110 protein-coding genes (1 of these 110 cut by a window edge) are annotated in these 115,343 nt (G+C 29.6%); 89 read left to right on the plus strand and 21 right to left on the minus strand.

All coding sequences use genetic code 11. From position 1 onward, the window contains the following. The 11 genes from leuS to AANAER_RS02905 form a co-directional block, all read left to right on the plus strand. A protein-coding gene (leuS, locus tag AANAER_RS02855) for a leucine--tRNA ligase (RefSeq protein WP_129082333.1) crosses the window boundary here: on the plus strand, position 1 shows a 1-nt sliver of it. It extends 2,465 nt beyond the left edge of the window; only 1 of the gene's 2,466 nt is visible here; the start codon falls outside the window, past its left edge; its stop codon straddles the left edge of the window (only 1 of its three bases is visible, at position 1). A gap of 1 nt (position 2) precedes the next feature. Continuing rightward, positions 3-515: an LPS assembly lipoprotein LptE gene (gene lptE, locus AANAER_RS02860; protein ID WP_129082334.1), complete on the plus strand. Its 513-nt coding sequence runs from the start codon at positions 3-5 to the stop codon at positions 513-515. 3 nt (positions 516-518) lie between these two features. Beyond that, positions 519-1,685: a bifunctional folylpolyglutamate synthase/dihydrofolate synthase gene (locus AANAER_RS02865; protein ID WP_129082335.1), complete on the plus strand. Its 1,167-nt coding sequence runs from the start codon at positions 519-521 to the stop codon at positions 1,683-1,685. After that, positions 1,675-2,601 (plus strand): M23 family metallopeptidase, encoded by a 927-nt coding sequence (locus AANAER_RS02870; protein ID WP_044416180.1) that lies wholly within the window; start codon positions 1,675-1,677, stop codon positions 2,599-2,601. The genes AANAER_RS02865 and AANAER_RS02870 overlap by 11 nt, the downstream gene beginning before the upstream one ends. Beyond that, on the plus strand, positions 2,547-2,993 hold the full coding sequence (locus AANAER_RS02875) for a bactofilin family protein (RefSeq protein WP_052502592.1): 447 nt from the start codon (positions 2,547-2,549) through the stop codon (positions 2,991-2,993). The genes AANAER_RS02870 and AANAER_RS02875 overlap by 55 nt, the downstream gene beginning before the upstream one ends. Continuing rightward, on the plus strand, positions 2,974-5,097 hold the full coding sequence (locus AANAER_RS02880; protein WP_129082336.1) for a DEAD/DEAH box helicase: 2,124 nt from the start codon (positions 2,974-2,976) through the stop codon (positions 5,095-5,097). Before AANAER_RS02875 ends, AANAER_RS02880 begins: the two co-directional genes overlap by 20 nt. A gap of 13 nt (positions 5,098-5,110) precedes the next feature. Further along, the gene (locus AANAER_RS02885; RefSeq protein ID WP_129082337.1) at positions 5,111-6,754 is read left to right on the plus strand and encodes a cation:proton antiporter; all 1,644 of its coding nucleotides are present in this window, start codon (positions 5,111-5,113) and stop codon (positions 6,752-6,754) included. A 119-nt stretch (positions 6,755-6,873) separates the two neighbouring features. Next, positions 6,874-8,064, plus strand: coding sequence for a TolC family protein (locus tag AANAER_RS02890; RefSeq protein WP_129082338.1), 1,191 nt, complete (start codon positions 6,874-6,876; stop codon positions 8,062-8,064). A gap of 4 nt (positions 8,065-8,068) precedes the next feature. Next, entirely contained in the window at positions 8,069-9,325 is a 1,257-nt protein-coding gene (locus AANAER_RS02895) for an efflux RND transporter periplasmic adaptor subunit (protein ID WP_129082339.1), read from the plus strand. Continuing rightward, on the plus strand, positions 9,318-10,022 hold the full coding sequence (locus AANAER_RS02900) for an ABC transporter ATP-binding protein (protein WP_129082340.1): 705 nt from the start codon (positions 9,318-9,320) through the stop codon (positions 10,020-10,022). The genes AANAER_RS02895 and AANAER_RS02900 overlap by 8 nt, the downstream gene beginning before the upstream one ends. Then, the gene (locus tag AANAER_RS02905; RefSeq protein ID WP_129082341.1) at positions 10,022-11,233 is read left to right on the plus strand and encodes an ABC transporter permease; all 1,212 of its coding nucleotides are present in this window, start codon (positions 10,022-10,024) and stop codon (positions 11,231-11,233) included. The genes AANAER_RS02900 and AANAER_RS02905 overlap by 1 nt, the downstream gene beginning before the upstream one ends. Positions 11,234-11,258: 25 nt before the next feature. On the opposite strand, the gene AANAER_RS02910 is transcribed toward AANAER_RS02905, so the two are convergent. From AANAER_RS02910 to AANAER_RS02930, 5 genes are all read right to left on the minus strand, one after another. Continuing rightward, a complete protein-coding gene (locus tag AANAER_RS02910) occupies positions 11,259-12,068 on the minus strand; it encodes a DUF4198 domain-containing protein (RefSeq protein WP_129082342.1) in 810 nt (269 codons plus the stop codon). A 14-nt stretch (positions 12,069-12,082) separates the two neighbouring features. Then, positions 12,083-14,119 carry a TonB-dependent receptor domain-containing protein gene (locus AANAER_RS02915; protein WP_129082343.1) on the minus strand — a complete coding sequence of 679 codons (2,037 nt, stop codon included), beginning with the start codon at positions 14,117-14,119 and terminating at the stop codon, positions 12,083-12,085. 150 nt (positions 14,120-14,269) lie between these two features. Next, positions 14,270-14,590, minus strand: a complete 321-nt coding sequence (locus AANAER_RS02920; RefSeq protein WP_129082344.1) for a DUF3325 domain-containing protein — start codon at positions 14,588-14,590, stop codon at positions 14,270-14,272. After that, positions 14,584-16,227, minus strand: a complete 1,644-nt coding sequence (locus AANAER_RS02925) for a PepSY-associated TM helix domain-containing protein (protein ID WP_129082345.1) — start codon at positions 16,225-16,227, stop codon at positions 14,584-14,586. Before AANAER_RS02925 ends, AANAER_RS02920 begins: the two co-directional genes overlap by 7 nt. A 2-nt stretch (positions 16,228-16,229) precedes the next feature. Further along, positions 16,230-16,493, minus strand: a complete 264-nt coding sequence (locus tag AANAER_RS02930) for a hypothetical protein (protein WP_129082346.1) — start codon at positions 16,491-16,493, stop codon at positions 16,230-16,232. Between the two features lie 144 nt (positions 16,494-16,637). Here AANAER_RS02930 and AANAER_RS02935 point away from each other — a divergent pair, with 144 nt between their 5' ends. Together AANAER_RS02935 and AANAER_RS02940 are read left to right on the plus strand one after the other, a co-directional pair. Further along, positions 16,638-17,372 (plus strand): response regulator, encoded by a 735-nt coding sequence (locus AANAER_RS02935; protein ID WP_129082347.1) that lies wholly within the window; start codon positions 16,638-16,640, stop codon positions 17,370-17,372. Next, positions 17,356-19,209 carry a sensor histidine kinase gene (locus AANAER_RS02940; protein ID WP_129082348.1) on the plus strand — a complete coding sequence of 618 codons (1,854 nt, stop codon included), beginning with the start codon at positions 17,356-17,358 and terminating at the stop codon, positions 19,207-19,209. Before AANAER_RS02935 ends, AANAER_RS02940 begins: the two co-directional genes overlap by 17 nt. Before the next feature lie 2 nt (positions 19,210-19,211). Here the strand turns inward: AANAER_RS02940 and AANAER_RS02945 are convergent, their stop codons facing one another. After that, entirely contained in the window at positions 19,212-20,924 is a 1,713-nt protein-coding gene (locus tag AANAER_RS02945; RefSeq protein WP_129082349.1) for a GNAT family N-acyltransferase, read from the minus strand. A 128-nt stretch (positions 20,925-21,052) separates the two neighbouring features. Between AANAER_RS02945 and AANAER_RS02950 the strand changes: the two genes are divergently transcribed. The 22 genes from AANAER_RS02950 (at position 21,053) to AANAER_RS03055 (ending at position 44,795) form a co-directional block, all read left to right on the plus strand. Beyond that, the gene (locus tag AANAER_RS02950; RefSeq protein ID WP_129082350.1) at positions 21,053-21,760 is read left to right on the plus strand and encodes a DUF445 domain-containing protein; all 708 of its coding nucleotides are present in this window, start codon (positions 21,053-21,055) and stop codon (positions 21,758-21,760) included. Positions 21,761-21,771: 11 nt separating this feature from the next. Beyond that, positions 21,772-22,086, plus strand: coding sequence for a hypothetical protein (locus AANAER_RS02955; RefSeq protein WP_044416144.1), 315 nt, complete (start codon positions 21,772-21,774; stop codon positions 22,084-22,086). Further along, positions 22,086-25,073, plus strand: coding sequence for a transcription-repair coupling factor (mfd, locus tag AANAER_RS02960; protein ID WP_129082351.1), 2,988 nt, complete (start codon positions 22,086-22,088; stop codon positions 25,071-25,073). Before AANAER_RS02955 ends, mfd begins: the two co-directional genes overlap by 1 nt. A gap of 265 nt (positions 25,074-25,338) precedes the next feature. After that, positions 25,339-25,830, plus strand: coding sequence for a Spy/CpxP family protein refolding chaperone (locus AANAER_RS02965; protein WP_129082352.1), 492 nt, complete (start codon positions 25,339-25,341; stop codon positions 25,828-25,830). Continuing rightward, positions 25,802-26,485 carry a response regulator transcription factor gene (locus AANAER_RS02970; protein WP_129082353.1) on the plus strand — a complete coding sequence of 228 codons (684 nt, stop codon included), beginning with the start codon at positions 25,802-25,804 and terminating at the stop codon, positions 26,483-26,485. Before AANAER_RS02965 ends, AANAER_RS02970 begins: the two co-directional genes overlap by 29 nt. Next, complete coding sequence (locus AANAER_RS02975; RefSeq protein ID WP_129082354.1) at positions 26,478-27,716, plus strand: ArsS family sensor histidine kinase; 1,239 nt, start codon at positions 26,478-26,480, stop codon at positions 27,714-27,716. Before AANAER_RS02970 ends, AANAER_RS02975 begins: the two co-directional genes overlap by 8 nt. Beyond that, complete coding sequence (locus AANAER_RS02980) at positions 27,713-28,852, plus strand: BaiN/RdsA family NAD(P)/FAD-dependent oxidoreductase (protein ID WP_129082355.1); 1,140 nt, start codon at positions 27,713-27,715, stop codon at positions 28,850-28,852. The genes AANAER_RS02975 and AANAER_RS02980 overlap by 4 nt, the downstream gene beginning before the upstream one ends. Before the next feature lie 88 nt (positions 28,853-28,940). Next, on the plus strand, positions 28,941-30,344 hold the full coding sequence (locus AANAER_RS15225) for a methyl-accepting chemotaxis protein (RefSeq protein WP_129082356.1): 1,404 nt from the start codon (positions 28,941-28,943) through the stop codon (positions 30,342-30,344). A gap of 12 nt (positions 30,345-30,356) precedes the next feature. Then, positions 30,357-30,734 carry a response regulator gene (locus AANAER_RS02990; RefSeq protein ID WP_129082357.1) on the plus strand — a complete coding sequence of 126 codons (378 nt, stop codon included), beginning with the start codon at positions 30,357-30,359 and terminating at the stop codon, positions 30,732-30,734. 163 nt (positions 30,735-30,897) lie between these two features. Further along, positions 30,898-32,862, plus strand: a complete 1,965-nt coding sequence (locus tag AANAER_RS02995; protein WP_164969352.1) for a PAS domain-containing protein — start codon at positions 30,898-30,900, stop codon at positions 32,860-32,862. Then, a complete protein-coding gene (locus tag AANAER_RS03000) occupies positions 32,859-35,357 on the plus strand; it encodes a PAS domain-containing sensor histidine kinase (protein WP_129082359.1) in 2,499 nt (832 codons plus the stop codon). The genes AANAER_RS02995 and AANAER_RS03000 overlap by 4 nt, the downstream gene beginning before the upstream one ends. Before the next feature lie 64 nt (positions 35,358-35,421). Beyond that, on the plus strand, positions 35,422-36,234 hold the full coding sequence (locus AANAER_RS03005) for a TIGR00282 family metallophosphoesterase (protein WP_129082360.1): 813 nt from the start codon (positions 35,422-35,424) through the stop codon (positions 36,232-36,234). 1 nt (position 36,235) lies between these two features. Next, a complete protein-coding gene (locus tag AANAER_RS03010; RefSeq protein WP_164969354.1) occupies positions 36,236-36,868 on the plus strand; it encodes a 3-methyladenine DNA glycosylase in 633 nt (210 codons plus the stop codon). 9 nt (positions 36,869-36,877) lie between these two features. Continuing rightward, positions 36,878-37,669, plus strand: coding sequence for an AAA family ATPase (locus AANAER_RS03015; protein ID WP_129082362.1), 792 nt, complete (start codon positions 36,878-36,880; stop codon positions 37,667-37,669). Positions 37,670-37,674: 5 nt separating this feature from the next. Continuing rightward, positions 37,675-37,914, plus strand: coding sequence for a hypothetical protein (locus AANAER_RS03020; protein WP_228135479.1), 240 nt, complete (start codon positions 37,675-37,677; stop codon positions 37,912-37,914). A 17-nt stretch (positions 37,915-37,931) separates the two neighbouring features. After that, positions 37,932-38,642 (plus strand): bifunctional demethylmenaquinone methyltransferase/2-methoxy-6-polyprenyl-1,4-benzoquinol methylase UbiE, encoded by a 711-nt coding sequence (gene ubiE, locus AANAER_RS03025; RefSeq protein WP_129082363.1) that lies wholly within the window; start codon positions 37,932-37,934, stop codon positions 38,640-38,642. A gap of 26 nt (positions 38,643-38,668) precedes the next feature. Next, positions 38,669-39,856: an exodeoxyribonuclease VII large subunit gene (gene xseA, locus AANAER_RS03030; protein ID WP_129082364.1), complete on the plus strand. Its 1,188-nt coding sequence runs from the start codon at positions 38,669-38,671 to the stop codon at positions 39,854-39,856. Between the two features lie 53 nt (positions 39,857-39,909). After that, positions 39,910-42,087 (plus strand): methyl-accepting chemotaxis protein, encoded by a 2,178-nt coding sequence (locus AANAER_RS03035; RefSeq protein ID WP_129082365.1) that lies wholly within the window; start codon positions 39,910-39,912, stop codon positions 42,085-42,087. A gap of 9 nt (positions 42,088-42,096) precedes the next feature. Further along, entirely contained in the window at positions 42,097-42,501 is a 405-nt protein-coding gene (locus AANAER_RS03040) for a PAS domain-containing protein (protein ID WP_129082366.1), read from the plus strand. Then, positions 42,502-42,999, plus strand: a complete 498-nt coding sequence (locus AANAER_RS03045) for a chemotaxis protein CheW (RefSeq protein WP_044416121.1) — start codon at positions 42,502-42,504, stop codon at positions 42,997-42,999. It abuts the gene before it with no gap. A gap of 18 nt (positions 43,000-43,017) precedes the next feature. Continuing rightward, on the plus strand, positions 43,018-43,407 hold the full coding sequence (locus tag AANAER_RS03050) for a response regulator (protein ID WP_129082367.1): 390 nt from the start codon (positions 43,018-43,020) through the stop codon (positions 43,405-43,407). Between the two features lie 5 nt (positions 43,408-43,412). Then, on the plus strand, positions 43,413-44,795 hold the full coding sequence (locus AANAER_RS03055) for a response regulator (protein ID WP_129082368.1): 1,383 nt from the start codon (positions 43,413-43,415) through the stop codon (positions 44,793-44,795). 9 nt (positions 44,796-44,804) lie between these two features. Here AANAER_RS03055 and AANAER_RS03060 read toward each other — a convergent pair whose 3' ends face one another. Next, the gene (locus AANAER_RS03060; protein ID WP_129082369.1) at positions 44,805-45,335 is read right to left on the minus strand and encodes a peptidylprolyl isomerase; all 531 of its coding nucleotides are present in this window, start codon (positions 45,333-45,335) and stop codon (positions 44,805-44,807) included. Positions 45,336-45,477: 142 nt separating this feature from the next. Here AANAER_RS03060 and AANAER_RS03065 point away from each other — a divergent pair, with 142 nt between their 5' ends. From AANAER_RS03065 to AANAER_RS03200, 28 genes are all read left to right on the plus strand, one after another. Beyond that, positions 45,478-45,837: a (2Fe-2S) ferredoxin domain-containing protein gene (locus AANAER_RS03065; protein ID WP_044416109.1), complete on the plus strand. Its 360-nt coding sequence runs from the start codon at positions 45,478-45,480 to the stop codon at positions 45,835-45,837. Positions 45,838-45,856: 19 nt separating this feature from the next. Continuing rightward, the gene (gene panD, locus AANAER_RS03070; protein WP_044416107.1) at positions 45,857-46,240 is read left to right on the plus strand and encodes an aspartate 1-decarboxylase; all 384 of its coding nucleotides are present in this window, start codon (positions 45,857-45,859) and stop codon (positions 46,238-46,240) included. Continuing rightward, positions 46,233-46,553 (plus strand): YbaB/EbfC family nucleoid-associated protein, encoded by a 321-nt coding sequence (locus tag AANAER_RS03075; RefSeq protein ID WP_044416105.1) that lies wholly within the window; start codon positions 46,233-46,235, stop codon positions 46,551-46,553. Before panD ends, AANAER_RS03075 begins: the two co-directional genes overlap by 8 nt. Before the next feature lie 3 nt (positions 46,554-46,556). Continuing rightward, the gene (locus AANAER_RS03080) at positions 46,557-47,420 is read left to right on the plus strand and encodes a polyprenyl synthetase family protein (protein ID WP_129082370.1); all 864 of its coding nucleotides are present in this window, start codon (positions 46,557-46,559) and stop codon (positions 47,418-47,420) included. Positions 47,421-47,547: 127 nt separating this feature from the next. After that, the gene (gene groES / locus AANAER_RS03085; RefSeq protein WP_044416101.1) at positions 47,548-47,805 is read left to right on the plus strand and encodes a co-chaperone GroES; all 258 of its coding nucleotides are present in this window, start codon (positions 47,548-47,550) and stop codon (positions 47,803-47,805) included. A gap of 1 nt (position 47,806) precedes the next feature. Further along, positions 47,807-49,447: a chaperonin GroEL gene (gene groL, locus AANAER_RS03090; protein WP_044416099.1), complete on the plus strand. Its 1,641-nt coding sequence runs from the start codon at positions 47,807-47,809 to the stop codon at positions 49,445-49,447. 344 nt (positions 49,448-49,791) lie between these two features. Next, positions 49,792-50,568, plus strand: coding sequence for an inositol monophosphatase family protein (locus tag AANAER_RS03095; RefSeq protein ID WP_129082371.1), 777 nt, complete (start codon positions 49,792-49,794; stop codon positions 50,566-50,568). Positions 50,569-50,627: 59 nt separating this feature from the next. After that, complete coding sequence (gene glmS, locus AANAER_RS03100; RefSeq protein WP_129082372.1) at positions 50,628-52,430, plus strand: glutamine--fructose-6-phosphate transaminase (isomerizing); 1,803 nt, start codon at positions 50,628-50,630, stop codon at positions 52,428-52,430. 97 nt (positions 52,431-52,527) lie between these two features. Beyond that, positions 52,528-53,739 (plus strand): methionine adenosyltransferase, encoded by a 1,212-nt coding sequence (gene metK, locus AANAER_RS03105; RefSeq protein WP_228135478.1) that lies wholly within the window; start codon positions 52,528-52,530, stop codon positions 53,737-53,739. 15 nt (positions 53,740-53,754) lie between these two features. Next, positions 53,755-54,624: an acetyl-CoA carboxylase, carboxyltransferase subunit beta gene (accD, locus tag AANAER_RS03110; protein WP_129082373.1), complete on the plus strand. Its 870-nt coding sequence runs from the start codon at positions 53,755-53,757 to the stop codon at positions 54,622-54,624. A 23-nt stretch (positions 54,625-54,647) separates the two neighbouring features. Beyond that, a complete protein-coding gene (locus AANAER_RS03115) occupies positions 54,648-55,106 on the plus strand; it encodes a 23S rRNA (pseudouridine(1915)-N(3))-methyltransferase RlmH (protein WP_129082374.1) in 459 nt (152 codons plus the stop codon). 49 nt (positions 55,107-55,155) lie between these two features. Next, positions 55,156-55,509, plus strand: coding sequence for an RNA polymerase-binding protein DksA (gene dksA, locus AANAER_RS03120; protein WP_044416090.1), 354 nt, complete (start codon positions 55,156-55,158; stop codon positions 55,507-55,509). Positions 55,510-55,526: 17 nt separating this feature from the next. After that, positions 55,527-56,543 (plus strand): hypothetical protein, encoded by a 1,017-nt coding sequence (locus AANAER_RS03125; protein ID WP_129082375.1) that lies wholly within the window; start codon positions 55,527-55,529, stop codon positions 56,541-56,543. Beyond that, positions 56,543-57,475, plus strand: coding sequence for a tRNA dihydrouridine synthase (locus tag AANAER_RS03130; RefSeq protein WP_044416086.1), 933 nt, complete (start codon positions 56,543-56,545; stop codon positions 57,473-57,475). The genes AANAER_RS03125 and AANAER_RS03130 overlap by 1 nt, the downstream gene beginning before the upstream one ends. A gap of 44 nt (positions 57,476-57,519) precedes the next feature. Next, positions 57,520-58,326: a 50S ribosomal protein L11 methyltransferase gene (locus AANAER_RS03135; protein WP_044416084.1), complete on the plus strand. Its 807-nt coding sequence runs from the start codon at positions 57,520-57,522 to the stop codon at positions 58,324-58,326. A gap of 17 nt (positions 58,327-58,343) precedes the next feature. Further along, positions 58,344-60,386, plus strand: a complete 2,043-nt coding sequence (gene ftsH, locus AANAER_RS03140) for an ATP-dependent zinc metalloprotease FtsH (RefSeq protein ID WP_129082376.1) — start codon at positions 58,344-58,346, stop codon at positions 60,384-60,386. 5 nt (positions 60,387-60,391) lie between these two features. After that, positions 60,392-60,982: a phosphatidylserine decarboxylase gene (locus AANAER_RS03145; RefSeq protein WP_129082377.1), complete on the plus strand. Its 591-nt coding sequence runs from the start codon at positions 60,392-60,394 to the stop codon at positions 60,980-60,982. A 44-nt stretch (positions 60,983-61,026) separates the two neighbouring features. Next, positions 61,027-62,637 (plus strand): sensor histidine kinase, encoded by a 1,611-nt coding sequence (locus tag AANAER_RS03150; RefSeq protein ID WP_129082378.1) that lies wholly within the window; start codon positions 61,027-61,029, stop codon positions 62,635-62,637. 8 nt (positions 62,638-62,645) lie between these two features. Next, a complete protein-coding gene (locus AANAER_RS03155; protein WP_129082379.1) occupies positions 62,646-63,290 on the plus strand; it encodes a response regulator transcription factor in 645 nt (214 codons plus the stop codon). Positions 63,291-63,371: 81 nt separating this feature from the next. Beyond that, positions 63,372-64,808 (plus strand): flagellin N-terminal helical domain-containing protein, encoded by a 1,437-nt coding sequence (locus AANAER_RS03160; RefSeq protein ID WP_129082380.1) that lies wholly within the window; start codon positions 63,372-63,374, stop codon positions 64,806-64,808. 318 nt (positions 64,809-65,126) lie between these two features. Then, positions 65,127-66,680: a 2-isopropylmalate synthase gene (locus AANAER_RS03165; RefSeq protein WP_129082381.1), complete on the plus strand. Its 1,554-nt coding sequence runs from the start codon at positions 65,127-65,129 to the stop codon at positions 66,678-66,680. Between the two features lie 134 nt (positions 66,681-66,814). Continuing rightward, positions 66,815-68,428, plus strand: coding sequence for a cation:proton antiporter (locus AANAER_RS03170; RefSeq protein ID WP_129082382.1), 1,614 nt, complete (start codon positions 66,815-66,817; stop codon positions 68,426-68,428). Between the two features lie 78 nt (positions 68,429-68,506). Continuing rightward, a complete protein-coding gene (locus AANAER_RS03175) occupies positions 68,507-70,063 on the plus strand; it encodes an ion transporter (RefSeq protein WP_129082383.1) in 1,557 nt (518 codons plus the stop codon). Positions 70,064-70,071: 8 nt separating this feature from the next. Continuing rightward, positions 70,072-70,782 (plus strand): potassium channel family protein, encoded by a 711-nt coding sequence (locus tag AANAER_RS03180; protein WP_129082384.1) that lies wholly within the window; start codon positions 70,072-70,074, stop codon positions 70,780-70,782. Beyond that, positions 70,769-72,796, plus strand: coding sequence for a DUF1538 family protein (locus tag AANAER_RS03185; protein WP_129082385.1), 2,028 nt, complete (start codon positions 70,769-70,771; stop codon positions 72,794-72,796). The genes AANAER_RS03180 and AANAER_RS03185 overlap by 14 nt, the downstream gene beginning before the upstream one ends. Continuing rightward, positions 72,780-73,109: a thioredoxin family protein gene (locus tag AANAER_RS03190; protein WP_129082386.1), complete on the plus strand. Its 330-nt coding sequence runs from the start codon at positions 72,780-72,782 to the stop codon at positions 73,107-73,109. The genes AANAER_RS03185 and AANAER_RS03190 overlap by 17 nt, the downstream gene beginning before the upstream one ends. Before the next feature lie 5 nt (positions 73,110-73,114). Beyond that, positions 73,115-73,534: a heme-binding domain-containing protein gene (locus AANAER_RS03195; RefSeq protein WP_129082387.1), complete on the plus strand. Its 420-nt coding sequence runs from the start codon at positions 73,115-73,117 to the stop codon at positions 73,532-73,534. 1 nt (position 73,535) lies between these two features. Then, complete coding sequence (locus AANAER_RS03200; protein ID WP_129082388.1) at positions 73,536-76,499, plus strand: MutS-related protein; 2,964 nt, start codon at positions 73,536-73,538, stop codon at positions 76,497-76,499. Positions 76,500-76,501: 2 nt separating this feature from the next. On the opposite strand, the gene AANAER_RS14935 is transcribed toward AANAER_RS03200, so the two are convergent. Genes AANAER_RS14935 through hisA form a run of 3 tightly spaced genes read right to left on the minus strand, consistent with a single transcriptional unit; the run spans position 76,502 to position 79,277 of the window. After that, positions 76,502-76,666, minus strand: a complete 165-nt coding sequence (locus AANAER_RS14935) for a hypothetical protein (RefSeq protein WP_164969353.1) — start codon at positions 76,664-76,666, stop codon at positions 76,502-76,504. After that, positions 76,666-78,522, minus strand: a complete 1,857-nt coding sequence (locus AANAER_RS03205; protein ID WP_129082389.1) for a GGDEF domain-containing protein — start codon at positions 78,520-78,522, stop codon at positions 76,666-76,668. Before AANAER_RS03205 ends, AANAER_RS14935 begins: the two co-directional genes overlap by 1 nt. Before the next feature lie 47 nt (positions 78,523-78,569). Beyond that, positions 78,570-79,277 carry a 1-(5-phosphoribosyl)-5-[(5-phosphoribosylamino)methylideneamino]imidazole-4-carboxamide isomerase gene (gene hisA, locus AANAER_RS03210; protein ID WP_044416063.1) on the minus strand — a complete coding sequence of 236 codons (708 nt, stop codon included), beginning with the start codon at positions 79,275-79,277 and terminating at the stop codon, positions 78,570-78,572. Between the two features lie 376 nt (positions 79,278-79,653). Here hisA and AANAER_RS03215 point away from each other — a divergent pair, with 376 nt between their 5' ends. Both AANAER_RS03215 and AANAER_RS03220 read left to right on the plus strand, forming a co-directional pair. Then, entirely contained in the window at positions 79,654-81,480 is a 1,827-nt protein-coding gene (locus AANAER_RS03215; protein ID WP_129082390.1) for an HD domain-containing phosphohydrolase, read from the plus strand. Between the two features lie 82 nt (positions 81,481-81,562). Next, entirely contained in the window at positions 81,563-82,846 is a 1,284-nt protein-coding gene (locus AANAER_RS03220) for a GGDEF domain-containing response regulator (RefSeq protein WP_129082391.1), read from the plus strand. 2 nt (positions 82,847-82,848) lie between these two features. On the opposite strand, the gene hisH is transcribed toward AANAER_RS03220, so the two are convergent. Then, positions 82,849-83,457, minus strand: a complete 609-nt coding sequence (gene hisH / locus AANAER_RS03225) for an imidazole glycerol phosphate synthase subunit HisH (RefSeq protein WP_129082392.1) — start codon at positions 83,455-83,457, stop codon at positions 82,849-82,851. Positions 83,458-83,680: 223 nt separating this feature from the next. On the opposite strand from hisH, the gene AANAER_RS03230 reads away from it, so the two are divergent. From AANAER_RS03230 to AANAER_RS03245, 4 genes are read left to right on the plus strand one after another with little or no spacing between them, the layout of a single operon-like run. Continuing rightward, on the plus strand, positions 83,681-84,115 hold the full coding sequence (locus tag AANAER_RS03230) for a hypothetical protein (protein WP_129082393.1): 435 nt from the start codon (positions 83,681-83,683) through the stop codon (positions 84,113-84,115). Beyond that, positions 84,112-84,366 (plus strand): hypothetical protein, encoded by a 255-nt coding sequence (locus AANAER_RS03235; protein WP_044416056.1) that lies wholly within the window; start codon positions 84,112-84,114, stop codon positions 84,364-84,366. The genes AANAER_RS03230 and AANAER_RS03235 overlap by 4 nt, the downstream gene beginning before the upstream one ends. A 3-nt stretch (positions 84,367-84,369) precedes the next feature. Beyond that, the gene (locus AANAER_RS03240) at positions 84,370-85,014 is read left to right on the plus strand and encodes a response regulator transcription factor (protein ID WP_129082394.1); all 645 of its coding nucleotides are present in this window, start codon (positions 84,370-84,372) and stop codon (positions 85,012-85,014) included. Continuing rightward, positions 85,001-86,035 carry a sensor histidine kinase gene (locus tag AANAER_RS03245; protein ID WP_129082395.1) on the plus strand — a complete coding sequence of 345 codons (1,035 nt, stop codon included), beginning with the start codon at positions 85,001-85,003 and terminating at the stop codon, positions 86,033-86,035. The genes AANAER_RS03240 and AANAER_RS03245 overlap by 14 nt, the downstream gene beginning before the upstream one ends. 38 nt (positions 86,036-86,073) lie before the next feature. Here AANAER_RS03245 and AANAER_RS03250 read toward each other — a convergent pair whose 3' ends face one another. After that, positions 86,074-86,319, minus strand: coding sequence for a hypothetical protein (locus AANAER_RS03250; protein WP_044416052.1), 246 nt, complete (start codon positions 86,317-86,319; stop codon positions 86,074-86,076). Between the two features lie 63 nt (positions 86,320-86,382). After that, on the minus strand, positions 86,383-86,952 hold the full coding sequence (locus AANAER_RS03255; RefSeq protein WP_129082396.1) for a ComF family protein: 570 nt from the start codon (positions 86,950-86,952) through the stop codon (positions 86,383-86,385). A 139-nt stretch (positions 86,953-87,091) separates the two neighbouring features. Between AANAER_RS03255 and AANAER_RS03260 the strand changes: the two genes are divergently transcribed. The 4 genes from AANAER_RS03260 to AANAER_RS03275 all read left to right on the plus strand — a co-directional run bounded on the left by AANAER_RS03260 (position 87,092) and on the right by AANAER_RS03275 (position 91,681). Further along, complete coding sequence (locus AANAER_RS03260; protein ID WP_129082397.1) at positions 87,092-87,643, plus strand: YceI family protein; 552 nt, start codon at positions 87,092-87,094, stop codon at positions 87,641-87,643. Between the two features lie 147 nt (positions 87,644-87,790). Further along, positions 87,791-88,132: an ArsR/SmtB family transcription factor gene (locus AANAER_RS03265; protein ID WP_129082398.1), complete on the plus strand. Its 342-nt coding sequence runs from the start codon at positions 87,791-87,793 to the stop codon at positions 88,130-88,132. 2 nt (positions 88,133-88,134) lie between these two features. Then, on the plus strand, positions 88,135-90,267 hold the full coding sequence (locus tag AANAER_RS03270) for a heavy metal translocating P-type ATPase (protein ID WP_129082399.1): 2,133 nt from the start codon (positions 88,135-88,137) through the stop codon (positions 90,265-90,267). A gap of 82 nt (positions 90,268-90,349) precedes the next feature. Further along, the gene (locus AANAER_RS03275) at positions 90,350-91,681 is read left to right on the plus strand and encodes an MATE family efflux transporter (RefSeq protein WP_129082400.1); all 1,332 of its coding nucleotides are present in this window, start codon (positions 90,350-90,352) and stop codon (positions 91,679-91,681) included. Positions 91,682-91,692: 11 nt separating this feature from the next. On the opposite strand, the gene lepA is transcribed toward AANAER_RS03275, so the two are convergent. The 7 genes from lepA to AANAER_RS03310 all read right to left on the minus strand — a co-directional run bounded on the left by lepA (position 91,693) and on the right by AANAER_RS03310 (position 99,559). Then, entirely contained in the window at positions 91,693-93,480 is a 1,788-nt protein-coding gene (gene lepA, locus AANAER_RS03280; RefSeq protein ID WP_129082401.1) for a translation elongation factor 4, read from the minus strand. Positions 93,481-93,611: 131 nt separating this feature from the next. After that, positions 93,612-94,634, minus strand: a complete 1,023-nt coding sequence (locus AANAER_RS03285) for an OmpA family protein (RefSeq protein WP_044416040.1) — start codon at positions 94,632-94,634, stop codon at positions 93,612-93,614. A gap of 68 nt (positions 94,635-94,702) precedes the next feature. Then, positions 94,703-95,635, minus strand: coding sequence for a ribose-phosphate pyrophosphokinase (locus AANAER_RS03290; RefSeq protein WP_129082402.1), 933 nt, complete (start codon positions 95,633-95,635; stop codon positions 94,703-94,705). Between the two features lie 107 nt (positions 95,636-95,742). Further along, positions 95,743-96,903 carry an MFS transporter gene (locus AANAER_RS03295; RefSeq protein ID WP_129082403.1) on the minus strand — a complete coding sequence of 387 codons (1,161 nt, stop codon included), beginning with the start codon at positions 96,901-96,903 and terminating at the stop codon, positions 95,743-95,745. A 16-nt stretch (positions 96,904-96,919) separates the two neighbouring features. After that, positions 96,920-97,954, minus strand: a complete 1,035-nt coding sequence (gene mnmA / locus AANAER_RS03300) for a tRNA 2-thiouridine(34) synthase MnmA (RefSeq protein ID WP_129082404.1) — start codon at positions 97,952-97,954, stop codon at positions 96,920-96,922. Between the two features lie 20 nt (positions 97,955-97,974). After that, entirely contained in the window at positions 97,975-98,460 is a 486-nt protein-coding gene (gene folK, locus AANAER_RS03305) for a 2-amino-4-hydroxy-6-hydroxymethyldihydropteridine diphosphokinase (protein ID WP_044416032.1), read from the minus strand. A 58-nt stretch (positions 98,461-98,518) separates the two neighbouring features. Then, entirely contained in the window at positions 98,519-99,559 is a 1,041-nt protein-coding gene (locus AANAER_RS03310; protein WP_267898129.1) for a M24 family metallopeptidase, read from the minus strand. A 52-nt stretch (positions 99,560-99,611) separates the two neighbouring features. Between AANAER_RS03310 and aroQ the strand changes: the two genes are divergently transcribed. The 3 genes from aroQ to sppA are packed head-to-tail and all read left to right on the plus strand — an operon-like array spanning position 99,612 to position 102,211. Continuing rightward, the gene (aroQ, locus tag AANAER_RS03315) at positions 99,612-100,097 is read left to right on the plus strand and encodes a type II 3-dehydroquinate dehydratase (protein WP_044416030.1); all 486 of its coding nucleotides are present in this window, start codon (positions 99,612-99,614) and stop codon (positions 100,095-100,097) included. A gap of 1 nt (position 100,098) precedes the next feature. Further along, positions 100,099-101,328 carry an aminofutalosine deaminase family hydrolase gene (mqnF, locus tag AANAER_RS03320; RefSeq protein WP_129082406.1) on the plus strand — a complete coding sequence of 410 codons (1,230 nt, stop codon included), beginning with the start codon at positions 100,099-100,101 and terminating at the stop codon, positions 101,326-101,328. Next, positions 101,321-102,211: a signal peptide peptidase SppA gene (gene sppA, locus AANAER_RS03325; protein ID WP_044416026.1), complete on the plus strand. Its 891-nt coding sequence runs from the start codon at positions 101,321-101,323 to the stop codon at positions 102,209-102,211. Before mqnF ends, sppA begins: the two co-directional genes overlap by 8 nt. Before the next feature lie 35 nt (positions 102,212-102,246). Here the strand turns inward: sppA and AANAER_RS03330 are convergent, their stop codons facing one another. Next, the gene (locus AANAER_RS03330) at positions 102,247-103,845 is read right to left on the minus strand and encodes a PAS domain-containing sensor histidine kinase (RefSeq protein ID WP_129082407.1); all 1,599 of its coding nucleotides are present in this window, start codon (positions 103,843-103,845) and stop codon (positions 102,247-102,249) included. A gap of 72 nt (positions 103,846-103,917) precedes the next feature. On the opposite strand from AANAER_RS03330, the gene AANAER_RS03335 reads away from it, so the two are divergent. From AANAER_RS03335 to AANAER_RS03395, 13 genes are all read left to right on the plus strand, one after another. Further along, the gene (locus AANAER_RS03335; protein ID WP_044416021.1) at positions 103,918-104,604 is read left to right on the plus strand and encodes a response regulator transcription factor; all 687 of its coding nucleotides are present in this window, start codon (positions 103,918-103,920) and stop codon (positions 104,602-104,604) included. 214 nt (positions 104,605-104,818) lie between these two features. Continuing rightward, positions 104,819-107,416 (plus strand): Sec-dependent nitrous-oxide reductase, encoded by a 2,598-nt coding sequence (nosZ, locus tag AANAER_RS03340; RefSeq protein WP_129082408.1) that lies wholly within the window; start codon positions 104,819-104,821, stop codon positions 107,414-107,416. A gap of 134 nt (positions 107,417-107,550) precedes the next feature. Further along, positions 107,551-108,348, plus strand: a complete 798-nt coding sequence (locus AANAER_RS03345) for a hypothetical protein (protein WP_044416019.1) — start codon at positions 107,551-107,553, stop codon at positions 108,346-108,348. After that, positions 108,348-109,559, plus strand: coding sequence for a nitrous oxide reductase family maturation protein NosD (locus tag AANAER_RS03350; RefSeq protein ID WP_407646590.1), 1,212 nt, complete (start codon positions 108,348-108,350; stop codon positions 109,557-109,559). Before AANAER_RS03345 ends, AANAER_RS03350 begins: the two co-directional genes overlap by 1 nt. A gap of 9 nt (positions 109,560-109,568) precedes the next feature. Beyond that, the gene (locus tag AANAER_RS03355; RefSeq protein ID WP_129082409.1) at positions 109,569-110,312 is read left to right on the plus strand and encodes a 4Fe-4S dicluster domain-containing protein; all 744 of its coding nucleotides are present in this window, start codon (positions 109,569-109,571) and stop codon (positions 110,310-110,312) included. Next, positions 110,309-110,905 carry a c-type cytochrome gene (locus AANAER_RS03360; RefSeq protein ID WP_129082410.1) on the plus strand — a complete coding sequence of 199 codons (597 nt, stop codon included), beginning with the start codon at positions 110,309-110,311 and terminating at the stop codon, positions 110,903-110,905. The genes AANAER_RS03355 and AANAER_RS03360 overlap by 4 nt, the downstream gene beginning before the upstream one ends. Further along, complete coding sequence (locus AANAER_RS03365) at positions 110,902-111,396, plus strand: c-type cytochrome (RefSeq protein WP_044416012.1); 495 nt, start codon at positions 110,902-110,904, stop codon at positions 111,394-111,396. The genes AANAER_RS03360 and AANAER_RS03365 overlap by 4 nt, the downstream gene beginning before the upstream one ends. 12 nt (positions 111,397-111,408) lie before the next feature. Beyond that, positions 111,409-112,314 (plus strand): NapH/MauN family ferredoxin-type protein, encoded by a 906-nt coding sequence (locus AANAER_RS03370; protein WP_044416010.1) that lies wholly within the window; start codon positions 111,409-111,411, stop codon positions 112,312-112,314. Position 112,315: 1 nt separating this feature from the next. Further along, positions 112,316-112,966: an ABC transporter ATP-binding protein gene (locus tag AANAER_RS03375; RefSeq protein WP_129082411.1), complete on the plus strand. Its 651-nt coding sequence runs from the start codon at positions 112,316-112,318 to the stop codon at positions 112,964-112,966. Beyond that, the gene (locus AANAER_RS03380; protein WP_044416006.1) at positions 112,963-113,418 is read left to right on the plus strand and encodes a nitrous oxide reductase accessory protein NosL; all 456 of its coding nucleotides are present in this window, start codon (positions 112,963-112,965) and stop codon (positions 113,416-113,418) included. The genes AANAER_RS03375 and AANAER_RS03380 overlap by 4 nt, the downstream gene beginning before the upstream one ends. Before the next feature lie 26 nt (positions 113,419-113,444). After that, positions 113,445-114,272 (plus strand): ABC transporter permease, encoded by an 828-nt coding sequence (locus AANAER_RS03385; RefSeq protein WP_129082412.1) that lies wholly within the window; start codon positions 113,445-113,447, stop codon positions 114,270-114,272. 10 nt (positions 114,273-114,282) lie between these two features. Further along, entirely contained in the window at positions 114,283-114,774 is a 492-nt protein-coding gene (locus AANAER_RS03390) for a nitrous oxide reductase accessory protein NosL (protein ID WP_044416003.1), read from the plus strand. Positions 114,775-114,990: 216 nt separating this feature from the next. Next, complete coding sequence (locus AANAER_RS03395; RefSeq protein WP_129082413.1) at positions 114,991-115,311, plus strand: hypothetical protein; 321 nt, start codon at positions 114,991-114,993, stop codon at positions 115,309-115,311. The last annotated feature ends 32 nt before the right edge of the window (positions 115,312-115,343 follow it).

Genomic DNA, 115,343 nt, shown 5'->3' on the forward strand with positions numbered 1-115,343 from the left:
AGATGAGACTAAGTCGTTTACTGATTCTTATTTCATTGATTTTTATAATTTCAGGATGTGGATATAAGCCAGCTACTTATTACACTAAAAAAGAGCTAAAAGGAAAAGTCTTTGTAAATCTAAAGATAAACTTGGAAGATCCTAGAAATGTCGTATTAATAAAAGATGCAATGAATGAAATATTAGTACATAGACTTGGTTCAAAAATCGTTGATGATCCCGCGCAGGCTGATACCATTATGAACTTAGATTTGCAAAGAGTAAATATGGGGGTTGTTCAAGAAGATACTCAAGGGTACAGTAAAGTATATAAAGCAACCGTAACAGTTCATGTTGATTATAAAAATGATACAAGAAGCGGAAGCTTTAGTGTAACAGGAGAGAATGACTTCCCTATAGATACCGTTGACGGTGCTATTACGGATTCAAATAGATTCCAAGGTATCAAAGAAGCAGCTAGCAAAGCTTTAGAAGAGGTAATTTCTAAACTGGCGATAAACTCTTTTAAAAAGTAGATTATGTTGGATTTTAAAACTGCTTGCTTAAGTGATATTTTAAGTCATAAAACTATGTATTATGATGAGATTGATTTTTCCATTGTTAAAAAATCCTGGGATATCTTATCTAAATATATAAAAATACCTTTTATTATACATATAGTAGGAACAAACGGGAAAGGAAGTACAGGCAGATTTTTAGCCCACTATTTACATAAAAAATCTTTTAAGATTTTGCATTATAGTTCTCCTCATATTCTGAAATTTAATGAAAGAATTTGGATAAACGGAAAAGACAGTTTAGATTTTGAATTAAACTATGCAAGTAGAAAAATTCAAAAATATCTGCCTCTTTATCTTTTAGAAAAACTTACATATTTTGAATATACAACTCTTTTAGCTCTTGTTTTATCAGACGGTTTAGATTATTTGGTACTTGAAGCAGGGCTTGGAGGAGAATTTGATGCAACAAACGTAGTTCCTGCTGATATCTCTTTAATTACGACTATAGGTTTAGATCATCAAAATTTTCTAGGAAACAGCATAAAAGAGATTGCAAAAACAAAAATGAGAGCAGCCGATAAAAAAATGTTTATAGGTTATCAAGTTTTTGACGAAGTTTATGATGTGGCAAAAGAAGTAAAAAAAGAGTTAAAAGAAGAGTTTGACAGAGATATTCTTATTAAAAAAGTTGAAAATTTTGAAGAGTCTAATTTAAATAAAAAATTTCCTCTTTTTTTAAGAAGAAATCTTCATCTTGTAATAGAGACTCTAAAAGAGCTTGGTATTGAGATAGATGAAAAACTTTTTGATGATGTAAAACTTTTCGGACGTTGCCAAAAAATAGCTTCTAATATTACAGTAGATGTGGGACATAACCCTTTAGCCGCACAAGTGTTGTTAAAAGAGTTTGAAAATAAAAAAGTGAGTCTTATATATAATTCATATAAAGATAAAGATTATAAAGAGGTCTTAAAAATCTTAAAACCTATAATATCTGAAATAAGAATTATAGATTTGGATGATAAAAGGGTTGTTGATAAAAATAATTTATTAGATATTTGTAATAAATTGAATATAATAATTAATACTAATAATGAAATAAGTGATGATAAAGAGTATTTGGTATTCGGTTCATTTTTAGTAGTTGAAAAATTTTTGAAAGATTTAAGTTTTGATGAAAAATAGATTAATAATTACCATCTCTGATGTTCGTAGTACAAGATCTTATAATGTACATCAGATAATAAAAAAAGTCGCATTGATTATAGTTTTAGTCGTATTGTTAATAATCGCTATCTCTTTTTGGTTTATTTCGGAATTAAATGACAATGTTGACACTTTGAAAGAGGAAAAAGAACAAGAGATTCAAAAAAAAGAGCAACAAATCTCTGTTTTAGTAGAAAAAGAAAAAAAACTTCAAGCACAAAATCATTTTTATTCTATGCAGATAAAAGGGAAAGTAGAGGATATAAACGCTCTAAGTTCAAAACTCGATCATATTGAGGAAATGATAGGTCTTAGAAGCGATAATGAGAAAAAAGAAGAGATAACACAAGAAACATTAAAATCAATAAATGATAGAATAAAAATGTATATGTTAACAACAATGCCTAGCGGTTCACCTCTAAGAGAGACTACAATCACTTCTTCTTTTGGATATAGAATACATCCTGTAACAAAAAAGAAAAAATTTCACAGAGGAATAGATTTAAGAGCTAAAAGAAAAACAGAAGTTTTTGCAACAGGAGATGGTGTTGTAAGTTTTGCAAGAGCTAATGACACAGGCGGTTTTGGACGGGTAATTAAAATCAGACACAATTTTGGTTTTGAAACAGTGTATGCCCACTTAAATAAAATCTATGTAAAAACAGGTGATATTATAAGAAAAAATCAAAAAATCGGTTTAAGTGGAAACAGCGGTAGAAGTACGGCTCCGCATTTACACTATGAAGTCAGATACGGCTCTAGGATTTTAAATCCAAATCAATTTATAAAATGGCAGTTAGGAAATTTTTATACTATCTTTAAAAAAGAGAGGAGAGTTCGATGGGAATCTTTGGTAAGGCTAATAAACGAACAGTCAAAAATGGTGCGACGGTAATTGCCCATGGGACTTGCATAATCGGCGGTATAACTACCGAAGGAAGTGTGCATATCGACGGAAAGTTTGAAGGGGTTATATTAGAAGCAGATTTAATCTCTATAGGAAAAACCGGTGAAGTAATCGGTGATATAAAAGCAAACAATTTAATTGTAAGCGGACTTTTAGACGGTAAAATAGACTGTAATCAGGTTCAGATTCTATCAGAAGGTAAAGTCATCGGAAATATGAAGTACAATGAACTCATAATAGAAGAAGACGGAAAATTTGAAGGGCAAGGCATTAGAAAAGGTTCTAATCTAACAAGTAAATATGATGAAGTTGAAAATAAAATCAATAACATAATATTAAGTCCTGCACAACAAATTAAACATGAATCCAACAATTCATGAACGGTTAGAAGCGCTCTATTCTCAAAAGAATGAGATTGAAAAAGAGATTGCAAAACTTGAGGAAGAGTTAAAAAAACAGACCTATTATAACCTAAAAAGAAAACTCTCAAAAGATGAAAAAATTCAACTTTTTGAAGAACTCTTTGTAAATAGAAAAGATATATATGCCAGAAAATGGATTAGTAAAGATAGAATAAAACAGAGATTTTTTCCCGTTACTCAAACTTTTAAAGGCAGTGATTTCATCCCTATTACAAATAAAGATTTGGAACTGCATTTAAGGGGACAAATCCATCTTGCTTCATATTTAATAGATGAACAAAACAGAGTAAAATTTATAGTTTTAGAAATTTTACCAAAAGATATCCAACGTTTATTAGATACTTTTTCTCTTTTAAAAGAGGACTTTTTATTTGAATACAGCTCTTACGGTTCAGTTTATGTTTGGCTCTTTTTTGAAACAAAAACAAGCAGTAAAGATGCCAGAAAATTTGCCCAATATATTTTAAGAAAATCAAATATAAACGCAAAAATCTATCCCAACAAAGATTTTTCCACAAAAGCCGGTTTAGAAGAACCTATTGAAATTCCTCTGCACTTAGGCTTTAGAAATGAAAACAAAACAGTCTTTTTTGACCCTGTTACGAAAAAAGTCTATACGGATCAGTGGAAAGTTTTATTAAATATAAAAAAAATATCTTCTCAAACATTGAATAAATATTTGGATTTTGAATCGGTTAATAATACAAGTTTTATTTTAGAGGATATACAAATACCTCCTTTTAAACTGAATATCAAGCTATATGATTTTTTATATATTCCGACAAAAGATTTATCAAAAAGTTTTATTAACAAATTAAAAAGTTTTGCAACTTTTGATAACCCTCAGGTAAAAGTTCTCTTAAAGTTAAGAAAACCTTTATATAACACTCCAAGAGTAATAAAAAATTTTGAAGAAGATGAAGTCTATTTAAAACTTCCAAGAGGTTTGATTTATAAAGTTGAAGAGTTCTTTAAAGAGTATAGTGTAAATTATATCATTGAAAATAAAACTTATCTGGAAAAAATTGAGACAAAAAAAATAAAATTTGAATTAAGAGAAGAACAAGAAGAGGCAATTAAGGCTATTAATAAAAATGATTTTTGTATTTGTGTTGCTCCTCCGGGTTTTGGAAAGACCTTAATTGGAGCAAAAATGTTTGAACTAAGAGCTTGCAGCACTTTAATAATAGTAAATAAAAATATGCTTTTAAGTCAATGGATAGAGAGATTTGTGGATTATTTTGCTTATGATAAAAAAGATATCGGATATCTAGGAAAAGGGAAAAACAAACTAAACGGAAAAATAGATGTAGCTACAATGCAAAGTCTTAAAAATTCTCCTGAAATTATAAATGAATACTCTTTTGTAATAGTTGACGAATGCCACCATATCCCGGCAGTTACCTTTGAACAAATCGTTAAAAACTTTTTTGGAAGATATATCTTAGGTCTAAGTGCCACTCCAAATAGAAAAGACGGCTTACAGCCGATACTCTTTGAACAACTTGGAAAAATAGCTTATGAGTACAAAAGTAAAAGAAGTGTCAAAAATCATCTAAAAATAATAAGAACGGATTTTACAAGTAATTGTGAAACTTATGCAGAACTTATTAATGAAATTTCAAGGGATGAAAAAAGAAACAATCTTATTATCGAGCAAATTTTATTAAATAAAAAAAGGAAAATTTTACTTTTAACTGATAGAATAGAACATATAAATATTTTAGAACAAAAACTTTCAAGTATGGATATTGATTTTGTTTCGATACACGGAAGCATAAGTAAAAAAGAGCAAGAAGAGAAGATGGCACAAATCGAACAAAAAAGTTTGATACTGGCTACTACTTCATATTTCGGGGAAGGAATAGATTTTCCTCATTTAAATACAATTATTTTTGCGACACCTATATCATATTACGGAAGATTAGTTCAATATTTAGGAAGAATAGGAAGAGGAAATCAAGAGTGTCTGGCAATAGATTTCCTAGATCATAAAAATGCAATGCTTAATTCTGCTTACAAAAAAAGAGTAGAAGGGTATAAGCAGATGCACTATATCTAAAGTTGAGGTTAAAATGTTAGGGATTATTGTTTGGACTTTGTTTATTGCAATTATTGTAAATCTTGTATTAAAAAAAGTTCATCTTCCGACTATTATAGGTTATATTATAACAGGAACGATAATCGCTTATGTTTTTGATCTGCATAATGCCGTAAATAATCATGACTTAAAAGAGATTGCCGAATTCGGTGTAGTCTTTTTGATGTTTACCATTGGATTGGAGTTCTCTATTAGTCATCTAAAACAGATGCGAAGAGAGGTCTTTTTCACAGGTAGTCTGCAAATTATCGTAACTACTATATTTGTAACTCTTATTTGTATGTTTGTTTTGGGCTTTGATTTTAAAACTTCTTTAGTAATAGGTGCGGCCTTGTCTTTGTCTTCTACGGCAATCGTACTTAAAACCTATAATGAAACAAATGATATTAAAAAAAGGCATGGACAAAGAGTTTTAGGAATATTAATAATGCAGGATATTGCAGTTATTCCTATTTTATTAATGATCTCTTTTTTTACTTCAAACGGTGAGCATGATGTTATAAGACTTATTTTTAATACGGCAGTTGCCGCATTTATTCTTATAGCTCTACTCTATCTTGTAGGAAGATATCTTTTAGAACCTTTTTTTGAACATGTAACCAAAGCAGAATCCGATGAACTTTTTGTAGCTTCTGTTTTGCTTGTTGCAATAGGAGCTTCATATCTTGCCCATTATTTCGGATTTACTTACTCTTTAGGAGCTTTTGTAGCAGGTATGATGATTAGTGAGACAAAGTTTAAACATCAAGTAGAAGCAGACCTGACACCTTTTAGAAATCTTCTTTTGGGAGTCTTCTTTATTACTGTAGGAATGCAGATAAACTTCTCCGTAATTGCACAAAATATTCTTATAATCTTAATACTTCTTCCCACTTTGCTGCTTATTAAATATTTGATAATCTATTTAATAGTAAGAATCGACGATACAAAAAGAGTTGCTTTTAAAACAGCTTTATCTTTGATTCAAATAGGGGAATTCTCTTTGGCTGTACTTGAACTTGCAAGAAGTTCCAATCTGATAAATCCTACATATTCACAGATTTTGATAGTAACCATAGTAATATCTATGATTTTAACACCTATTATTTTAAAAAATCTCTCTAAGTTTGCGGGAAAATTACTTCCTGAAGATCCTTTGAGTATAGCAAATACTTACAATATAGATAAAGATACAAAAGGTCATGTTGTAGTTATAGGTTATGGACATTTAGGTCAAGAAATTGCAGCTAATTTAAGACTTGACGGACATGAATATGTAATAGTCGAACACAATCTTAAATATTTTGAAATGGGTTATTTAGATGATGAACCTATAATTTTCGGAAATGCAGCACATAAACATATCTTGGAATCCGTAAATATAAGACAAGCTTGTGCCGTAATAGTTGCAATTGATAATCCCGAAAAAGTTCATTTAGTATGTGAAGTTATAAATGATTTGACCCATAATACTAAAACTATAGTAAAAGTGACAAGATTTAGCGAAAAAGAGGAACTTCAAAATCTACATTTGGAACATATCATAGTAGAAGATGATATTGTTGCAAGAGCTTTAGTAGAAGAGACAAAAGAGTGTAAAGTCGATTTCGTAGAAGAAGAAAATAAAAAAAAGCAGTAACTTAAATCTCTAATAATAGTTATTAAAATTGTTTTATTAAAAAACTGTTAAACTTTTATTTAAAAAAGGTTTATAGTATTAATCTATAATTAGATGTTGAAAAGAAAAGGAGATATAAATTGAAAAAATTTATAATACTCTCTTTTCTATCTTCACTTCTTTTTGCGAATAATTTAACGATTTTAAATAAAGACAAAAAAGATTTAAGAGAGATAGAGAAGAAGATAATACAGGAAAATTACGAAAAGCTGAAAAATGAGTGGATCTCTTCTATTGATTTAACCTCAAATATCAAAAGAAGTCACACTTTTAATAAAGATTCCGATAGTTTTAATAAAAGCGTATCAATAGGTTTTTCCCAAAATATTTTTGAATCAGGAGGAATTGAGTTTACGATTCAGTATGCAAAAGATAAGCTAAAAGCAGATTCTTTAAACTGGGAGAGTGATAACAATGAACTTTTTCAAGATATTTACGAAATTTTATTAAATATAGAAAAACTCAAGGTTCAATTAGAACAAAGTGCCGATAAATATAAAAACTCTGAAATAGAGTTAATTATAAAAAAAGTTCAGTATGAAGCAGGTGACGGTGATATTACTGAATTAAACGATGCAATAATGTCTAAAAACAATCAGTATAAAGAGATTATAAATTTAAAAAACTCTATAAAAGAGCAAGAGTTAAATTTAGCCAAATATACAAACTTGAAATATAACCAGATAAAAATTATTGATTTTAGAAATATAAATAAAAAAGATTATCTTGAAAAAAATATCCAACTGATGTATGAAAATGCTTCTGCCGAACTTTTAAATACTACTTATAAAAAACAAAAAAGTGAATATTTGCCTAGTATCGGTTTATCTACGGAGTATTCATATTCAGATTCGGATAATATGACTGATGATATAAACAACTATACCTCTTCGGGAAGTATAGGTTTGAATCTTACAATTCCTCTTTATGATATAAATAAAAAAGCAACCTTGCAAAAAGCAAAGTTGGATTATTTAAAACAGAAAATCAGTTTAAATGATTTGAAAAATGAGTTGTCGAAAACCTTTGATGAGGCTTTGACAAAAATCGATACATATAAAAAATATAATAAAACTATTGAAGAAAATATAAAGTTATATGAAGATTTGATTGAGGTAAATGAAGCTTCAAATCAAGCAGGAATGTCTCCTACTTATGATTTGGAAGTATTAAAAAACACAAAAAAAATAAATGAATATGATTTGGCAATAAATGATATAAATATACAGTTAGAGTATGCAAAATTATATTTTAAAATAAAGGAAGATTAAATTAATGGATTCAAATTTACAAGAACAACTAACTGCACACAGCAAAGCAAGTTCCAAAAAAAAATATATTTGGTATGCTCTTCTTTTATTGGTTATTATATCTTTTGCTTATTACTTTTTTATTTTGAAAAAAGATAGTTCAAATGAAGCAGTAACGTATAATACGCAAAATATAAAAAGAGGGAATCTTCAAGTTACGGTAATGGCAACAGGTAACTTGGAACCTACAAACAGTGTTGATATAGGAATTGAAGTATCAGGAACAATAAAAGAGATTTACGTAGATTTTAACGATAAAGTAAAAGTAGGGCAGGTTTTGGCAAAACTTGATACTACAAAATTAAAAGCCCAAGTCGATAGTTCAAGAGCCTCTTTATCAGTAGCAAGAGCAAATCAAAAAGAGAGTGAAGTAAATGTAAAAAATAAAAAACTGGTTTACGACAGAACTCTAAAAATGTTTAAACAATCAAAAGGAAAATACCCTTCTCAAAACGATGTTGATGATGCAAAATTTTCTTATGAAGCTGCACAAGCAACCTATGAAGCAAACAAAGCACAAGTAGAACAGGCAAAATTTAATCTAAAAACCAATCAAGATAATTTGGCAAAAGCGGTTGTAAAATCTTCGATTGACGGAATCGTTTTAGACAGAGTTGTGGAAATAGGGCAGACAGTTGCCGCTTCAATGTCTACTCCTACACTTTTTACCCTGGCAAAAGATTTGACGAAAATGCAGTTAATAGTAAGTATAGATGAAGCAGACGTAGCAAATATAAAAGAGGGCTTGACAGTTTTATTTACCGTAGATGCTTATCCAAAGGAGACTTTTAAAGGAGTAATAAAACAAGTAAGATTAAATCCTATTGAAGAGAGTGGCGTAATAACATATGAAACGGTAGTTACCGTTGAAAACGAGAGACTTCTTTTAAGACCGGGAATGACTGCTTCTGCAAGAATTATAACAAAACAGCTGAAAAATAAACTTTTGGTTCCAAATAGTGCTTTAAGATACCAGCCTTCCAAACTAGAAGAGAAAAGAAGAAGTATGAGTTTACTCCCTAGAGGACCAAGAGGAAATGGAAATAGATCTAAAGATTTAACGAAAGCTAGTTTTAAAAACTTATATATCTTAGAAAATTCCCAACCAAGAAAAGTAAGAGTGAAAGTTTTAGAAACGGACGGAAAATTTACGGCAATTGAATCAAAAGAGTTAAAAGAAGATGATGAGGTAATAACCTCTCAAGAGAGTAATAATGGCTGAAAACAAAAAAATTATCGAATTTAAAGATATAGTAAAGACTTACGGTAAGGGAAATGCCGCAACATATGCTTTAAACAAAGTAAGTTTTTCTATAAATCAAGGAGAATTTGTAGCTATTATGGGAGCAAGCGGAAGCGGAAAATCTACTTCAATGAATATAATAGGCTGCCTTGATTTGCCTACAAGCGGAGAGTATTTGTTCAACGGCATAAATATTGAAAAACTAAATAGAAATCAAATGGCACTTATTAGAAGAAACTATTTAGGTTTTGTATTTCAAAGTTTTAATCTCTTAGGAAGAACTTCCGCTTTAGATAATGTGGAGTTGCCTTTGATATATAGAAAAACTCCTTCAAAACAGAGAAAACTAATAGCTTTTGAGGCTCTTAAAAAAGTCGGTTTGGAATCTGTTGCAAATAATACTCCCGCCGAACTTTCAGGAGGGCAACAACAAAGAGTGGCAATAGCAAGAGCAATAGTAACAAACCCTTTAGTCCTTTTAGCCGATGAACCGACAGGAAACTTGGATAGTATAAAAAGTTTGGAAATAATGAACCTTTTAAAAAAACTAAATGAAGAATCAAAAATAACGATTATTATGGTAACTCACGAAGAAGAGATGGCAAAATTTGCCAATAGAGTTATATATTTTAGAGACGGTCATATTGAAGATAGTCTAAAAAAAGGATTTAAATAATGTTTGTAAATGCCTTTTTAATAGCAATAAAAGAGATAAGAAGAAATATTTTAAGATCAATTTTGACTACTCTTGGAATAGTAATAGGGGTTGCTTCGGTTATCGCTATGGTTATGATTGGAGATGGAACAACCGCAAATGTCCAACAAAGTATATCTAAGCTTGGAACTAATATGCTGATTTTAAGAGTGGGACAAGAAAGAAGAGGAAAACCAAGAAGCGACAATAGTGCCAGACCTTTTAAAGAAGAAGATATTAAAGCAATAAAAAACCAAATCTTAAATATAAAAGCGGTTGCGGCTGAAAATAGTTCAAGCGTAAATACAATCTACTCAAATAAAAGTTATACTACCGCAGTAATAGGAACAGATAATGACTATTTTATTATAAAAGACTGGAAATTAAAAAGCGGAAGAGAGTTTGATGAAAGTGAATTAAATTTCGGACAAACCTCTTGTATCTTGGGAACTACAATAGTAAAACAGCTTTTTGAAAATGAAGATCCTATAGGTTCAAAAATTAGACTCAAAAGTTTTGGATGCACCGTAGTCGGAGTTTTAGAATCAAAAGGAGCTGCGGCTTTCGGTAGAGATCAAGATGAGATTATAATAGTTCCTCTTAAAATGTTCCAAAGAAAAATTCAAGGAAACAAAGATATAAGCTCAATTTTAATATCAATAAACGGAAGTAAAAATATAGAAAAAGCCAAAAAAGATATTACTCTGCTTATGCAAGAAAGAAGAGGAATAAAAGTAGGAGAAGATAATAATTTTTATATAAGAGACATGGAAGAGTTACTTTCGACTATGACTTCTACTACAAAAATGTTTACATACCTTTTAGGTTCGATTGCAGCAATTAGTCTGCTTGTCGGTGGAATAGGAATTATGAATATTATGTTGGTTTCCGTAACTGAAAGAACAAGAGAGATAGGAATCAGGTTAGCTATTGGAGCAATGGAGAGTGAAGTTTTACTGCAATTTTTGGTTGAGTCTATTGTTTTATCAACTCTTGGAGGAATAATAGGAATCATATTAGGATTGTTAATAGGATATGCAGGAGTAAATCTTATGGAATTACCTTTCATACTTAATATTCAAATCATATTAATTGCTTTTGTATTCTCTACGTTAATTGGAGTTATATTCGGATATTTCCCTGCTAGAAAAGCTGCGAGATTGAATCCTATAGATGCTTTAAGATATGAGTAGAAAGTAATAAATACTTTCTACTTGGTTATTTTATAGTGATTGTTGCAGAGGCATTATTTATTAATGTTAACTCAGCCTCTTTTTTATGAGTTGTTTTAAAAATCCATTTACCGTTATTTGGAAGTGTGAATTTTGCTTTTCCTTTTCTAATTGAAGAAAAAAGTGCATTTGCATGAGGATTTTGTTCGCTTTTAGCTGTCATATAACCGCTTTGTAAAGCTTTTCCTTTATATAAAACTTCAAAAGTTACACTATCTCCTGCTTTTACTTTTGTTAAATCAGAAGTAGGGATAATCTCTAAATTATGACCTGCTTTTTTGGGTTGAGTCCATTCTTGAAATGCAAAATAACTTTTTGCAAAAGTATTGATTTGATTTGAAGATAAGATTTTTTCTGCATTTTTTATCTTATCTTTTGGTTCTCTTTTAAATCTAGTTTTCCCTTTTTTATCAATATATTTTGTAAAATAACCGGTTTTTGTAGCAAGTGCAATGCTGTAAGTACCTTTTTGCGATTTTTCGTCAAATGAAATTTTTTGCATTGCCATATTGCTTTGCGTAATTGTTAAATTGTCACCTTCAAAGATTTTCTCAACTTTTGAAAAAGGTTTTTTAAGTGCAATTTTTTCACCCTTTGGTTCTATTAAATCAAAAGAATCAAACTGCATTTTAGAAGGTACGGAATCATCAATAGAAATATTGTGACCCCAGCCTATGCCAACCGTAGTATGACCTCCTTTTTTTGATAAAGAATCAAATGAGTTAAGCCAAAGACTGTGTCCCATTAAACTACTTGCGGTGATAGTTCCTGCAAGTAATAGTTTTGAAATATTCATTTATTTATCCTTTCTTAAAATCTAACGTTCATTCCAACGATATATCTTCTACCGTCAAGCACTACGCCGTAGTCATCATTTGTAACTTCTTTATTTGTAAGATTATAAATTCCTGCTTTAAATTGTAAAGTCTTAGAGGCTTTATAAACTAAACCTGCATCAGCAAATCCATAACCCGGAGTTCCCTCACTCATTGAAGTTCTACCTAAATAATCGGAAGTTTTCCCTCTATAGTTAAATTGTGTCCAAGCTGACCATTTATTCGTTGCTTGCCAGTCCAGATTTAAATTGAACATATGCTTTGGCATTTTATTTAGTGGTTCCCCTTCAAAATCTCCGGATTTTTGTTCTGATTTAGTATATGTATAACTACTATTTAATGTAACTGTTGGAGTTACTTCGTAATCTAATGAAATTTCAACACCTCTTATTTGAGCTTTATCTATATTTTTCTTTGTACTTAAAAATAAAAAGTTGTTTCCTCCATAAGAGCATCCCCAAGTGGAAGGATCATTTCTATCTCCACCATTATCGCAATATCTGTCTTCCGCAATTTTATCTTTGTAATCTGTTTGGAATACCATTAAACTACTATTTAACCCTAAATCATCATCATAATAATTTACTCCTATTTCATAACTTACACTTTTCTCCGGTTCTAAATCTTCATTCCCTATAATAAGAGCTCTTGGATGTGGTGCTGGAGAACCTCCACCTCCTGTTCCTCTTCCAAAACCTTCTGTTGCATCTGAAAGTGTTGGTTGTCTATATCCTGTTGAAACTCCACCTTTAATTGTTAAATTGTCTGTCGCATGGTAAACACCATAAATTCTTGGACTTAATTCTCCTCCGAATAGTTCATCATCGTTGTATCTAATACCTGTTGTTAAAGCAAAATCTTTAAACATACTCCATTCATCTTCAATAAAAAGTGCACCAATCCATCTATCAACACTTTCTACGGCACCTTCAATATTTGATGATAACAGTCCATTTGTCTCATCTGTAAATTCTTCTTCTTTATACTGTCCACCGAAAGTTATTACATGATTTTTATAGAAATATGTAGCTTGGGTATTAAGAATATGTAAATCTTCTTTTTTTGTATCTGATTGGATTTTTGCAGTTTTATCATATTGATAATATGTATTAATTAGAAAATCGTTATAGTTACCTTGATGCGAAATTACATAAACATCTTTGTCTTGTGCATTATATGAACCGCTTGCTGTTTCAGCTATACTTTTCCCAGGTGTGGTTGTATATTCTTGTCTAGTAAAGTCATAACCCAATTTGATATTATTTTGTTCATCAACTTTCCAAGATAATTCTGTTCCAATTTTTCTTTTTTTTACTTCAGGTTCACTAGAAGAGGATTTACTCCCTTGAACTAAATCACTTTCATCTGTTCCCTGAAAGGCACCGTTTATTGATAAAGAAAGCTTATCCTTTATTATAGGTCCTGATAAAAATAGACTTGTATTATAACTGTCATTATTTATATCATTCCCTGATCCAGATTTGGCATATTCTGTTGTTATACTACCCGACCATTTATCAGCGGCTTTTTTAGTAATTATATTAATTACTCCACCCATAGCTTCTGACCCGTAAAGCGAAGACATCGGTCCTCTAATAATTTCTATTCTTTCTATCATATCTATAGGGGGTAAATTTGCTCCTGTTTTCCCTCCATCAGTTCCATTTGTATTAATAGAACGCCCAGAAGATATTGGTCTGCCGTCAACTAAATATAAAGTATAAGTTGCACTCATCCCTCTTATTGTTATGTCTTGGCTTGCTCCTCCACCTGAAACATAAACTCCAGGAATATTTTTTACTGCATCAATTACATCGGTATAAGATTTTTTTTGTAATTCTTCTGCTGTAATAACAGAGATACTAGCAGGTGCATCTGCAATGTTTTGTTCAAAACCGCTTGCACTGACAACCGTCACATCATTTAGTGAGTTTGTTGTCTCTTGGGCATTTAGTGTGGTTAATATTGCCGACAATGCCAGCGATAAGCTTACTTTTTTTCTAATATTCATTAAATCTCCTCATTTTTTATGAATTTTGTTAGTAGAATTTTAATGGTATAAAATGATAAAAAAATGATAGAATGATAATGAATATTAAAATTGATTTTAATATAATGTGATTAACAAAGAGTTAACCACACAATATTTTAAAGAATAATTTTATAAAAAATTTAAAATAAAAAAGAGAAGGAGCAAAAATATAGATAAAGGAATAAACATTTTTGTTTTGTAGGTTAATATAAGAGCAATAAAAATTATTTCAGGGGTTAATATTCCTATCCAATAAGTTATTCCAAGAGAGATACCTATACTTTTTATTAAAAAGATTAAAGAGATTATTAAAAGCAGACTTCCCGTAAATTTAGAGAAATTCTTAAAAACTCTGCTGATATTTTTTTGAAATACTGCTTTGTAATGTTTGTCCATGCCTAAACAAAGAAGAGAAAGTCCCAAATAAATAAGAGATATATTAATTAACATTGTAAGCTCCTTTTTGCCCTTTTAAATAGAATATATGAAGCCAAAGCAAAGATTGCGGCACTTATTATAAAATATAAGTCAAAATAGAAGTGTAAAGAGTCTCTGTTTATAAAAGTGTCAAAACTTTTTGCTGTTGTAATTATATTTATTATAGGAATAAAAATAAATATTAAAGTTGCCGCAATAAGTTGTTCAATCCAAGCTTTTTTCGTATCTCTTAAAAAAGCGTGAATATAACTAAACAACCAGGCTAGAAAAAAGGCATTTATCTCCAAACTTTGTCTATTTTCTTCAAAAGCGGGGATTATTCTGTTTGCAATAAAATAGACACCTATAGCAATAAAAATTCCTACAATAGTACCTAAATTGAGTTTTTCAACCAGCCAGAAACCGAAACTTTTTTTCTTTTCATACTTTTTCTTTCTTTTTTCAATCCATAAAATAAGACCGCTTCCTGCTAAAACAACACCGCTTAATCCGCAAATAAAAAATATAAATCTAAGAGTAGAATCCGCAAATCTTGCCATATGCAAACTACCCAAAGCTGTATGAGTATTTATAATTATACTGTTACTTGAAGGAGGAATATTTTTTGAAATCAATTTTGCCGTTTTACCGTCATATTTTAAAGCCTCTCTTTCAAATTTTGAACTAAATATTGTGGATGCTTTTTTAGGACGAACTTCTACTATTACTTGTTTTCTCTCTTTTGATAGAGTAAATCCTCCTATATTGTCAGGCCAATGAATACTAGCTTGATTTAAGATCTTTTTTAAACTTTCTTGCGTAATTGCAGGTTCAAGTGGGCTTTTATCTATTTTCTTGACTTTATTATCCATTTTTCTTAAAGTATCTTTTTGCAAAGATTTTGTTTGAAGTTTATTTATATCTTCTCTATACTCTCTAAAATCTCCATTATAAGCCGTATCCATTGCCCAAGGCATCATAAGACGCATAAAAAGAACCAAGCCTGAATATGTAATCATAATATGAAAAGGCAAAGCGGCAACAGCAGGAAGAATATGTAAATCCATCCAGCTTCTAACACCTTTTTTAGGTCTGAATACAAAAATATCTTTAAAAATTCTTTTATGGATAATTATTCCCGTGATAATAGCTACAAGCATAGACATTGTTGCAATTCCTACTATCCAGCGAGCTGTAAATCTTGGAATATTATATAATTCAAAGTGAAATCTATATAAAAAGTTTCCTCCTAATGTTTCTCTTGGTTTTATCTCTTCAGCTGTTGATGCATCATAATATTTAAAAACTCTTTTCCCTTTTTTCTTTCTTTGGGAAGTTTTATTTTCCGAAACTCTTTTTTGTTTTATCTCTTTTTCTCTGTTTTTACTATTTTCTTGATAGAACATACTTATAACGTTTGAGCGACTGTTAGGTAAAGTGACATAAAGATTATTACTCTTTTCAAAAACTTCTAAAGCCTTTTTTTGAGCTATATCAAGTGTTTTTTCCGAAGGTTTTGATTTATGAAGTTCAGGCTTCATCCATAAATTTATTTCATCTCTATAATAAGAACTAGTTCCCGTTACAAATACGGCAAAAAGAAGCCAGCCTACTATAAGTCCGCTGTAAGTATGTAACCATCTCATTGATTGTCTAAAACTTTTTTCCATAATTAAGCCTTAATTTCTAAAAAATAACTGTTTATTAAAAAAAGCAGGATAGAAACAACTGCAAGTTGAATTAAAAGTTTTTTTATACTAATACTGCTGTAAGAGTAAAGAATAAAAAGTAACCAAAAAGTAAAAGAGAGCATAGAAGCCAAAACTACGGACTCTGCTTTATTTGAAAAAGGTAATACAAGCGTTAAACTAATTGTTAATAAAGAGCTTAATAAATAGCCGCCTAATATGGCAGTTATTAGTCTAATTATTTTCATAATAATCCTAGATGTAAAATTTAATTCGAATATTTTACTTGTGAAAAATGACTAAAAAATGATTTTATGATATCAATTATCATAATATATTTAATAAGCTTTTTATAATGTTTTGAGTATCATTATCATAATAAAGGAAAATATGTGTCAAATAATTTAATTGCAAATAATAATTTTGATGTTTTGATTGTTGAAGATGAGCCAGTTTTGGCTATGGCTATGGAAGTTAAGCTGAAAAAACTGGGACTTTGCGTAAGCGGTATCGCATCAACTCCTGATAATGCAATACTTCATGTACAAAATCATTATCCCGATATTGCTATTGTAGATATAAATTTAAATGCTTCAAAAACAGGTATTGATGTTGCAAACTATATTTGGAAAAACTTTAATATACCTATTATTTTTTTGACTTCATACTACAACGATAAAATTTTAAATAAAGCTATGGAAGCCGAACCTTATGCCTACTTGATAAAACCTTGCAGAAATGAAGAGCTTAAAGTCGCTATCAATACGGCAATGCACAAACATCAATTCTTTTTTAAAAATCAGAATCTTCTGCATCCTTCAAAAAAAGAGTTTATTTATCTTGCAAAAAATATAAAATTTGACAAAATTCAAGCAGAACTTTATATAGACGACAAAATATGCAAATTAACAAAAAATGAGAAAAAACTTTTTGAAATTTTAACAAAAGATGCGGGAAAAGTTATGTCTTTTGACTCTATTTTTAATTTTATTTGGAGAGAAGACGTATATGATTTGTCAAAACTTAGATCTTTGATATACAGACTTAAAAACAAACTTGGATTTAATCCTTTTGAAAATTTGTATGAAGAGGGTTACAGGATAGTGATTTTTGAAAAACTTTCTTAAAATTTTTAATATAAATCAATACTCTTTTTCAACAAAAGTATTTTTATCTTTTTTGATATTTATCTTTATTTTTATGTTGATAAAAACATCTTTATCTATTCCAAAACTTGAAAAAAGAGCATTGGAAAATGAAGTTGAATATATAACAAAATCCTTATTGCTTCTTCAAGAACAAATCAAGATTATAGGAAAATCTTTGAAAATGCAAAAAGAGCTGGAAATAAAACTATCAAAAGAAAAAATTGAAAATGAGATAAAAACTTTGGCTTTAATAAATAAAAGTTCTAAAGAGGATATTGCCAAATTTTTAGAAAAATCCAAGCTTGCCAAACAGTGCTCTTATGAGCTTTCATCAAACAATTTTAATATCAAAAAAGCAAACAAAGAGGATTATTTCTCTTTTAATAACAAAAATATTTTAAACCAATGGCAGAAGTATGAAGTTTTAGCTGACAATAAAAAAGATTATAAAGCTAAACCTTACTATTTTTATAATTATAAAATAAAAGATATTTTATTGAGTATAGCCTGTAGTTCAAGAGAGTTGAATCCTGGGCATATGCCTTTTGAGATGAGTTTAAAAAAACATATTCATACGGATTTAATTATAGATTCCAATCTTTTTACGACTAAAACGGCTTTTGTTTGGATTAATCCCGCTTTAGATAAAAACGATGAGTCCCCTCTTTACGAAAAAGATGAAGCAGAAAGAAAAAACAAATATAATGTAAGTATGCTCTCTAATACAAGAGATATTCCAATAGGGAACTTAAGCGTAAAAGAGGTTTTTGAAGTTTCAAAAAAGAAAAAACCTATTGTGCATAAAATTGAAAAAAAAGAGGTTTTAACATGGATAATAAATTTAAGTAATAATCCTAAAAGACCTTTTTTTATAATTCATACAATAGATAAAAAAGAGATTGAAAACAAAAATAGAGCAAAAGTGCTCTTTTTACTTCCTGAATCTTTAATTGCCATCGGTATTAGTTTTATACTTCTTCTTCTTTTATTTAGAAGAATTTTAAAAAATATCAACACATTGACAAAAACGGCACTTTTGGTAAATGAAGGAAAGAAAAATATAAGAAGTAATGTTCGAGGAGAAGATGATATCGGAATCTTGGGGAAATCTTTTGATTCTATGTTAGATCTTCTTGAAAAAAGTATTGAAACTTTGGATAAAAAAGTTCAGGAAAAAACAAAAGAGATCTCAAAATCTTTGGAAGAAAAAGAGATTTTATTAAAAGAGATTCATCACAGAGTAAAAAACAATTTAGCTTTGACAATTAGTTTTATCGAACTTCAAGAAGATGAAATAGAAGATGAAAAAGTAAGGAAAGTTTTAATAGATATTCAAGAAAGAATCTATACAATGGAGCTTCTTCACCGAAAACTGTATGAATCGACAAGTTTGAATAAAATACCTTTTAAAGATTATATAACAGACTTGATAAATACTATTTCAAGAACTTACGATACAAAAAACAAAGCTTTGGTTGATATAGATATGCGGAATTTAGAGTTGGATATACAAGCAGCTATGTCTTGCGGTTTAATCTTAAACGAATTAATAACAAATGCCTTTAAATATGCCTTCAAAGATAATAAAAATCCAAAAATTTCAATCAAATTCTCAAAAAATAAAAATGAGTTATCTATTGTCGTAAAAGACAACGGGAAAGGATTTCCCAAAAGTTATGAAGAGGTTTCAAAAAACAGTTTGGGATTAAAACTTGTAAATACGATAGTTACCCATCAACTCTTTGGAAAACTATTTTATACCTATGAAAACGGTGCAAAATTTATTATAGAAGGAAGATTAAAAGATAAAGAGTAAGCCTACTGCTCATCAATATATCTTTTTCTTGCACTCCTTTTAATCTTTTCAACTTCAACTAAAATAAAGCCGTCAACACAATTTGAAAAATCAGGATCAACATTAAAACTTAAAAATTTGACTCCGCCGTCTTCACAAATATCTGCATACTGTTTAAATAGTGTGGGAACTGCAACACCCATACTGTTTAATGTTGATTTTAGAGTTTTAAAATCTTTTTTCTTATCATCTAACAAAAAAGCATCTTTTAAATCTTTTATATGGCAAGAGTATTGATAAGGCAGTTTTGCTTCAACAATCTCTTCTTTGCTTGAAAAATAGTGATTATAATAAAATATCATCATATCTTTTGCCAAAGAGGGGAAACTTCCCGAAATAGAGACAGGACCAAACATATATTTAATATGAGGGTGTGCTTTTAAATATGCACCGATTCCGTACCATAAATAATCAAGGGCTCTTGTGCCCCAATATTTGGGCTGAACAAAACTTCGTCCCAGTTCTATAGAGTCTTTTAAAAAAGGTTCAAACTTTTCACTGTATCTAAAAAGAGTATTTGAATAAAAACCTTTTTTACCTATGTTCTCATTTATAAAATTACCGTTTCCAATTCTATATGAACCTACTATTTCCAAATCGTTTTCATCCCATAAAACTATATGTTGATAATATATATCGTATTTATCGGTATCTCTTTTTTGATTTATTCCTTCTCCTACTTTTCTAAAACTAAGTTCTCTTAATCTTCCAAGCTCTTTTAAAACAACAGAATCATCTTCATAATCATAAAGATAGATTTTTTTACCGTCAGCTGTTTCCCCTAATAGTTTTGATTTCTTTAACTCTTTTAAAATATCATCTTTCTTTTGCGGATGAGCTATAGCTTTTTGTGTTATAAAATAGGATTTTTTCCCTTTTTTTAGAGCATAAAGATGTTTCTTATAAAGACTTACTATAACTTTTTTATCCAAACCTCTCGGTTTTATATTCTCGTTTGGAATAATTTCTCCGATTTTTATATTGATATTTGTAGATTTCTTTTTAAACATCTCATTGGATAAAAGAAGGGTTGAAAAAGTTTTATTAATCAAAGAGATCGTATAAAATGCTTTTGAATTTTTTCCTCCTATATAAATAGGAAGTATAGGTGAGTTTGAATTTATGGCAAAATTTAAAAATCCTTTGTTCCAAATAGGATCTTTAACTCCTTTTGCTCCTGCACGGCTCACTTCTCCTGCAGGGAAAATGATTATGGCTCTCTCTTCATTTAAAGCTTCGTAAACTTTTTGAATATCTTTTTTCGACTGTCTTTTTTTATAATTATCTATTGGAATAAAAAGAGGCTTTAAAGCATCAATCCCGACTAAAAAATTGTTTGCGACAATTTTTACGTCGTTTCTAACTGTTCCAACTAATTTTAAAAGGGACAAAGCATCTAAAGCACCTAAAGGATGATTGGCAATAATAACTACTTTGCCTGTTGCTGGAATATTTTGTATATCATTACTGGAAACGGTATAGTCAAATTCAAAATAGTCTAAAACAGCATCAACAAATTCAAAACCCTTTAAGTGTGAATTCTTTTCCAAAAACTCATTTATAGAGTTTTCATGAATCACCTTTTTTGCAATCTTTATTAAGGATTTGCTTAAAAAGTTAGGTTTTTGGGCAACCTTGGGAAACTTTTTTTCAATCTCTTTTTGCACATCAATCATAGTTACTCCTTAAAATGAAATTTTAAATAAAAAGCATTACAAGTAAGTTACATAGGGAATTATCTTTAAATAGATTAATTACCAAACTTATGATAAAATCCCTTTTTATTTAAAAGGGGTTTATCCAAGTGAATAAGTCTGATATTACGAATATATTTACAATCTTACTTTTGGCTTTCGGCTATGCAAATGATAATGAACTACTTTATACCATAGGAATTTTCGCTTTCAGCGGTGCTATTACAAATACTTTGGCTATTTATATGCTTTTTGAAAAAGTTCCTTTTTTATACGGTTCGGGAATTATCGAAAAGAAATTTGAAGTTTTTAAAACCTCAATCCATGATTTGATAATGAACCAGTTTTTTTCACAAGAAAATCTGAAAAAGTTTTATGAAGTAGAGTTTAGCAGTGCAAAAAAGAGTATTGATTTTGAAAAAATTTTAAATAAAACAGATTTTACCCCTGCATATGATTCATTAAAAGAGGCTGTTATGCAGTCAAGTTTCGGTAATATGCTTGGAATGTTCGGAGGTGAATCTGCTTTAGAACCTCTAAAAGAACCCTTTGTCGAAAAATTAAAAAAATCAATAATAGAGATCTCAAAAAGCAACTCTTTTCAAACAATTTTAAATGAGACTTTAAAATCAGAAGATTTAAATGAAGATATTCATAAAAAAATAAGTCTTATCGTAAATAAAAGATTAGATGAATTAACACCCAAAATGGTAAAACAATTAGTTCAAAATATTATAAAAGAGTATTTAGGCTGGCTTGTAATATGGGGTGCTGTTTTTGGTGGATTGATTGGCTTTTTAAGTACATTAATAGATTAATAGGATAAAAAATGAATGATCAAATTGAAGTATTGGTATTATTAGAAATCACGGGTTTAAAAGATAAAGAGAGATTTGAAAAACATGTAAAAAAAGAGGGGTTTATTCTTGTAGAGGGTGAAAACTTTGTTTATACTGCAAAATCTACTACTACGCTTTTTTCTACAAAAGCTTTTATTCTGGAGATATTTAAAGTTGCTTTGCAAAAACAAGATTTCCAAGGAGATGCAAATTTGGTGTTTTTATTAAATGAAACACCTTATCCCGCTTATTATTACGATAAAAAGACAAAATATTTTGAATTGGTAAAAGAAGAAGAAAAATAGTGAATAGTATTTATGAATTTCTAAAAAATCTAAATGATGAAAAAAATTTAAAAAAGTGTCAACTTCTAGTCGTAAATGATGATAGACAAGCTCAAATAGCTTCTGATATAGTCTCTTTTTTAGGCTTTAAAGCTTTTACTCTGGCAGATTTTAGAGCAAATTTCGGAGATGATTTACTCTCTTTTTCAACTGAACTTCAAGATATAACAAAAGCTTTAAATGATTTTTACTCTTATAAAAAAGAGAATAAAATTTTAATCTCGCCAATTAGAACTATCTCCTTTGCTATGCCTAAACAGAGCTGTTTTGACTCTTTTGAAATCTCCTTTGCCGACAGTTTAAATATAGAAGAGTTAAAAAACAAACTTTATAACTGGGGATACTATTTTGTTGATATTGTAACTTCTGAATCGGAAGTTTCCATAAGAGGAGATATTATTGATATCTGTCCTTTAGGAAGCGAAGTCGGATACAGAATATCTCTTTTTGACGATGAAGTTGAGAGTATAAGAAAGTTTGATATAGAAGATCAAAAATCTTTTAAAGAGGAAATAGAATCTTTTAAAATAACTCCCGCATTTTTAGCTTTAAGTCAAGAGAAGTTAGAAGAGATAAACGAAGAGATTGAAAAAGTAGAATCGGATGCTTTTATTAAAGATATCCACTCTCTTGGATTTTGGTATTTAGATGAGTTAGGAGAATATCTTCCTTCTAAATTAAACTCATATATCACTCAAGAGGCTTTAGAAGAGTTGGATGAAGTTTATGTTTTTGAAGATAAAAGAATAAACAAAGATAAGTTTCTAACTCTTCCTCAAATTTATAGAGCCAAAAACTATCAAGAAGTTGCTCCTGCAAACCTAAAAGAGTTTTTAACTTTCCATGAAGATAAAAAAGTAACAATAATCTCCTCAAGTGAAGCAAAAGTAAAAGCTTTTGATTTAGATCTTTCAAACAAAGATATAAATTATGTTTTTGATTCTTTTATTATAAATTTAGTCGGGAACAATGAAGTTATAATCTCTTTAAACAAAGAGATTAAAAAAAGAAGAAAAAAGAGGATAAAACTTGTTCTTGATGAGCTTCAAAACGGAGATTTTGTAGTTCATGAAAAACACGGAATAGGGCAATATCAAGGAATAGAACCTGTAGTTGTGATGGGAGCAAAAAGAGATTTTGTAGTTATAACTTATGCAGGGGATGATAAACTTCTTCTTCCTGTTGAAAACATAGATTTAATTGATAGATATGTAGCTGACGGAAGTTCTTATGCTGTAGTTGATAAACTAGGGAAAGGAAGTTTTGCCAAACTAAAAGAGAAAGTAAAAGATAAACTTTTTGCAATAGCAAACGATATTATAAAAATAGCAGCGGCAAGAGAGTTAGTTAACGGTATAAAAATAAATACACAAAAAAAGATTTTGGAAGATTTTGCTTTATCTTCGGGCTTTACTTATACAAAAGATCAAAAAAGAAGTATAAAAGAGATTTTTGAGGATTTAAGTTCGGGAAGAGTTATGGACAGGCTTCTTAGCGGAGATGTAGGTTTCGGTAAAACGGAAGTTGCTATGAATGCAATTTTAGCAGTCGTATTAGACGGTTTTCAGGCACTTTTTGTTTGTCCTACGACACTTTTGGCTTCGCAACACTATTATAGTATGAAAAAAAGATTTGATGCCTTTGGCATTAAAATGGCAAAACTAGACAGTAAAACTTCCACAAAAGAGAAAAATCGAATAAAAAAAGATCTGCAAGAGGGAACCTTACAATTAGTTGTAGGAACTCACTCTATAATAGGAGTAAAAACAAAAAATCTTGCTTTGGTCATAATAGATGAAGAACATAAATTCGGTGTAAAACAAAAAGAGAAACTAAAAGAGCTTAGAGAAGATGTACATATTTTTTCAATGAGTGCCACACCTATTCCTAGAACTTTAAACTTAGCACTTAGCAAACTAAAAGGGATGAGTTCACTTTTAACTCCTCCAAGTGAAAGATTAGGTGTTAGAACTTATGTAAAAGAGTATAGTGACAAACTTATTAAAGAGATTGTTTTAAGAGAAAAAAGAAGAGGCGGACAGCTTTTTTACGTACACAATAATATAGCTTCAATAGAGGCAAAAAAAGCGGATATTTTAGAGTTGTTACCGAATATAAAAGTTGAAATAATACACTCAAAAATAAAACCTGCAGATGCAGAAAAAATCATAGACAAATTTGAAAATAAAGAGTTTGATATTCTTTTGGCTACATCTATTGTAGAATCAGGGCTTCATCTTCCAAATGCAAACTCTATTATAATAGACGGTGCAGATAGATTCGGAATAGCAGATTTACATCAATTAAGAGGAAGAGTCGGAAGAAGCGACAAAGAGGGATTCTGTTATTACGTAGTTGAAGATAAAAAGAAAATCACCAATGATGCTATTAAAAGATTAGTTGCCCTTGAATCAAACTCATATTTAGGAAGCGGAACAGCCTTGGCTCATCAAGACTTGGAAATCAGAGGCGGTGGAAATATTATAGGTGAAGCCCAAAGCGGTCATATAAAACAAATAGGTTACGGGCTTTATCTTAAAATGCTTGAGGATGCTTTGTCGACACTTAGCGGTGAAACAAAAGAAAAAAGTAAAACCGTTGATATAAAACTTGCTATTTCAGCATATATAAGCAGCGATTATATCCATGAAGACAGAGTAAGATTGGAACTTTACAGAAGATTATCAAAATGTCAAAGTAAAGATGAGGTTTATGTAATTGAAGAGGAGATGGAAGATAGATTCTCTAAACCTGATACTCCTACCAAACAATTTTTAGATTTGATTATTATAAAAATTCTTGCAATAGCAAAAGCAATAAAAACAGTAAGTTCATATGAAATGAATATAACCTTTGTAAAAGCAGACGATACAAAAGAGACAATAAAAAGTCCAAGTAAAGATGACGATGATATTATTGCTACAACATTAACATATTTGAGAAAATAAAAAGGAAAGTAGGAGGAATTAATTTCTTTCCTTTTTATTAATAGGAGTATAAAATTATTAAATGTTTTACAAAACGTGTAAAATTTGTAAAATCACTTATGGATGAAATTATAAGAAATTAAAGTGGGGTTAAAGTGTACTTTTTTCTAAAATAGAAAAAATTCTTAAATCTTTTCATTTGTTAAGCTGCTGTTAATATATAATTAAAAATAAGTTAAATCCTTAATGTCATAATTTCAATGTAACAAAAAACAAAGGATTTAAAATGAAAACAAAAGTTTTAGCAGCAGTAGCGCTTACAGCATTATTAGGAACAGGTCTTTATGCATATAACGGGGATATGAAAGGTATGAAAACAGGAGTATGCCCTACAAATAAAATGTATAATCCAATGATGAAAAAAAATAAAAAAGCGGGCAGCTTTGGAGTTTTAGGTTTAGTAAGACAGTTGAATTTATCTTCGGAACAAATTAAAGATATCCAAAAAATCAGACAAGATATGATGAAAAACAGAGTAAAACCGTCAGTTGCTTTTACAAAAAACGGTTTTGACAAAGACAAATATATGGAAATAATGAAACAAAAAAGAGATAATATGCTAGAATCAAAAGCTGAAATGGTTGATAAAGTATATAAAATTCTTACACCAAAACAAAAAGAGCAACTTAAAGTTTTGATTGATTTAAGAGAAGACAGAATGGTTTCAATGATGGACAAAAGGATGAATTTTGATAAAAATTGCAATGGTAGAAGATGATTTAGAACTAGCGGATGTTCTAACTCAATACTTAAAGCAGTATAATATTGAAGTAACAAACTACGAAGAGCCTTTTTTGGCTCTAAGTAGTCTTAAAATAGAAAAATACGATCTTATAATCTTAGATTTAACGCTGCCGGGAATGGACGGTTTAGATGTTTGCAAAGAGATTGTAAAAAACTTTAATATCCCTATTATAATTTCAAGTGCAAGAAGCGATATCACGGATAAAGTAACGGCTTTACAGCTTGGAGCCGATGATTACTTGCCAAAACCTTATGACCCGCGAGAACTTGAAGTTCGCATAAAAACTATTCTTAGAAGATTTAATCACAACAATGAAGATATAAAAGAAGAAAAAACAAAACTTTTTAATCTGGATACGGATAAAAAAGAGATTACAAAAGAGGGAAAATATATCAAACTCACAGCAGCAGAGTATGAAGTCTTATCTTTAATGATAAAAAGAGAAGGCTTCGTAATAAGCAGAGAAGATATCTTTGAAAACTCTGACCTTCTAAATTCAGATTATGAAAATTCAGGCTCTTTAGCCGTTATTATAAACAGAATAAGACATAAAATAGAAGATAATCCAAAAGAGCCGAAATATCTTCATACAATAAGAGGAATGGGGTATAAATTTACAAATGAATAGAGAATCAATATTTTTTACAATCACCATAAGTTTTTTAATATCTATTGTTTTAGTAGTTATAAGTTTCGGTATTTTAATGATTGGAAATCAAAAAAGAGTAGAGCACTATTTAGTTGAAAAATATAGACCGATTTCACAAGTTATTCTAAGACAACATCATAGAAAAGGTTTAAACGATGAGTTTTACGAAAACTTAAAATCTTTAAATTTTCATATGATTTTAGATAAAGGGAAAATCAATTCCGTAACATATAATCCAAAAACAAACGTATTGGCACAAAGAAGTTACAAAGATATGCTTTTTAGAGTTTTACAAGTAAACGACAGACAGTTTTTATATCTAAAAAAAGGTAGAAATACATATTTGGTCGAAGATAAAAACGAAAAAACAATAGATTCTAAAATTTATATAATTCTAGGTTTTGCAATTATACTAATAACTCTTATTTTATCTTTTTTAGTTACTTTGCGAAAACTTATGCCTTTAAAAATATTAAAAGACAAAGTAAGCACTTTAGGTGATGAAAATTTTGATTTTGAATGTTGCAATACAAATAGAAAAGATGAAGTCTCTCTTTTGGCAAATGAGTTTAAATTAAGTGCGAAAAAACTAAAAAAACTAAAAGAGGCAAGAAACGTATTTATCAGAAATATAATGCATGAGCTGAAAACGCCTATTACAAAAGGTAAATTTTTAACCGAACTTGAAAGAAATGAAGAAAATTATGAGAAGTTAAAAGAGGTTTTCAACAGGTTAGAATCTTTGATAAATGAGTTTGCGTCTATTGAAGAGTTAATCTCTTCTTCTAAAAACATAGAAAAAAAACACTATTTTCTTGATGATATTATAGATAATGCAAAAGATATTTTAATGCTTGAAGAAGAGGAAGTTGACGAAAAATATAAAAATGTAAAAATTGACGTAAATTTTAAACTCTTTTCAATAGCAATAAAAAATTTAATAGATAATGCAATTAAATACTCAGATGATAAAAAAGTTGTTATTAAAAACGAAGGTGAAGATATAATCTTTGAAAACAGCGGAAAACCTTTAGAGTACGATTTGGAAAAATATTATGAACCTTTTTTTGCAAATGAAGAGAAAAGGAAAAACTCTTTTGGTCTGGGACTTTATATAATAGGCAATATTTTAAAAGCAAATGATTATACATTAGAGTATGAATATAAAGATGAAAAAAATATTTTTAGATGTAAAAAGGAAGAAAAATAGTATTTGATATTGCAATAGTAGGTGCAGGAGCCAGCGGACTGATGCTGGCTTCTTTGATTAAAAACAAATCGGTTTGTTTAATAGAAGCCAACGAAAAAATAGGACAAAAAATCAAAGTAAGCGGTGGAGCAAAATGCAACATCACAAATGAAAAAGTCTCCTCTTCAAACTATTTGGGAGATAAAGAGTTTATAGAAGATATTTTAAAAGAGTTTTCAAATAAAGAGTTATTAAATTTTTTAAATAAAAACAGGCTCTTTCCAAAAGTTAATCCCAAAATAGTAAAAGGAACATATTTTTGTCAATCCTCCCAAGAGGTAATTGATATGTTCTCTTCTTTGACGACTCATGTTAAAAAATATTTAAAAACAAAAGTTTTAGATATAAGCTTTGAGAAGAATTTTTTTATAAAAACAAATAAAAATATAATTGAAGCAAAAAAAGTAGTAATTGCAAGTGGAGGTTTATCTTTTGAAAGTTTGGGAGCCTCTTCTATAGCTTTTGATATTGCTCAAAAGTTTGGTCATAATATCATTAAAACAAGTCCTGCCTTAGTAGGTTTTACTGTTCAAAAAGAGCAGTTTTGGTTTAAAAATTTAAGCGGAATTTCTGCAAAGGTTGAAATAAAAATAGATAAAAAATCTTTTTACGGAAGTCTTCTTTTTGCCCATAAAGGCTGTTCGGGACCTGTGATTTTAAATAGCTCTTTATATTGGCAAAAAGGAAAAATATTAATTGACTTTCTGCCAAATGAAAAAATCGAAAAATTTTTAAAAGGGAACAAAAAAATAAGTACGGCTTTTCCTTTGGCAAAAAGATTTATGACAGAGTTCTTAAAATCTATTGATATAGAAGATAAAGCCGTCAGCCAATTAACAAAAGAGGAAAAAAATAAATTATCGATTCTAAAAAATTATGAATTTTGTCCTGCGGGAACTTTCGGATATTCAAAAGCAGAAGTTACAAAAGGCGGAATCTGTACCCAAGAGATAAATCATAAAACATTTGAGAGTTTAAAACAAAAAAATCTTTATTTTATAGGGGAGTGTTTGGATATTACAGGTGAACTTGGAGGTTACAATTTTCAAATGGTTTTCTCCCAAGCAGTAAAATGTGCTAATTTTTTAAATGAGTGATTTAAAAGCATTAATAAAATGATCTTGAAAAAAAGATAAAAAATAGTTATAATCTTATTTTATAATTAAAATTAAAGGTGGACTTTTAATGTTTTTTTCCAATTCCAAAATAAAAGACGAAGAGATTTCTCAACTAAAAAAAGAGATAGAAAAATTAAAATCAGAATCAAATAAAAAAGATGAAAAAATTCAAAATTTAGAAGAAAAACTCTCAACTACTGTTTCTAAAGAAGAAGTTAATATTTTACAAAAAGATTTGGATATATACAAAGAGATGGCTGGTTTCTCTCAAAGCGAAGGTTTAATGGTTTTTGATAAAAATGAAAATATTTTTTTCCGAAACAAAAATACGATAGAGCATGAAGTTGATGAAACAACCGTTCTTGAAGCAGTAAAAGATAAAAGCCAAAGAGTTATTTTAAATGATTGTGAAGCTTCTGTTATGTCAAAAGAGTTTGGTGATTATCTTATCGTATCGTTAAAACAAACCTCAATTCATGATAAAAAAGAGGGCGGTTTGTTAGAACGGCATAATAAAAATATGACAAACTCTTTAACTACGACGCAAGAGGCATATTTAAGTCTCCTTGATGAACTAAAATCAATGATGGTTGAAGCAAGAGATACGGCAAAAGGTTCTACAAAAGGTTTAAATCTTACAAATGATATTGTAAACGATACGGAAAATTTACATAAAGAGATAGAAGTAGAACATGAAGTCGTCAGCTCTTTAGTTGCAAAAAGCAAAGATATTTCAGACGTAATAAATATTATTCAAGAGATTGCTTTCCAAACAAATATCCTTTCGTTAAATGCAGCCGTAGAAGCGGCAACGGCAGGGGAAGCAGGGAAAGGTTTTGCAGTAGTTGCACAAGAAGTTAGAAATTTGGCAAATAGAAGTGCCCATGCAGCTACTCAGATTAAAACCGTTGTTGATTTGATTCAGGCAGAAACCGTAAAAATTCAAGGCAGTTCGGAAAATGTGGCAAGTGTCGTAAATGAAACAAAAAGCAGAGTTCTAATTTTAAGTGATTTAATGAATAACTTCCAAAGAAATTCAAACAGAGCTGTTTTTGAAGTGGAAAGTATTTCAAACAAAATCTTTATAAATCTTGCAAAACTAGACCATGTTATTTATAAAAACAATCTTTATCAACTAATCTTCGGAGGTGAACATAACTTTAATCCTGTAGACCATCATAATTGTAGATTAGGGAAATGGTATGACACGGGATTAGGAAAAGAGGAGTTTAGTATGGTTCCTTCTTATAAAAATCTTGAAAGATGCCATAGTATAGTACATGATGAAGCAAACTCTTTAGCCAAAGAGTGTTCAGGACACTCGGTATCTTGTTCTAAACAGTTGATTGAAACAAAAATAGAACTTGTAGAAAATGCAAGTGAAGATGTATTTACTTATTTGGATAATATTTTGGAAGAGAAAAACAATCTAATAATGAAAGAAGCGGCTTCAAAGCTTTTTGATAACTAATCGGAGAAAAAAATGAGTGATAAAATTTATGATATTGCAATAATTGACGATGAAACGGAAATTTTAAGTATGTTGCAAAAATTTCTTACTAAAACAGGAAAATACAAAGTATCGACTTTTTCAAATCCCGTTGTTGCTTTAAACAGTATAGAAAAAGATAAATTTGATTTGATTTTATTAGATATTATGATGCCTCAAATGGATGGTTTAGCCGCTTTAGAAAAAATTATGGAAAAAAGTCCTTCTCAAAAAGTGTGCATGATAACGGCTTATTCTACGTTGGATAAAGTTCTTAAATCCCATAAAGAGGGTGCAATTAACTATGTAATGAAACCTTTCTCCTCTTTACAGGCTTTAGATAGTAAAATTCAAAAGATATTAAATAGCTAGAATGGTTTTTAAGAGATTTTTTAATCCTTATTTTTTTGTTTTTATTCTATTAGTTCTTTTTTTAGTTGTTTTTTTTAAAGATTTACAACATAAACAAGAAAAAGTATTTTTTGAAAAGAACTATAAAAAAATAGAAAAAATATATACAAATTATTTGGATGATATGAAAGAGCATAGTCAAATACTCTTTTTTAACCATATTCAAGATAATTACGAACTTATCAATCTTTTAAAAAGCAGAGATAAAAGTTCAAATAAATATTTTCAAATAAAACAAAATTTGGAAAATAGAAGCAACTTTTATAAAAAGTATAATATAAAAGCAATATCTTTTTATACAAAAGAGTTTAATCCTTTTTTTAGCACTTTAGAACAAAAGAGTAAAATAAACCTTTCTTACAAAAAAAAATTAAAAAGTTTAAAAAAGGACTCTTTACTGTTTTTTATCTCTAATACAAACAGTGTTATTAAATTTATAAAACCGATATATGACAAAAAATACGATTTGTCGGGTTTTTTTGAAGCCTCTTTTGATTTACCTAAATTAGCTCATAAAATATTTTTAAAAGAGGATTTTGCCGTTACTTTTGTTTTCAAAAAAATACTTTTGGAAAATAAATTAGAGAATAAACTTTTGAAAAAATACTCTGCTTTTAAATATGATGAAGAGTATTTATATGAAAAATCATTTTTCAGCAGTAGAGAGAATCTACCTTCAAAAAATTTAGAAGATGAAATGAATGAAAACAGCGGCTTTTCTACTGTTTTAGAAGTTCAAGATGAAGAGTATATTAAAACATTTTTTCCCCTTTACGACTCTTTTACAAAAGAGAAAATAGGATACGCCGTTTTTACGAAAAAAGATTTGGAATACTCTAAAATTTCAAATAAATATAATCTGATTATTCTTTTTAATATTGCTTTAGCTTTTCTGTTCTTATCCTCAATATATTTTTATAATAAAAGAAAAAACAGATGCCTTTCTATTGAAGCAAAACTTGAAAGTATTATGAGAAGTATAGATAAATACGTAATTGTGGTGGAAACAAATACAAAAGGGGATATTACTTACGCTTCCCAAGCTTTTTGTGATATTAGCGGATACAAAAAAGAGGAGATTTTAAACAAACCTGTAAATATAATAAGAAGTCCGGATATTTCTAAAAAATTTTTTGAAAAAATGTGGGGAAAAATTTCTAAGGGTGAAGTTTGGGAAGGTGAGATAAAAAATTTAGATAAAAACGGAAACTCTTATTGGGAAAGAGGAAGTATTTCTCCTTTATACGATCAAAACAAAAATTTAACAGGTTATAGAGCTATAAAAGTAAATATTACTGATGAAAAACAGCTCCAAAAACTCAATTCAATTTTGAAAAAAGAACTCTTTTCTAAAATCAGCGAAATAAAAACAATGGATCAATTAAGAATAGATGAGTCAAAAGTAAAATTGATGAGTCAAATATTAGATACTTTTTCAAATGAGTGGAAAAAGCCCATCTCAAATCTTAGTTCAAGTATTTTGGAGTTTGAAAACAGAGTTGACAAAGCAAGATATACAAAAAGCGATTTAAAAGAGTTTTTATTTCACTTAAGAGAAGAGGTTAAAACTCTTTCTATAAATTTAAACGAATTTAGAAAATTTTTTATCGATAGCGATGAAAATGATAAATATAACGTCTATAGCGTAATCAAATCAGTAGTTGATTCAATTTATGAAAAAAATATATCTTTAAATATAAAAGGAGATAAAAATCTTGAAACTTACGGAATCTTTTATGAGCTTAGAAAAGTGGTTTCAGGAATAGTAACAAACTCTTTAGACGCCTTTAAAAGTAAAAATATAGAAAACGGGAAAATCGATATTGAGATAATAGATAAAAAAGAGTTTTTACTTATTAAAATAGAAGATAATGCAGGAGGTATCCCTGAAGAGATTCTACCTAAAATATTTGATCATAATTTTAGTACAAAATATTATACAAATACGGAAGGACTGCCTCTTTATTTGGCAAAACTTATTATAGAAAAGGCAAAAGGAGAGATTTGGGTTGAAAATATCAATAATGGATGCTGCTTTTTTATAAAATTAAATACGGAAGATAGAAGAGAAAAGAGAAGAGAGATATGAAAATAAAATTTTCTATAAAACTATTTTTGATTTTTCTTTTATTCGGAATACTTTTATTTATTCCGCTAAGCTATTTTGAATACCAAATAACTAAAAAACAAAAAAAAGAAAATAGTATAAAAGAGTTTATCTTTGATACTACAAAAGTTGCATATACTTTAGACGAAGTAAAAACAGAAGCCAAAAACGCAATTAATTCCATCTTTGCTTTAGAGTCTTTAGAAAAAGAAGAAAAAGAGGCTTTATACCCCTATCTTGATTTGATAATAAAAACACATAAAAAGTTTTTACAAATTTCAATATTAGATGAAAATCTAAATTATATTATTGACGTAAAAAAAGAAAAAGAGAATAAAAAAACAGAACTGAATTTACAAACTCTGACAAAATTAAAAGAGAATGTATTGGAAATAAGCAGCATAGAACCCAGAGTAGAAAATCAAGAGATACAAATACCTTTAGTTTATACTTTAAAGATTATGAAAAAAATAAAGTCTCATATCGTAATTGTTTTTGTAAATATAAATGATTTAATAAAATCTTTAAATAGAATTTTTTACATTGCAGATCAAAACAGAGATATAATTTACGATAAATCAGGAATTTATAATTGGTCGAAATATTATTATTCCGATTTAGACACACAAAAGCTCATTCCTGCTTTTAAAAATTTAAATATGAAAGAGAATCTGAGTTTAAAAAATGAGTATATTTATAAAAAAGTTTTACTAAATAGAAGCAACTCTCTGTTTCTAATCGGGAAAACAGAAGTTTTAGATTTAAAAAGTTTTATAGAAAACTTTTTTTATGAGTTTACCCTTCTGTTCTTTCTAGTAGTATTTCTTTGTTTTATTCTTTCAATATTTTTTACTCTTCCTTTGTCAAATATAAATAGAAAATTAAAAGAGGAAAAAAAGAGTATTTATGACTCCTTTGAAGAGAAAAAGGGTATCTTAGACGAAAGCTTGGATATTATAGATGAACATTTGATGTACTTAAAAATAGACAAAGATCATAATATTGAAGATGTAAGTCACTACTTCTGTCAAATTTACGGTTATGAAAAAGAGGAGTTAATAGGACAACCATGCTCCATTTTATACTCAAATAAAATCTACGAGGAACTCAAAAGAGAAGTATTTTCTATTTTGGAGAATAAAAAAGAGTGGCAAGGAGAAGTTCTAACACAAAAAAAGAATAAAGACGAATATTGGGTAAACTCCCATGTAAAAGTAGAGTTTGAAGGAGAAAAAGTTCTCTCTTACAAAGTAGTAAGAAGAGATATAAGCGATAATAAAAGAGTTGAAAAACTTTATGAAAATCTATCTTATCAAATAGAACAGCAAAATATAATCTTTCAAAACGTTTACAGCGGAATTGCACTTATAGATTTAGAAGGGAAAATAAAAAAAGCAAATCTCTCTTTTAGTAAAATTTTTGCATATAACCAAGATGAAATAGTTTTAAAATCACTTTTTACTTTAGTTGAAAAAAGAAGTAAAGAGTTGCTACAAAGAGTATTAAATGAAGCAAAAAAGTCGGGTTCTGTTACAAATGTAGAGCTTATTTTTTTAACAAAAAATTCTAAAGAGATATATCTTGAATTATCCGTAAAAATGCTTCCTGAGGGAAAAAATTTGGTTTTAGCGGTAAACTCTTTGGAAGATAAAAGAAAACTTCAAGAGCTTAATTTAAATCTTGAACAAAGAGTGAAAGAAGAAGTTAGAAAAAATATTGAAAAAGACAGGGTTCATCAAGAAGAGAGATTAAAAAACGTAAAGTTAACTTCTATAGGTACTTTAGCAGCAGGAATTACCCATGAAATAAACACTCCTTTAACTTATTTAAAAGGTAATTTTGAGATGTTGCAAATGGATATTGATGAGCTAAAAGATGAGAGCTTAAAAAATGAGATGAAAAACAGCTGCAGTAAAATTTCAGATGCAATAAACAGAATAGCCGTTATAGTAGAATCAATGAGAGAGATGTCTCAAAGCTCTTCCGAAGCAAAAGAGAAAACAAATATCTTTGCTACTTTGGTGACTTCTTTAACTATGGCATATAATATATCTAAGCAGATAAGCAAAATCAAATTAAACTCAAAAGAGTTTAAACTTACGAATATACAAAAAGAGGATTTTGAAATTTTTGCAAAAGTTCAAAAACAAAGATTAGAACAGGTATGGGTAATAATAATCAATAATGCTTTAGATGAATTAAAAAATATAGAAAACTACGAAAATAGAGAATTAAATATAGATATTTTTAAAGAAAACGGTGAAGTCGTAGTAAGATTCAGTGATAATGCAGGGGGAATAAAAAAAGAGATTTTATCCAGAATATTTGAACCTTTTACAAGTTCAAAAACACATAGCGGAATGGGAATAGGCTTAAATATCGCAAAAAAAATCGTTGAGGAACAAGAGGGGAAAATAGAAGCCTACAACAGACAAAACAGTGCAATTTTTGAAGTAAAATTAAAAGCCTTGGATTAAAAGAAAAAGTAAATACTAATTATACACACGATACAATAAGCAGATTTTAGTAATAAGGGAAATTTTGAGAGTAGCATTTATCGGTGATATAATAGGAAGACCCGGACGAAGAATAATAAAAGAGAATCTTGCAAAAATAAAAGAGGATTATCAAATTGATTTTGTTATTGCAAATGCAGAAAATGCCAGTCACGGATTTGGTTTAACTGTAAAAAACTGCAATGAACTTCTAAAAGCGGGAATAGATGTTATAACGGGAGGGAATCACTCTTTTGATAAAAAACAAGAGATGTTTACTCTTTTGGAAACGCCGCAGGTTTTAAGACCGGATAATTATCCAAAGGGAGTTCCGGGAAGCGGTATTAGAGTATTTGACGTAAAAGAGGAAAAATTAGCCGTAATAAATCTTATGGGACAATTTTCTATGCCGATTGTCGAAAATCCTTTTAACTGGGCATTAAAACTCGTAGAAGAGCTTCATAAAGAGAAAATAGAAAATATTTTTATTGATTTTCATGCAGAAGCGACAAGTGAGAAAAGAGTTATCTTTATGCTTCTAAAAGGAAAAGTCAGTGCAATTTGCGGGACACATACTCATGTAGGAACAGACGACTTGCAAATTGTTGAGCAAACGGCATATTTAACCGATATCGGTTTAACGGGATGCAGAGATAATATTATAGGAATGAATGAAAAAGTGCCTATTCAAAGAGCAATAACTGGATTAGGCGGTCATTTTGAAGTTCCAAACTCTTGTAAAGCAATTCTTCAATTAATGGTTACGGATATAAAAGAGGGGAAAGCTGTAAACTCTTTTAAATTAAAAAAATATTGTGACAGGGATGAAATTATAAAAACAGATGCAATCATTGAATAATATTTCAGATAGCTTTGATCTTTTAAAAGTTTTAAAAAGAGAAGAACTTTTAAAAAATCATCCGGAGTTTTGGTGGCCAAGTAAAAATGATTTTGAAATCTTAATAGGTGCCATATTAACGCAAAATACAAAATGGACAAATGTTGAAAAATCTTTAGAAAATCTGAAAAATTTAAATTTTCTGTCTTTAGAGAGCTTATCTGAGGCAGATCTCTTAGTTTTGACAAATGCAATAACTCCAAGCGGATTTAAAAATCAAAAATCAAAAAGACTTAAACTTTTAGCTTCAAATATTTTAGAAGAATTTTACGATTTTGACAATTTTTGTGAAAATGTAAGCAGAGAATGGCTTTTAAACCAAAAAGGAATAGGGCAGGAAACAGCAGATGCAATTCTTTGTTATGCTTGTCATCAAGATATGATGGTTGTCGATAAATATACACAAAAACTGGTCAGCTTTGCAGGTTTTGAATTTGAATCTTATGAAGATTTGCAAGCTTGGTGTGAATATGGAATTAATGAAAATTTAGATAAAATATTTGAACTTTACGGTTATGAAATACCTCTAAATAAAATATATTGCAGATTCCATGGCAAAATTGTTGAATTTATGAAAAACAATAAACTGAAGTAAGGGTTTTAAATGATTATTATTCCTCAAACAAAAGGCGGTGTCGGTAAATCGACTGTTGCAATGCAAGTAATTGCACCTTACCTTTATAAAAAACACGGGAAAAAAGTAACATATATAGAAATTGACGATGAAAATAATGACAGCAGGTCTTTTACAAGAACGGAAATAGTAGATAAAAGAATGCTAAGAACAAACAAATTAACAGAACTTGATGAACTTATTTTAATGGATGACAATCATGAAGTTATAGTTGATGTGGGTGGAAATAAAACCTCTTCATTAGTTTTGGAAGAGATTAAAAAAGTAGGTTCTTTCGGAAATATTAAATGGATAGTTCCTTTAGGTGACGGAGAACTTGACGGTAAAAATGCGATTGCAACACTTAAAAAAATTAAAAAAATCGAACAAAACCTTGACCATAATGTCTTTTTTGCTTTAAATCGTGCTATTTCTATGGATCTTGATTATATAGAAGAGCAGTTTATAAACTTTTTCGGGCATAAATATTTAGATAGCAATTCCGTGATCTGCGATCTTATAAAAGAGCCTAAATATTTTCCTGTTAAAAATGACAAAGTTATTACTATGAGCAGATATTTGGGAAGTACGGTTTGGGAAATGGCTTATAACAATACTGATTTTGCGGCAAAAGCGGTAAGAGCAAAAGATTTAGGAGATATTGAGAGTGCTAAAAAGTATCTCTTTTTTAGAAGAATACAAACTGAAGCAAAAGATTATGTTCTTGGAACATTAAATAAAATATTTTATGATTTAGATAACTGGTTAGATATTAAAAAATGAGTGATATGACTTTTAAACAAGCCAAAGAGATGATCGAAAGGCTTGAACTTGCAGAACTTAGTTTAAGAAACTCTTTTGATAATATTGATTATGCAAGAAGATCATTGGATGATTCATTAATAGAGCAAAAAAAAATATTAAAACAACTTCCCGAAAAAGATAAAAAAATCTCAATTTTATATTTGATTATAATGCTAAATATGGGATTTTTAGCAGGTCTTTTAGTGGGAAAATATTTATTATAAATTTTAGGAAATAGTATATGGGTAAACAAGAAAAAATTGTATCAATGTTTAATGACATAGCAGGAACATATGATATAGCAAACAGAGTTTTAAGTCTGGGAATCGACAAATCTTGGAGAAATAAAGCTTGTAATAAAACTTTTGAATTATATGATAAAAACGAAATCGAAAGAATCGTCGATGTAGCTTGCGGAACAGGTGATATGATAGAATTTTGGCAAAAAATTGCTAAAAAAAACGGAATAAATTTAAAAAATATTATAGGTGTTGATCCAAGTGTAGGGATGATGGAAGTTGCTAAAAAAAAGCTTCCCGAAGTTGAATTTATTGAAGCAGGTGCAGCGCAAATGCCTTTAGACAATGCTTGTGCCGATATTGTCTCTATTTCATACGGAATCAGAAATGTTGTTCAAAGACAAGAGGCTTTTGACGAATTTGCAAGAGTTCTAAAAAAAGGCGGTTTAGTTGTAATCTCTGAATTTACGAAAAATGAAAAAACCTCGTTACTTGATTATTTGACTGATTTTTACTTAAATAAAGTTTTGCCGACTTTAGGAGGACTTATCTCTAAAAATAAAGAAGCATATACTTATTTGCCAAATTCGATTGATGAGTTTCTAACAACCACAAATTTATGTAAAGAGTTAAAACAAGCCGGACTTGAACCTATTTTTACAAAAGAGTTCTCAATGAAAATTTCAACACTAATAATAGCTAGAAAAATATAACTTCTAGTTTTTATTAAAGGAAAAATTTGAATTCTGCTATATCGGTTACAACTTTAAATACTCAAATAAAATCTCTTCTTGAAACAACATTTATAAATGTATATGTAGAAGGTGAAATATCAAATCTAACTTATCATAACTCAGGGCATATATATTTTTCTATAAAAGATGAAAATTCAACAATCTCTTGCGTTATGTTTAAAGGAAACGCAAAATATCTGAAATTCAGACTTGAAGTAGGACAAAAAATTGTTATAAACGGAACAATAACCGTTTATACTCCAAGGGGAAATTACCAGCTTCTTTGCAATAAAATAGAACCTTCTGGACAAGGTGCTTTAGCTTTGGCTTATGAACAGTTAAAAGCAAAACTTCAAGCAAAAGGCTATTTTGAAACTTCTATAAAAAAAGCTCTTCCTAAATATCCTAAGAAAATTGCTCTTGTAACTTCTCCAACTGGAGCTGCGATTGAAGATATGAAAAAAGTTGCAACTCATAGATGGCCTTTGGTTGAACTTGTTTTAGTACCTACCTTAGTTCAAGGTGAAGAGTCCAAATATGATATTGTAACTTCTATAAAATATGCACAAACTTTAGATGTGGATTTAATTGTTGTAGGTCGAGGGGGAGGAAGTATAGAAGATTTATGGGCTTTTAACGAAGAGATAGTAGCAACTGCAATTTTTGAATGTAATAAACCCGTTATTTCGGCAGTAGGACATGAAATTGATTTTTTAATCTCAGATTTTGTAGCCGATATAAGAGCTGCGACTCCTTCTAATGCTATGGAGATAGCACTTCCTGATATAAACGAACATAGAATATATTTGGATACTTTAAGCAGTGAGTTTAAAACAAGATTGAAAAACCAACTCTCTTCAAAACAGTCCTTATTAGATAATATGAAGAATCTTTTTGAACAAAACTCGATTAAAGCAAAATTTACTTTTATAGATGAACAAATCAAACTTCTAAAAACAAACTTTGATAACTATCTAAAAAGTTTGATAAATACAAAACAAAGCGGTATTGATTTGTTAAAAAGTTCTTTTTTATCAAATCATCCCGATAAAAAAGATTTAAAAGGTTATGCCCAAGTTACTATAGATAATAAAATAACCAAACTGGACGAATTAAAACCTGAAGATATAATTGCACTACAAAGCCCTAAAACTATAGTTTCCTGTAAAGTAATAAGTGTAAAAAAACAATAAAATTTAAGTTTACAATAGATAGAATATAAGAATTTTTCTATAAAAGGCATGAAATGAAATCAGAATCTATTGCGGGCAAAATCCGTACAAAATTGATTCTTGCTGCAATTATTGTAATATCTGTTGCTATTGTAATATCTTTTTTTATCATAACAAATATGAAAGAGAGTGTACAACAAAAAGCAAGAGATAGTTTTAGTATGATGATGAAAGAAAGAATCAAATCTAAAATGAACAGCGCAATCTCAAATGCTGTAACAATTTCCGAAAATTCAAATATTATTGAAGCTTTACAAACAAATAACAGGGATCAAGCAATAAAAACTTTAGATGAAATTTCCAAATCTTTAGTAAAAGGGGCATTATTTAAAAGTGTTAAAATCCATATTCACGATAAAGATGTAAAATCATTTTTAAGAAGTTGGAAAAAAGATAAATACGGGGATAATTTATCATCTTTTAGAAATACCATTTTGGAAGTAAAAAAGACGAAAAAACCGTTAGGAGCTATTGAAGTTGGAAGAGCAGGTCTTGTTTTAAGAGGGCTTTCTCCTATTTTTGATAATAGTGAAGAGTATATCGGTTCTATAGAGTTTATTCAAGGTTTTGATTCCGTTGTAGAAGATTTTGCAGTCGATGATGAAAATTTACTTGTTTTAATGGATGAAAAATATAAAAGGGGTAATGCTCTTACTAAACAAAATAAAGTAGGAAAATATTATATCTCTCAAAAAGTAGTTAATGAGGATTTTAAAAATGCATTATCAACTATAGATTTCAATAAATTCCATCAAAACAAATATCTTAGCGATGATAAATTCTTTTATACATACTTTCCTATAAATGATATTGAAGGCAATCAAGTGGGTATATATGTTTTAGGTGACAAAATAGAACATATCGATCATTTAGTAGATGAAACCGCTAAAGTAATATATATTATGTTAGCTTTAATGGTTGTCTTAACCTTTACTCTTGTTATGATTACAATATATTTCATAACAAAAATAGTAACAGGCGGATTAGAGAAGTTTAGATCAAACTTTGCTTACTTTTTAGAGTTTGTCTCTTTTAGGGTAAATGCTTTCAAAAAACCTGCAATTTATACAAATGATGAAATAGGGCAGATGCTAAAAATGCTAAATGATGCCGCAGATAGTTTCGATAAAAAACTTAAAGATGATATGAGAGTAATAGGTGAGATAGTTTTAACAACGGATAAAGTAGAACAAGGTATTTATAAGTGTAGAGTTAACTCTCACGCAGACAATCCTATGATAGTAACACTAAAAAATACAATAAATAAAATGCTTAATGCTTCTGAAGCAAATATGCAAAGATTGGTTAATACTTTAACCAATTATGCAAACGGTGATTTTAGAGATAAAGTTGAAATCTCTCCAAAATTAAAAGAGAATATGCTTCAAGTTATGAAATCAATAAACAAATTGGGTGAAGCTTTAGGCGAAAATGCAAAAAGAAATTTGGAAAACGGAGAGACTTTAGAGAATAACTCAAATACAATGACAAGTTCAATGGAAAATCTTGCAAGAAAAGCAAATGAACAAGCAGCCTCTTTGGAAGAGACGGCAGCTGCCGTTGAAGAGATTACTTCAATTACTAGAAACAATGCGCAAAATGCGACAAAAATGGCAGAATTAGGACAAACCGTACAAAATGCAGTTACCACAGGAGAGGATTTAGCCTCTAAAACTGCAACTTCTATGGATGAAATAAATGAAAAAGTAACGGCAATAAACGAAGCAATAAATGTTATTGACCAAATAGCTTTCCAAACAAATATTTTATCGTTAAATGCAGCAGTAGAAGCAGCAACGGCAGGAGAAGCAGGAAAAGGCTTTGCCGTAGTTGCACAAGAAGTTAGAAATCTTGCAAGCAGAAGTGCGGAAGCTGCGAAAGAGATTAAAGAACTTGTAGAAGATGCAAATCTAAAAGCAAACCAAGGTAAAGTAATATCCGATGAAATGAGAGAAGGGTATAAAGAGCTAAATTCACATATAAGCGAAACAATAAAAATAATCGGCGATGTAAGTACTGCTTCAAAAGAACAAATGACGGGAATTGAGCAAATAAACGATACTGTAACAATGTTAGATAGAGTAACTCAAGAGAATGCAAATGAAGCAAATCAGGTTAAAGAGATAGCAAATGAAGTATCAACAATGGCAAATGAATTAGTAGAAGATGCCAAAAGTAAGCAGTTTAACTAAGGAGATACAATGGCACAGGGACAAGAAACAGTATTAGATGAATACGCATTCTTAGTTAGTGAGACAGATGAAAAAGGTATAATAAGATTTGCAAATGATGATTTTTGTAAAATAGCAGAATACACTTTGGAAGAGTTAGTGGGAAATCCACATAATAAAGTAAGGCATCCTGATATGCCGAAAAAAGCCTTTAAGTCTCTATGGGATACAATACAAAAAGGAGATATTTGGACAGGATATGTAAAAAATCTTACTAAATCAGGAGGTTATTATTGGGTATATGCCACAATATATCCTTTTGAAAGTTGTGATGGTTCTAAAGGCTATCTTTCTTGTAGAAGAAAACCTTCTCAAGAAGAGATTAATAATATTGAAATTCTTTATAACAGATGGAATAATGAAGAGGAAAAATAGATGGAAGCAAATATAAGCAATATTAACAACAACGAAGAAGTAATCGATTACGCTAATACAAGCGAATTTATGACCTTCGAACTAGGTAAAATGAAATATGCTATAGAATTACCTAAAATTAGAGAAATTTTGACATATCCGGACAATATAACAATCTTGCCAAATACCAAAGAGTGGGTAAAAGGTTTGATAAATCTAAGAGGAGAAGTTGTTCCTATTTTAGATATAAGACTAAAATTTAAAACAGGCGAAGTTGTATACAATGACAGCACGGCGGTTATTGCAGTAATTACTGAAGATAAAAGAATGATCGGTATTGTTGTGGATAAAGTTGATGATGTTCAAAGAATAGATATTTCTACTTTAGCACCTGTTTCAGATATGGGATCGGCAATTCCGTCAAAATACTTAAAAGGGTTTGTAAGATTGGATAATAATCAAATGCTAGTTATCATGGACATCGAAGCTGTGGTAAGTAAAGATGAATTAAAGGACTAAAAGTATAGAATTATCTCCATGCAAGAAAAGATAGAAAAATTAAAAAAATTAAAACTACTGTTTGTAGAAGATGAAGCAGATCTTGTAGAAATTATAACTGATACTCTAAAAAAATTGGATGCAAATTTTTTATCGGCAAAAAACGGTCAAGAAGCTCTTGAATTAGTTGAACAAAACAGGGATATCGATATTATAGTTACTGATATAAATATGCCTGTAATGAATGGTTTAAAAATGATTGAAGAGTTGAAAAAACGTGGATTTAATATCCCCGTAATTATAATGTCTGCACATACGGAAACAGATTTTATTAATAAAGCAAAAGAGTTGGGAGTAGATAACTATTTGCTTAAACCTTTTGATTTTATTAAATTTATTGATTTAATAACTGAGATGGAAATCAAATAAATAAAATGTCTACAGCAACTATAGATAAAAAACTTCTAAAAAATTTAAACTTGCTTTATGTAGAAGATGATGAAACGGTACGAGCCGATCTAACTTCTTTGTTATCAAAATTTTTCGGTACTGTTTACAGTGCAAAAAACGGTGAAGAGGGTCTACTTTTATATAAAAAAAATCAAAAAAATATAGATGTAATTATAGCTGATATAAATATGCCTGTTATGACAGGTATAGACATGCTGAAAAAAGTGCGGGAATTTGATAAAGAGGTACCGGCAATTTTTGCTACGGCGTATTCAGATAAAGAGTTTTTAGTTGATGCAATAAAATTAAAAGTATTTGAATATATGATAAAACCTTTGGATATAAGAAATCTTATGGTTTGCCTAAATGAAATTGCAAAAAACAGATACAATGATTTTCTTATCAAACAACAAAATAAAGAGCTGAAAAAATATAAAGATATTATATATAACAATGATATTGTTATAAAAACAGATAAACAGATGAACATAACTTTCGTAAATGAACTTTTTTGCAAAATAACCGGATTTGACGAAAAAGAACTTTTAGGTCAAGAGTTAAGTTCTTTAAAACACAAAGATACGGACAAAACTTTATATAAAAAAATCTATAGTAGTGTTTTAGCAAACAAAGCTTGGAATGGAGAGCTAAAAAGTATAACAAAAGACGGAAGTTTTTATTATGCCTTAACGACTGTCGTTTCAACATTAGACGATTCAGGAGAAATAACAGGCTCTTTGGTAATCCAAAAAGATGAGACTCAAAAAGAGTTAAGAAGAAAAGAGATTCAAAGCTCTTTAATAAAAGATAAAAGTGAAATTTTTAAAAAGAGTAAAGAAAGTACTTCCGAATTATCTCAGATGATTAATACTTTAAATCAAGAAATAGAAGATCTTACAAATAAACTCACTTCTGAAAAACAAGAAAAAAACAGTTATATTTATACTCTTGAAAGATACAGTACGGAGAATAAAAGACTTTCAAGCGAGTTATCTTCTTTTAGAAAAGTAGAAGGAAACTCTCATAACGTAAGTAAAAAACTGATTAAACTTACTAAAGAAAATGCTGATTTAAAAGTTGAAGTAAATAGATTAAACGGAAAAATTGAGCTGTTAAACGATGAACATAAAAAAGAGTTAAAACAACAAAAAGTTAATTTTGAAGTGGAAATTGATGATTTGGAAAAAGTATTAAACCAAACAAAAGAGAAACTTGAAAACGTAGGAGATGTTGAAGCAATATCTCAAAAACTTGCTTATTGGAAAGAAAAAGCAAAAAATGAAGCAAAAAGAAGTGAAAAAATGGAACACGAAATTATTGCTTTTGGAAATGAAAACCTGATGTCAAAAGCTTTCGGAGGAAGATAAACTTCCTCTTTATTTAATAGTTATTGATATTATTTTTTGTTCTATTATAGGTCTATCTCCACCTGAACGCCCCGTAGTAGGAACACTTTCTATTTTCTTTAATGTTTGCATACCGTTTTTTAAAAACCCAAAAATAGTATGTCTTCCGTTTAACCAATAAGTTGCTGCTGTAGTGATAAAAAACTGACTTCCGTTTGTATTAGGACCTGCATTAGCCATAGCTAAAACTCCTGGTTTATCGAAAGTTACATTTGGTGCAAATTCATCTTTAAAAGGTTTACCCCAAATTGATTCGCCGCCTCTTCCCGTACCTGTAGGATCTCCACCTTGAATCATAAAATTTTTTATAACTCTATGGAAAATAAGTCCGTCATAATACCCATTTTTTGCATGGGTAACAAAATTTTCAACTGCTTTTGGCGCAATATCAGGTTTTAACTCAAACTCCATTTCTCCTTGTGTTGTTTTTATTACTGCAGTCGGATTTGCTGCATGTAAAAACAGTACGAATCCAAAAAGAAAAAAAACTATTTTTTTCATTACTATCCCTTTATAATTTAAAGATTTAGTATATTATCTAAGATTTTAAACTTTTATTAAAATATCTTTTTTAGATGAGTTTAAAAAATATCTGTTAGAATTAAGATAAAAATTATCTTAAATTGAAAAAGGACTGAATATTATGGAAATGCCAGCAATTCCGCAACCGACTTTTTATATCTTTAAATGTGAACAAAGTGCACCTCCTGGTATGCCCAAACCCTCATGTGTAACAGAACAAAGTAGAGATTTATTTAACTATTTAGCACAAACAATGATGCAAAAAGGTCTTATGGGACCGGTTCAAGCAATTAGAACTTCATGTCTTGGACGCTGTCAAATGGGTCCAGTTATGCTTGTAGAACCGGGGCATCATATGTATTGTCAGTTATCTAAGGAAAAAATTGATAAAATTATTGAAGAACATATAATAGGTGGTACTCCTGTTCAAGAGTATTTGATTCCTGAACAATTTTGGGGAGCACCAATTAGTTTATCTTAATAGATAGAGGACGAATTTAATGACATTTGATATGCTTTATAGTAAAATTCATAGAGCAACCGTAACAGATGCAAATCTTAATTATGTAGGTTCAATTACGATTGATGAGGAGCTTATGAAAGCTTCAAAATTAAGAGTTGGACAAAAAGTAGAAATAGTAAATATAAACAACGGTGAAAGATTTGCAACTTACGTAATAAAAGGAAAAGCAGGCAATAGAGATATGTGCCTAAACGGTGCAGCTGCTAGAAAAGTTGAAATAGGTGATAAAATTATCGTTATCTCTTATGCTTCATACACAGAAGATGAATTAAAGAGTTATTCACCGACGATTGTAATTGTTGATGAAAAAAACGATATACAATCAATTACAAATGAACTTGTAGGAAGTGATCATGTTTGATGGTATTGATTTAAGTAAAATCAACTTAAATGAAGTTATGGGTCAAGTTCAAGAGATGGCAGATAAAGCAAAAGAGGAAAATGCCTCTAAAATATTTACTGCAAAATCGGGTGGAGGAATGGTTGAGATATCAATCAATGGAAACTCTGAAGTAGTCGATTTACAAATTGACGACTCTTTAATGGAAGATAAAGACTCTCTTCAAATATTATTAATTTCTGCAATGAATGATGTTATAAAACAAGCAGATGAAAATAAAAAAATGATTGCCATGAATATGATGGGCGGTCTTGGCTCTTTCGGTCAAAAATAGATTATGCTATATCTTTTAAAATCTTTTGAAGATTATCTTTTAGGTAATCTTCCTGTTTCAAAATCTTTTCATCCATATTTTGAAGAGGCTTTAGGTGATATGTTAAAAGCCGGAGGGAAAAGGTTTAGACCCATGCTTTTACTTTCCGTAGTAAAAGCAAAAAAACCTCTTTTAATAGAAAACTCATTCCCTGTTGCATTGGGATTAGAGATGCTTCATACTTATTCTCTTATTCATGATGATCTTCCTGCTATGGATAATGCAGATTTAAGAAGAGGATTTGAAACTCTACATAAGAAATATGATGAAGTAACGGCAATTTTGGTTGGAGATGCTTTAAATACACAAAGTTTTAATTTAATAGCAAATGCTTCTTTGCACAATGATATAAAAGTAGACTTGGTAAAAACATTAAGTTTAAACGGCGGAATTGACGGAATGATTATAGGACAAGCAATTGATTGTTTTTTTGAAAACCAAAAATTAGAGCTTGGACAATTGGAATTTTTACATATTCATAAAACGGCAAAACTAATTGCGGCAAGTCTTAAAATGGGTGCAATAATAAGCGAATACAGTAAAGAGATTCAAGAAAAGCTTTTTAAATTTGGAATTGATATAGGCTTGTTGTTCCAAATTCAAGATGACATTATAGATGAAACAAAAAGTGAAGAAGAAGCAGGGAAAACAACACAAAATGATTCTTCTAAAAACTCTTTTGTAAATCTTCTTGGACTAGAAGGTGCACTTAAAAGTGCAGATGAGTTAGCAAGTAACTGCGAAAAAGAGCTTAACAGTTTTAGCAATGATTTAAAAAAATCACTAAATAGTCTGCTTTTAGAATATTTATATAGACACAAAAATTAAATTTTATAAAACTTTAGTCAAATCTACTCAGATTACTTGACAATTAATCAAAAATTTTTTATAATTTGGCACTCTAAAAATTTGAGTGCTAAAAAACATAAATTTAAGAATTTATAGGAGATATATTATGAATTTTAAACCATTAGGTAAAAGAGTTCTTGTAAAAAGAACAGAAGTTGAAGAAAAAACTGCAAGTGGAATTATCCTTGTAGATTCTGCAAAAGAGAAACCAAACACTGCAATAGTAAAGGCAGTAGGTTCTGAAGTAACAGAATTAAAAGAGGGTGACACTATTGTTTTCGAACAATATAGAGGAACAGAGTTTACTTTAGAAGGTGAAGATTATTTAGTGCTTGATATTGAAAATATTATAGGAGTTATGTAAGATGGCAAAAGAGATTAAATTTAGTGATGATGCAAGAAACAAATTATATGCAGGTGTAGAAAAACTAGCAGATGCTGTAAAAGTTACAATGGGACCTAGAGGAAGAAATGTTCTTCTTCAAAAATCTTTTGGAGCACCTACGATTACAAAAGACGGTGTATCTGTTGCAAGAGAGATTGAATTAACTGATACTTTAGAAAATATGGGTGCTCAACTTGTAAAAGAGGTTGCTTCTAAAACTGCCGACGCAGCAGGTGACGGTACAACAACAGCTACAGTTTTAGCTCACTCTATTTTTAAAGAAGGGCTTAGAAACGTAACAGCAGGAGCAAACCCAATCTCTTTAAAAAGAGGTATGGACAAAGCTTGCGAAACAATTTTAGCAAATTTAAAAGAATCTTCAAAAACAGTAGCAGATAAAAAAGAGATTGAACAAGTTGCTACAATATCTGCAAACTCTGACAGTGCAATCGGTTCTATGATTGCAGAAGCTATGGATAAAGTAGGAAAAGACGGAGTTATTACAGTTGAAGAGGCAAAAGGAATTTCTGATGAATTAGAAGTTGTTGAAGGTATGCAATTTGACAGAGGATATTTATCTCCGTACTTTGTAACAAATTCTGAAAAAATGATTGCAGAATTAGAAAATCCATATATTTTATTATGTGAGAAAAAAATCTCTAACTTAAAAGAGATGTTACCGATTTTAGAAGCAGTTAACCAAAGCGGAAGACCTCTATTAATCGTTGCAGAAGATGTTGACGGTGAAGCTTTGGCAACATTAGTTGTAAATAGATTAAGAGGATCTTTAAATATAGCAGCGGTAAAAGCTCCTGGATTTGGTGATAGAAGAAAAGCAATGCTTCAAGATATTGCAGTTCTTACAAGCGGTACAGTAGTATCTGAAGAGATGGGAATGAAACTTGATTCTTGCGGAATTGAAGTTCTTGGAACAGCAGCTAAAGTTGTAATTGACAAAGATAATACAACAATAGTTGACGGAAGCGGAAGTTCAGAAGAGGTGAACGGAAGAGTAAATCAAATCAAATCTGAAATTGCTAATACAACAAGTGACTATGATAGAGAAAAACTACAAGAAAGACTTGCAAAATTAAGCGGTGGTGTAGCAGTTATTAAAGTAGGTGCTGCAACTGAAACTGAAATGAAAGAGAAAAAAGATAGAGTTGATGATGCTTTAAGTGCAACAAGAGCTGCCGTTGAAGAAGGTATCGTAATAGGTGGTGGAGCTGCTTTAATCAGAGCTGCTGCAAAAGTAAATTTAGATGATTTAGAAGGTGATGAAGCAATAGGTGCACATATCGTATTAAGAGCTATTAAAGCACCTATGAAACAAATTGCAACTAACTCTGGATTTGATGCAGGTGTAGTTGTAAATGAAGTAGAAAAATCAGATAATGAAAATTTTGGATTTAATGCTGCAACCGGAGAATATGTAGATATGTTCAAAGCAGGAATCGTAGATCCTGCAAAAGTTGAAAGAGTTGCAATGCAAAATGCAGTATCTGTAGCATCTTTACTTTTAACAACTGAAGCAACAGTTACAGATGTAAAAGAGGATAAACCTTCTGCTCCTGCAATGCCAGATATGGGCGGAATGGGTGGAATGCCTGGAATGATGTAAGAATAAGTAAAAGAGGACAATTAATTGTCCTCTTTTATGATTGAAAGTCGCAAAGCCTGTTATTATTCAGGCATTAAAAAAGGGAAGAAACTTTAAGTTCTCTTCCCTTTTTATTATTATTTTGTAAATAAAACGTATATTTACAAATTTACTTGATAGCAAATTTATTAAATATGTTTAAAATTTAACAATACCAAAAAGTGAATTTTTCTCATTAACACCTCCATATTGTTTAGATTAGAAGTATTATAACATGAATTAAACATAAAAAACAATTAAACCTGTATATTAATTGTTCCAAATCAAAATTTTGATAAAATTTTCAAAAAATTAACGGATTAAAAATGAAAGATAAATTAATAGAAATAATAAAAGAAGCCGGTGAACTTTTAAAAGAGGGATACTTCTCAAACAAAGAGGTCAACTTTAAGGCAAAAAAAGACTTAGTTACCAAATATGACGTAGCAGTTGAAAACTTTTTAAAAAATAGATTTTCAAAAGAGTTCCCCTCTTTTACTCTTATAGCAGAAGAATCAGACAATACTGATATTAAATTCGGCGATTCAATAATAATTGATCCTATTGACGGTACAACGAATTTTGTAAATCAAGTTCCTCATACTGCTATTTCTGTAGGTGTATATAAAAATAAAGAACCGTACATAGGTGTAGTTTATAACCCGATTTTAAATGAGTTATATGAAGCAAAAACAGGTTGTGGATCTTTTTTAAACGGCAAAAAAATTGAAGTTTCAAAAGAGAATGATTTCCAAAAATCTTTAATATCAACAGGTTTCCCTTATACTAGCGGTAGCAATCAAAATGATCTAAATGATGTAATCAAAAAAATTGAGATAATTTTGCCAAAATGTCAAGATATAAGAAGATTAGGTTCTGCTGCACTTGATTTATGTTATGTAGCAAGAGGGACATATGAAGGGTATTATGAAATGAATTTAAAAGCATGGGATGTTAGTGCGGGTATTTTAATCTTGTCAGAAGCAGGCGGAAAAATTTCAAATATAAACGGTGAAGAATATAAACTTTTTGATGATAAATATATCGTAGCTACGAACGGATATATTCATAAGGAATTAATACTAAATTTAAATGCGAAGTAATTTTTTAGTAACTTTTAGATAATATAACAAATTTTAAAAGAATTGCGAAGGCTTAAATAGTGTGTGGCATAGTAGGATATATAGGTAAAAAAGATACAACGAAATTTATACTTGAGGGTTTACGAGAGTTAGAATACAGAGGTTATGATTCTGCTGGGATGGCTCTTTTAAATGATGAAAAAATTGATGTTTTTAAAGCATTGGGTAAATTAGTTAATTTAGAAGATAAAATAAAAAAAGCTACATTAGGAGACTATACCTTAGGAATAGGGCATACAAGATGGGCAACACACGGAAAACCTACAGAACTGAATGCTCACCCTCATCTTGGAGAATACTCTTATGTAGTGCATAATGGAATTATTGAAAATTATAAAGAGATAAAAGATGAATTGATAGAAAAAGGTGTTAAGTTTATATCTCAAACAGATACTGAAGTAATAGTTCATCTTTTTGAAAATTATAATAATAAAATAAACGACACTGCACAAGCTTTCAAAAATACGATATCTAGATTAAAAGGAGCTTTTTCTATTCTTTTAATCTCAAAAGCAGCTCCAAACAAAATATTTTTCTTCAAAAACGGAAGTCCTTTAATTGTGGCAAGAGGAAAAGAAGAGGGTGAAGTTATGTTTGCTTCATCTGATGCGCCTTTAATTGGACTTGCGGATGATGTTGTATATTTAGAAGATCAAGTAGGAGGCATTGCTTCTGCTTCTTCAATAGAGTTTTTGAATGACAATTACTCTTGGAGCAGACTTCCTACTTCAAAACAGTTTGCCCAAAAAGACGGTTTCAGATTCTTTATGGAAAAAGAGATTTATGAACAAAGTGATGTAGTAAGTGACTGTATGATAGGGCGTTTAAAAGATAAAGAGATAAATTTCGATGAAATAGACTCTTCTATATTAGAAGGCATAAAAGAGATTAAAATTTGTGCTTGCGGAACATCTTTTCATGCAGCAATTACCTCTTCGTATCTTTTTGAAAGACTCTCAAAAATCAAATGTAATGTAGAAGTTGCAAGTGAATTTAGATATAAAGATCCTCTTTTGACAAAAGATACGCTTTTTGTAGTAATATCACAAAGCGGTGAAACGGCAGATACCTTGGAAGCTTTGAAGATGGCAAAAAAAGCAGGACTTAAATCTTTAGTTATTTGTAATGTAAACAACTCTTCTATGACAAGACTTGCCGATTATACAATTTTAACAAGAGCAGGAATTGAAAAAGGGGTTGCTTCAACTAAAGCCTTCTCTACTCAAACAGTAGTTTTATGGATGTTGTCTCTTTATTTTGCTAAAATAAAGGGTTCTATTGATGAGCAAACTTTGCAAAAAGAGTTGAAAGCTTTGAGAGAAGTTCCTAAAACTTTGATTGTAGAGAGTAAGCTTCATGAAAAATGCAGAAGATTATCTAAAAGATATCTTCACGGTCATGGTTTTTTCTTTATAGGACGAGATGTCTTTTACCCATTGGCGCTGGAAGGTGCTTTAAAATTAAAAGAAATTTCATATTTGCATGCAGAAGGATATCCCGCAGGTGAAATGAAACACGGTCCAATAGCATTGGCAGATCCGGAATTGTTTACAATTGCTTTGATGCCTGAAAATATGTTATATGATAAAATTAAATCAAATGTTGAAGAGTTAAGTGCAAGGGACAGTACTATATGTACGATTTCACCTCTTGATTTTGAATTAAGTGATGATTTTATCAAAACTCAAAAATTAGAACACTATATGTTAGAGTTTTTTGAGATGTTAGTTGTATTGCAACTTCTATCAATGGAGATTTCAATACGATTAGGAAATGATGTTGACATGCCGAGAAATTTGGCGAAGTCCGTAACTGTTGAATAAATATTAATTTTTTATTTTTTTATTTTATATTTAAAGATAAAAAGTAAATGTGTATTTGATGGAAAACAAAAATGGAAAACAATATAGGAAAACAAAAATGGAAAACAAAACAGAATACTTATTTACAAGTGAAGTTGTAAGCCCGGGGCATCCAGATAAGTGTGCAGATATTATTGCTGATTCTATAGTTGATAAACTAATAATGGAAGATAGCGGAAGTAGAGTTGCTTCTGAGGTTTTTGTTGCAGGAAAAAATGTTGTAATTGGCGGTGAAGTTAAATCTAAATGCCAATTATCAGATGAAGATTATGAAAAAATAGTAAAAGATACATTGGCAAAAATCGGTTACGACGGTAAATCATCTTTTACAAAAGAACAATGTTTACATCCTGATGATGTAAAAGTTCAAGTTTTATTAAATCAACAAAGTCCGGATATTTCACAAGGAGTTGACCAAACAACAGGTGAAATAGGAGCAGGTGACCAGGGGATTATGTTTGGATTCGCATCAAGTGAAACAGCAGATTTAATGCCCGCAGCGATTACATATGCAAGAATGCTTGCAGAAAAAGTTTATAATTATGCTTTAAATCATAAACATAAACTAGGTGTTGATATTAAAACTCAGGTTACTATTGATTATGGAACAAAAGAGAATTTTGAGAATTGCAAACCTCAAAAAATCCATACAATAGTCGTAAGTGCACCTTCAGTTGAAGGAATGCCTATTGAAGAAGTAAGAGAGTTGATTCAAGGATTAATTGATGATACGGGATTACCTCCAAGAATGTATAAAAAAGATGAAACAATAATTCATATAAATCCTACGGGAAGATATGTAAACCATTCAAGTTTGCATGACAGCGGACTTACAGGTAGAAAACTTATTGTTGACTCATTTGGCGGATACTCTCCTATAGGTGGAGGAGCACAATCAAGTAAAGATTATACGAAAGTTGATAGAAGCGGTCTTTATGCTGCAAGATGGCTTGCAAAAAATATAGTCGCAGCGGGACTTGCTAAAAAAGCTATTGTTCAAATCTCTTATGCAATAGGTCTTGCAAGACCTACATCTGTTGCTGTTGATACAATGGGAACAGGTACAAAATTAACCGATGAAGAGCTTTCGAAGTTTGTTATGGGAGAATATGCTTTAACTCCAAGATGGATAACCGAAAAATTCGGTTTAGATAAACCTTCTGAAGAGACTTTCCTTTATGCTGATGTTGCAGCAAGAGGTCAAGTAGGACAAAGCGATTATCCGTGGGAAAGACTTGACGAAGTTGATAAGTTTAAAAGTTTAGTATAAATAGAGGAATATATAATGGATTTAAAAAACCTGTTTAGTAAAATTACGTTTGACAGTAAAAACAAAGAACAACCTACAAAAAGCGATGCACCTACACACTGGATAAAATGCCCGGAATGTTCTGCACTAATGTTTTTCAAAGAGGTTGAAAATCAAAATAATATCTGCCCTAAATGTAATTTTCATATGAGAATTGGTGCAAAAAGAAGATTAGAAATATTAGCTGATGCTAACTCATTTATTGAGTATGATTCTGATTTAAAACCAATTGATCCATTAAAATTCGTTGATAAAAAATCTTATAAAAAAAGACTCGACGAAGCATTTAAAAAGACAGGAAGAAACTCAGCCGCTCTTAGCGGTGAGTGTACAATGAACGGCGTAGCTGTTCAAATAGTTGTATTTGATTTTGCCTTTATGGGTGGAAGTTTAGGTTCTGTTGAAGGTGAAAAAATCGTAAGAGCAGTAAATAGAGCTATAGAAAAAGAACAAGGATTGATAATAGTATCTGCTTCAGGCGGTGCTAGAATGCAAGAATCAACTTTTTCATTAATGCAAATGGCAAAAACTTCAGCCGCATTGAAAAAAATGGATGAAGCAAAATTGCCTTTTATCTCTGTTTTAACCGACCCTACAATGGGAGGAGTTTCTGCTTCTTTTGCTTTTTTAGGTGATATTATTATGGCAGAACCGGGCGCTCTTGTAGGATTTGCGGGACAAAGAGTTATTAAACAAACAATCGGAGCAGATTTACCCGAAGGCTTCCAAAGAGCGGAATTTTTACTTGAAAAAGGTTCGATTGATATGGTTGTTAACAGAAATGATATGAAAAAAACATTATCTGATTTGTTAACACTATTTTACAAAAACAGCGAGGCATGTTAAATCAGTATATCTAAAGCTTTCTTATGGCAAAAATAAATATTTATGCAATAGTAAAACCCAATAGAGATGAATTCGATAAGTTAGCCAATGAATTTATCAAAATGTGTTCAAAATTTGCAAAAGTAGAAGTTCATGCAATATTTAATAAAAGCATTGCAAAAGCTCAAACTATAAATGAAACAGAAGCTCAAAAATCATATACCCAAGCTTTTTTGCCATATATGAAAGGTCATTGTATTGCTTTAGATGTATTAGGAAAAAAAATCGATAGTTTTGAATTCTCAAAATTGATTACAAATTCAAGTGAAGTCAATTTTTTTATAGGTGGTGCATATGGTTTTGAAAGAGATTTCTTAAAAAAATGTGACACAATAATTAGTCTGAGCTCTTTAACAATGGCTCATAAAATAGTAACTTTAGTTCTTCTTGAACAGATATTTAGAGGATTAGCAATAAAAAATAACCACCCCTATCATAAGTAATTTATAATTTTTTTTGTATAATTGCAAAATTTTTTTAATAGGGTATAATATGGCTAACACTAAACAGATTGAAGAACTGAGGAATATCTTACTTGAAAGAAAAGATAAGATTACGAAAAACATTCAAGGAAGTAGAGAAAGTATAGATTCTTTAAAAGATTCTGAGTGCAGAGATGATTATGATTTTGCAGAGGTTTCAAGCGATAGTTTCAAAGAAGGAATTATTGCAAATCAACAAATCACGGAATTAAAAGAGATAGAAGATGCTCTTAAAAGAATTGAAAACGGAACTTACGGAATTTGCGAAATGTGTGATGAACCAATTGCAATCGGCAGATTAAGAGCAAAGCCCTTTGCAAAGTTTTGTACACCTTGTAGAGAAATTTATGAAGTAGAAAAATAAGATATAAAGGATTAGAAGTGGGACTTAAAGCATATATTGGCTTTTCACTATTATTTATTTTGGTAATAGGAATTGCTATTTTTAGTATGGAAGCAGGATATTATGAAATAAACTTTTTTGATATTTCATTTAATTTACCTATTGTTGTATGGGTATTATTACCGGTCATTATTCTATTTGTTTTAAGTCTTTTACATCTACTTTTTTATGGAACATTAAACTACTGCAGAAGTAAAGCATTTGTAAAAGATGAAGAGACTTTTGTAGCTTCGATTAGAAGTTTCTTATTACAAAAAGAGGAAAAATTTAAATTTAAAACAAAAGGATATAAAAAAATATTCAGAGTTTTAAGTCAATTGAAACTTGATGTAAAAGATACGGCTTTTACATCAAGTAGTGAAGATTTAAATAAAGCCGTTTCTGCAATAAAAGATATAAAAGACGGAAAATTTGTAAACGACAGATCTTTGAAATTAGATGCTAACAGTGAACTTGCAAAACAGAATTTAATTAATAAAATAAATGAACAAACAGATTACTCTTTAGATGTATTAAAAAAAGTTGAAAACTATTCTGAAGATGTAGTGAAAATTGCCTTTTTAAATGTTGTAAAAGACAAAGCAATGACAACTGTCAAAAAAGTTTATACAAACGTAAAACTTGACAGGGAAATGGCATTTAAACTCTTTTTAAAAGATATTGAAAATATTGAGTTTGGTTTAACAAATGAAGAGATTTTAAAAATTACAAAATCGTTAAACTATTCAAAAAGTGAATACCTGACTTTAGCAAAACTTTATAAAGAGGTTTTATCTCCTGATAAAATAATAGAACTTTTTGAAACTATTTCAAATGAAGTAGAAGAAGCAGTTGAAGCATATTTATATATACTTTGTGAACTTGAAATGATTGATAAAGTGAGAGAAATATTAAGCGGATACAATAGCGATGAATTGTTGGCATTTAGAGCCTTAATAGATTTAAAAGAGGCTGGAAAACAGTACTCGTTAGATGATATCTCATATAATAATTAATGAATAAAAAAATTGATTTCAGCCAGCCTTTAATGGTGCTGGCTCCACTTGCAGGATATACGGATTTACCTTTTCGTTCTGTTGTTAAAAAATTCGGTGCAGATGTAACTATTTCTGAAATGATATCTTCAAATGCGCTTGTTTACAAGTCTGAAAAAACAAGAAAAATGATTGAAAAATCTCCAAGCGAAGATCCCTATATCGTACAAATTGCGGGAAATAAAGTAGAACTAATAAGAGATGCCGTTGAAATACTTAATGATATCGAAGGAATCGACGGGATTGATTTAAACTGCGGATGCCCTGCACCTAAAGTTTTTAATCACGGTTCAGGTTCAAATCTTTTAGGAGATTTAAAAAAGTTAGAAGAGATATTAGGAACTGTTAAAAAATACAATAAAAAACAGTATACAACAGCAAAAGTAAGAATAGGTGTAAATGAAAAAACACCTGTGGAAATTGCAAAAGCAGTTGAAGCCTGCGGTGTAGATTATATGGCAGTTCACGGAAGAACAAGAGCCGGAAAATATAAAGCACCTGTTGATTACGATGCAATAAAAAAAATGAAAGAAGCCGTAGCTATTCCTGTTATTGCAAACGGTGATATAAAAGATTATGAAAAAGCTAAAGAGGTTTTAAAGTACACAAACGCTGACGGAGTTATGATAGGACGAGCGGCAATTGGAAAACCTTGGATTTTTTATCAGCTAAAACATGGAATTGAGAATATAACGGAAGATAAGAAAAAAGAGATTATCTTAGAACATTTCGATGAAGTATTGAAATTCCACGGCGATCATGGGGCAATAATGTTTAGAAAACTTCTTCACTCTTACTCTAAAGGTTATAAAGGTGCTGCCGAATTTAGAGATATAATAAATAGAATATCAGAACCTAAAATTATGAGGGATATGATAGAAAACTTTTTTTAAAAACTTTTTAGATAAAATATTAAACTTTTTTCAAAGGATAATATTTGTCGGAATACTACTATGAATTAATAATAACCCCATCGAAAAATTATGAAGTTTTTCTTGAGCTGCTTAATTCTTTGCTAAGTGAAGCATTAGAAGAGAGCAATAACTCAATTATTGCAAGAAGCGAAGATGATTTAAGTGATATTGAATACGGAATTAAAGAGTTTTCAAAAGCAGTAGGTATTGAGTGTAAAACAGTCTTGACAAAAAAGAAAAACATTGATTGGATTAAACAGTATCAAGATTCGGTAAAAGCAGTAGAAGTCGGTAAATTCTATGTAAGACCTTCTTGGAATAAAGAAAAAGAGGATAAAATAAATATCATTATTGATCCTGCTCTATCTTTCGGTTCAGGACATCATGAAACAACTTCAAGTTGCCTAGAAGCAATAAGCGAGTATGTAAAAAAAGATGATGAAGTATTAGATGTGGGAACAGGAAGCGGTATTTTAGCAATAGCAGCGTCGAAGCTTGGTGCTAAAGTTGATATATGTGATACGGATGAAGTCTGTATCAAAGATACAAAAACAAATTATAATTTAAATAATGTTATATTTAACAAATCATGGTTAGGAAGCGCTAATAAAGCAGAAAAAAAATATAATGTCGTAATAGCAAATATTGTTGCTGATGTATTAGTTCTTATATCTAAAGATTTGAAAAACTGCTTAAAAGATAATGGTATTTTAATAATATCAGGGATATTGGACAAACATATTGATAAGGTTTTAAAAAAATTTGAAGATATAGAGCAGTTAAAACTAATCCACAAAAATGAGTGGATAACTGTAGTATTTAAAAAATAAAAGGAGAGTAATATTTAATGGCTGATAAAAATAATAAAAATAGTGGAGATAATAACAACAATTTTTTTAATAACAATCCGCTTTTAGTTTTTGTGATATTTTCAATAGTCACAATCTTTGTTTTTAAGGCGATTTTCCCTGAAGGAAATGACCAATCAATGATGTCTCAAAGTAGCGGACTGTCAAGTTTCGGACAAACAAAAAACAAAACAGTTCCTTATTCGGACTTAAAAAAATTGATAAACTCAAATTCTATTGAGTATGTTGGAATAGGAAATACTCAAATAAAAGCTGTAAGTAAACCGTCAAACGGTCAAGTTACGACTTATACGGTAAGAAGAGTAGTTCCTGATGATACTTTAATTCCTACTTTGGAGCAAAAAGGTATTGCCTACGGAGGAATAAACGAAGAAAATCTATTAGCTGATATATTGTTTGGCTGGGTTTTACCTATTTTTATATTCTTTGCAATTTGGATGTTCTTAGCTAGAAGAATGTCAAAATCAATGGGCGGAGGTTCAGGAGGAATCTTAGGAATCGGAAGTTCTAAAAAAATGATAAATTCCGAAAAACCGAATGTAACTTTTGATGATATGGCAGGGAATCAAGAAGCAAAAGAAGAGGTTCAAGAAGTAGTTGATTTTCTTTCTGCTCCTGACAGATATATAAAACTTGGTGCGCAGATTCCAAAAGGTGTGTTATTAGTAGGACCTCCGGGTACAGGTAAAACACTTTTAGCTAAAGCTGTTGCAGGGGAAGCAGATGTTCAATTCTTATCAGTTTCAGGTTCAGCTTTTATCGAAATGTTCGTAGGGGTTGGAGCAAGTAGGGTTAGAGATCTTTTTGAACAAGCAAAAAAAGTGGCTCCTGCTATTATTTTTATCGATGAAATTGATGCAATCGGTAAAAGTAGAGCTTCTGGTGGACCTATGGGTGGAAATGATGAAAGGGAACAAACCCTGAATCAACTTTTGGCAGAAATGGACGGATTCTCAACAGAAGCTGCACCTGTAATTGTTCTTGCAGCTACAAATAGACCTGAAGTTTTAGATCCTGCATTACTTAGACCGGGAAGATTTGATAGACAAGTTTTAGTTGATAAACCTGACTTTGAAGGTAGAAAAGAGATTTTAAATGTTCATATCAAAAATGTAAAACTTGGTCGTGACGTAGATTTGGTAGAAGTTGCAAGAATGACAGCAGGACTGGCAGGAGCAGATTTAGCAAATATCGTTAATGAAGCTGCTCTTTTAGCGGGACGTGCATCTAAAGAAGAGGTAAATGCAGAAGATTTCAAAGAAGCTGTTGAAAGACAAATTGCAGGATTAGAAAAGAAATCAAGAAGAATCTCACCAAAAGAGAGAAAAATTGTGGCTTATCACGAATCAGGTCATGCAGTAATTGCAGAGATTACAAAAGGTGCTAAAAAAGTAAATAAAGTATCTATTGTACCAAGAGGTTTAGCTGCACTTGGATATACGTTAAATACTCCTGAAGAGAATAAATACTTAATGCAAAAACATGAACTTATCGCAGAAGTAGATACTCTATTAGGTGGACGTGCTGCTGAAGAGGTATTTATAGGTGAAATAAGTACAGGTGCAGGAAACGACTTAGAAAGAGCAACTGATATTATAAAATCAATGGCAACAATCTACGGAATGAGTGATATTGTCGGACTTATGGTATTAGAAAAGAGACAAAATCAGTTCTTAGGCGGTCAAACACAAAAAGATTTTTCTGATGAGATGGCAAAAAATCTTGATGAATATGTAAAAAGAGTCTTAGATGACAGATATCAAGCTGTATTACAAGAATTAAGAGATAATAACGATGCAATTGAAGAGATGGTAAAAGAGCTTCTTGATGTTGAAGTAATAACAGGGCAAAGAGTAAGAGATATTATCAAAGCTCACGGCGGAGAAGTATTTGAAGAAGAAGATCTTCATACAGATTCGGTAAAAGAGGGTGAAGATAAAGAAGATTCTGAAGAGAGTTCTGAAAATAGTGAATCTTCTACTCAAAACAGTGAAGAAGAAAAAAAAGAGGATAAAGAGTAATTATTATGTTTGATAGTATTGTTGCAAAAGAGGGTAAAAGACCGATTTTAATTATTTTTATAATATTTTTGTTTTTATTTATAATTGATTGTGATTTTTTAGCATTTTTATCTTTTGTGGCATTACTCTTTTCTATCTTTATATATAGATTTAAATATATAGATATAACTGCACATGAAAAGGACAAAATATATACTCCCGTTTCAGGGAGAATAAGCTCTATAGACAGTGACGGCTTTAAAAAAAGTATCACGATAGACGTAGGGCTTTGCGATTTGCATATTTTAAGAAGTTTAGAAGATGCAGAAGTTAAAATCACTCAAAAAAGAGGTATAAATCTACCTCTTGGAACATATAAAGCAAAAAAATTAAACGAACAAATCTTAATTGAATATGATAAGATAAGTATGGAATTATTATCTTCTTTATGTAACCCTTCAATTAGAATAGAAGAAAAAACAAGTTTTAAAAAAGGTGAAAAAATAGGTATGTTTTTTCACGGAAAAGTTATTGTACATCTTGATAAAGATATGCAAGTAAAAGTAAAACTTGGAGAAAAACTTATATCGGGGAAATCAGTTATAGCAACATTTTAATAATATCTTTTATTTAATTAATATATAAAATGATATTATTTTAAATGCCAAAATATAAAACTAAATTATCAACGATTATTATTCTGTTTTTAACTCTTTTTATAGGGATATCTTTTGTTCTTCGTTATTATCTTATTGAAAATACAAAATTAAAATATCTAAAAAACGAACAAATCTTTTTTTACAAACTTCAAAATGAATCAAACAGTTTATTAACATATATCTTATATCAATATAGTAGTGAAAGAGAAAATCTTAAAAAACTACATCAAAAGGTTGTAAAGTATTTAGTTTCTAACGGATACGATAACTCTTTAGATGAAATATATAATGAGATAAATAAAAATCATCCAAATAAGCCTTACGATATTTATATCACAGATAAAAATTTAACAATAATCAATACTACCTATAAGCCTGATTTAGGTTTTAATTTAAGTTTTGCAAAAGAGAGTTTTCTTGAGCATAAAAAAAGAGGAGAGATAGGTGTTTCAGCACCAATATTTGAATCATATTCTCAAAAGTTTTTTAGTTATACCGACTCTTTTCTTCCAGATTCAAACAGAGTTGTTCAAGTAAGTTTTAAATATAAAAATGCAGATAATAAACTTGAAAAAATCTACTCACTTGTTAATAAAAACAGTACGGTATCAAGTTATAGAGCCTATACAATTTCAAAAGACGGATATATAGGAGACTTTATTTTTAAAAAGTTTAAAGGTAGAAAATTATCTTTAGATGAAATGAAAAAAATAAAAAACGATGTTAAAAATATTGTCAAAAAGATGGACAAAAACTTTATAAAAATAGATAAATCATATAAAACACTATATGCAAAACAACAATCTATAATTTTTGATGATATAAAAATTATTTATAGTCTTACTTTTGATAAAAGTTTTTTACAAAATGAAATTGATAAAATAGATATTATATACATTATTTTACTCTTAATAGGACTTCTTACAATATATATACTTTTTAAAATAAGAGACAAAGAGATACTACTTAATCAAAAAGATATGTTTATAAAACACTCTGTCCATGAAATAAAAACACCTTTAAGCATAATTCTTTTAAACAATCAACTAAGAGATAAAATAAAAGGGAAAGATAGTTATTCGCTTAAAATAGAAGGGGCAATAAAAACTCTTAAAAATTCTTATGATGATATGACTTTTTTGATGACTAGAAATAAATTGGATTATTCAATCAAAAAAATAGAGTTGTCTAAATGTTTAAAAGAGAGAGTTGAGTATTTTTCTACCATAGCTACGGCTCAAGGAAGAGAGATAAAACTTCAAATAAACAGTAAGTGTATTGTAAAAATGGATAAAAAAGAGTTGATAAGACTAATAGATAATAATCTGTCAAATGCAATAAAATATAGTAAGTTACATTCCCTTATAGAAGTTACTTTGGAAAACAATATATTAAATTTCACAAGTCAAGGAGATAAAATTGTCGATAAAAAGGCAATTTTTGATAAATATAAAAGAGAAAACAGTTCAATAGGAGGTCATGGATTAGGATTAAGTATAGTAAAAGATATTACACAAAAATATAATATAAAAAAAGATGTAATATCTAAAAAAGGAGTAAATAGTTTTATTTATTATCTTAACTGCCACAATCCTGCCACGAAAAAAGATTAAAATGCCATATGAAAATTTTTTTATTAGAAGATGATTATAGTTTAAATACCGCAATTAAAGAATCTTTGGAATTAGAAAATCACAATGTAGAGAGTTTTTATGACGGCTTACAGGCTTTAGATAGTCTCTCTTCTTTATATGATTTATATATTCTAGATATAAATACACCTACACTAGAAGGGATATCCTTAATTGAATCCATAAAAAGAATAAGTAAAAAAATAAAAGTAATAATGATAAGTGCAATAATAGATATCGATAAAATCAGAGAATCATATAACAAAGGGTGTGATGATTATCTAAAAAAACCTTTTGATATAGAAGAGTTGCTTCTAAAAATTAAAAAATATGATTTAGAAAGAAGTGAAACTAATATTGAATTATCAAAAAATATTCATTATTCTTTAATAGATAAAAAGTTTTATATAAATAATAAAAATGTGCATCTAACAAAAAACGAACAAGCCTTTTTACATCTTTTAATTCTAAATAAAAACAGTATAGTAACAAATTCTCAAATAGAAGATTATGTTTATGAAGGAGAATCCAAAACTTCCGTAGCAATAAGAAGTATGGTAAAAAGATTAAGAAAAAAACTATCAAACAATATAATAGAAACCGTAAATCAAGAAGGTTTTATAATACATTTATAGAAATTTCTTTAGACAACTCTGACACATATTAGCCACAAATTCATCATATAATCAATTTAATAATTCTTAAATAGGTTATAAATGTTACTAAATAATTCTTTTTTAACTCTTAATAATAGTACATTAAACCAAAAAAAATTATCCCAATCTTTAAATAAATTATCTACTTCCCTTGAAATAAATAAAGCCAGTGATGATGCTTCAGGACTTGCGATTGCAGATAAACTAAGAACCCAAGCAAGTGGTATTAAACAAGGAATTGAAAATGCAAACAGTGCAATAGCAATGATGAATATTGCTGATAAAAGTATGGATGAACTTAGTAATATTTTAGATAATATAAAAGCAAAAGCAATACAAATGAATACTGATACCACCTCTGAAGAAGGCAGAATTATAATTAAAACAGAAATCTTAAAATTAATTGAGGCTTATGATAATATTGTTTGCAGTACAAATTATAATACAACACCTTTATTGAATGGTTGTGCGAGTCCATTTGATTTTCAAGTAGGAGAGGACTCATTTAATATTGTAAGTGTAGATATAAATTCTGTTGCTTCAAAAAATATGGGTTTAGAAGACCCGAATAAATTAAATAATTTCATTACAGGATTTGATTCTAATCCCACTGTTATCCCTCCTGAGACAATTGGTTCTTCTGAAGATGGGATTATTTTATCAAATGATCTTGATGACAGAGTATCATATAGTTCAAATCCAGCAGGAAATTATATGATTACAATTCCCTCTGGAACTAAGAATTTGACTATTCATTTGGATGACCATGGCGCAAATGATACAATTCAAGTTTTTACAAAAGATGGAGTTCATGCAGCTGGTACAGTAAGTACAGATTCTAGTTGGAGTTCTGGATATAGCCCTGAAGATATAATATCTTTAAATTCAGATAAATTTAATTCAGGTGCTTCATATGTAAATGATTTAACTAGATATACTTTAAATTCTCCAAAAGATGCTTTGGGAGATACTACAGTAGAATATGTTGATAAAGAAGGTGAAACTCAAACAAAAGTATTAAATGTAAATGATGAAATGATAGTTATATCCGAAGTTACAGAAGATTTGATCATTTTTATAAATGGTAACGGTTCTTATGATGTCGGTGCTGAATGGAAGGGTACATCAGAAGGAACGAATACTTCAGAAGAAGATGAAACTTGCAGCTGTGAAAATTTAAATTTAGTTAGAAATGATACTAATCCAGATTTAAAGATTCAATCCCAAATATTGATGGACGTTATAAACTCATCTCTAACTCAATTAAACTCACAAAGGGCAAATGTCGGTTCAGGAACAAACCAATTAGAATCTTCAGTAAGAAATTCTTTAACAAACTATACAAATATAAAAAATGCCGAAAGTATAATAAGAGATGTCGATTATGCAAAAGAGAGTGCGAATTTCAATAAGTTAAATATAATAAATCAAGCAGGTTCTTTTGTTCAAGCCCAACAAAATGAAACTATGAAAAGAGTATTAGATTTACTAAAGTAAAAACAAAAGAGCTTAAAGAATAAAAAAAGAAAGGTTGGTTACATATGAAAAAATATTTTTATAGAGTTACTTCAAACTCTTGACAAACAATCCATAAATTTATATAATGACAAACTTTAAAATTTTAGGAGAGTAAAATGAAAATATTTGATTTTTTCAACAACAATTTCATAAAAAGTGTTAACTCTCTTCTGCTTCTTTCAAAATCACTCTAATATTTAACTTTAAAATAACAAAAATCAAAATTTACGAACATAGGTTTACTTTTTTTACAATAAAAAAAAGGTATAATGCGTCACTTTTACAAGGGTAATAATTATGGATAAGAATAAAATTTACGTATTTGATACTACATTAAGAGATGGAGAACAATCTCCTGGTTGTTCTATGAATACAGAAGAGAAAATAAGAGTTGCATTACAATTAGAAAAATTGGGTGTGGATATTATAGAAGCAGGATTTGCAGCAGCAAGTCCCGGAGATTTTGATGCTGTAAGCAGAATAGCGGAAGTTGTTAAAAACTCTTCAATCTGTTCTTTAAGCAGAGCTATTGAAAATGATATCAAACAAGCAGGACTTGCGGTTCAAAATGCACCGAAACACAGAATCCACACTTTTATTGCTACTTCACCGATACATATGAAATATAAATTAAAAATGAGTGAAGATGAGGTTATCAAAAGAGCCGTAAGAGCAGTAGAGTATGCAAAAACTTTTGTTGATGATGTTGAGTTCTCATTGGAAGATGCGGGAAGATCTGAAATCCCTTTTATGAAAGAGGTTATGGATGCTGTTATAAGTGCGGGAGCTACAACTATCAACTTACCTGATACAGTTGGATATAGATTACCCAGCGAATTAGGTGCTATGGTAAAAGAGTTAAGTGATTTCGCAGGTGACAGAGCTATAATTTCAGTACACAATCACAATGATTTGGGTTTGGCTACTGCAAATACTTTAGCTTCGGTTGTAAACGGAGCGAGACAAATTGAAGTAACAATCAACGGTTTAGGTGAAAGAGCAGGAAACTCAGCTTTAGAAGAAGCTGTAATGGCAATAAAAACTAGAGGTGATGCTTTCGGCGGATTGTATACTGATATTAATACTCCTGAAATCTATCCTACTTCAAGATTAGTTGCAACAATAACAGGTGTTGAACCGCAACAAAACAAAGCAATAGTCGGTAAAAATGCATTTTCACATGAAAGTGGAATCCACCAAGACGGTGTTTTAAAACATCAAGAGACATATGAAATTATGAAACCTGAAGATGTGGGAGTATTCAAAGATTCTACATTGATTTTAGGAAAACACTCGGGAAGAGCTGCCTTTAGAGACAAAATCAAACAGTTAGGATTTGATAAAGTAAGTGATGAAGAGTTAAACGCAACCTTTGAAAAATTTAAAGTTTTAGCCGATAAGAAAAAAGATATAACAGATGATGATGTTAGAATGTTAATTACGGATGAAGCATTAAATTCAGATAAAACTTACGATTTATTGGGCTTACAAATCTCTGATTGTTCAAACGGTATGCCAATGGCAGCAGTTACAATCAAATATAAAGATGAGATTATACAAGATGCAAATATCGGTGACGGTACTATGGATGCAATCTTTAAAACAATCGACAGACTTACAGGTTATGACGGTCAATTAAAAGATTATAAAGTTTTATCCGTAACTGAAGGAAAAGATGCTTTGGCAAAAGTTACAGCTAGAGTCTCTTTTGATGAAGCTTCACCTGAGTTTGTAGGTCACGGCTTAAGTATTGATACTATGATGGCAACTGCAAAGGCTTATTTAGGAGCCGTTAACTCTTATCTTTCTCAAAAAGAGAGATTGTCTAAAAAAACAGAACACCAAGTATAAAGTAGTTTTCTACTTTATACTTTCTCTCATAATAAATAAGCAAATAAAAAAATAACTTCCATATTGAGATTTAAAATCAATTATAAGCTTAATTAGATAAAATATCTATATTAAAATAACTTTCAAGGAAATTTATGCTGACTATTATTGTCACCACTTTGTTTTTTGCACTTATGACAAATATTTTTTTAAAAAGGTTCAATCTTCCTACTATTATAGGTTATATTTTTACGGGAACGATTATTGCTTACGGATTTGAATTACATGATGCGGTAAATAATCATACTTTAAAAGAGATTGCAGAATTCGGCGTTGTTTTTCTTATGTTTACAATAGGCTTGGAGTTCTCTTTAGAGCATCTAAAAAAGATGAAAAACGAGGTTTTCGTAGCAGGAACACTTCAAATAGCAGTCACTTCAATAATCGTATTTTGTATTAGTTATTATATTTTTGATATTCCAAAAGATATTTCATTTATTTTATCTCTTGTTATCTCTTTATCCTCAACGGCAATTGTTCTAAAAACTTTTAATGAAACAGGTGAAATAAATAAAAGATACGGACAAAGAAGTCTGGGAATATTGATTATGCAGGATATTGCTGTTATTCCTATTCTTTTGACTATAGGATTTATGACAACGTCTTCTGAAAGTATTCATGAAGTTTTACTTGAAATGTTTATTCATGCGATTATTTTATTAGTCTTACTTTTTACTATAGGAAAATATCTGCTTGAACCTTTTTTTAAAGCAATTTCAAAAACAAATTCCGATGAACTTTTTGTAGGAACTATTCTGTTTTTAGCAATAGGCGCTTCTCATTTAGCTCATTTACTCGGGTTTTCATACTCTTTAGGTGCTTTTATTGCGGGTATGTTGATTGCAGAAACCAGATATAAACATCAAGCAGAAGCTGATTTGGTTCCTTTTAGAGATTTGCTTTTAGGAATCTTCTTTATAACAGTTGGTATGCAGCTTAGTTTTGAAATTATTTTTTCATATATTCATATAATATTGGCTCTGCTTGCAGCAGTTATGGTTTTAAAATTTATAATTATCTTTTTGATTATTAGAATAAATGAAAACAAAAGAGTCAGTCTTAAAACTGCACTTAGTTTGATTCAAATAGGTGAATTTTCTTTAGCTTTGCTTGAGCTGGCAAAAACAGGAGGACTTGTACCTGCCCCTTATGGACAAATTATGATTGTAACGATAGTTTTAAGTATGATTGCAACTCCTATAATACTTAAAAATTTGACTTCCATTGTGGATTTTCTTACAAAAAATGAAGAGACCGTAGTAGAACAAGAAGATATCGAGTCAAGCAGTTTAAAAGATCACACTATTATTTTGGGCTTAGGTGAATTTGGAAGAAATATTGCAGATGAATTGGCAAACAGTTCAGAACCTTATATAGCTATTGAAAACAACGTAGAGAGCTTTTACCGCTCTTTAAAAAGCGGTTATAACGTAGTTTTTGGAAATGCCACAAATAAAGATTTACTAAGAAGTGCTAATTTAAAAGAGGCAAAATATGTAATCGTAGCTATTGACAATGCAAAAAAATTATATCAAGTATGTGACAGTATTCAACAGACAGTCTCAACAGATAAAATAATCGTAAAAGTGCATACAAAAAAAGAGAGTGATATTATAAGTGATTTTAATATCTCAAATATTTTTGTAGAAAATATGATTACCAGTAAAAAAATTACAAATCTAATCATAAAAAAAGAGGGTGAAGAATAAAGATTTTTCCTATTTATAAGTAGTTTAAACTATATTTATTGATATAATAAATATATTAGCTCAATAAAAATAGGAAAAATGGAAAATATAATAGTCAATGCTTTTTATAAATTAGATGCATCCGCAAAATATAGCTCTTTTAAAAAGTTTACGAAAAATATATTAGAAAACAATCAATACAAATATAAAAAATATTTTGATTTTTGTATGATTTTTCTAGTTTTAAGTACTATTGGTATATTAATTTATGAAGTTAATCATCCAAAGCTATTTCTTCTTGATACTTATGAATACTTTGCTATTGTTATATTTTTGTTTGAATGGCTGGGAAGAGCTTGGGTATACAGTGATGTCAGGAAAACGGTTATAAAAGATTATGAAGAGAGTCTTTTTCTTGCAAAAGAGTATAAAGTCTCAAAATCTTTAAAAAAAGCATTTAAAGAAAAACTTGATTTTATCTTTTCTCCTATGTCTATAATCGATCTCTTAGCAATCCTTCCTGCATACAGACCTATAAGAGTTTTAAGAATTTTTTTGCTTTTTAGACTTTTTAAAATACTTAGATATACAAACTCTCTAAAAGAGTTTTTAAATATCTTTATCGAAAGAAAATTTGAACTTTATACTTTGGCTATCTTAAGTGGTGTTGTTATCTTTTTCGGTTCAACTATTATGTTCGTATATGAAGGACCGCAAGGCGTAAATGATAAGGTAAATCATTTTTTCGATGCAGTATATTGGTCTTTAATTACAATTTCTACAGTTGGTTACGGTGATATAGTTCCCATTACTCCCGAAGGTAAAATGGTAACTTTAGTTCTTATAATAAACGGTTTTTTGGTTATTGCTTTTAGTACCTCTATTGTTACTACGGCTTTAGCAGAAAGAATGGAAAAAATAAAAAAGAACAGAGTAGAAAACGAAGTTAAAAAACTTGAAGAGTTTGTAATAATCTGCACTTACGATATTTTGGCAAAAAATTTGGCAAAACAGTTTATCAGGCATAAAAGGAGAGTTTTAATAGTAGATGATAACGAAGATAGAATAGCTTCGGCAAAAGATGACAATCTTTTGGGAATATTATCAGATCCTACAAATATGGATTTCTTAAAAAATGTCGGAGTAGGTGACGGTGCTTCAACAATAATAGCACTTAGTGAAGATGATGCAACAAATCTCTCAATAGTTCTTGGAGCAAGAGCTTTGGATAGTAATATTCAGATAATAACGTTGGTAAATGATCCAGAAGTGGAAAATAAACTAAAATTGGCAGGTGCAGATTTTACAATCAACTCAAATCAGATAAGTGCTTTTGTAGCAGGAGAATATATAGGACAACCGGTTGCATTTGAAGCTGTTGACGGAATTTTGCTAGAAGAGGATAAATATGCAAAAGTTGATGAAATAGAGATTGTAAGCGGAATGAGAATAATAGATAAAGATATAAATCTTATAAATTTTGAAGATTATAATCTGACCTTGATAGGTATAATAAATCGTTCAAACAATAATGAATTTATTTTTAATCCTATAAATTTGAAATATACCTTAAAAGAGAAAGATATCTTAATCGTGATAGGGTTTAAAGAGTCTTTAAAAGAGTTAAGAAATGATTTCTTGACAAAAGAGTTTTAGGCAGAAAAATGAAAAATAGTGTAATAATTTACGGATATACGACTTTAGGAGTAAAAATAGCCAATATTTTGGATGAAAAAGGCTATAAAGTGATTATTGTAGATTTTGAACCTTTGGCTTTAGAAAAAGCTCAAAAAGAGGGTTTTATAACCCATGATTCTACACTTCTAAATGACAATGAACTTGTAGAATTGGGAATCGGAAGTTCGATAGATTCACTATTTTGCGTAAGTAACAGCAATAAAAACAATCTTTTCGTAACTTTGTCTGCTAGAAACTTGGATAAAAATTTGAAGATAATTTCCACTTCAAAAACAAAAGCGGAATCAAAAAAACTGATGATAGCAGGAGCTACAAAAGTTTTGAACCCAAATGAACTTGCAGCTTTCAGAATATACAGATATATGACAAAACCTCTGATGTTGAAAGTTTTAGATGAAATTTTATTTAGTAAATCGGATTTGAATATATCGGAAATATCGATTACAAAAGATTCTAAGCTGGACGGAAAACTTTTAAAAGAGATAACAAGTCATAAAAAGTTTAATATTTTGCTTATCGGAATAATGGATAAGGAAAGAGGAAATAATTTTATTTTTAATGCGAAAGGAATAAATCATAAAATTGACGAAGGAGATATTTTGGTTGTTGTAGGTAAAAGTTCTGATTTACGGAATTTTAGAAATTATATTATAGGTGTTGCTAATGATGCAGTTTAACTTTTTTTTAAAGCTCTTAAGAGAGTCTTTTAGAGATTTGGTACCTATTGTAATAGTTATTCTGTTTTTTCAATTGGCAATTATCCAAGCAGTGCCTGAAGGCTGGGTTTCAACTGCTGTTGGATTATGTATAGTAGGTTTTGGTTTAGCTGTTTTTTTACAAGGACTTGAGATAGGAATTTTCCCTGTGGGAGAAGGTCTGGCAAGGGAGTTTGCAAGAAACGGCTCTATGAAATGGGTCTTGATTTTCGGTTTTTTAATAGGTTTCGGTACAACAATAGCGGAACCTGCACTTGTGGTAATTGCAGATAAGGCAGCTTCTATTTCAAGCGGAAGAATCGATGCCAATATTTTAAGACTTGTTGTGGCAGGTTCTGTAGGATTTGCCATTTTATTAGGAGTTTATAGAATTTACAAAGGTCATGCAATCCATTATTATATTATAGCTGGATATATTTTGGTTGTAGGCGTTACTTTTTTTGCTCCAAAAGAGATAATAGGTCTTGCATATGATTTAGGTGGAGTTACGACTTCTACTGTTACTGTTCCTCTTGTTGCAGCACTCGGAATAGGTCTAGCTTCTTCAATAAAAGGAAGAAATCCCGTTATTGACGGCTTTGGACTTATAGCTTTTGCTTCTTTAACCCCTATGATTTTTGTGCAGATTTACGGAATTGCCGTTTATAATCTTGTTGAAGCCAAAGATGTTGCCTCTGTAGTAATTAATGCAAAGGTCTCTGTACCTACAGATACTACGATTTTCTCTGTTTTTAAGGGAATAGCTTCAGTTGTAAAAGATGTTGCTCCAATACTGCTTATTATTCTATTTTTTCAATACGGTGTTTTAAAGAAAAGAATAGACAATATTAAAACCGTATTCTTAGGTTTCTTTTTAGTAGTAATAGGACTTTATGCTTTTATTTTAGGTTTGGAAATGGGATTATTCAGCCTTGGTGAAACTATGGCTTTCCAACTTACCAAATCAGAATCTATGAATATGGTTTATGCTTTTGCTTTTGCAATCGGTTTTTCTACAACAATGGCAGAACCAGCGCTTATGGCTATTGCAAAAAAAGCAAAAGAGATTAGTGACGGAAAAATAAATGATTTTGCCCTTAGAATATTTGTTGCTTTCGGTGTAGCTATAGGAATTGCTTTAGGAGCATTTAGAATAGTTGACGGCGGACATATTCACTACTATATTATATTTGGGTATATTATTGTTATTATATTAACTTCAATTGCTCCTAAATATATTATTCCAGTTGCTTATGACAGCGGCGGAGTTACTACTTCAACGGTAACTGTTCCTCTTGTTGCCGCACTTGGAATAGGACTTGCTACGAATATTGAAGGAAGAAGTCCTTTAATCGACGGATTCGGGCTTATAGCTTTTGCTTCTCTTTTTCCTATGATTACGGTTATGCTTTATGGAATCATTACAGAAAAACTAGGAGTTAAATCAGATACCGAAATTGAAGCGGCTAATATTTTAAGGGATGCTTTAGTTGATGCCGAAAATATGGATTTAGCAACGGTAAATATTGACGGAAGCGACAGAAGACACTCTTTACCGATGGATTTTTCCGCTGTTGTTATTATTGTTCCAAATGAGAAAAAAGTGGATGCTATTCAAGCTGCAAATAAAGCAGGAGCCCCTGGTGTTACTGTTTTAAGAGCAGACGGAATAGGGCTTGGGCAGATGGATAATTATTATAGAAGTTCTTTTGAGGCAAATGACGTGTTACTACTCTTTTTACTTCCTCAAAGTTTGGTTAATCCCGTTATTAAATCTATTATTCACACTTTACACCTAACTACAACGGGAAAAGGTATAGCTTTTGCTTTTCCTTTGAGTCATATGAAAGGAATAAGTCTAAGCAGACATGATATTTTTATAAATAGAAAAGATCATAAAAATCCTGAAAATGACACGGAAACCTTGATAAAAAAAGAGGAAGAAAAACTAACATCAAAAATAGAAGAGCCGGTATTAAATGAAACAGATAAATAGTTTAGAGCAAATAAACAGTCTAATAGATACAAGAGAACCTGTACTTGTATATTTTTCGGGAGAAAATTGCTCTGTATGCAAAGCTTTGAAACCCAAAATAGAAAAAGAGGTTTTAAAAAACTTTCCTAAATTTGAGCTTCGGGAAATAAAAGTTGATTTATATAAAGAGATAGCAAGTAGTTTTTCGGTATTTTCTATTCCGACAATAGTAATATTTTTTGATTCAAAAGAGTTTAAAAGGTACGGAAGAAATATCTCCGTATCTTGCTTTATTGATGAGATAAAAAGACCTTATAAGCTATTTACGGAGTAGAATTTATGAAAAAAACGATTTTTATTATAGCAGTTGTTTTTATAGCTATGCAGTTTATACAAATTGATAAAACAAATGAAAAAACAGATAAAAACTTGGAAATAAAAGCACCTGAAAATATAATGACGATGTTAAAGACTTCATGTTATGATTGCCATTCAAACGAGGTAAAATGGCCGTGGTATTCAAATATTGCACCTTTTTCCTGGATGATAAACAGACATGTAAAAGATGGAAGAAAAGCATTGAATTTTTCTACTTGGGAAAATTATACAAAAGAAGAAAAAAACAAAAAACTAAAAGAGATATTTAGAACGGCATATGCGGCAATGCCTTTAAACAGCTATAAATGGATTCATAAAGATGCCGAATTAACAAGAAGCCAAAGAACTATGATTAGAGAATGGACGGGAGTTAAAAAATAGTTTGAGAGAAGAAGTTCAAGAATTATTAGACGATAAAAAAACACTACTTACTGTTACTTATTTTAAACTTCAAAAAATGTTTGAAAAAAAGTACGGTCAAAATACTGTTATTTTGATGGAAATAGGTACTTTTTTTGAGGTTTACGAAGTAAATAATGATGAAGAACAGATAGGAAAAGCAAAAGAGATAGCTGAACTTTTAAATATTCAGCTAACAAGAAAAAACAAATCTATTTTGGAAAATTCAAAAGAGAATCCTATTATGGCAGGAGTTCCTGCAATCTCGCTGGAAAAACATTTAGCAAGAATAATCGGTGAACAAAAATATACCGTAGTTTTAATAAGACAAAAAGGAGTACCTCCAAAAGTATCAAGATATCTTGATACGGTAGTAAGCCCCGGAACGAATTTTGATTTTGTTTTAGATCAAGATGAAAACAATATAACCTCTTTGGTCGTAGATGAGATAAAAGGAATTTATCTTATAGGTTATTCTGCTATTGATGTTACAACGGGAAAATGTTTTTACAATGAAGTTCACGGAACAAGCGAAGATAAGTTTTTTGCTCTTGATGAAGTTTTCAATTATATGAATATGCATAAAACAAATGAAGTAGTAATAACTTTTAAAGATAAAAATATAAATCAAAAAGAGGTAATAGATTATCTTGAACTTAAACTAAAAACTTTTCATATAGGCTCTTTTGTTCCTAAAATTACATATCAAAACGAACTTTTTAAAAATGTATTTAATATAGAATCTCTTTTGACTGCAATAGAACATCTTGATATGGAGAGAGTTCCTTTAAGCTCGGAAGCTTTGGCTATTTTGATTGATTTTGTAATAGGACATGATTCAAATATAGTTCAAAAACTTTCACATCCCGTTAAACTTGACGTAAGTAAATATATCTATTTAGGAAATAATGCTTTAGAACAGTTAAATATTATAGAAACAACCCATAATCCAAGTCTTATAAAACTTATAAACCAAACTTCGACGGCAATGGGTAAAAGACTTTTAAAAGAGAGATTAACCCATCCAATAAAAGAGAGTAAAGAGTTGTTAAGACGATATGCTCTTTCAAAAGAGCTATATGATTATCATGCTCCAATAGAGAATGAACTTGCAAATATTTATGATATAGAAAGACTTACAAGAAGAATAAAACTAAGCAGACTTCACCCTTTTGAGTTAAATTATTTATATGATTCTTTACTTAGTATAAAAGAAGTAGTCTCTTTTATGGAAAATTATAAATTTATAACACCTCCTTGTTCTTTGGCCCAGCTTCAAATGTTTATTGATTCTATTGATTCAACTTTTGATTTAAGCGTGTCGGGAAAATATATGCTTAAAGATGTAGAGTCAAATATGGTTTGCAGCGGAATAAATCATAAAATAGATGAATTAAATAAAGAGAATGAAAAACTTTACGCAAAACTTGAACTTTTGAAAAATCATATTTTATCTTTTTTAAGCAGCAGCGATCAAAACTATGTTTCAATTCAAAGACTTGATAAAGAGGGATTCTTCTTAAGTTTGACAAAAAACAGATATAACTCAATAAAAGAGCAGCTTTTAACCTCCCATTTAATAATTGATGATGATCTTCTTTTATTTAAAGATTTTAATATAAAAGTGCAGACAACAAGCGTAAAAATCTCTTGCAGTTTAACAGATAGAATATCAGACAGATATGTACACAATTTACGAAGAATAATTGAGCTTAATAAACTTGTGTTTAAAGAAAAACTTTCTGAATTTGAAAAAAAATTTGCAACGCTTTTAGAGGATTTGGTACAGTTTATTGCTGAGGTTGATTTAACGGTTTCAAATATAAAAACAGCAAAAAAACACAATTATGTTTGTCCTAAAATAGTTAAAACAAAAGATGATGAAAACTTTTTGGAACTTATTGATTTAAGACATCCGATTATTGAAGAAAATGAAGAGCAGGGAATCTATGTACCTAATGATATTATCTTAGGAGAACTTAGTTTAGCACAAGATGAACATAAAAACAATGTTATTATAAAAAACTCAAATCCTATTAATATTAACAATAATAAAATGCACGGTATTTTGCTTTACGGAATCAACTCTTCAGGAAAATCCTCTTTGATGAAATCAATAGGAATAGCGGTAATTCTTGCACAAGCAGGATTTTATGTACCTTGCAAATCTATGAGATTTTCTATTTTTGATTCAGTTTTTACCAGAATCAGCGGAGCTGATAATATTGCAAAAGGTTTATCCTCTTTTGCGGTTGAGATGTTAGAGCTTAAAAATATTTTTAATAGAGCAAATAAACGCTCTTTGGTTTTAGGAGATGAAATTTCCCACAGTACGGAAACAATGAGCGGCTTGTCTATTGTCGCAAGTGCGATATTAAAACTAGCCAAACTGGAATCTCTTTTTGTATTTGCGACACATTTACATCAACTTCCCGAAATAGAAGAGATAGCACAACTTAAAAACATAATTTCTCTTCATCTATCCGTAATGTATGAAAATCAAGAAGACAAACTTATTTTCGATAGAAAACTAAAATACGGAAGCGGCTCTTCTATGTATGGATTGGAGTATGCAAAATCTTTACATATGGATAGAGAGTTTTTAAGCGTAGCAAATGAGATTAGAAAAAAACTGACCGATGATTATACTCCTGTTGAGAGATTAACCAAAAGAAAAGCTTCAAAATACAACAAAGATGTATTTGTAAGCTCTTGCGTAATTTGCGGAAAAGCTTGTGATGACGTTCACCACATAAAAGAACAGGCAAGGGCAAATAAAGATGGGTTTATAGGGCATGTTAACGCAAATCATAAATATAATCTAATACCTCTTTGTAAAGAACATCATAAAATGGTACATGAAGGAACTATAAATATAAACGGTTTTGTAGCAACTTCAAAAGGATTGGAACTTCATTATACTATGGTAAAAGAAGAAGAGAGATAGAGTTACTTTTTATCTTCTCTCTCTTTTTTTGTTTTTAAAATATTCCTTACAAGAAGAATTATAAAAAATACAGCCGTCAAAAAAGATATAACAGCTCCTTGCATATTTGAATCTTGAAAAAAAGTATATGCAAGAGCTAAACAGATTAAAGATATAACCAAACACATTAATATTTCTCTTTCTCTCCGTTTTTAAGTATATCTTTCGTAAATCTTATAACTCTGTTTCTTCCTGTCTCTTTTGCTTTATAAAGACATAAATCCGCATATTTGATACATTTCCAAAATTGGTTGGTATCTTCAGGATAAAAAGCATAACCTATACTTACTGTTTTACTAAAAGATTCATTGTTAAAATTAAATACGATTTTTCCAAATTCGCTGTTTATTCTTGAAGCCAGCTCTTTTGCACTCTCATGAGTTGGATTTCTCATTACTATTAAGAACTCTTCTCCTCCGAATCTTACGATAAACTCATTGTTTGTAATATTGCTTTTCATTGTTTTTGCAAGTCTTTGTAAAATCGCATCTCCTGCATCATGACCGTAAGTATCGTTTACCATTTTAAAATAGTCGATATCTAAAAACATTACGGCATAAGTAGTATTATGAGAAAGCTCTTTAGGCATAGTTTTATCTACAAACTCATCTAAATATTTTCTGTTATAAAGACCTGTTAATCCGTCTACTAGATTTCTTTCTCTTAACACATCCATTAAAATTCGGCTTTCTAAAATAGGTTTTGTCTCTTCAAGATATTTTTTAATTATTCCTATTTGATACTTATTGTGATGAATACAAGCTTTATCTTCACATAAAATATGAATTGTAATAGCTTTTTGTTCATTTATATTAAAAGGAATACAAGTATAATCGTCAGGTGCTTCACAAGAAGCTACTCTACAAACTTCCGGAAAAGTTTCAGAAGAGATAACATTGTCGGTTCTTTGCGCTCTGCATAACTCTCTTATCTCTTTTTTTATACTACAACAAGGAGCTTTTCCTTTCGGAGCATAAATGATTTTTCTTTCATCTTTTTGTAAATCCTCTTCAAAAATATAAAAACTTTTTATCTCCAATTTATCTTTTAATACCTGAATAAGTCTGTAATATATATCATCTTTTGTTAAATCCGTTTCTATGGTTTTTTTATAGTTGTAGATTTCCGAAATATCTTCTATTATCTCTTTTGCAGTTAAGAGTTTGTCGTTATTTACGTTTGTAGCTCTGTTATGAACAAAAGATGTAAGATTTTTTTCAATTCCTGTCAAAACCGTTTCAAGTTTTTCTATAATCTCATTTAACCACATAAAGGCTTCTTTATCCTCTTTTAGAATGCCTTCTTTGGCTCTTATTGTGTAATTGCCTTCATGAACTTGTTTTAAAACCTCTGTAATATAATCAAAAGAGGTAGTATAAGGTTTGATTTTTTTGCTTATAAATATAAGAATAAAAATTAAAAAAAGTATAACTATAGCTATTATATTAAGCAAAATAGCAATACTTGACATTCTATCTTCTTGTATATCAAAAGTTAAGGAAATAGCTCCTAAAACCTCTCCCTCTTTTGCATTATGACAGCTTAAACAGTTTGGTTTATCTGCCGAAGAAGCCGTATAAGGAATCGTTATTCTAAGATTTGCTTTTTTTATACTTTCATTTACTACAACTTTCTCTTTTCCAGTTTCTAAAACTTGCTTGTCTATTTCATCTCTTGGGGTTTCATTTGCGAAATTGCTGTTTCCGAATTGCTCACTTACTCTAGGTGATCTAATCACCCAAAGTTCATTTAACTCTCTTAATCTTTCTAAACTGTTTAAGAAAACATCTCTTTGGTTCATATTCCCGTTTATCATATGGGAAGTTAAAGTATTTTTTACAATATCGGCAGTTAAATAGGCTCTCTTTTTTGCACTGTCATAACCGCTTTGTCTTGAACCGATTGCTACCAAAGCAACAATAATCAAGGTTAAAAGTGTAACCATTGAAAATATAATAAGAGTTATCTTCTTGTTAGAATTCATATTTTGCCTTTTTTAATTAAAATTGTAAAATATCTATATATTAAGAGTTACAATACTTTAAATGCTTCTTCTAAATCTAAAGTTCCTTCATAAAATGCTTTTCCTACTATTACTCCGGAAACATTTCCATTGTTTTTGCAATTTTTAATATCTTCTATATCTTTGACTCCGCCGCTTGCAATAGTATCAATACCGCTTGCTTGGGCAATAGATTGAGTAAATTCAACGTTTACTCCGCAAAGCATTCCGTCTTTGCTTATATCAGTACAAATAATTGCCTCAACTCCTGCATTTGCAAATTCACGTGCTAAATCCGTAGCTTTCATTGAGCTGACTTCTGCCCATCCTTCAACGGCTACCATACCGTCTTTTGCATCAATTCCCACGGCAATAGGATATTTTGCTGCCATATCCTTTACAAATTTAGGATCTTTTACAGCAATTGAACCTAGTATTAATCTGTCAACACCTAGTTTTAAGTACATTTTTATAGTCTCTTCATCTCTGATTCCACCACCTAGTTCCACTTTCAAATTACAGTTTTCTCTGATTTTTTTTATCTGTTCCAAATTTGCAGGTTTCCCGGCAAATGCGCCGTTTAGATCTACTATATGAACCCATTTGCTTCCTAATTCTTCAAATCTTTTAGCAACCATCCAAGGTTCATCGGAATAAATTTTTGCACTATCCATTAAACCTTTGCTAAGTCTTACTGCTTTTCCATCTTTTAAATCAATCGCCGGTAATATATCCATTATTCTCTCTTTTATTTTTGTAAAGTAAAATTATAGTAATTTTTTTTAGTATTTTCGCTAAAACATTTATGAAAACTCGTTTCTTAGGGAAATATAAAAGAGATTTTAATATATTAAAAATTAAAAAAAATTAATTAAAATAAAAAATTAAGCTTATGTTTACAAATTCTAAAAAAAAAATTATAATAGTGAAGATATTTTTTGTAAGTTAAATTTTTTCTAATTTAAAGGATTGTTTATAGGCTTACGGAACAAAAATTGCTTTATATGAAGAAAAAATTATTATAACATAAAATATACACAATAGAGAGATTGATAAAAAATATTATAACTATATAATTTTGTTATGAAATGTTCCTATTTTATAAGGATGGCGATGGGGAAGAAAAAAGATATATTAAAATCATTAAGTCTAATTACTCTTTTAATAGTTGAAGAAAATAAGAAATCAAGAGATAAAATGACTGCTTTTTTAAAAGATAAGGTAAAAGAAATTTATACGGCTTCAAATGCCAAAGAGGGATTAACAGAGTATAAAAAAAATATGCCGGATTTGGTGATAAGCGATATTAAATTACCTCAAGAAGACGGAATTTGGATGTCAAAAGAGATTAAAAATATTGATAAAAACGTAAAAATTATCTTTATTACTAAACTAAGCGATTCAAAATATCTTTTTGATGCGATTAAACTTCATGTGGATGATTATCTTGTAAAACCAATAGAGTGTGATATTTTACAAAGCTCTTTGCTTAATATCGCAAAAAGTATAAATCTTGAAAAAAAGAGCAAGCAGATAATCAATACTTTGGAGCAATATAAAGATATAGTCGATGAACGTTCAATTGTATCAAAAACAGATCTTAGAGGGGTTATTACCTATGTAAATAAACCTTTTGAGGATATTTCAGGATATGATAAAAGCGAGTTAATAGGAAGACCTCATAGTTTAATAAGACATGAAGAAACACCTAAAGAAATTTTTGAAGACCTTTGGAAAACTATTCTTTCAAAAAAAACTTGGCACGGAACTATTAAAAACAAGAAGAAGAACGGAAATTATTACATAGTAGATACGATTATAAAACCGATTTTAGATATTAACGGAAATATAGAAGAGTTTATTGCCTTAAGAAATGATATAACGGATTTGGAAGAATCAAAAGAGTATTTTAAAAATCAAAGTGAAAAGAGTAATTTAGATCTGAAAGAGAGTATTAAAAAAGCTACAATCTATAAAAAAGCAATCGATAAATGTAATATTATATTAAGAATTTCAAAAGATAGAAGAATAACTTTTGCAAATGACGCTTTTTGCAAAATAAGCGGCTTTTCAAAAAAAGAGTTGATAGGCAAACCTTATTTACTTATAAGAGATAAAAATATAGATTTAGAAGAGTATGAAAAAGAGATTAGTAAAATGCAAAAAAGTCTTGATAAAGGCAATATTGTGGAAGGAAGAATCTCAAACAGCGCAAAAGACGGTTCGGTTTATTATTGTAAATATACGGTTTTTCCTATTGAAGATGAGAAGGGAAATATCATAGAGTATATGAGTATAAGACATGATATTACGCAGATTATAAAACTTCATACAGAACTTGAAGAGACCCAAAGAGAAGTTATATACAAACTAGGGGAAATAGGGGAAACCAGAAGTAAAGAGACGGGAAATCATGTAAAAAGAGTTGCCGAATACTCAAAGGTTCTGGCAAGAAAAATAGGAATGCCCGAAAATGAAGTTAAAACTCTTTTTGCCGCTTCACCTATGCATGATATAGGAAAAGTGGGAATCCCCGATTCTATTTTAAATAAGCCCGGAAAACTAAATCCCGAAGAGTGGGAATTTATGCAAAGTCATGCGGAAATAGGATATAACATTTTAAAATCATCAAATAGACCTATTTTAAAAGCTGCGGCTATTATATCTTATACTCATCATGAAAAATGGAACGGGAAAGGTTATCCTAGAGGTTTGAAAAAAGAAGATATTCATATTTACGGAAGAATTACGGCTGTTGCCGATGTATTTGATGCTTTAGGAAGTGATAGATGCTATAAAAAAGCTTGGGAAACCGAAGATATTTTAACTTTTTTAAACACTCAAAGCGGAAAACATTTTGATCCTGATTTAATAAAAGTTTTTATGGAAAATGTTAATGAATTTTTGGAAATAAGAGAAAAATATAAAGATAATTTTTAAAATTTTAATTATATAGAAAACAGATAATTATATTAATGAACAAATTGTATAATAAATATATAAATAAAATTTAAGAAAAGAAATGAATAAAATAAATAAGAATATTTTAAAAAATACAACTGTTTTATATGTAGATGATGAAAAAGAGATAAGAGATAAAATTGAATATTTTTTGGCAGAATATTTAGAAGAACTTTATGTCGCCTCAAATGCAAAAGAAGCAATAAAACTTTTTAAAGAAAAAAGACCCGATATAATTATAACAGATATTCAAATGCCCGGTATGAACGGTATAGAGATGCTAAAGCAGATGGATATCAAAAATCAAATCCCTGTTGTTATTACAACCGCTCATTCCGATGCAGACTATTTTATAGAGGCAATAGAGCTTAAAGTAGATAAATTCGTGATGAAACCTATAGATTTGGTTGAACTTGTTGAGACTATTCAAACTTTGATTGAGGGCTCAAAATTAAAACAAAGACTTATTGAAAATAATAAACTTTTGGAAATAATAGATGAAAACGTATTAATGTCAATTACGGATGAAGAAGGAGTAATTGTAGATGTAAGCAGTGCCTTTTGTCAGTTTGTAGGGTATTCAAAAGATGAATTAATAGGTCATACCCACAGAATACTAAAAGATGAAAAGAATGAAAAATCTTTTTATGAAAATATGTGGAAAGTAATTAAAGAGGGTAAAGTTTTTAAATCAGAGTTAAAAAATAGAAAAAAATCAGATGAAATATGCTGGGTAAATTTAACTATAAGTCCACTTTTTCATAATAATAAAATAGAGAATTTTATTGCCATAAGACAAGATATTACAAATAGAAAAGAGCTTGAAAAACTTGCAATTCATGATCCGATGACAGGACTTTACAACAGAAGGTTTTTAAATGAAGTTGTAGAAAAAGAGATTAGAAGAATAAAAAGGGAAGGTTCTGTTTTAAGTCTTGTAACAATGGATGTTGATTATTTTAAAAGATATAACGATAAATATGGACATCCAGCAGGAGATAAAGTCTTAATAGAAATTGCAAAAGTCTTAAAAAAACATGCCCAAAGAGCAACCGATTATTGTTTTAGAATGGGAGGAGAAGAGTTTGGAATAATTTTCAGTAATTTAAAAAAAGAGGACTCTTTGATTTTTGTTCAAGAAATGATAAAAGCGGTTGAAAATTTAAAGATTATTCATGAAAACAGTGCTTGCAGTAAATATGTAACTATCTCTGCCGGATTAATTGTGGAATCATCTAAACATTTGGATTCTTTTAAAAAATTATACAAATACTCCGATGAAGCTTTATATAAAGCAAAGAAAAACGGGAAAAATCAGGTAGTTTTATCTGAAAATTCCCTGTAAAGTTATAGATTCATAAAATTTTTTAAGATTTTAAGACCGTTATCATGTGATTTTTCGGGGTGTGGCTGAAAACCGTATATATTATCTTTATTTACGGCACTAACGAATTTATATCCATACTCTGTTGTTCCGATTACGTTTTTATCATCGGTAACAGCATGGTATGAGTGTACGAAATATAAATAAGGATCTTTTAATCCTTTAAAAAGAGTATGATCGTCTTTTACTTCAATTGTATTCCATCCCATATGAGGAATTTTCGTATCTTCGTGCATTTTAGATTTGTCAAATTTTATAATTTGTCCCTCTATAAGTTCTAAGCCTTTGTGTTTCCCAAACTCAACAGAGCCTTCAAACAAAAGTTGCATTCCCAAACAGATACCGATCATAGGTTTTCCGCTTTTAGAAAACTCCCAAATAGCTTCTTTCATTCCAGTTGTATTTAAATTTTCCATTGCATCGCCGAATGCGCCTACGCCTGGCAGAATAATTCTATCATAATATTTAAGTTCATTCGGGTCTTTTACGAAGGAGGCCTTTGCATCCAATAAATGACAGGCATTATAAACACTTGCTAGATTTCCCATATTGTAATCTATAATTCCAACCACATAATATCCTTTTGTGTTAAAAAAAATATTATACAGAAATTTTGCCTCAGCTAGGGTTAAAGATTCTATTTGTTTAGAATTTTAAAGAATTAATATAGTTGATATTTAATGGATTTTTCAATATAATTTTTATTGTTTATTAATAAAAAAATTGATCTTTTTAACAAAAAAATCTTAAAAAAAGAGCTGATTCTCTCAAATAAAAAATAAAGGAAAGTTTAAAATGTTCACTGCTTGGAGAGTATATTTTTTTATAGGTTTTATAATCCTGTTTTCGGGTTGTACTCAGAAGAACTTAGAAAAAAATGTACCTGTTTCAAAAAATATTCAAAAAAAAGAGACAAAAGAGTATAAAAAGTATAAATATTGTAACAAACATGAAGAGATAATGACTTTTGCTTCAAACTATATACAAGAGGAGTTTAAAAAAGCTTATTTCTCTTCTAATGATACAGTAGGAGCAAAAGCTCAGCTTTTTTTAATAGAGAAAAATTCTCCCACTGCTTTTGCAAAAAATATAAATGCGGCAAGAGAATCTTATAACAGTCAATATTTAACGGCAAAAGAGAACGGATGCAATATTGAAGAGTTTAAAATATTTCCCCTTGAAAAAATCAAAAACATAATTAAAAAGCTAGAAGAAGAGCAGAATAAATGAAAAAATATATCCTGCTTTTTACTCTTTTTTCCTTTTGCATATTAAATGCACAAAATTTAAAAATCGAAGATCTTCTTGAAAAAATAAACGGAAGTTCAAATGAAAAAGAGAAGATACAGTTGATTAAAGAGTTAAAACAAAAATTGGCTTTGAAAAATAAAAAAGAGAGACAAGAGGCAAAGGCAATTTTAAAAGCAAAGCAGAAAACTCCTTCAAAACCCTATGACGATACCTTCTTACGTAAGCAGTAAAATATGGATGATAGAAAAAAAATACTACTTTTGGAAGATGATACTATTTTAGCCCAGACTATGAAGGCACTTTTGGAACAAGAAAATTATAATGTTACTTTAGTAGAGGACGGAGAAGAGGTTTTAAACGCAACTTATGAAAAAAAGTATGATCTCTATCTTTTTGATATTAATGTTCCTTTGTTAAACGGAACCCAGACTTTAAAACTTTTAAGAGAAGCCCAAGATACTACACCTACTTTTTTTATAACGGCACTTAGAGATACGACTTCGATTCTAAAAGGTTTTGACTGCGGTTGTGATGATTATATTAAAAAACCTTTTGATCCTGATGAACTTTTAGCCAGAGTAAAAGCGGTTATGAAAAGAAATAATCCCGTAATAAAATATAAAAATATAACCTTTGATTTGTTAGAAAACAGATTGATTTTAGATAAAGAGGAACTCTCTTTGGGAAGTGTAGAAAAAAATGTTTTTGCACTTCTTATAAAAAATATAGGCAGAACGGTTGATAAAACGGTTTTCTTTGAGTATATGAATAAACCAAGCGATGCTGCTTTAAGAGTTTTAATAAGTAAATTAAAAAAGATGCTAAATATTGATATAAGTAATACAAAAGGTGTAGGGTATAAACTTGAAAAACTATGAAAAAAAATCTTTTTTTACCTCAATTTTTCTATTTTTTGTTCCTTTAGTTCTATTTTCAAGCATAGTTTTATATATGTATCATGAAGATAAAATCAAAGATATAGAACAAAATATTCTTTATCAAATGAGAGATTATACTTTTGATTTTAAAGGAGATAAATTCTCTTTGGATGTAATTGAAAATGACAATAGCAAAGAACTTTTTAAACTTTATCATTGCAGTGAGGGACTTTGTGCCTATTTTAAAGCAGCAAGTTCTGGACTCTATCTTTTAAAAGTAATTTATGCCCAAGAAAAGTTTGATAAAATTTATCATGAATTTTTTATAAAAACTTTAAAAATCAGTATTATTATATTTTTTTCTCTTCTATTTTTATCAATAGGTTTTGCTTTTTACTCATTAAGACCAATGAGAGAAGCTTTGTATCTTTTGGAAAATTTTTTAAAAGATTTGATTCATGATTTAAATACTCCTTCAACTTCTATTTTAATAAATTCAAAAATGCTTAAAAAACATGGAGATTTTGAAGAGATTGAACGTATAGAACTTAGTGCAAAAACTATAAGTTCTTTATATAAAAATTTAGAATTTATTAATTCAAAAAAAATTATAAAAGATGAATCAATCTCTATAGAAGAGGTAATTAATGCAAGAATTACTCTTTTACAAAAACTTTTTCCTTCTATACAATTTAAAAAAGATATTCAAAATTTTACTATACAAAGCAATAAAAATGCCCTTGAAAGAATCTTTGACAATCTATTAACAAATGCTTGCAAATATAATAAGAAAAAAGGAGAAGTTCGTATCTTTGCAAAAGATAACAAAGTTTTTATAGAAGATACTGGAGTAGGGATTAAATCCGTAAACAGAGTATTTGAGAGATACTACAAAGAGAACGACAGAGGACTTGGAATAGGTATGAATATTGTAAAAAAGCTGTGCGAATCTTTGAATATAGAGATAAAAATAAAAAGTAAAGTAGGCGAGGGTACAAAAGTAGAACTGGCTTTTAAATAATCATTCAACTAATAATTTAGTTGAATGATTAAATCAAATCAATTTTCAGAAAAAATAGGTCTTTTTAACTTTTTATCTACTAGATCTCTTGCTCTTTGCAGAAAATCTCTGTCTAACGCGGCAATTTCATCATCAAGTTCATTCAGCAGTTCTGTTTTTACTTTTACATCTTCAGTGTTATTGATTTTATCAACTAATTTATCAATATCATTTAGATCTGTTGCAAAAAGTGCTGTTACGGTCAGAACTGCTAAGATTAAAACTCCTTTTGCTAATACTTCCATTTTTACTCCTTCTTTTTGTTTTATAATGAAAGTATATATCTTGAGTGTAAGTTAAGTATAAGTTCATCTTTTTGCATCGGCAAGAGTTAGTGAAAAAAGAACATTGTTCCCTCTTTTTTCCAAAGTTTTTTTAGCCTCTAAAATAGTAGTTCCCGTAGTAATCAAATCATCAACTAGAATGATAGATTTATTAAAAAGAGATGTTTTAAATTTTCTTGGATTTTTTTGTCTAAAATTTAAATCTTTCCCGGCATATTTTACGATATTAGTTGCTTTGCATCTACCAAAAACAGGTTTTATATATTTTGATTTTAAATGTTTTGAAAGAATTGCCGTTTGGGAAAAATCATGTCTGGTATGTTCATCAATTCCTACTGAATATATTTGTCGGTCAAATTCGAAATTTTGTGCAAACTCTTTAAATGATAGTTTTGCCAAAATATTAAAAATCTTATCTCCGTGGAAGTAATATTTTGAAAGAAGTAGATCTTCAATATCATTAAAAGAGTAAAAAGAGTAATTGAAAAAATCCTTTTCAAGCTCCCTTTTATAAAAATCGGGCATTAAAATATTTTTTTGACACTTTTTACAAATAATAGAAAAAGATAAATTACCGCAAACTAGACATTTCATAATAAAAATAATTATATCACAATTATTTTAAATTATTTTCTTTAATATATATAAATAATTTATTTTATAGAGTAATTTTTATTTTAAATAATTCTATATTTAATATCATCTTTTATAAATATATCTAAAAGGAGTATAAATGAAAACAAAACTGATTTTGGGATTAACTTTGCTGTTTGCTTTAGTAAGTGCAAACGCTTATGAGTTAAACGGAGATTTAAATCTAAAATGGACAGGTTTTAAAACCGCTCAAAAAGTGGGTGTTTCAGGTACATTCAAAAATGTTGAGTTTAAAATTTCAAAAAATGATGATTTTGCAGAGTTTTTAAAAAGTGCAAATGTTAAAATAGATACCTTAAGTTTTGACTCAGGGCTTGACGTTAGAAATAAAAGTATCGTCTCTACGCTATTTTCTTTAAAAAGTTCGGAAAATATTTTGGCAAGTATTTCTAAAGTAGATATGAAAAACAAAACTTTAACATTGAAATTAACTATGAACGAAGTTTCTAAAAATGTTCCTATGACATATTATATAAATAAAGGCAGTATGATAGCAAAAGGGCAAATAGATATTTTGGATTATAATATGAATGACTCTTTTGCAAAATTTGCAAAAGCTTGTTTTGATCTGCATGAAGGAAAAAGTTATTCAGAAGTTCATATAGCTTTTACTCTTCCTTTTAAAAAATAAAAACAGCAGTATTAATTTTTTAATACTGCTTCTCCAAAACTTTCAAATAATAAATTTAAAACTTAAAACAGCTATTTTTATAATTTAATTTTAAGATTTTATATCATATGATTACATATTCATATGTACATATAAAAAGGAATTCAGATGATTGTAGATTGTTGTGATCACTCCAAAGAGGTAGAAAAAGTAAGAAAAACATTAATATGTGACGAAACTTTATACGATATAGCTGAACTCTTTAAAGCTTTTGCAGATACTACAAGAATCAAAATTATTGCAGTTTTAAAAGAAGAAGAGTTATGTGTAGGAGCTATTAGTGAGCTTATAAATGTAAGTCAATCAGCTGTATCTCACCAATTAAGGGCACTAAAAAGTGCAAAAATAGTAAAACCTAGAAGAGAAGGTAAAAATATATTTTATTCTTTAGATGATGAACATATTAAAAAAATCTATGATATGGGATTAGAGCATATAACAAAAGGATAAGCATGCAAAAAGTCAAATTAGAAAATCTTGATTGTGCAAATTGTGCACTTAAAATTGAAAACTCTTTAAACCAGATGGAAGAGTTATCAAATGTGAAGTTGAATTTTTCCACTTCTACACTTACTTTTGAGCAAAAAGGAGATGACAATTTATTTGATAAAATAGAAAAAGAGATTCAAAAAATTGAGAATGAAGTAGTTATTGTAAGAGATGAAGAAAAAACACAAAGAACTTTTTGGCAACTGCTTGATAAAAAACTGTTATTAATTACGCTTTTTTCTCTTTTATTGACATTTTTTTCTTATAACTATATTCAAAACGCTACTTTGCAATTAGCAGTTTATCTGCTTGCTTATTTTTTAGTAGGTTGGGATGTTTTATTTAAAGCAGTAAAAAATCTTTTAAACGGAAAACTTTTTGACGAACATTTTTTAATGGGAATTGCAACAATAGGAGCTTTTGCTTTAGGAGAGTATATTGAAGGTATTGCTGTAATGATATTTTATCAAGTAGGGGAGATGTTTCAAGCAGTTGCCGTTAATAATTCAAGAGACAGTATAAATGCTTTACTTGATATAAAACCCGAATTTGCAAATGTAAAAGTAGGTGAAACAATAGTTCAAAAAAAACCCGAAGATGTGAAAATAGGAGATACTATTTTAGTAAAAGCAGGAGAAAAAGTTCCTGTTGACGGAGTTTTGGAAAAAGAAAATGCCTCTTTTGATACAAGTGCGATTACGGGAGAATTTAAACCTAAAATGATAAGAGAAAAAGAAGAGGTTTTAAGCGGGTTTATAAATCTTACAAAAGCTTCATATATAAAAGTAAGCTCTTTATACAAAGATTCAACTGTTGCTAAAATAATTGAACTAATAGAAAATGCCTCTTCAAAAAAAGCAAAAGCCGAAAAATTTATTACAAAATTTGCAGCGGTTTATACACCTATAGTGGTTGTTCTTGCAGTACTGCTCGCTTTTTTACCTCCTTTATTTATAGAAGGTGCTTTATATTCAGACTGGATTGAAAGGGCATTGGTATTTTTAGTTATCTCTTGTCCTTGTGCTTTGGTTGTCTCAATTCCTTTATCTTTTTTTAGCGCAATAGGAGCTGTATCAAAAAGAGGAGTTTTGGTAAAAGGTGCAAATTATATTGAAAAACTAACAGAAATAGAAAATATTATTTTTGACAAAACAGGAACTTTGACTCACGGGGTATTTGAAGTTACAAAAATAAAAAGTTTCGGTTTAAAAGAGGATGAACTTTTAAAATATGCTGCCTTTGCGGAGAGTTTTTCAACTCACCCTATTGCAAAATCAATAGAGAAAGCTTACGGCAAAGAAATTGATTTTAAAGCTGTTAAAAGTCATGAAGAGTTTAGCGGTTTAGGAGTAAAAGCAAATATTGATTCAAAAGATATTTTAGTAGGAAATGAAAGACTTCTTGAAAAATTCAAGATAGAAATAAAAGAGCAAATAAAAGAGAATCTTAATGTAATTTATGTGGCAGTAGATTATGAATTTGCAGGTTTTATAGTTGTAAGCGATATTATAAAAGTAGAAGCAAAAGAGGTTATTAAAAACCTTAAAGAGCTTGAGGTTTCAAAAGTCTATATGCTAACAGGAGATAAAAAAGAGGTTGCCTTGGATGTGGCAAAAAACCTGGGAATCGATGAGGTTAAATATGAACTTCTTCCTCAAGATAAGTTAACAAATTTTGAAGAGATAAAAAAACAAACCAATGCCGTCACGGCTTTTGTTGGAGACGGAATAAACGATGCACCGACTCTTGCAAATTCCGATGTGGGTTTTGCAATGGGAGGAGTTGGAAGTGATTTAGCCGTAAAATCGGCAGATGTAGTAGTTTTAAATGATAATTTGTCTGCAATTAGCGATGCTATAAAAATTGCAAGAAAAACAAAAAGAATCGTATATGAAAATATTACCTTTATTATGATTATAAAAATCGGCTTTTTAAGCTTGGGAGCTACGGCAATGATTGGAATGGCAGAAGCAATTTTTGCGGATGTGGGTGTTGCTTTATTGGCTATTTTAAACTCAATGAGAATTCTAAAAACTATAAAAGAGAAACCAAAAGCATCTGTTTGTGAAGATAGCTGCTGCAATATAAAAAGCTAGGATATTCTAGCTTTTTATAATTAATTCATAAAATATAATTTTATGATATGATTCTTCGTTAATTTATAAAAAAGAAAAACTGATGTTAGAATCAAAAACTTATATTGTATTTTTTAAATACGCAATTCCTTCGATTTTAGGGTTACTGTCAATCTCTTCTGCAAATATCGTTGATGGATATTTTATTGGAAATTATATAGGAGCAGTAGGCTTAGCCGCTATTAATATCTCTTTTCCTATTTTAGCAATACTTTTTGGTTTAGGATTGATGTTTGCAGTAGGCAGTTCTGTTACAGCCGGGAAATTAATGGGTGAAAAAAAAGTAAATGAGGCTTCAAATATTTTTACCAAATCTGTAATTATAGTGGCACTTTTGAGTATCACTTTAAGTTTGCTGCTTCATTTTAATATTGAGTTTATATTAGATATTTTAAATGTAAAAAACTCTTTAAGAGAGATGACTTTAGAGTATTTGCCTACACTTTTACTCTTTTTGCCTTTTTTGATTACGGCTATTGTAATAGATTATTTTGTAAGAGTTGATGAAAATCCTAATCTCTCTTTTATTGCTTGTTTAGTTAGTGCTGTTGTAAATATTATATTAGATTACCTTTTTATAGTAAAGTTTGACTGGGGTTTAAGTGCAGCTGCATATGCAACGGGAATTTCTCAAATTGCTATTATCCTTACTTTGATTCCACACTTTTTTTTAAAAAAAGCTACTCTTAAATTAATAAAACCCAAAGGCAGTTTTTTAAGTATAATACAAATGTCTAAAAACGGTATTTCTGAGTTTATAAATGAAGCTTCTGCAGGAATTACGGTTTTGATTTTTAATTATATTATGTTGAAAAATTTTGGAGCTTTAGGTGTTGCTTCTTATACCATAATAGGTTACTTTATTATGATAAGTATTATGATAAGTTTTGCCATAGCAGATTCTATGCAGCCTGTAATCAGTAAAAATTACGGAGCGCAATATTTTAACAGAATAAAGAGTTTTTTAAAACTTGGATTCTCTTCTGTTTTATTTATTGAAATAGTTTTATCTATATTAGCAATATTAACTCCCGAGCTTTTGATAAATCTGTTTCTTGAAAATCGTGACTTAAGAACAAAAGAGATTACTTTGGAATTTATATCTTATGCTTGGCCTGCTTTTTTGTTTTCAGGACTTAATATAATGATAACTTCATATTTAACTTCAATGCAAAAAGCTAAATATTCAGCATTAATTGCAATTCTGAGAAGTCTTTTTTTACCGATATTTTTTATATTTGTACTTCCTATTTTCTTAGGAACAAAAGGGATTTTTATGGCTTTGGCATTTGCCGAATTTATTACTTTTCTAATAGCTTCATATCTGTTTTTTAAAAATTCGCCTAATAAAGTGTCAAAAAATTTGAAGAGTTAAAGTGCTGAAGATTAGATCTTCAACACTGCCATAAAGGCTTCTTGAGGAACATTTACTTTTCCGATAGCTTTCATTCTTTTTTTACCGGCTTTTTGTTTTTCCAAAAGTTTTCTTTTTCTAGTAATATCACCGCCGTAACATTTTGCGGTAACATTTTTCCCCATTGATTTTACAGTCTCTCTTGCAATAACAGTATTACCTATACTTGCTTGGACCGCAACTTCAAACAACTGTCTTGGAATTAACTCTTTTAATGCTTTGATAAACTCTCTTCCTCTGCTTACGGCTTTATCTTCTGGAACTATAATAGATAAAGCATCAACAACTTCACCCGCTACTCTAATATCAAGTTTTTTAAGATTTCCCGGTCTAAATTCTATTGGTTCATAATCAAAAGAAGCGTAACCTTTGGTTGTACTTTTTAATCTGTCGTAGAAATCCATAACTATCTCATTCATAGGTAAATCATATTCCAAAAGCACTCTTTTACCTATATAATCCATTTTTATCTGTACTCCTCTTCTTTCATTAAGAAGTTTGATTACATTTCCTAAAAACTCATCAGGAACCAAAATAGTTGCTTTTACATAAGGCTCATATATTGTATTTATATAGTTTGGTTCAGGCAGTTCAGAAGGATTTTGTATTGTAACTTTTTCTCCGTCTGTTTTTTCAACTTCATAAACAACAGTCGGCGCAGTTGCTATTAGATCAAGATTAAACTCTCTTTCAAGTCTCTCTTTAATAACTTCCATATGAAGCATACCTAAAAATCCTGCTCTAAAACCACTTCCAAGAGCAGCAGAAGATTCAGGTTCAAAAGAGATAGAAGAGTCATTTAATTGAAGTTTTGTCAAAGCTTCTCTTAAATCTTCGAATTTATCCGTTTCTATAGGGTATAATCCCGCAAACACAAAAGGTTTTGCAGGTTCAAACCCTGAAATAGGTTTAGTTGTAGGATTTTTGGCGTCAGTCATTGTATCACCTACGGCAATACCGTCTAAGGTTTTAAGTCCTAATACTACAATTCCGATTTCTCCTGTTTTTATTTCAGCAGTATCTTTTCTGTGAATAGGGTGGGGATACATAAGATTTAGAACCTGATGTTCGACTTTTGTATTCATCATTTTTAGCATTTGACCTTTTTTTATGCTTCCGTCATAAACTCTTACAAGTGCCAATGCTCCCAAATAGTTGTCAAACCATGAATCATAAATAAGTGCTTTTGTAGGTGCGTTTTCATCACCGTTTGGAGCAGGAACTCTTTCTACTATTGAATCTATTAACTCTTTTACTCCAAGACCTGTTTTTGCACTAACTAAATTGTGTTCGGTGCAATCTAATCCGATAGCTTCTTCAACCTCTTCAAGAACTCTCATAGGATCGGCACTTGGAAGATCGATTTTATTTACAACAGGAAGAAGTTCCAAATCATTGTCCATTGCAATATATACATTTGCAATAGTTTGTGCTTCAACTCCTTGTGTTGAATCTACAATAAGTAAAGCACCCTCCGAAGAGGCTAAACTTCTGCTTACTTCATAAGAGAAATCAACGTGACCTGGAGTGTCAATTAGATTAAGTACATATTGTTGACCGTCTTTTTCATAGTCAAGTCTTACACTTTGGGCTTTGATTGTAATACCACGCTCTTGCTCAATATCCATCGTATCCATCATTTGAGAAGATAGTTCTCTATCCGTTACGGCTCCACACTCTTGGATGATTCTATCAGCTAATGTAGATTTACCATGGTCTATATGTGCGATTATACTAAAATTTCTAATATTTTTTTGCAAATCTTTTCCTAATTGAGATTTAAATTTCGCGATTATATCTAAAAATAAGTTATGTGTGATTTAATTTAAGAAGTTATATAAAAAATAGAAAAAGTAAATAGGAGTTAACCTATTTACTTAAATAAAGATTATTATCTTTGAATAGAACCTTCAACTCTTCTGTTTTGAGCTCTACCTTCAGCTGTATCATTTGTAGTTAGAGGTTTAGTTTCCCCGTAACCGATTGATTGTAATCTTGTTTTATCTACACCGTAAGCTTCAAGTGCTTTAACAGTAGCCGCTGCTCTTCTTTCAGATAGTTTTTGGTTATACTCTTCTGTACCTACAGAGTCGGTATGAGCTTCGATTTTACCTTTTACTGAAGGGAAAGCTTTCATAAAGTCTGCAAATTTTTTGATTTTTGAGTCATAAGAGTTGCTTATTCTTGAACTATCAAAGTCGAAGTTAATATTTAAATCAACTTTTAAAGAACAACCGTTTTCATCAACAATATCACCTTTTGGAGTATCAGGACATTTGTCTAGTGAATCTACAACACCGTCACCGTCACTGTCAGCTTCAACCACAGTTTTTTCTACAGGTTCAACAGGTTTTGGTTCTTCTTTTACTACAGGTGCAGGAGCTGCTTTTTTACCGAATGGAATTGCTAAACCTACTGTATATAAAAGAGTGTTATCTCCGTGATCTGTTTCGATTAGATGTCTTAAATCCGCTTTTAATGCAACTTTTTCTGAAAGTTTGTATTTGATACCGAAACCGTAGTTACCGAATAATCCGTCTTCATTTCCGAATTTTTCATGTTGGAAAGTTTCTATACCGATCCCTGCTAACGCATATAAAGATGTTGAATTTGTTAATACATACTCTTTAACTACGTTTGTAAACATTCTTGTAATAGCAGTATCTCCACCCTTGTGGTCATAATCTACATCTTCAAGAGTTCTTAAAAATCCAAGTTCGATTTGGTCAAACATTGAATCATCTAAATTGAAACCTAAACTTAAACCGCCGTTTGCATAGCTTCTGTCGTCTAAGTCCATATTCCCTTCGCTATAAGCTCCACCGATCATCGGTGTAATTTCATACTTATAGTCACTATTGGCTGCGAACATCATAGTTGCACAAAGTGCAGTTGATAATAAGATTTTTTTCATAACATTTCCTTGTTTTGTGTTTCTTAATGCTAACAAAAAGTAAATTAAATTTTTATTTAATTTATTTTTTAATCTGTAAATATAGAATTCACTGATTCATTATTTGTAATTCTTCTAATAGTCTCAGCTATTATTTTCGTAGCATTTAAAACCGTAATTTTTTCATGAGGTCTTTTCATCGGTATAGTATCAGTTATTACTAGCTCGTCTAAAGTTCCCTCTTGGATTCTTTCGTAGGCAGGTCCTGATAAAACTCCGTGTGTACAACATGCCATAACAGATGTTGCACCTCTTTGTTTTAAAGCTTCAGCAGCTTTTACCAAAGTTCCTGCCGTGTCAACCATATCATCAACCAAGATTACGTCTTTACCGTCAACTTCCCCGATAATATTCATAACTTCCGCAACATTTGCTTTTTCTCTTCTTTTATCAACAATTACTAAATCATACCCTAATTTGTTTGCATAAGATCTAGCTCTTGCAACTCCTCCGATATCAGGACTAGCAATGATTGGGTTGGGAAGATTTTTTGCTCTTAAATAATCAACAAATAGAACTGAACCGTAAAGATTATCAACAGGAATATTAAAAAATCCTTGAATTTGAGCTGCATGAAGATCAATAGTAATAACTCTGTCAACTCCTGCCGTTTCTAACATATCCGCAACTAATTTTGCAGAAATAGGAACTCTTGGAGCCGCTTTTCTATCTTGTCTTGCATATCCAAAGTAAGGCATTACCGCAGAAATAGATTTTGCACTTGATCTTTTTAAAGCATCAATCATAATCAGTAGTTCCATTAAGTGATCATTCGCCGGTGCGCATGTCGGTTGAACAATAAATACATCCTGTCCTCTTACACTCTCATGGATTTGAACAGAAACTTCCCCGTCACTAAATTTTTGAATACTTGCTCCCCCAACGCTCATATTTAAATAGTGACTAACTTTTTCAGCAAATGCACGGTTTGCAGTACCGCTAAAAAGTTTAAACTTTGCCATAAAATTTTCCTTTATTGATTTTTATTTGTGTAGTGAATTTTTTTGGGATTATACAATCTTATTACTTATACACAATTTAGGAAAATTTATTTAAGCTTTTGGGTAGATTATTTTCTTAGATATTTTAGGCTGTAAATTAAAATCAAAAGAGCAAAGAAAGCCCATAAAAGCAGCTGTACAGTTACATATTCCCAAGAACCAGACTGCCATGCCCAAACACCTACAAAAGTACCGATTGAACCGCCTAAAAACATAATTGACATATATGCGGTATTTATTCTGCTGTGTGCTTTTTCATCAAGAGAATATATTTGGGCAAGATTACTTATTTGAATAGCTTGAACTGCTATATCAAGCAGAATAGTTGCTAAAATAAAAGCTAATAAACTATTATCAAACCATCTTATTAGTAGTACGCTTATTATTAGCATTAAAACAGCAAGAAATTTTGTAAAAAAAGGATTTATTCTCTCTGCTAATTTCCCTATTTTAGGTGCAAAAATTACTCCTGCAATAGCTAAAATACCGAATAAACCGATAATATCACTCTCATAATTAAAAGGTGCTTGGGATAATTTAAAAGTTAAGGTTGTCCAAAAAGAGCAAAAAATACCGAAAGCCAAAGCTATAAGCAAAGAGTTCCTTCTTAAAAGTGAAAATCTTTTAAGTTGTAAAACAGAAGATTTAATAAGAGAAAAATAGCTGTTGTTAAAATGAGACTGCATATTAGGCAGAGTTTTTTCTATGGCAAAAGTACATAATAAGACAAAAAAAGCGGATATCCCAAAAACATAATGCCAATTATCAAACCATTGGGTTATATACCCGCTAATAGTTCTTGCAATTAAAATACCGCTTAAAAGTCCACTGAAAATCATTCCTACGATTTTCCCTTTTTTCTCCGGACTCATGGCAGCTGCCATAGGAATAATTACTTGTACCGAAACTGCAAATAGACCTATAAGCAGACTTAAAATATATAATAAATAGATATTACTCGTAAAAGCCAAACCTAGAAGAGAAAAAGCCAAAAGCAGATGTAAAATTATAATTAATTTTTTTTTATCGATTTTATCACCTAAAGGACTTACTAAAAGCAATCCCAATCCATATCCTGCCTGACACAAAGTAGGAAGATTTCCTACTGTCATATGACTTACTTTCAAATCATCTGCAATATTGTTTAAAATAGGTTGATTATAATATATATTTGCAACATTGACTCCCGCTGCAATAGACATTACAAAGATTTGCTTTTTAGTAATCATAGTGCTTTTTTAGAATCTATTTTGCATTTTTTATCCAACCGCTTCCAAGTACTTTTTCATCTTTGTAAAATACTGCAAGTTGTCCTGCTGCTACTCCGAAAGCAGGTTCTTCTAATGTTATATAACCTTTGTCATTTTCAATTTTTACATGGCAAGGAGTTGATTTTGATCTGTATCTTAATTTTACAGTACAATCAAACTCTTTGTCCTCAATAAACATATTAAGATTTTCAATTTCTACGTTATTTATTTCAAGAGACTCTTTTTTGCCTACGACTATCGTATTGTCTTTTGGATTTAGTTTTGTAACAAAATGAGGCTCATGGGCTCCATGAACGGTAAAACCTCTTCTTTTTCCTATTGTATAGTGCATATAACCTTTGTGTTCACCTACTACATTTCCCTGTTCATCCAAAACTTTTCCGGGCATATCAATATTTGCATGTTTTTTAATAATATCAGTATAAACCGTATCAACAAAACATATCTCTTGAGATTCATTTTTTTCCGTAATTCTTTTATAGGCTTTATCAAGTTTTTCACCGAATTTGATAATCTCCTCTTTTTTATGGGTACTTAAAGGAAACATCATAAAAGGAAGTGCCTCTTTTTCAACTTGCGATAAAAAATAACTTTGATCTTTTGTTTTATCATCAGCTTCATAGAAAAATTTACCGTCTGTTTTTGCATAATGCCCTGTAGCCAAATATGAAGCTCCATGCTCTTTTGCAAATTTCAGCATTGCTCCGAATTTTATCTGTCTGTTACATTTTACGCAAGGATTAGGAGTACTACCTTCTAAATATGAATCAACAAAATAGTCGTAAACTTTTTGCGTGAATTCATCAGATAAATCCAATACATGATATTTTATACCTAAAAATTCGGCAACATCTTTTATATAACCTAAGTTCCTCTCATGATATCCGTCTGTTCTGTTATGCAGTTTTAAGTATACTCCTTCTACTTCATAACCTTCTTCTTGGAGCATATAAGCGGTAACTGAAGAATCAATTCCGCCACTCATTCCAACCATTACTTTCTTTTTCATTTTTTCCCTTGTTTTTATATTTATAAAAGACCCATCTGCTGTAATGGAATTATTACAGAATCTCTTTGGCTCCAAAACTTATGTGGAATAGTTAATTTTTTTGTATTGATTTTTTTATCATGAAAAAATATGATATCAATATCAAGAGTTCTTGGAGCATCTTTGAAAGAGCGAGTTCTTTTAAGTCTTTTTTCTAATCTTTGCATATTTTTTAAAAACTCATTAGGTGCAAGATTAGTTTTGAGTGAAATTATACCATTTAAAAAGTCATTTTGCTGCAAAAAACCAAAGGGTGGATTTAAAAGCAGAGGTGAAGTCATAAGTATATCAAATCTGCTGTCGCTTTTTAGATATAAGAAGAGTTTATCAAAGATTTTTTTTGTATTTCCTATATTTCCCCCGATGCCGATAGTTACACGGTATCTCTTTTTTGAGTCGGATTTTAGTTTTTTGGGAAAATTAGAAGTTTTGAAAATAGTCAATTTAGGTGTTAAAATTTTTTTCACAATTTGTCCTGAAAATGGTACTTTAGAAATTTACTCAAGATTTATTTTTATAAAAAATTTAAAGAATTTGGGCTTTGCCGTTTTTCATAACAACCGTATCTTCTATTCTTACTCCAAACTCATTTGGAAGATAAATTCCCGGTTCTACGGTGAAAACCATATTTTCTTCGATAATTACATCCGATTTTGAATTAATATTGGGAAATTCATGAATATCAAGTCCTACTCCATGTCCGGTGCTATGAACGAAATATTCTGCAAAACCGCCTTTTTCAATCACATCTCTTGCCAATTTGTCAATTTGTGATGCTTTCATTCCTACCCTTGCTTTTTCAATGGCATTTAATTGGGCTTTATAAACCAAATCATAGATTTTTTGGTGTTTTTTATTTTTGAAAAACTGTTCTCTTTTAAAAGAGAATTTTTCAAAATTCGCATTTGAAGTACAAGTTCTGTCAGAGCAATATCTTTTATATTTCACTCCTGCATCGACTAAAATCAAATCATTTAATTTAAGTTTTTTTGATGTAGGCAAAGCATGAGGTTTTGCCGCATTTTTATTGATAGCAACAATGGGATCAAAACTTAAATCGTATTTTCCTTGATGGCTCATTTTTTCTATAGCTTTAAAATGTAATAGATTTTCACTCTTTTCAAAACCGTTTTTTCTAATATATTTTGCAAGGTTTTTAAACCCGCTTCTTCCTATTTGAGCCGCTTTTTTCAGAAGTTCAATCTCTTTGTCGCTTTTTATAACTCTTTTCTCTTTTGAAAAATTCTCTTCAGGTTTAAATTCAACTTTTATATCAGAAGTCAGTTTTTGATAAAATGACAGTTTAAAATCATTTGGATCAAAAGTGATTTTTTTGATTTTTGATTTTTTTAATAATTCTTGAACATCTTTTATAAAATCGGAACTTTGTATAACAATACAGTTTTTTGCATACTCTTGTGCTTCAGTTGTATATCTTGCATCGGTTATAAAATATTTATCACTTCCTAGATTCAGAAAAACTACATTATCGCAAGAGAAACCACACTCATAAAAAATAGCATTTTCATTTAGTAAGATATAGTTTTTCATATTTTTCCTTTTAATTAAACAAAATTTGAATATAATCTTACCCAAAATTTATAAAAGGAAATATAATATGAAAATAGCGGTAATTCAAGGTCCAAATCTAAATATGCTGGGAATTAGAGAAAAACATATTTATGGTCCAATGAGTTTAGAACAAATTCATGAACAAATGAAAGCAAGTGCAGAACAAAACGGGGTTGAACTTGAATTTTTTCAATCAAATTTAGAGGGTGAAATCGTAGATAGAATTCAAGAGTGTTTAGGTACGGTTGACGGAATATTAATCAATCCTGCTGCTTTTTCACACACTTCAATCGCAATCAAAGATGCATTAAGTGCGGTAAATTTACCAACTGTAGAAGTTCATATTTCAAATATTTATAAAAGAGAAGAGTTTAGACAAAAATCTGTAACAGCAGGAGCTAGTACGGGTGTTATTTCAGGATTCGGTCCTTTTGGTTATCATATGGGATTAATCGCTTTAACTCAAATTGTATCAGAAGTAAAAGCTATTCAAAATCAACAAAAACCTGAAACACCGGCACAAAATAGTTAAAATGAAAATTTTAAAAGCATCATGGGTAATCTCTTGTGATGAGAATAACACCATCATAAAAGATGGTGCTGTTGCTTTTGACAAAAAAATTATTGCCGTTGCTACGGAAGATTTTATAAAAGAGAAATATCCCGATTCAAAAATTGAAGATTTGGGGGAAAACTCTGTTTTAATGCCAGGACTTATAAACTCTCATATCCATTTGGAATTCTCTTCAAATACTACGACTTTGAAATACGGAAATTTTATGTCGTGGCTAAACTCTGTAATAACTTCAAGAGAAAAGCTGGTAAAAAATGCAACAAAAGAGTTGATTAAAGAGAAACTTGAGTTTATAAAAAGAAGCGGTACTACTACAATAGGAGCAATCTCTTCTTACTCTTTTGATTTGGAACCTTGCTTTAACAGTGATTTAAATGTAGTTTACTTTAGTGAGGTTATCGGAAGTAAACCTGATATGATAGATTCTCTTTTTGATGATTTTAAAGAAAGATTAAAAAGTGCAAAAGAGAAAAAAAGAGAGGGATTTTTCCCTTCAATTGCCATTCACTCTCCATATTCTGTTCATCCTTTTTTAATAAGAGAGAGTTTGAAAATTGCAAAAGATGAAAAAATGGCAGTAAGTACGCACTTTTTGGAATCACCTGAAGAGTTTGACTGGTTACACAAAGATGAAGGCGGTTTTGTCGAGTTTTTTAAGAACTTTTTAGGACAAGAAAAAGCAGTAACCAAACCTATGGAATTTTTAAATCAGTTTGAGGGGGTAAAACCTCTTAGTTTTACTCACTGTGTTGAAGCTAGTAAGAGTGATTTAGAAAAGATAAAAGATTTAGATGCTGTTATTAACCATTGTCCTACATCAAACAGAGTTTTAAATAATTCAAGACTTAAGATACAAAATCTGCTTGATTTAGATATTCCTTTTGCAATAGGAACCGACGGGCTTAGTTCAAATAACTCTTTATCGATGTTTGATGAATTAAGAAATGCTTTAATGATACATACGGAGCAAAACGTAGTTGCTTTTGCCAAACTTTTAATCCTTGCAGCTACAAAAAACGGTGCAAAAGCTTTGGGTTTAAACAAAGGTATTTTAGAAAAAAACGCAGATGCAGATTTAATAGCAATATCTCTGCCCGATGAGGTTGAAGATGAAGAGGATTTATGTCTGAATATCATCTTACATACAAAAGAGGTAAACAAAACAGTAATTGGAGGGAATTATGTTTGATTTTATAAAGAAACTTTTTTATCCGATAATTGCAATTTTAGATTTTATTACAAAATATTTTAAAACAATAGTATTTTTGACTATTGTTTATTTTTTTGTATCAAGTTCTACTGAAAATGCAATAAATACAGATAGTTTCCAACAAGCGAATTTACAAAAAATTGAACTTTTCGGTGCTATTATGACAGCAGATAAAGTTTTAGCCAAAATTGAAGAGGCAAAAACTAATAAAAATATCAAAGGTGTACTGCTTGATGTAAACTCTCCGGGAGGTGCAGTTGCTCCATCTGTTGAATTAAGTTATGCAATAAAAGAGTTAAGTAAAATAAAACCCGTGGTAGCTTATGCAAGCGGAGTTATGGCAAGCGGAAGTTATTATGCTTCTATCTGGGCTGATAAAATAGTTGCGAATCCTGGAGCAATGGTAGGTTCAATAGGTGTGATTTTTCAAGGTGCAAACTTTGAGGAGCTTATGGAAAAAGTCGGAGTTAAAACTCAAACAATAAAAGCAGGACTTTATAAAGAGTCAGGAACACCTACAAGGCAGTGGACTACTTATGAAAAAGAGGAGCTTGAAAAAGTTATAAAAGATACATACAATATGTTTGTAGGTGATGTCGCAAAAGCAAGAAAACTAAAAGTGGAAGATCATACTAAATTTGCAAATGCACATATTTTTACCTCTTCACAAGCTAAAAAAGTTGGACTAGTAGATAGTGTTGCAACGCTTTCATATGCGAAAAACTTAATTATAAAACTCTCAAAAGTTCAAAAACCTGTTTGGAAAAAAGAGGATAAATTCGATAAATTTTTAGATAGAGTTATCAGTGAAGCAGTTACAAATTTTTCTGTTATGTTTAACTCTAATTTAAAAGCATATTAGAATAGAGGCAGGACTAAAAAATCTTTCTTTTCATATTAATGGGGTAAAAGTATGGTAAACTTTGCTCCTTTTTGAATATTTTGAGCTTTGATTATTCCATTAAATTGATTTTTTATAATAATTTTTGACATATAAAGTCCAATACCAGTAGAGGGTTTGTCTTTTTTAGTATTAAAAGGTTCAAATATATCATTAATTGGATAAATTTTTATCCCTCCTGCATTGTCTTTAATACTCAAAACTATATATTTACTGGAATCTTTTAAATTAATTGTAATAGAAGGTGATTCGATTTTATTTGATTTTATTATGTCTATACTATTTTGAATGATTGATAAAACAATATGGGCAAGACTATTTGAATTCCCATATATATTAATTTTTGAATCAATTCTTTTTATTAATGTTACTTGGTTTAATTTGAGTATAGAATCAAGGATTTTTAAAGCTTGATTAATTGATACTATGGGATTAAAAATACTATTATCTGTTTTTTTATAGAAATCTTGAAAATTTGTAATAGTTTTAGACATAAATTGAATAATTTCTTCATTGTCAAGTGTTTCACGTATAATCTCTTTATCTTTTGTTTTTTTTCTGATATACATACAATTAAAACTTAGTTGAGATAACGGTTGTCTCCATTGATGTGCAATAATTGCTATCATTTCGCCTAATGCCGCAAACTTAGACTGTTGTTCAAGAATTTTTTCATTCAATTTTTCTTTTGAAATATCTTGAATATTTGCAACTATTGCAACTTCTTTATTCTCTCCACTAGAACCCAAAGAGATTCTTATCGGGAACTTCTCTCCTTTTTTATTTAACGCTTCTGCTTCTTGAACTTTATTAAAGTTTTTAGAATTTAATATATTATATTCTTTTGGAATAATTTCTTTGAATCTTGCTTTATTTAACATCTCTTCTTTAGTGTATTTGAATATATTTTCTGCCTCTTTATTGAATGTCCTGATTTTCAATTGGCTGTCTAATGTGATAATGGCATTAGTACTTGATTCAATAACTGCATTGGAAAACTCTTTCTCTTTTATGAGTTCATTTGTACGGTTATTTATTTTTCGATTTGCAGGCATAAAAATAAATAAAGCTTCGAAGAACAAAGTTATTAAAGTAAAGATTAAAATATATGATTCAATTTGTTGTAACTTATTCGTGTTTTCTTGGGCTTCCTTTAAATAAACTAGTACAGCTTTTTCTAAATCAACTAATAATTTTTCAGAATTTTTTAATACGTAGTTTTGACTTCGACCATCTCTATTATTATAAAATCTTTTTGCATGGAATAGATATTTTTTTACTTTTTTATCTAAATTTACTTTTTTACCATAATATATAGAATGCAACTCTTTTGACATTTTTATAGATGTGAGTTTTTTATGAGTATCTTCCATTTTTTTTATTCTAACTTTTAGTCTGTCAACTTTATAATAAATTGCAAAAAATGCAATTTCTCTGGTGATAATTTTTTGATTACCGCTCATATTTACAAGTTTTGCATCATTTGATTGGATAGATAAAAGTTTGCTTAAATTAAAAAATGCTAGTATAGATAAAAAAGCAATAATAGTTAAAGCTAAAATATATCTTTTTGTAAAACTAAAACTTTCAAACATAAATATCCTAAACGTTATTTAATTTTATAATGCTATCATAATTTGCTAAAATTTGATTAATGGATTATTCTAATGACAGAAAAATGTGAAATAAAATTAAAAAAATCTTCTATCCTTTTAGCAGAAGATGAAGATTCTTTAAGGAATAGTTTTAAAAAAGTTCTATTACTTTATGTTCAGAAAGTTTATACTGTATCTGATGGAGAAGAGGCTTTAGATGTTTATAATAAATATAAACCAGATATAATAATTACTGATCTAAAAATGCCGAAATTAAATGGATTGGACTTAATAAAAATAATTAGAAAAGAAAATGAAAATATACCTATTATCGTTACTAGTGCCTATACTGATCAAAGTTTTTTATTAGAGTCCATAAAATTATCTTTAGTAGAATATGCAATAAAACCATTGCGAGAAATAAATTTATCACAATTACTTGAAAGATGTGCAGAAATTTTATTAAAAAATTCAAAAACAATTATTGATTTTGGGAAAAATGGTTTTTATGATTACAATAATAAAACTTTTTCTTTTCAAGGTGATATTATTCTTTTAACTAATAAAGAAATTGATTTTTTTGAACTTCTTCTTGCTAACAGAGGAACTTTAGTTACTAAAAACGATATAGAAGATAAATTGTATATTTATGATGAAGTTCCTCCTAGTGCCTTAAAAAATCTTGTTTTTAAATTAAGAAAAAAATTAAAAGCAGATATTATTAAAACAATTTCCAAACTTGGATATATGATAGAATAAAATTTTACTTAATAATTTATTCTAAATTTATAAATACAGCGACTCAAAAGAAACTTGGCTTATTATACAATTACTTTAAGATAAAATATTAATATTATAAGTAAAGTTTGAATTAATAATAGTGGTTGTTTCTTTTAATTTAACCTTATCTTTATATTGATATTTATCAGATTAGAATGTTATTTCTAATATATTTAAAGGAGGAGAAGTTAAGATGGAAAAGTCATTTAATAAAGTTTCTTCATTGATTTTAGGTACTGCTCTTACTGCTTCAGTAGCTTCTGGTGCAACAGGAGAATTGAGTAAAGTAATGAAAGAAAGAGGTCTCTCTGAGATTGACGTTGTTAGAGCTGCAAAAACTTATAATCCAACGGGAGTAAAAGATAAGTATGTAGTATTTTCTTCCGGTGGACAATCTGGACAAATGATTGTTTACGGTGTACCCTCAATGAGACTATTAAAATATATAGGAGTATTTACTCCCGAACCATGGCAAGGATATGGGTATGATGAAGATTCAAAAAAAATCTTAAGACAAGGAAATATTAGAGGTAGAGAAATTAATTGGGGAGATACTCATCACCCAGCACTTTCTGAAACAGATGGAAAATATGATGGTAAATGGTTAGCAATTAATGATAAAGCAAATCCCAGAATTGCAATTATAGATTTAACAGATTTTGAAACGAAACAAATTGTAGTTAATCCAGTTTTTAAATCTGATCATGGTGGAGCATTTTTTACTCCAAATTCTGAGCATATATTGGAATCTGCTCAATATGCTGCACCTTTTGACAATAATTATCACTCTATTGAAGATTATAAAGAAGAATATAGGGGCGGTGTTACTGTTTGGAAATTTGATCCTAAGATAGGAAGAGTTATTCCTAATGATTCTTATACAATTGAAATGCCTCCATATATGCAAGATTTATCTGATTCAGGTAAAGGTATCAGCAATGGATGGGGTTTTACAAACTCATTTAATTCTGAAATGTATACGGGTGGAATTGAGGTTGGAATGCCCCCTAATGAGGCAGGAATGTCAAGAAATGATACTGACTTTTTACACGTTTATAATTGGGAAAAACTTTATAAATTATCAAAAAATCCTAAAAATGTAAAAATGATAAATAATCATAAAGTTATTCCCATGGATGTGGCAGTTAAAAATAATGCATTATTTTTAATTCCTGAACCAAAATCACCGCACGGTGTTGATGTTGATCCTACCGGTCAATATATAGTTGTATGTGGTAAATTAGATACTCACGCATCTGTATATGATTTCAAAAAAATCAAAGAACTTATTAATAATAAAGAATTTGTTGGAAAAGATCCTTATGGTATTCCTATTTTAGATATGAAAAAAACACTCCATGGACAAGTAGAATTAGGACTTGGACCTCTGCATAATCAATTTTCACCAGTGGACGGAGAAATTTACACTTCATTATATGTTGATTCTCAAGTTGTAAAATGGAATTTCAAAACTTTAAAAGTTCTTGACAAACAAAATGTTCATTATAATATTGGACACTTAGCTGGAATGGAAGGGAAATCTGCTGATCCTCAAGGTGAATATATTATTGCATTAAATAAATTATCAATTGATAGATTTCAGAATGTTGGTCCATTACATCCTCAAAATCATCAACTAATTGATATAAGTGGAAAGAAAATGGACTTATTAGTTGATATGCCTTTACCTTTAGGTGAACCTCATCAGGCAGTTGCAATTAGAGCTAGTAAATTGCACCCTCATGTAAGATATGAAATGGGTACAAATACTAAAACAGGTAAACAACATATCGGTAAAACACTTGCTGGACAAGAAAGAATTGAAAGAGATGGTAAAAATGTAAAGGTTTATGCAACATTGGTTCGATCTCATATTAATCCAGAAAGAATAACTGTTAATAAAGGTGATAATGTAACTATATATATTACAAATTTGGAAAGAGCAGAAGATGAAACTCACGGTTTTACTGTTGACAATTATGATCTTCACGGTTCTTTAGAACCTGGTGAAACAATAGAATTAAATTTTAATGCAGATATTGAAGGGGTTTTCCCTTACTACTGTACAGAATTCTGTTCAGCGCTTCATTTAGAAATGATGGGATATCTAATGGTCAAAGATCCTAATAAAAAATATGTTAGTTCTCAAAAACTAAAAATGAAAAAAATGAGTCCAGAAGAATTAAAAGCTGAATATGACAAAACAATTGCTGTTAATAATGCCACAGATTCTGTTATTCAATCTGTTGTCAAATTTTTAAAAGATAATAATTATCAAGAACATAAGGTTGTTGCAAATTTAGTAAAAGATGCCCTTGATCAATATAATAAAATCCCAGAACAAAAGAGAAAAGCGAATGAAGCATTGAAAAAAGGTGATGTTGAAAAAGCAATTTTATTTGAAAATATGATATGGCAATTGATGGTTAAAACGGCAGATGTTGGTATAAGAGCAAAAGATTCATTAGTTAGACTTGTTGCCACAAAGCAAAGTACTGCAGCAGCAAGAGGTGAAACAGCATTTGCAGAAGGTGGTTGTAATGGATGTCATGTTATCGGTAAGGTATCATCTGGACCGGATTTAACAGGTGTATTACAAAGACATGAAAATGGTATTGATTGGGTTAGTAGATTTATTTTAGCTCCTGAAACTAAATATAATGACCCTTATGTAAAAGCTATGATTGATTACTTTAATTTAAAAATGCCTAATCAACATATGAATAAAGAAGAAGTGAAAGATATTATTGAATATCTCAAATGGGTTGATGAAAATGCTAATCTTTTCTAAAGCTTAAAAAATAAAAAGAAAGAAATTTTTTCTTTCTTTTTATTATTGATTTTTAGTTGATTATTTCAAATATGAATAGGTTTTAAAATATTAATTAGCTTTAGTTTATAGTTTAAAACTTAATGGAGGAAAATATGCACAAAAGTTTTATTAAATCAAAAATTTATGCAATGATTGCATTATTTATTATGACAGTTGGATTTACTTTTCCAATGGTCTCTTTTCATGGTACTCTAAATAAAATCCATGATAATAAGGTTAAAGAAATATCTCCTTTTACAAAGAAGATATGGAATTTTTATAATCAAGGAAGATATAAAAGTACTACTACTCCAGAAGAAGCTCATAATAATCTTGAAAAGATGATAGAGACTTCTTCTGAAATTGGTGTTGCGTCATTCCCTATATGGACATGTTCTTTAGAAGCTCCTAATTATCCTAAAAAAGCTTTTCCTGAAGGAATCCCTGTTTTTTTTCATTTTGATGGATTTTCTGGCGAAGTTCATGAAATGAATACAATTAATCATTATGTTGGAATGGACCCTATGTGGAGAGGAGGTAGATTTGAGAGAGAAATAGGTGCTTATGCCCTTTTAGGACTCTCATTATTTATGATATATTTTATTCTTTATCATAAAAAAATACTTAATTATGTAATGTGGATTTCAGCTTCTTTACCTCTTATCTTTTTGGGAGAGTATTCTTATTGGTTATATTGGTTTGGACACAATCTTCATGACTGGGGAGCTTTTAAGATTAAACCTTTTATGCCAACAGTATTTGGAGATGGCAAAATTGCACAATTTACAACACACTCTTATCCTAATATAGGTTTTTATACTCTTCTTGCAATTGGAATTTTTAGTCTTTTAGCTGTTTTATCGAGAAATAAAGCTTTAAAAGAGACAAAAGAGTTAGTAAAGGATAAATGATGTTGCGTTTATTTGTTGTTTGTTGTTTTATTTTTATTAATTCTTTATTTGCTAATTTATTACAAGAAACAATAGACAATGCACCTGAAGGTGCCATATTAAAGCTTCCTAAAGGTTTATATAAAGGGTCTATTGTAATAAATAAACCTTTATCTATTATAGGTAAAGAGGAGGGAGTTATCATAGATGGTGAAGGAATTGGAACAGTTATTCAAGTTAATAGTCCTTATGTAACAATAAAAAATTTAATTGTACAAGGAAGTGGAGACAGACATGAGAATCTTGATGCCGGGATAAAAATAACTAATTCAAAACAATCTGAAATATCAAATTGCATAATTAGGGATTCTTTATTTGGTATTGATGTATCAATGACGAATAACTCTATTATTTCAAATAATTATATTACTTCAAAAAATCTTGCTTTAGGTTTAAGAGGTGATGGACTTAGACTTTGGTATTCAAATGATAATATTATTACAAAAAATAAATTAGTGAAATCAAGAGATATGGTAGTTTGGTATTCTCATGGAAATGAAATTTCTGAAAATTTTGGAGAATATAACAGATACTCTTTACATTTTATGTATGCAGGAAAAAATTACGTTAAAAATAACATATATCAATACAATTCTGTAGGAATATTTTTTATGTATAGCAAAGATACTATTGCTGTGGGAAATGTAATAAAAAGTTCATTAGGAGCAACAGGCATGGGAATAGGATTAAAAGATGTATCTAACTTTACATTAAAAGATAATACTGTTATTTATTGTGCTCAGGGAGTTTATATTGATAGATCGCCTTTTGAACCAGATACAAAAAACTGGATAGAAAATAATAAAATTCTATATAATTCAGAAGCTGTACATTTTCATTCAATTAGTGAAAATAATGTAATTAAAGGTAATACTATATTGGGTAACATTGAAGATATAGTAAATGATAGTAGAGGTACTAAAACAGATAAAAATGAGATTGTGGGAAACTATTGGGATAATTATCAAGGATTTGATAAAAATCAAGATAATATAGGAGATACACCACATAGAGTTTATCAATATGCAGATCAGTTATGGGTATATAATCCAAGTGTAAAATTTTTTTATGGTTCTCCCGTAATATCATTATTGAGCTTTCTTGCAAAGCTGGCTCCATTTAGTGAACCTATATTTTTATTACAAGATGAAAAACCAAAATTAAAATTATAAGGATTGATAATGGATAATATAAAAGAGAATAGAAGAAATTTTATAAAGTTTTCAACTCTGGGGATTTTAGGATTAGCATTGGGAGGTGGAGTCGTTATTAGCCCTCATCTTTTACGTGCTGAAATGAGACTTAGACCTCCTGGAGCAGTTCCTGAGCAAGAATTCCTGGCTCTATGTATTAAATGTGGGCAGTGCTTACAAGTTTGTCCCTATCATTCAATAAAACTTTCTGATATTATAATGGGACATGGGATAGGAACTCCTTATATTGATCCAAGAGAAAGAGGATGTTATGCTTGCAATGCAGTCCCTTGTGTTCTTGCCTGTCCCAGTGGGGCTTTAGATCATGCCTTAGAAAAATCTGAAGATGCACATATGGGTATTGCAGTTTTAGAATTTCCGAATAGATGTTTAGCTTTATCTAATACTCCTGTTCCTAAAGGACATAGTAAAAGGATTCATGATTTTATAAATGAACAAAACAATGTAACTCAATTAGAGAGGGATATGTTGAAGAAACTTGATGCTTTTGAAGGTAAACAGTGTACAATTTGTGCGGATATGTGTCCTTTACCTAATCCTTTAAGTGCCATTTCAATGGTTAAAAATGATGATGGGGAAAAACCTGAAATTTATGAGGGATGTATAGGATGTGGAGTTTGTGAAGAGCTTTGTCCTTCAAAAGAACCTGCGATAGTTATAAAGCCAAGATTATCTTATGAAGATTATTATATTAAAGGAATTAAATCATGATAAAAAAAATATTATTAAGTATTGCAATTACAATTTTTATTATAGGTTGTACGGAAAAAAAAGATAATAAAGAAACAAATATTTCAACAGATGGAGAAACTCCTTTGAAAATAGAAATAGAAGAAAATAAAAATGCAAAAGAGATAAAAGTAATAGAAAAAGAAAAAACTGGAACGCAAAAAGAGGAGTCATATTATTTAAGTTACAATATAAAAAATGAATATGATCCAAATTCTCAACCAGCGAATAAAGATGCATCTGTCAGAGTAAAGCCAAGAACAAATATTGAAGCAAATATGAATGTACGAAGCCCTTATGAAAAAATAAAAATTTCATTGCTTGTAAAAAAACTTAGTAAAGATTTTATTGTTAAATGTTCTGCTTGTCATAATGATTATGCAAATGGAATAATTGGTCCATCTTTATTGGATAAAGATTCTAAGTTTATATATGATGCTATTATGAATTTTAGAAATGAGAAAAATAAAAATATACTTATGTCAGACCTTGTAAAGCAAATGGATAAGAAGGAGATAAAAAAAATTGCCGATGAAATCTATGAGTTCAATAAAAATATTAGGAATTTAAAATGAAGAATATAATAGCAATAGTTTCAACTGTTATAGTTATGGGGTTAATATTATATGTTTACAGCAAAGGACCTGCTTATCAAGGAGGAGAAGCCGGACGTATAATTGAAGATTTGAAAGTTGTTCAACAAGAGATTAAGGTTGATTCAATAAAAGAGAAAAAAAATTTAGAACAAGAAAAATTAAAAGCTTTAAGAGATAAAGTAGGTAATACTGCACAATTTGAAGTGAGTAATGCTTATAAGAGTAAATGCTCTTCTTGTCATGGAGTTGATGGTTCCGGAACACAAAATGGTAAGAAGCTTATGGGACCATCTTTAATTGGGCAAAGTGAAGAGATGATATATAAAAATTTAGTTGATTTTAAAGCAGGAAGAAAAGAAAATCTTATTATGAAAGGTTTATTGATAAATCTTTCAGATAATGAACTTAAAAACTTTGCTAAAGAAATTTCACAATTTAAAGTAAAAAGAGATGCTTTAAATAAAAATTAATAGGAAAAAATAATGGATAAATGGAACAATAAAGAGACAATAAGTCATTCAACATTTTTTTCAACTTTCTTGGATAGGACAAAAGATGGAAAAACACGTTTATCATATAGAGCAAAAAGGTGGATAGTAATTATAACTATACATTTACTATTCTTTTTATCTTTCTCTATTGATATTCAAACGCTTGAAGGGACATTAAACGGTTCAAGATTTTTAGGGTTTCACTTAATTGATCCTTTTACTACAATTCAGATGTATCTTGCTGAACATCATATTCATACAAATATAATAATTGGCACAACGACAATTGTAGCTTTTTATTTATTGTTCGGAGGTAGAACTTATTGTGCTTGGGTATGTCCTTATGGAATATTAAGTGAAATTGGAGAAAAAATTCATGATACTTTGGTTCATAAAAGAATAATCAAAAGTAGAAAGTTTGATCATAGAATAAGACATATATTTTGGTTAATATTTGGAATTTTAGCATTTACAAGTGGATATTTAGTATTTGAAACATTTAATGTAGTAGGTATTATGAGTAGGTTCATAGCTTATGGATGGAGTCTTGCTCTTTCTTGGGTTTTTGTTATTTTTTTGATAGAAGTTTTCTTCTCAAGAAGAGCATGGTGTACATATATTTGTCCTATAGGAACTACTTATGGATATATAGGAAAAGTAAGTGCTCTTAGGATTCAATGGAGTGACTCATGTGATCATTGTATGGTTTGTCATGATGTATGTTTTGAAAATCAAGTATTAGAATTAACAAAAGCTAAGTATGATAAAGAAAGAAAAGAAAAAGGCATAAAAACTCAGTATGTGACGGGAGCAGATTGCACCTTGTGTGGCAGATGTATTGATGTATGTCATTCAGATGCATTGAAATTTGATTTTAGATTGAAAGGATTAATGTAAAATGATAAAAATTTCAAATTTAACAAAACAATTTAATTCTCATAAATCTTTAAATAATGTGAATATTGAATTCCAAAAAAATGATCATATAGCTTTAATGGGACCTAACGGAGCGGGTAAAACTACTTTAATACGTTCCATTATGGGATATTATCATCCTACTTCAGGTGAAATTTTAATTAATGGGAAAGATCCAATTAAAAATAGAACAGAGGTTTTAAAGATTATTTCATTTGTTCCTCAACTACCGCCACCAATAAAGTTAAATCTTGATGAATTAATTAAATATATAGAAAGAAGTTCCAATGTTAATAAGGAGTTAATTTTGCATTATGCAAATGAGATGAAATTGGATATAAAAAGTAATTTATATAAATCTTTTTTTAAGTTAAGTGGAGGTATGAAACAAAAAATGTTAATAGCAATTAGCTTAGCAAGAAAAAGTGATATCATAATATATGATGAACCAACTGCAAATCTTGATCCAAAAGCAAGAGATGATTTTTATAGATTATTGAAAGAGGATAAGAATGAAAAAATTTCTCTTTTTGTAACACATAGACTTGAAGAGGTTAAAAAAATTGTAAATAGACAGGTTTACATGGATTTAGGAGAAATTGTTATTAATAAAAAAATAAAGGAAATATTATGAAAAAGAACATTTTAAATACAGGTATATTAGTTGTTCTAATTATGGTTTTTATGGCTTGTGAAAAAAAAGATTCTAATAATCCTCATGAAATGCATTGGGATAGGGATATGTGTGTTAGATGTAAAATGGTTATAAGTAATAGAAAACATGCTGTACAAGTTATTAATCCAGAAAGTAACAAAGTTTATAAATTTGATGATTTAGGGTGTGCTATTAAATGGTTTAGAGAAAATGATATTGGATGGGAAGATAATGCAAAAATTTGGATTACTGATGTAAAAAGTGGGAAATGGATTGATGCAAAAAAAGCATATTATGATACTACTCATAATACACCAATGGCATATGGTTTTTCTGCAAATGAAAAAAAACAATCAATAACTGACAATACTTCTGAGGTACTTGATTTCAATGAGGTGAAAAAAAGAATTTTAGAAAGAAAAAAACAGTAAATATTAAAAATTTTAATGGAGAAAAAATGAAAAATCTTTTTTTAATAGCATATCTTGATTTAAAAGAATCACTTAGAGCAAATTGGTTCATTATTTACTCTTTAGTTTTTGGAGGAATGATAGCTCTTTTTTTTATTGCAGGAGTGACTCAATCACAAGTTATGGGGTTTAGTGGTCTAAGTAGACTTCTTCTTATTTATATACAAGTAACAATTATAATTTTACCGATCTTTATTCTTATTTCAACAGTTAGATCAATCTCTGGGGATAGAGACACTTATATTTTAGAATATATGCTTTCTTTTCCTATTTCTTTAAAACAATATTATTGGGGAAAAATTTTTGGAAGATTTATTACTGTATTCTCTCCTGTATTTTTTGCTATGATAATTGCCGTTATATATGGAAAAATTATTGGTGCTTTAATACCTTGGAATATTTTTTTCTTATATACAGGATTACTTTTTTCCCTTTCTTCCGCATTTTTAGGAATTGCTTTTTTTATTTCTTCTTTTGTTAAAACAAGTGAAGTTGCATTGGGACTTTCATTTTTTATTTGGATTTTTTTATTGGCTTTTATCGACATAGCACTTATATCATTAATGCTACAAAATAGGTTTGATGAGAGTCTTATAATTAGTATTGCATTGTTAAATCCTATGGAAATCTTTAGAGTTGCAGCTATTTCTTTATTTGATCCATCATTAACTGTAATGGGACCGGTTGCTTTTTATATTTTAGACAATTTTGAACAAAAAGTGTTTATTTCTCTTTCTATTTTATACCCATTTGTCTTAGGTCTAATTTTTGCTTTTTGGGGATTTTTTATTTTTTCCAAAAAAGATTTAGTTTAAAGGAGTTTTTATGTTAAAAAAATTGTTGTTTTTTAGTTCATTTTGTTGTTTCTTAATAACATCTGTAGCTAGCGCAAGTGATGTCTCTTTAAAATATGATAATGAGACAAAAGGTTTAGTGAGAAAAATGAAAGTTTATAAGGATCCTTCCTGGGTTAGTAAAGTGATAACAAGTGAGTCTAAAGAGTTTTATTTCTTAAGTCCTAAGTCAATGTTTGAATTTTATTTTAATCCTAAAAAGTGGCCAATTACTAATGTTGAAAATAGAAATAATATAAAAGAAATTATAGTTACGGATTACTTTACTCTTAAACCAATAAGAGCCAGAGAAGCATATTATGTATATGGTAGTAATAAAGTATCTTTAGCTGGAGATGACTTACCTGCTTTTAAATTATATTCACATGCCCAAGAATTTGCAGAAAAAAATAATGGAAAAAGAATTTTTAAATTTAATGAGGTAAAAAAGGCTTTAATAGACTTGCTTAATGGAAATATATAAAATCAATAATTAAACATATCTCAAAATATTTATAAAGTTTGAGATATGTTTATTCTCTCTTTCATAATTTTTTCTGCAAAATACATTTATTTTTTACCTTTTCTTTAAACTCATAATACAACTATATATTTCCAATAAATATTTTTGATTAGAATCAATGATTTTAAGTTTATAAGAAGATAAAATTTTTTGTATATAAACTAATAGGAGTAAGTAATGGAAAAAATAGAAGTTTTAGGTTCAACAGTGGATTTTTATAAAGAAATTAAAAATGGTTTAAGTATTTATTCTTTTGATACAAGTATGTGTGTGCCACCTGATCCAATGGTAAATGCAATGGCTGGATTACAATTATTAGATGAAAATTCACAACTAATAATGATAAATCACAAATCTCCAGCGGGATTATTCCCAAAAATTGAACAAGATTTTAATTTTGTACAAGAATACACATCTGATGGAAAAGTAAAAGTTATATTTACAAAAAAATCTAATGTTAGTAATACAGACTTTTTACAAAATAGTTGTAATGGATAAAAAAGAGAAAAAATGAATATTTCACAGCAGTT

It is taken from the genome of Halarcobacter anaerophilus, assembly GCF_006459125.1.
Taxonomy (GTDB): Bacteria; Campylobacterota; Campylobacteria; order Campylobacterales; family Arcobacteraceae; genus Halarcobacter; species Halarcobacter anaerophilus.

Excerpts from the sequence above, each read along its gene's own strand:
- AANAER_RS03220 (WP_129082391.1), top strand. The coding sequence starts at position 81,563 with ATGAATAAAATAAATAAGAATATTTTAAAAAATACAACTGTTTTATAT.
- AANAER_RS03395 (WP_129082413.1), top strand. The coding sequence starts at position 114,991 with ATGGAAAAAATAGAAGTTTTAGGTTCAACAGTGGATTTTTATAAAGAA.
- AANAER_RS03055 (WP_129082368.1), top strand. The coding sequence starts at position 43,413 with ATGTCTACAGCAACTATAGATAAAAAACTTCTAAAAAATTTAAACTTG.
- AANAER_RS03365 (WP_044416012.1), top strand. The coding sequence starts at position 110,902 with ATGAAGAATATAATAGCAATAGTTTCAACTGTTATAGTTATGGGGTTA.
- AANAER_RS02865 (WP_129082335.1), top strand. The coding sequence starts at position 519 with ATGTTGGATTTTAAAACTGCTTGCTTAAGTGATATTTTAAGTCATAAA.
- AANAER_RS03080 (WP_129082370.1), top strand. The coding sequence starts at position 46,557 with ATGCTATATCTTTTAAAATCTTTTGAAGATTATCTTTTAGGTAATCTT.
- hisA (WP_044416063.1), bottom strand. The coding sequence starts at position 79,277 with ATGGATATATTACCGGCGATTGATTTAAAAGATGGAAAAGCAGTAAGA.
- AANAER_RS02990 (WP_129082357.1), top strand. The coding sequence starts at position 30,357 with ATGAGTGATAAAATTTATGATATTGCAATAATTGACGATGAAACGGAA.
- AANAER_RS03250 (WP_044416052.1), bottom strand. The coding sequence starts at position 86,319 with ATGGAAGTATTAGCAAAAGGAGTTTTAATCTTAGCAGTTCTGACCGTA.
- AANAER_RS14935 (WP_164969353.1), bottom strand. The coding sequence starts at position 76,666 with ATGTGTTTGGTTATATCTTTAATCTGTTTAGCTCTTGCATATACTTTT.
- AANAER_RS03285 (WP_044416040.1), bottom strand. The coding sequence starts at position 94,634 with ATGAAAAAAATCTTATTATCAACTGCACTTTGTGCAACTATGATGTTC.
- AANAER_RS03180 (WP_129082384.1), top strand. The coding sequence starts at position 70,072 with ATGAAAAATAGTGTAATAATTTACGGATATACGACTTTAGGAGTAAAA.
- AANAER_RS03190 (WP_129082386.1), top strand. The coding sequence starts at position 72,780 with ATGAAACAGATAAATAGTTTAGAGCAAATAAACAGTCTAATAGATACA.
- AANAER_RS03195 (WP_129082387.1), top strand. The coding sequence starts at position 73,115 with ATGAAAAAAACGATTTTTATTATAGCAGTTGTTTTTATAGCTATGCAG.
- AANAER_RS03040 (WP_129082366.1), top strand. The coding sequence starts at position 42,097 with ATGGCACAGGGACAAGAAACAGTATTAGATGAATACGCATTCTTAGTT.
- AANAER_RS02995 (WP_164969352.1), top strand. The coding sequence starts at position 30,898 with ATGAAAGAGCATAGTCAAATACTCTTTTTTAACCATATTCAAGATAAT.
- AANAER_RS02930 (WP_129082346.1), bottom strand. The coding sequence starts at position 16,493 with ATGAAAATAATTAGACTAATAACTGCCATATTAGGCGGCTATTTATTA.
- AANAER_RS02905 (WP_129082341.1), top strand. The coding sequence starts at position 10,022 with ATGTTTGTAAATGCCTTTTTAATAGCAATAAAAGAGATAAGAAGAAAT.
- AANAER_RS03380 (WP_044416006.1), top strand. The coding sequence starts at position 112,963 with ATGAAAAAGAACATTTTAAATACAGGTATATTAGTTGTTCTAATTATG.
- metK (WP_228135478.1), top strand. The coding sequence starts at position 52,528 with ATGGAAAACAAAACAGAATACTTATTTACAAGTGAAGTTGTAAGCCCG.
- groL (WP_044416099.1), top strand. The coding sequence starts at position 47,807 with ATGGCAAAAGAGATTAAATTTAGTGATGATGCAAGAAACAAATTATAT.
- AANAER_RS03165 (WP_129082381.1), top strand. The coding sequence starts at position 65,127 with ATGGATAAGAATAAAATTTACGTATTTGATACTACATTAAGAGATGGA.
- panD (WP_044416107.1), top strand. The coding sequence starts at position 45,857 with ATGACATTTGATATGCTTTATAGTAAAATTCATAGAGCAACCGTAACA.
- AANAER_RS02965 (WP_129082352.1), top strand. The coding sequence starts at position 25,339 with ATGAAAACAAAAGTTTTAGCAGCAGTAGCGCTTACAGCATTATTAGGA.
- AANAER_RS03050 (WP_129082367.1), top strand. The coding sequence starts at position 43,018 with ATGCAAGAAAAGATAGAAAAATTAAAAAAATTAAAACTACTGTTTGTA.
- groES (WP_044416101.1), top strand. The coding sequence starts at position 47,548 with ATGAATTTTAAACCATTAGGTAAAAGAGTTCTTGTAAAAAGAACAGAA.
- AANAER_RS03160 (WP_129082380.1), top strand. The coding sequence starts at position 63,372 with ATGTTACTAAATAATTCTTTTTTAACTCTTAATAATAGTACATTAAAC.
- AANAER_RS02880 (WP_129082336.1), top strand. The coding sequence starts at position 2,974 with ATGAATCCAACAATTCATGAACGGTTAGAAGCGCTCTATTCTCAAAAG.
- lptE (WP_129082334.1), top strand. The coding sequence starts at position 3 with ATGAGACTAAGTCGTTTACTGATTCTTATTTCATTGATTTTTATAATT.
- accD (WP_129082373.1), top strand. The coding sequence starts at position 53,755 with ATGGATTTAAAAAACCTGTTTAGTAAAATTACGTTTGACAGTAAAAAC.
- dksA (WP_044416090.1), top strand. The coding sequence starts at position 55,156 with ATGGCTAACACTAAACAGATTGAAGAACTGAGGAATATCTTACTTGAA.
- AANAER_RS03075 (WP_044416105.1), top strand. The coding sequence starts at position 46,233 with ATGTTTGATGGTATTGATTTAAGTAAAATCAACTTAAATGAAGTTATG.
- AANAER_RS02915 (WP_129082343.1), bottom strand. The coding sequence starts at position 14,119 with ATGAATATTAGAAAAAAAGTAAGCTTATCGCTGGCATTGTCGGCAATA.
- aroQ (WP_044416030.1), top strand. The coding sequence starts at position 99,612 with ATGAAAATAGCGGTAATTCAAGGTCCAAATCTAAATATGCTGGGAATT.
- AANAER_RS03360 (WP_129082410.1), top strand. The coding sequence starts at position 110,309 with ATGATAAAAAAAATATTATTAAGTATTGCAATTACAATTTTTATTATA.
- AANAER_RS03255 (WP_129082396.1), bottom strand. The coding sequence starts at position 86,952 with ATGAAATGTCTAGTTTGCGGTAATTTATCTTTTTCTATTATTTGTAAA.
- AANAER_RS03045 (WP_044416121.1), top strand. The coding sequence starts at position 42,502 with ATGGAAGCAAATATAAGCAATATTAACAACAACGAAGAAGTAATCGAT.
- AANAER_RS03145 (WP_129082377.1), top strand. The coding sequence starts at position 60,392 with ATGTTTGATAGTATTGTTGCAAAAGAGGGTAAAAGACCGATTTTAATT.
- ubiE (WP_129082363.1), top strand. The coding sequence starts at position 37,932 with ATGGGTAAACAAGAAAAAATTGTATCAATGTTTAATGACATAGCAGGA.
- AANAER_RS03020 (WP_228135479.1), top strand. The coding sequence starts at position 37,675 with ATGACTTTTAAACAAGCCAAAGAGATGATCGAAAGGCTTGAACTTGCA.
- AANAER_RS02895 (WP_129082339.1), top strand. The coding sequence starts at position 8,069 with ATGGATTCAAATTTACAAGAACAACTAACTGCACACAGCAAAGCAAGT.
- AANAER_RS03355 (WP_129082409.1), top strand. The coding sequence starts at position 109,569 with ATGGATAATATAAAAGAGAATAGAAGAAATTTTATAAAGTTTTCAACT.
- AANAER_RS03370 (WP_044416010.1), top strand. The coding sequence starts at position 111,409 with ATGGATAAATGGAACAATAAAGAGACAATAAGTCATTCAACATTTTTT.
- AANAER_RS02920 (WP_129082344.1), bottom strand. The coding sequence starts at position 14,590 with ATGTTAATTAATATATCTCTTATTTATTTGGGACTTTCTCTTCTTTGT.
- AANAER_RS03390 (WP_044416003.1), top strand. The coding sequence starts at position 114,283 with ATGTTAAAAAAATTGTTGTTTTTTAGTTCATTTTGTTGTTTCTTAATA.
- AANAER_RS03295 (WP_129082403.1), bottom strand. The coding sequence starts at position 96,903 with ATGATTACTAAAAAGCAAATCTTTGTAATGTCTATTGCAGCGGGAGTC.
- AANAER_RS03350 (WP_407646590.1), top strand. The coding sequence starts at position 108,348 with ATGTTGCGTTTATTTGTTGTTTGTTGTTTTATTTTTATTAATTCTTTA.
- AANAER_RS03065 (WP_044416109.1), top strand. The coding sequence starts at position 45,478 with ATGGAAATGCCAGCAATTCCGCAACCGACTTTTTATATCTTTAAATGT.
- AANAER_RS02910 (WP_129082342.1), bottom strand. The coding sequence starts at position 12,068 with ATGAATATTTCAAAACTATTACTTGCAGGAACTATCACCGCAAGTAGT.
- AANAER_RS03155 (WP_129082379.1), top strand. The coding sequence starts at position 62,646 with ATGAAAATTTTTTTATTAGAAGATGATTATAGTTTAAATACCGCAATT.
- AANAER_RS02885 (WP_129082337.1), top strand. The coding sequence starts at position 5,111 with ATGTTAGGGATTATTGTTTGGACTTTGTTTATTGCAATTATTGTAAAT.
- AANAER_RS03260 (WP_129082397.1), top strand. The coding sequence starts at position 87,092 with ATGAAAACAAAACTGATTTTGGGATTAACTTTGCTGTTTGCTTTAGTA.
- AANAER_RS03130 (WP_044416086.1), top strand. The coding sequence starts at position 56,543 with ATGAATAAAAAAATTGATTTCAGCCAGCCTTTAATGGTGCTGGCTCCA.
- AANAER_RS03385 (WP_129082412.1), top strand. The coding sequence starts at position 113,445 with ATGAAAAATCTTTTTTTAATAGCATATCTTGATTTAAAAGAATCACTT.
- AANAER_RS02955 (WP_044416144.1), top strand. The coding sequence starts at position 21,772 with ATGAATGATCAAATTGAAGTATTGGTATTATTAGAAATCACGGGTTTA.
- AANAER_RS03345 (WP_044416019.1), top strand. The coding sequence starts at position 107,551 with ATGCACAAAAGTTTTATTAAATCAAAAATTTATGCAATGATTGCATTA.
- AANAER_RS15225 (WP_129082356.1), top strand. The coding sequence starts at position 28,941 with ATGTTTTTTTCCAATTCCAAAATAAAAGACGAAGAGATTTCTCAACTA.
- AANAER_RS03335 (WP_044416021.1), top strand. The coding sequence starts at position 103,918 with ATGACAGAAAAATGTGAAATAAAATTAAAAAAATCTTCTATCCTTTTA.
- mqnF (WP_129082406.1), top strand. The coding sequence starts at position 100,099 with ATGAAAATTTTAAAAGCATCATGGGTAATCTCTTGTGATGAGAATAAC.
- AANAER_RS03175 (WP_129082383.1), top strand. The coding sequence starts at position 68,507 with ATGGAAAATATAATAGTCAATGCTTTTTATAAATTAGATGCATCCGCA.
- AANAER_RS03240 (WP_129082394.1), top strand. The coding sequence starts at position 84,370 with ATGGATGATAGAAAAAAAATACTACTTTTGGAAGATGATACTATTTTA.
- ftsH (WP_129082376.1), top strand. The coding sequence starts at position 58,344 with ATGGCTGATAAAAATAATAAAAATAGTGGAGATAATAACAACAATTTT.
- AANAER_RS02870 (WP_044416180.1), top strand. The coding sequence starts at position 1,675 with ATGAAAAATAGATTAATAATTACCATCTCTGATGTTCGTAGTACAAGA.
- AANAER_RS03205 (WP_129082389.1), bottom strand. The coding sequence starts at position 78,522 with ATGAATTCTAACAAGAAGATAACTCTTATTATATTTTCAATGGTTACA.
- AANAER_RS03265 (WP_129082398.1), top strand. The coding sequence starts at position 87,791 with ATGATTGTAGATTGTTGTGATCACTCCAAAGAGGTAGAAAAAGTAAGA.
- AANAER_RS03330 (WP_129082407.1), bottom strand. The coding sequence starts at position 103,845 with ATGTTTGAAAGTTTTAGTTTTACAAAAAGATATATTTTAGCTTTAACT.
- sppA (WP_044416026.1), top strand. The coding sequence starts at position 101,321 with ATGTTTGATTTTATAAAGAAACTTTTTTATCCGATAATTGCAATTTTA.
- AANAER_RS03060 (WP_129082369.1), bottom strand. The coding sequence starts at position 45,335 with ATGAAAAAAATAGTTTTTTTTCTTTTTGGATTCGTACTGTTTTTACAT.
- AANAER_RS02875 (WP_052502592.1), top strand. The coding sequence starts at position 2,547 with ATGGGAATCTTTGGTAAGGCTAATAAACGAACAGTCAAAAATGGTGCG.
- AANAER_RS03375 (WP_129082411.1), top strand. The coding sequence starts at position 112,316 with ATGATAAAAATTTCAAATTTAACAAAACAATTTAATTCTCATAAATCT.
- AANAER_RS03150 (WP_129082378.1), top strand. The coding sequence starts at position 61,027 with ATGCCAAAATATAAAACTAAATTATCAACGATTATTATTCTGTTTTTA.
- AANAER_RS03115 (WP_129082374.1), top strand. The coding sequence starts at position 54,648 with ATGGCAAAAATAAATATTTATGCAATAGTAAAACCCAATAGAGATGAA.
- AANAER_RS03185 (WP_129082385.1), top strand. The coding sequence starts at position 70,769 with ATGATGCAGTTTAACTTTTTTTTAAAGCTCTTAAGAGAGTCTTTTAGA.
- AANAER_RS03275 (WP_129082400.1), top strand. The coding sequence starts at position 90,350 with ATGTTAGAATCAAAAACTTATATTGTATTTTTTAAATACGCAATTCCT.
- mnmA (WP_129082404.1), bottom strand. The coding sequence starts at position 97,954 with ATGAAAAAGAAAGTAATGGTTGGAATGAGTGGCGGAATTGATTCTTCA.
- AANAER_RS03215 (WP_129082390.1), top strand. The coding sequence starts at position 79,654 with ATGGGGAAGAAAAAAGATATATTAAAATCATTAAGTCTAATTACTCTT.
- AANAER_RS03235 (WP_044416056.1), top strand. The coding sequence starts at position 84,112 with ATGAAAAAATATATCCTGCTTTTTACTCTTTTTTCCTTTTGCATATTA.
- AANAER_RS03270 (WP_129082399.1), top strand. The coding sequence starts at position 88,135 with ATGCAAAAAGTCAAATTAGAAAATCTTGATTGTGCAAATTGTGCACTT.
- AANAER_RS03290 (WP_129082402.1), bottom strand. The coding sequence starts at position 95,635 with ATGGCAAAGTTTAAACTTTTTAGCGGTACTGCAAACCGTGCATTTGCT.
- AANAER_RS02975 (WP_129082354.1), top strand. The coding sequence starts at position 26,478 with ATGAATAGAGAATCAATATTTTTTACAATCACCATAAGTTTTTTAATA.
- AANAER_RS03015 (WP_129082362.1), top strand. The coding sequence starts at position 36,878 with ATGATTATTATTCCTCAAACAAAAGGCGGTGTCGGTAAATCGACTGTT.
- AANAER_RS03170 (WP_129082382.1), top strand. The coding sequence starts at position 66,815 with ATGCTGACTATTATTGTCACCACTTTGTTTTTTGCACTTATGACAAAT.
- nosZ (WP_129082408.1), top strand. The coding sequence starts at position 104,819 with ATGGAAAAGTCATTTAATAAAGTTTCTTCATTGATTTTAGGTACTGCT.
- AANAER_RS03095 (WP_129082371.1), top strand. The coding sequence starts at position 49,792 with ATGAAAGATAAATTAATAGAAATAATAAAAGAAGCCGGTGAACTTTTA.
- AANAER_RS03230 (WP_129082393.1), top strand. The coding sequence starts at position 83,681 with ATGTTCACTGCTTGGAGAGTATATTTTTTTATAGGTTTTATAATCCTG.
- AANAER_RS02945 (WP_129082349.1), bottom strand. The coding sequence starts at position 20,924 with ATGATTGATGTGCAAAAAGAGATTGAAAAAAAGTTTCCCAAGGTTGCC.
- AANAER_RS03035 (WP_129082365.1), top strand. The coding sequence starts at position 39,910 with ATGAAATCAGAATCTATTGCGGGCAAAATCCGTACAAAATTGATTCTT.
- AANAER_RS03000 (WP_129082359.1), top strand. The coding sequence starts at position 32,859 with ATGAAAATAAAATTTTCTATAAAACTATTTTTGATTTTTCTTTTATTC.
- AANAER_RS02900 (WP_129082340.1), top strand. The coding sequence starts at position 9,318 with ATGGCTGAAAACAAAAAAATTATCGAATTTAAAGATATAGTAAAGACT.
- AANAER_RS02925 (WP_129082345.1), bottom strand. The coding sequence starts at position 16,227 with ATGGAAAAAAGTTTTAGACAATCAATGAGATGGTTACATACTTACAGC.